114 protein-coding genes and 1 pseudogene (2 of these 115 cut by a window edge) are annotated in these 115,343 nt (G+C 35.2%); 48 read left to right on the plus strand and 67 right to left on the minus strand.

Annotated elements, in window-relative coordinates:
• The 12 genes from ACHRWY_RS10400 to ACHRWY_RS10455 form a co-directional block, all read left to right on the plus strand.
• A protein-coding gene (locus ACHRWY_RS10400) for a T9SS type B sorting domain-containing protein (protein ID WP_395354359.1) crosses the window boundary here: on the plus strand, positions 1-1,681 show its end. The gene continues 14,966 nt to the left of window position 1, outside the view; 1,681 of the gene's 16,647 nt are visible here — the last part of the coding sequence; its start codon lies off the left edge, out of view; its stop codon occupies positions 1,679-1,681.
• 43 nt (positions 1,682-1,724) lie between these two features.
• On the plus strand, positions 1,725-2,699 hold the full coding sequence (locus ACHRWY_RS10405) for a type IX secretion system membrane protein PorP/SprF (RefSeq protein ID WP_395354361.1): 975 nt from the start codon (positions 1,725-1,727) through the stop codon (positions 2,697-2,699).
• Between the two features lie 166 nt (positions 2,700-2,865).
• Positions 2,866-3,954 carry a sensor histidine kinase gene (locus tag ACHRWY_RS10410; RefSeq protein WP_395354362.1) on the plus strand — a complete coding sequence of 363 codons (1,089 nt, stop codon included), beginning with the start codon at positions 2,866-2,868 and terminating at the stop codon, positions 3,952-3,954.
• Complete coding sequence (locus tag ACHRWY_RS10415; RefSeq protein WP_395354363.1) at positions 3,951-4,640, plus strand: LytR/AlgR family response regulator transcription factor; 690 nt, start codon at positions 3,951-3,953, stop codon at positions 4,638-4,640. Before ACHRWY_RS10410 ends, ACHRWY_RS10415 begins: the two co-directional genes overlap by 4 nt.
• 158 nt (positions 4,641-4,798) lie before the next feature.
• Positions 4,799-5,536 (plus strand): intradiol ring-cleavage dioxygenase, encoded by a 738-nt coding sequence (locus ACHRWY_RS10420; protein WP_395354364.1) that lies wholly within the window; start codon positions 4,799-4,801, stop codon positions 5,534-5,536.
• Between the two features lie 19 nt (positions 5,537-5,555).
• Complete coding sequence (locus tag ACHRWY_RS10425) at positions 5,556-6,257, plus strand: hypothetical protein (RefSeq protein WP_395354366.1); 702 nt, start codon at positions 5,556-5,558, stop codon at positions 6,255-6,257.
• Between the two features lie 3 nt (positions 6,258-6,260).
• On the plus strand, positions 6,261-6,764 hold the full coding sequence (locus ACHRWY_RS10430; protein ID WP_395354368.1) for a hypothetical protein: 504 nt from the start codon (positions 6,261-6,263) through the stop codon (positions 6,762-6,764).
• A 262-nt stretch (positions 6,765-7,026) separates the two neighbouring features.
• Positions 7,027-8,214 (plus strand): phosphoglycerate kinase, encoded by a 1,188-nt coding sequence (locus tag ACHRWY_RS10435; RefSeq protein ID WP_395354369.1) that lies wholly within the window; start codon positions 7,027-7,029, stop codon positions 8,212-8,214.
• Positions 8,215-8,324: 110 nt separating this feature from the next.
• Positions 8,325-10,163 carry a LysM peptidoglycan-binding domain-containing protein gene (locus ACHRWY_RS10440; RefSeq protein ID WP_395354370.1) on the plus strand — a complete coding sequence of 613 codons (1,839 nt, stop codon included), beginning with the start codon at positions 8,325-8,327 and terminating at the stop codon, positions 10,161-10,163.
• 46 nt (positions 10,164-10,209) lie between these two features.
• Entirely contained in the window at positions 10,210-11,178 is a 969-nt protein-coding gene (locus ACHRWY_RS10445) for a DUF4837 family protein (protein ID WP_395354371.1), read from the plus strand.
• A 44-nt stretch (positions 11,179-11,222) separates the two neighbouring features.
• Complete coding sequence (locus ACHRWY_RS10450) at positions 11,223-11,669, plus strand: GNAT family N-acetyltransferase (RefSeq protein WP_395354372.1); 447 nt, start codon at positions 11,223-11,225, stop codon at positions 11,667-11,669.
• A 163-nt stretch (positions 11,670-11,832) separates the two neighbouring features.
• Entirely contained in the window at positions 11,833-12,390 is a 558-nt protein-coding gene (locus ACHRWY_RS10455) for a TlpA family protein disulfide reductase (protein WP_395354373.1), read from the plus strand.
• A gap of 2 nt (positions 12,391-12,392) precedes the next feature.
• Here the strand turns inward: ACHRWY_RS10455 and ACHRWY_RS10460 are convergent, their stop codons facing one another.
• The 4 genes from ACHRWY_RS10460 to rnpA form a co-directional block, all read right to left on the minus strand.
• Entirely contained in the window at positions 12,393-13,196 is an 804-nt protein-coding gene (locus ACHRWY_RS10460; RefSeq protein ID WP_395354375.1) for an OmpA family protein, read from the minus strand.
• A 5-nt stretch (positions 13,197-13,201) separates the two neighbouring features.
• A complete protein-coding gene (locus ACHRWY_RS10465) occupies positions 13,202-14,839 on the minus strand; it encodes a S41 family peptidase (protein WP_395354377.1) in 1,638 nt (545 codons plus the stop codon).
• Positions 14,840-14,841: 2 nt separating this feature from the next.
• The gene (locus ACHRWY_RS10470) at positions 14,842-15,663 is read right to left on the minus strand and encodes a DUF4349 domain-containing protein (RefSeq protein WP_395354379.1); all 822 of its coding nucleotides are present in this window, start codon (positions 15,661-15,663) and stop codon (positions 14,842-14,844) included.
• A 93-nt stretch (positions 15,664-15,756) separates the two neighbouring features.
• Positions 15,757-16,161 carry a ribonuclease P protein component gene (rnpA, locus tag ACHRWY_RS10475; RefSeq protein ID WP_395354381.1) on the minus strand — a complete coding sequence of 135 codons (405 nt, stop codon included), beginning with the start codon at positions 16,159-16,161 and terminating at the stop codon, positions 15,757-15,759.
• Between the two features lie 125 nt (positions 16,162-16,286).
• Here rnpA and ACHRWY_RS10480 point away from each other — a divergent pair, with 125 nt between their 5' ends.
• From ACHRWY_RS10480 to ACHRWY_RS10500, 5 genes are all read left to right on the plus strand, one after another.
• Positions 16,287-17,033 carry a lysophospholipid acyltransferase family protein gene (locus ACHRWY_RS10480; RefSeq protein WP_395354383.1) on the plus strand — a complete coding sequence of 249 codons (747 nt, stop codon included), beginning with the start codon at positions 16,287-16,289 and terminating at the stop codon, positions 17,031-17,033.
• Positions 17,034-17,079: 46 nt separating this feature from the next.
• Positions 17,080-18,072 carry an acyl-ACP desaturase gene (locus ACHRWY_RS10485; protein ID WP_395354385.1) on the plus strand — a complete coding sequence of 331 codons (993 nt, stop codon included), beginning with the start codon at positions 17,080-17,082 and terminating at the stop codon, positions 18,070-18,072.
• A 239-nt stretch (positions 18,073-18,311) separates the two neighbouring features.
• Positions 18,312-18,965, plus strand: a complete 654-nt coding sequence (locus ACHRWY_RS10490) for an HD domain-containing protein (RefSeq protein ID WP_395354386.1) — start codon at positions 18,312-18,314, stop codon at positions 18,963-18,965.
• Between the two features lie 32 nt (positions 18,966-18,997).
• The gene (locus tag ACHRWY_RS10495; protein ID WP_395354387.1) at positions 18,998-19,141 is read left to right on the plus strand and encodes a hypothetical protein; all 144 of its coding nucleotides are present in this window, start codon (positions 18,998-19,000) and stop codon (positions 19,139-19,141) included.
• Between the two features lie 6 nt (positions 19,142-19,147).
• Entirely contained in the window at positions 19,148-19,363 is a 216-nt protein-coding gene (locus tag ACHRWY_RS10500) for a hypothetical protein (RefSeq protein WP_395354390.1), read from the plus strand.
• 470 nt (positions 19,364-19,833) lie between these two features.
• On the opposite strand, the gene ACHRWY_RS10505 is transcribed toward ACHRWY_RS10500, so the two are convergent.
• The 5 genes from ACHRWY_RS10505 to ACHRWY_RS10525 form a co-directional block, all read right to left on the minus strand.
• Positions 19,834-19,956, minus strand: coding sequence for a FeoB-associated Cys-rich membrane protein (locus ACHRWY_RS10505; RefSeq protein ID WP_393046336.1), 123 nt, complete (start codon positions 19,954-19,956; stop codon positions 19,834-19,836).
• 6 nt (positions 19,957-19,962) lie between these two features.
• A complete protein-coding gene (gene feoB / locus ACHRWY_RS10510) occupies positions 19,963-22,062 on the minus strand; it encodes a ferrous iron transport protein B (RefSeq protein WP_395354392.1) in 2,100 nt (699 codons plus the stop codon).
• Positions 22,062-22,301 carry a FeoA family protein gene (locus ACHRWY_RS10515; protein WP_068841809.1) on the minus strand — a complete coding sequence of 80 codons (240 nt, stop codon included), beginning with the start codon at positions 22,299-22,301 and terminating at the stop codon, positions 22,062-22,064. The genes feoB and ACHRWY_RS10515 overlap by 1 nt, the downstream gene beginning before the upstream one ends.
• Positions 22,302-22,405: 104 nt before the next feature.
• A complete protein-coding gene (locus tag ACHRWY_RS10520; RefSeq protein ID WP_395354394.1) occupies positions 22,406-23,071 on the minus strand; it encodes an SCO family protein in 666 nt (221 codons plus the stop codon).
• 152 nt (positions 23,072-23,223) lie between these two features.
• Positions 23,224-24,147 (minus strand): DMT family transporter, encoded by a 924-nt coding sequence (locus ACHRWY_RS10525; protein ID WP_395354396.1) that lies wholly within the window; start codon positions 24,145-24,147, stop codon positions 23,224-23,226.
• 201 nt (positions 24,148-24,348) lie between these two features.
• Here ACHRWY_RS10525 and ACHRWY_RS10530 point away from each other — a divergent pair, with 201 nt between their 5' ends.
• Both ACHRWY_RS10530 and ACHRWY_RS10535 read left to right on the plus strand, forming a co-directional pair.
• Positions 24,349-26,409 carry a M13 family metallopeptidase gene (locus tag ACHRWY_RS10530; RefSeq protein WP_395354398.1) on the plus strand — a complete coding sequence of 687 codons (2,061 nt, stop codon included), beginning with the start codon at positions 24,349-24,351 and terminating at the stop codon, positions 26,407-26,409.
• Positions 26,410-26,629: 220 nt separating this feature from the next.
• Positions 26,630-28,690: a M13 family metallopeptidase gene (locus ACHRWY_RS10535; protein ID WP_395354400.1), complete on the plus strand. Its 2,061-nt coding sequence runs from the start codon at positions 26,630-26,632 to the stop codon at positions 28,688-28,690.
• Positions 28,691-28,744: 54 nt separating this feature from the next.
• Here ACHRWY_RS10535 and ACHRWY_RS10540 read toward each other — a convergent pair whose 3' ends face one another.
• The 3 genes from ACHRWY_RS10540 to hemB form a co-directional block, all read right to left on the minus strand.
• A complete protein-coding gene (locus ACHRWY_RS10540; RefSeq protein WP_395354402.1) occupies positions 28,745-29,194 on the minus strand; it encodes a GyrI-like domain-containing protein in 450 nt (149 codons plus the stop codon).
• 86 nt (positions 29,195-29,280) lie between these two features.
• Positions 29,281-29,691: a c-type cytochrome gene (locus ACHRWY_RS10545; protein WP_395354404.1), complete on the minus strand. Its 411-nt coding sequence runs from the start codon at positions 29,689-29,691 to the stop codon at positions 29,281-29,283.
• A 2-nt stretch (positions 29,692-29,693) separates the two neighbouring features.
• Positions 29,694-30,686, minus strand: coding sequence for a porphobilinogen synthase (gene hemB / locus ACHRWY_RS10550; RefSeq protein WP_194619869.1), 993 nt, complete (start codon positions 30,684-30,686; stop codon positions 29,694-29,696).
• Positions 30,687-30,994: 308 nt separating this feature from the next.
• Here hemB and ACHRWY_RS10555 point away from each other — a divergent pair, with 308 nt between their 5' ends.
• The 3 genes from ACHRWY_RS10555 to ACHRWY_RS10565 all read left to right on the plus strand — a co-directional run bounded on the left by ACHRWY_RS10555 (position 30,995) and on the right by ACHRWY_RS10565 (position 33,895).
• Positions 30,995-31,312 (plus strand): hypothetical protein, encoded by a 318-nt coding sequence (locus ACHRWY_RS10555; RefSeq protein WP_395354405.1) that lies wholly within the window; start codon positions 30,995-30,997, stop codon positions 31,310-31,312.
• 117 nt (positions 31,313-31,429) lie between these two features.
• A complete protein-coding gene (locus ACHRWY_RS10560; RefSeq protein ID WP_395354407.1) occupies positions 31,430-32,062 on the plus strand; it encodes a hypothetical protein in 633 nt (210 codons plus the stop codon).
• Between the two features lie 3 nt (positions 32,063-32,065).
• Positions 32,066-33,895 (plus strand): hypothetical protein, encoded by a 1,830-nt coding sequence (locus ACHRWY_RS10565; protein ID WP_395354409.1) that lies wholly within the window; start codon positions 32,066-32,068, stop codon positions 33,893-33,895.
• Between the two features lie 76 nt (positions 33,896-33,971).
• Here ACHRWY_RS10565 and ACHRWY_RS10570 read toward each other — a convergent pair whose 3' ends face one another.
• From ACHRWY_RS10570 to hemA, 13 genes are all read right to left on the minus strand, one after another.
• Positions 33,972-34,874 carry a fructose bisphosphate aldolase gene (locus tag ACHRWY_RS10570; RefSeq protein WP_395354412.1) on the minus strand — a complete coding sequence of 301 codons (903 nt, stop codon included), beginning with the start codon at positions 34,872-34,874 and terminating at the stop codon, positions 33,972-33,974.
• 48 nt (positions 34,875-34,922) lie between these two features.
• Positions 34,923-35,861, minus strand: a complete 939-nt coding sequence (locus ACHRWY_RS10575; protein ID WP_395354413.1) for a DUF4421 family protein — start codon at positions 35,859-35,861, stop codon at positions 34,923-34,925.
• Between the two features lie 99 nt (positions 35,862-35,960).
• The gene (tnpA, locus tag ACHRWY_RS10580) at positions 35,961-36,419 is read right to left on the minus strand and encodes an IS200/IS605 family transposase (RefSeq protein ID WP_395354415.1); all 459 of its coding nucleotides are present in this window, start codon (positions 36,417-36,419) and stop codon (positions 35,961-35,963) included.
• A gap of 306 nt (positions 36,420-36,725) precedes the next feature.
• Positions 36,726-37,628, minus strand: a complete 903-nt coding sequence (gene hemF, locus ACHRWY_RS10585; protein ID WP_395354416.1) for an oxygen-dependent coproporphyrinogen oxidase — start codon at positions 37,626-37,628, stop codon at positions 36,726-36,728.
• A 4-nt stretch (positions 37,629-37,632) separates the two neighbouring features.
• Positions 37,633-37,887: a hypothetical protein gene (locus tag ACHRWY_RS10590; RefSeq protein WP_395354418.1), complete on the minus strand. Its 255-nt coding sequence runs from the start codon at positions 37,885-37,887 to the stop codon at positions 37,633-37,635.
• 184 nt (positions 37,888-38,071) lie between these two features.
• Positions 38,072-38,623, minus strand: a complete 552-nt coding sequence (locus ACHRWY_RS10595) for a GNAT family N-acetyltransferase (RefSeq protein ID WP_395354420.1) — start codon at positions 38,621-38,623, stop codon at positions 38,072-38,074.
• A gap of 3 nt (positions 38,624-38,626) precedes the next feature.
• Entirely contained in the window at positions 38,627-39,004 is a 378-nt protein-coding gene (locus tag ACHRWY_RS10600) for a hypothetical protein (protein WP_395354421.1), read from the minus strand.
• 11 nt (positions 39,005-39,015) lie between these two features.
• A complete protein-coding gene (locus ACHRWY_RS10605; protein ID WP_395354423.1) occupies positions 39,016-39,711 on the minus strand; it encodes a hypothetical protein in 696 nt (231 codons plus the stop codon).
• A gap of 81 nt (positions 39,712-39,792) precedes the next feature.
• Positions 39,793-40,818: a uroporphyrinogen decarboxylase gene (gene hemE, locus ACHRWY_RS10610; protein ID WP_035687261.1), complete on the minus strand. Its 1,026-nt coding sequence runs from the start codon at positions 40,816-40,818 to the stop codon at positions 39,793-39,795.
• Between the two features lie 54 nt (positions 40,819-40,872).
• A complete protein-coding gene (locus tag ACHRWY_RS10615) occupies positions 40,873-41,538 on the minus strand; it encodes a uroporphyrinogen-III synthase (RefSeq protein ID WP_395354425.1) in 666 nt (221 codons plus the stop codon).
• A complete protein-coding gene (locus ACHRWY_RS10620; RefSeq protein WP_395354426.1) occupies positions 41,531-42,580 on the minus strand; it encodes a YhcG family protein in 1,050 nt (349 codons plus the stop codon). The genes ACHRWY_RS10615 and ACHRWY_RS10620 overlap by 8 nt, the downstream gene beginning before the upstream one ends.
• Before the next feature lie 11 nt (positions 42,581-42,591).
• Positions 42,592-43,515 carry a hydroxymethylbilane synthase gene (gene hemC / locus ACHRWY_RS10625; protein WP_395354427.1) on the minus strand — a complete coding sequence of 308 codons (924 nt, stop codon included), beginning with the start codon at positions 43,513-43,515 and terminating at the stop codon, positions 42,592-42,594.
• Positions 43,516-43,633: 118 nt separating this feature from the next.
• The gene (gene hemA, locus ACHRWY_RS10630) at positions 43,634-44,884 is read right to left on the minus strand and encodes a glutamyl-tRNA reductase (RefSeq protein ID WP_395354428.1); all 1,251 of its coding nucleotides are present in this window, start codon (positions 44,882-44,884) and stop codon (positions 43,634-43,636) included.
• A 228-nt stretch (positions 44,885-45,112) separates the two neighbouring features.
• Between hemA and ACHRWY_RS10635 the strand changes: the two genes are divergently transcribed.
• From ACHRWY_RS10635 to ACHRWY_RS10665, 7 genes are all read left to right on the plus strand, one after another.
• A complete protein-coding gene (locus tag ACHRWY_RS10635) occupies positions 45,113-45,985 on the plus strand; it encodes an AraC family transcriptional regulator (protein ID WP_042563598.1) in 873 nt (290 codons plus the stop codon).
• 104 nt (positions 45,986-46,089) lie between these two features.
• Entirely contained in the window at positions 46,090-46,527 is a 438-nt protein-coding gene (locus ACHRWY_RS10640; protein WP_395354430.1) for a hypothetical protein, read from the plus strand.
• Between the two features lie 150 nt (positions 46,528-46,677).
• Positions 46,678-47,691 (plus strand): ferrochelatase, encoded by a 1,014-nt coding sequence (hemH, locus tag ACHRWY_RS10645; RefSeq protein ID WP_395354431.1) that lies wholly within the window; start codon positions 46,678-46,680, stop codon positions 47,689-47,691.
• A 36-nt stretch (positions 47,692-47,727) separates the two neighbouring features.
• Complete coding sequence (locus tag ACHRWY_RS10650) at positions 47,728-48,276, plus strand: CopD family protein (RefSeq protein ID WP_395354432.1); 549 nt, start codon at positions 47,728-47,730, stop codon at positions 48,274-48,276.
• A 134-nt stretch (positions 48,277-48,410) separates the two neighbouring features.
• Entirely contained in the window at positions 48,411-49,826 is a 1,416-nt protein-coding gene (locus ACHRWY_RS10655; RefSeq protein ID WP_395354629.1) for a sensor histidine kinase, read from the plus strand.
• 10 nt (positions 49,827-49,836) lie between these two features.
• The gene (locus tag ACHRWY_RS10660; protein WP_395354433.1) at positions 49,837-50,619 is read left to right on the plus strand and encodes an enoyl-CoA hydratase/isomerase family protein; all 783 of its coding nucleotides are present in this window, start codon (positions 49,837-49,839) and stop codon (positions 50,617-50,619) included.
• A 101-nt stretch (positions 50,620-50,720) separates the two neighbouring features.
• Positions 50,721-51,122 carry a hypothetical protein gene (locus ACHRWY_RS10665; RefSeq protein ID WP_395354435.1) on the plus strand — a complete coding sequence of 134 codons (402 nt, stop codon included), beginning with the start codon at positions 50,721-50,723 and terminating at the stop codon, positions 51,120-51,122.
• Positions 51,123-51,240: 118 nt separating this feature from the next.
• On the opposite strand, the gene ACHRWY_RS10670 is transcribed toward ACHRWY_RS10665, so the two are convergent.
• The 3 genes from ACHRWY_RS10670 to ACHRWY_RS10680 form a co-directional block, all read right to left on the minus strand.
• A complete protein-coding gene (locus ACHRWY_RS10670) occupies positions 51,241-51,894 on the minus strand; it encodes a metal-dependent transcriptional regulator (RefSeq protein ID WP_395354436.1) in 654 nt (217 codons plus the stop codon).
• A gap of 102 nt (positions 51,895-51,996) precedes the next feature.
• A complete protein-coding gene (locus tag ACHRWY_RS10675) occupies positions 51,997-53,868 on the minus strand; it encodes an Nramp family divalent metal transporter (RefSeq protein ID WP_395354437.1) in 1,872 nt (623 codons plus the stop codon).
• A gap of 74 nt (positions 53,869-53,942) precedes the next feature.
• Positions 53,943-54,335 carry a Fur family transcriptional regulator gene (locus ACHRWY_RS10680; RefSeq protein WP_395354439.1) on the minus strand — a complete coding sequence of 131 codons (393 nt, stop codon included), beginning with the start codon at positions 54,333-54,335 and terminating at the stop codon, positions 53,943-53,945.
• Between the two features lie 94 nt (positions 54,336-54,429).
• Between ACHRWY_RS10680 and ACHRWY_RS10685 the strand changes: the two genes are divergently transcribed.
• The 7 genes from ACHRWY_RS10685 to ACHRWY_RS10715 all read left to right on the plus strand — a co-directional run bounded on the left by ACHRWY_RS10685 (position 54,430) and on the right by ACHRWY_RS10715 (position 62,717).
• Positions 54,430-54,783: a MerC family mercury resistance protein gene (locus ACHRWY_RS10685; protein ID WP_395354441.1), complete on the plus strand. Its 354-nt coding sequence runs from the start codon at positions 54,430-54,432 to the stop codon at positions 54,781-54,783.
• An 11-nt stretch (positions 54,784-54,794) separates the two neighbouring features.
• Entirely contained in the window at positions 54,795-55,706 is a 912-nt protein-coding gene (locus ACHRWY_RS10690; RefSeq protein ID WP_395354442.1) for an NAD(P)/FAD-dependent oxidoreductase, read from the plus strand.
• A gap of 720 nt (positions 55,707-56,426) precedes the next feature.
• The gene (locus tag ACHRWY_RS10695; RefSeq protein ID WP_395354444.1) at positions 56,427-58,688 is read left to right on the plus strand and encodes a TonB-dependent receptor domain-containing protein; all 2,262 of its coding nucleotides are present in this window, start codon (positions 56,427-56,429) and stop codon (positions 58,686-58,688) included.
• A 181-nt stretch (positions 58,689-58,869) separates the two neighbouring features.
• Positions 58,870-59,334 carry a thioredoxin family protein gene (locus tag ACHRWY_RS10700; protein WP_395354445.1) on the plus strand — a complete coding sequence of 155 codons (465 nt, stop codon included), beginning with the start codon at positions 58,870-58,872 and terminating at the stop codon, positions 59,332-59,334.
• A gap of 18 nt (positions 59,335-59,352) precedes the next feature.
• Positions 59,353-60,513, plus strand: a complete 1,161-nt coding sequence (locus ACHRWY_RS10705; protein WP_395354447.1) for a lycopene cyclase family protein — start codon at positions 59,353-59,355, stop codon at positions 60,511-60,513.
• Positions 60,514-60,732: 219 nt separating this feature from the next.
• Positions 60,733-61,143 (plus strand): BrxA/BrxB family bacilliredoxin, encoded by a 411-nt coding sequence (locus ACHRWY_RS10710; RefSeq protein ID WP_029271207.1) that lies wholly within the window; start codon positions 60,733-60,735, stop codon positions 61,141-61,143.
• 215 nt (positions 61,144-61,358) lie between these two features.
• Positions 61,359-62,717: a rhodanese-related sulfurtransferase gene (locus ACHRWY_RS10715; RefSeq protein ID WP_395354449.1), complete on the plus strand. Its 1,359-nt coding sequence runs from the start codon at positions 61,359-61,361 to the stop codon at positions 62,715-62,717.
• Positions 62,718-63,395: 678 nt separating this feature from the next.
• Here ACHRWY_RS10715 and ACHRWY_RS10720 read toward each other — a convergent pair.
• From ACHRWY_RS10720 to ACHRWY_RS10770, 11 genes and pseudogenes are all read right to left on the minus strand, one after another.
• On the minus strand, positions 63,396-63,911 hold the full coding sequence (locus ACHRWY_RS10720; RefSeq protein ID WP_395354451.1) for a hypothetical protein: 516 nt from the start codon (positions 63,909-63,911) through the stop codon (positions 63,396-63,398).
• Between the two features lie 18 nt (positions 63,912-63,929).
• Positions 63,930-64,097, minus strand: a complete 168-nt coding sequence (locus ACHRWY_RS10725) for a hypothetical protein (protein WP_395354453.1) — start codon at positions 64,095-64,097, stop codon at positions 63,930-63,932.
• 579 nt (positions 64,098-64,676) lie between these two features.
• Positions 64,677-65,179, minus strand: a pseudogene (gene imm9, locus ACHRWY_RS10730) (Imm9 family immunity protein).
• 567 nt (positions 65,180-65,746) lie between these two features.
• A complete protein-coding gene (locus ACHRWY_RS10735; RefSeq protein ID WP_395354455.1) occupies positions 65,747-66,238 on the minus strand; it encodes a hypothetical protein in 492 nt (163 codons plus the stop codon).
• A 105-nt stretch (positions 66,239-66,343) separates the two neighbouring features.
• Positions 66,344-66,517 carry a hypothetical protein gene (locus ACHRWY_RS10740; RefSeq protein ID WP_395354456.1) on the minus strand — a complete coding sequence of 58 codons (174 nt, stop codon included), beginning with the start codon at positions 66,515-66,517 and terminating at the stop codon, positions 66,344-66,346.
• 144 nt (positions 66,518-66,661) lie between these two features.
• Entirely contained in the window at positions 66,662-67,012 is a 351-nt protein-coding gene (locus tag ACHRWY_RS10745; RefSeq protein WP_395354458.1) for a hypothetical protein, read from the minus strand.
• Between the two features lie 199 nt (positions 67,013-67,211).
• The gene (locus tag ACHRWY_RS10750) at positions 67,212-68,261 is read right to left on the minus strand and encodes an XAC2610-related protein (protein WP_395354460.1); all 1,050 of its coding nucleotides are present in this window, start codon (positions 68,259-68,261) and stop codon (positions 67,212-67,214) included.
• A gap of 284 nt (positions 68,262-68,545) precedes the next feature.
• Positions 68,546-69,457, minus strand: a complete 912-nt coding sequence (locus ACHRWY_RS10755; RefSeq protein ID WP_395354462.1) for a hypothetical protein — start codon at positions 69,455-69,457, stop codon at positions 68,546-68,548.
• A 475-nt stretch (positions 69,458-69,932) separates the two neighbouring features.
• Entirely contained in the window at positions 69,933-70,658 is a 726-nt protein-coding gene (locus ACHRWY_RS10760; protein WP_395354464.1) for a hypothetical protein, read from the minus strand.
• Between the two features lie 159 nt (positions 70,659-70,817).
• On the minus strand, positions 70,818-72,158 hold the full coding sequence (locus ACHRWY_RS10765) for an ankyrin repeat domain-containing protein (protein ID WP_395354466.1): 1,341 nt from the start codon (positions 72,156-72,158) through the stop codon (positions 70,818-70,820).
• Positions 72,159-72,194: 36 nt separating this feature from the next.
• Positions 72,195-73,376 (minus strand): ankyrin repeat domain-containing protein, encoded by a 1,182-nt coding sequence (locus ACHRWY_RS10770; protein WP_395354468.1) that lies wholly within the window; start codon positions 73,374-73,376, stop codon positions 72,195-72,197.
• 376 nt (positions 73,377-73,752) lie between these two features.
• On the opposite strand from ACHRWY_RS10770, the gene ACHRWY_RS10775 reads away from it, so the two are divergent.
• From ACHRWY_RS10775 to ACHRWY_RS10800, 6 genes are all read left to right on the plus strand, one after another.
• Positions 73,753-75,105, plus strand: coding sequence for a stage 0 sporulation family protein (locus tag ACHRWY_RS10775; RefSeq protein WP_395354469.1), 1,353 nt, complete (start codon positions 73,753-73,755; stop codon positions 75,103-75,105).
• On the plus strand, positions 75,089-75,568 hold the full coding sequence (locus tag ACHRWY_RS10780; protein WP_395354471.1) for a gliding motility lipoprotein GldH: 480 nt from the start codon (positions 75,089-75,091) through the stop codon (positions 75,566-75,568). The genes ACHRWY_RS10775 and ACHRWY_RS10780 overlap by 17 nt, the downstream gene beginning before the upstream one ends.
• 11 nt (positions 75,569-75,579) lie before the next feature.
• Positions 75,580-77,886 (plus strand): penicillin-binding protein 1A, encoded by a 2,307-nt coding sequence (locus ACHRWY_RS10785; protein ID WP_395354472.1) that lies wholly within the window; start codon positions 75,580-75,582, stop codon positions 77,884-77,886.
• A 274-nt stretch (positions 77,887-78,160) separates the two neighbouring features.
• Positions 78,161-78,862 carry a CoA transferase subunit A gene (locus ACHRWY_RS10790; protein ID WP_395354473.1) on the plus strand — a complete coding sequence of 234 codons (702 nt, stop codon included), beginning with the start codon at positions 78,161-78,163 and terminating at the stop codon, positions 78,860-78,862.
• A 91-nt stretch (positions 78,863-78,953) separates the two neighbouring features.
• The gene (locus ACHRWY_RS10795) at positions 78,954-79,610 is read left to right on the plus strand and encodes a 3-oxoacid CoA-transferase subunit B (RefSeq protein WP_395354475.1); all 657 of its coding nucleotides are present in this window, start codon (positions 78,954-78,956) and stop codon (positions 79,608-79,610) included.
• 370 nt (positions 79,611-79,980) lie between these two features.
• Positions 79,981-82,761, plus strand: a complete 2,781-nt coding sequence (locus ACHRWY_RS10800; protein ID WP_395354477.1) for a M4 family metallopeptidase — start codon at positions 79,981-79,983, stop codon at positions 82,759-82,761.
• 179 nt (positions 82,762-82,940) lie between these two features.
• Here ACHRWY_RS10800 and ACHRWY_RS10805 read toward each other — a convergent pair whose 3' ends face one another.
• A complete protein-coding gene (locus ACHRWY_RS10805) occupies positions 82,941-85,595 on the minus strand; it encodes a TonB-dependent receptor domain-containing protein (RefSeq protein ID WP_395354478.1) in 2,655 nt (884 codons plus the stop codon).
• A gap of 199 nt (positions 85,596-85,794) precedes the next feature.
• On the opposite strand from ACHRWY_RS10805, the gene ACHRWY_RS10810 reads away from it, so the two are divergent.
• Complete coding sequence (locus ACHRWY_RS10810) at positions 85,795-86,682, plus strand: S-adenosyl-l-methionine hydroxide adenosyltransferase family protein (protein WP_395354479.1); 888 nt, start codon at positions 85,795-85,797, stop codon at positions 86,680-86,682.
• Between the two features lie 102 nt (positions 86,683-86,784).
• On the opposite strand, the gene ACHRWY_RS10815 is transcribed toward ACHRWY_RS10810, so the two are convergent.
• Positions 86,785-87,312, minus strand: coding sequence for a DUF6646 family protein (locus tag ACHRWY_RS10815; RefSeq protein WP_395354481.1), 528 nt, complete (start codon positions 87,310-87,312; stop codon positions 86,785-86,787).
• A 49-nt stretch (positions 87,313-87,361) separates the two neighbouring features.
• Positions 87,362-88,096, minus strand: a complete 735-nt coding sequence (locus ACHRWY_RS10820) for a metallophosphoesterase family protein (RefSeq protein ID WP_395354483.1) — start codon at positions 88,094-88,096, stop codon at positions 87,362-87,364.
• A gap of 308 nt (positions 88,097-88,404) precedes the next feature.
• Here ACHRWY_RS10820 and ACHRWY_RS10825 point away from each other — a divergent pair, with 308 nt between their 5' ends.
• The 3 genes from ACHRWY_RS10825 (at position 88,405) to ACHRWY_RS10835 (ending at position 90,579) form a co-directional block, all read left to right on the plus strand.
• The gene (locus tag ACHRWY_RS10825) at positions 88,405-88,794 is read left to right on the plus strand and encodes a hypothetical protein (protein ID WP_395354484.1); all 390 of its coding nucleotides are present in this window, start codon (positions 88,405-88,407) and stop codon (positions 88,792-88,794) included.
• 106 nt (positions 88,795-88,900) lie between these two features.
• Positions 88,901-89,983: a DNA polymerase IV gene (dinB, locus tag ACHRWY_RS10830; RefSeq protein ID WP_395354486.1), complete on the plus strand. Its 1,083-nt coding sequence runs from the start codon at positions 88,901-88,903 to the stop codon at positions 89,981-89,983.
• A gap of 98 nt (positions 89,984-90,081) precedes the next feature.
• Positions 90,082-90,579 (plus strand): PAS domain-containing protein, encoded by a 498-nt coding sequence (locus tag ACHRWY_RS10835; protein WP_395354488.1) that lies wholly within the window; start codon positions 90,082-90,084, stop codon positions 90,577-90,579.
• Between the two features lie 162 nt (positions 90,580-90,741).
• On the opposite strand, the gene ACHRWY_RS10840 is transcribed toward ACHRWY_RS10835, so the two are convergent.
• From ACHRWY_RS10840 to ACHRWY_RS10880, 9 genes are all read right to left on the minus strand, one after another.
• Positions 90,742-92,346, minus strand: coding sequence for a fumarate hydratase (locus ACHRWY_RS10840; RefSeq protein WP_395354489.1), 1,605 nt, complete (start codon positions 92,344-92,346; stop codon positions 90,742-90,744).
• A gap of 75 nt (positions 92,347-92,421) precedes the next feature.
• Positions 92,422-93,153, minus strand: a complete 732-nt coding sequence (locus ACHRWY_RS10845) for a hypothetical protein (RefSeq protein WP_395354491.1) — start codon at positions 93,151-93,153, stop codon at positions 92,422-92,424.
• Between the two features lie 69 nt (positions 93,154-93,222).
• On the minus strand, positions 93,223-94,662 hold the full coding sequence (locus tag ACHRWY_RS10850) for a nucleoside recognition domain-containing protein (RefSeq protein WP_395354493.1): 1,440 nt from the start codon (positions 94,660-94,662) through the stop codon (positions 93,223-93,225).
• Positions 94,663-94,772: 110 nt separating this feature from the next.
• Positions 94,773-95,846, minus strand: coding sequence for a winged helix DNA-binding domain-containing protein (locus ACHRWY_RS10855; RefSeq protein WP_395354495.1), 1,074 nt, complete (start codon positions 95,844-95,846; stop codon positions 94,773-94,775).
• 66 nt (positions 95,847-95,912) lie between these two features.
• Positions 95,913-96,626, minus strand: coding sequence for a 3'-5' exonuclease (locus tag ACHRWY_RS10860; RefSeq protein WP_395354496.1), 714 nt, complete (start codon positions 96,624-96,626; stop codon positions 95,913-95,915).
• Positions 96,627-96,782: 156 nt separating this feature from the next.
• Positions 96,783-97,259, minus strand: a complete 477-nt coding sequence (locus tag ACHRWY_RS10865) for a methylated-DNA--[protein]-cysteine S-methyltransferase (RefSeq protein ID WP_395354498.1) — start codon at positions 97,257-97,259, stop codon at positions 96,783-96,785.
• Positions 97,260-97,351: 92 nt separating this feature from the next.
• A complete protein-coding gene (locus ACHRWY_RS10870) occupies positions 97,352-98,176 on the minus strand; it encodes an SDR family oxidoreductase (protein ID WP_395354500.1) in 825 nt (274 codons plus the stop codon).
• A gap of 97 nt (positions 98,177-98,273) precedes the next feature.
• Complete coding sequence (locus tag ACHRWY_RS10875; RefSeq protein ID WP_395354502.1) at positions 98,274-98,726, minus strand: GNAT family N-acetyltransferase; 453 nt, start codon at positions 98,724-98,726, stop codon at positions 98,274-98,276.
• Positions 98,711-99,613 (minus strand): LysR family transcriptional regulator, encoded by a 903-nt coding sequence (locus ACHRWY_RS10880; protein ID WP_395354503.1) that lies wholly within the window; start codon positions 99,611-99,613, stop codon positions 98,711-98,713. Before ACHRWY_RS10880 ends, ACHRWY_RS10875 begins: the two co-directional genes overlap by 16 nt.
• A gap of 148 nt (positions 99,614-99,761) precedes the next feature.
• On the opposite strand from ACHRWY_RS10880, the gene ACHRWY_RS10885 reads away from it, so the two are divergent.
• The gene (locus ACHRWY_RS10885) at positions 99,762-100,157 is read left to right on the plus strand and encodes a rhodanese-like domain-containing protein (RefSeq protein WP_395354505.1); all 396 of its coding nucleotides are present in this window, start codon (positions 99,762-99,764) and stop codon (positions 100,155-100,157) included.
• Positions 100,158-100,211: 54 nt separating this feature from the next.
• Here the strand turns inward: ACHRWY_RS10885 and ACHRWY_RS10890 are convergent, their stop codons facing one another.
• From ACHRWY_RS10890 to ACHRWY_RS10905, 4 genes are read right to left on the minus strand one after another with little or no spacing between them, the layout of a single operon-like run.
• Positions 100,212-101,078, minus strand: a complete 867-nt coding sequence (locus ACHRWY_RS10890; protein WP_395354506.1) for a tetratricopeptide repeat protein — start codon at positions 101,076-101,078, stop codon at positions 100,212-100,214.
• Positions 101,079-101,120: 42 nt separating this feature from the next.
• Complete coding sequence (locus ACHRWY_RS10895; RefSeq protein WP_395354508.1) at positions 101,121-103,514, minus strand: M28 family peptidase; 2,394 nt, start codon at positions 103,512-103,514, stop codon at positions 101,121-101,123.
• 12 nt (positions 103,515-103,526) lie between these two features.
• Positions 103,527-103,874 carry a hypothetical protein gene (locus ACHRWY_RS10900; RefSeq protein ID WP_395354509.1) on the minus strand — a complete coding sequence of 116 codons (348 nt, stop codon included), beginning with the start codon at positions 103,872-103,874 and terminating at the stop codon, positions 103,527-103,529.
• The gene (locus ACHRWY_RS10905) at positions 103,871-105,400 is read right to left on the minus strand and encodes a GNAT family N-acetyltransferase (RefSeq protein ID WP_395354510.1); all 1,530 of its coding nucleotides are present in this window, start codon (positions 105,398-105,400) and stop codon (positions 103,871-103,873) included. The genes ACHRWY_RS10900 and ACHRWY_RS10905 overlap by 4 nt, the downstream gene beginning before the upstream one ends.
• 175 nt (positions 105,401-105,575) lie before the next feature.
• Between ACHRWY_RS10905 and ACHRWY_RS10910 the strand changes: the two genes are divergently transcribed.
• Complete coding sequence (locus tag ACHRWY_RS10910; protein WP_395354511.1) at positions 105,576-105,908, plus strand: single-stranded DNA-binding protein; 333 nt, start codon at positions 105,576-105,578, stop codon at positions 105,906-105,908.
• Positions 105,909-105,983: 75 nt separating this feature from the next.
• Here the strand turns inward: ACHRWY_RS10910 and ACHRWY_RS10915 are convergent, their stop codons facing one another.
• The 12 genes from ACHRWY_RS10915 to metG form a co-directional block, all read right to left on the minus strand.
• Positions 105,984-106,676: a DUF2461 domain-containing protein gene (locus ACHRWY_RS10915; RefSeq protein WP_395354512.1), complete on the minus strand. Its 693-nt coding sequence runs from the start codon at positions 106,674-106,676 to the stop codon at positions 105,984-105,986.
• A 91-nt stretch (positions 106,677-106,767) separates the two neighbouring features.
• Positions 106,768-106,953: a hypothetical protein gene (locus ACHRWY_RS10920; RefSeq protein ID WP_271333987.1), complete on the minus strand. Its 186-nt coding sequence runs from the start codon at positions 106,951-106,953 to the stop codon at positions 106,768-106,770.
• An 82-nt stretch (positions 106,954-107,035) separates the two neighbouring features.
• On the minus strand, positions 107,036-107,554 hold the full coding sequence (locus ACHRWY_RS10925) for a ferritin (RefSeq protein ID WP_395354514.1): 519 nt from the start codon (positions 107,552-107,554) through the stop codon (positions 107,036-107,038).
• Between the two features lie 93 nt (positions 107,555-107,647).
• Complete coding sequence (locus ACHRWY_RS10930; RefSeq protein WP_395354515.1) at positions 107,648-109,072, minus strand: hypothetical protein; 1,425 nt, start codon at positions 109,070-109,072, stop codon at positions 107,648-107,650.
• A 135-nt stretch (positions 109,073-109,207) separates the two neighbouring features.
• Complete coding sequence (locus ACHRWY_RS10935; protein WP_395354516.1) at positions 109,208-110,338, minus strand: OmpA family protein; 1,131 nt, start codon at positions 110,336-110,338, stop codon at positions 109,208-109,210.
• Between the two features lie 88 nt (positions 110,339-110,426).
• A complete protein-coding gene (locus ACHRWY_RS10940) occupies positions 110,427-111,068 on the minus strand; it encodes a CatA-like O-acetyltransferase (RefSeq protein ID WP_395354517.1) in 642 nt (213 codons plus the stop codon).
• Between the two features lie 108 nt (positions 111,069-111,176).
• Positions 111,177-111,884: an HAD family hydrolase gene (locus ACHRWY_RS10945; RefSeq protein ID WP_395354518.1), complete on the minus strand. Its 708-nt coding sequence runs from the start codon at positions 111,882-111,884 to the stop codon at positions 111,177-111,179.
• Between the two features lie 193 nt (positions 111,885-112,077).
• Positions 112,078-112,965, minus strand: coding sequence for a DMT family transporter (locus ACHRWY_RS10950; RefSeq protein ID WP_395354520.1), 888 nt, complete (start codon positions 112,963-112,965; stop codon positions 112,078-112,080).
• A gap of 283 nt (positions 112,966-113,248) precedes the next feature.
• Entirely contained in the window at positions 113,249-113,524 is a 276-nt protein-coding gene (locus ACHRWY_RS10955) for a hypothetical protein (RefSeq protein ID WP_395354521.1), read from the minus strand.
• Between the two features lie 353 nt (positions 113,525-113,877).
• Positions 113,878-114,177: a type II toxin-antitoxin system RelE/ParE family toxin gene (locus tag ACHRWY_RS10960; protein ID WP_395354523.1), complete on the minus strand. Its 300-nt coding sequence runs from the start codon at positions 114,175-114,177 to the stop codon at positions 113,878-113,880.
• Positions 114,159-114,395, minus strand: a complete 237-nt coding sequence (locus ACHRWY_RS10965) for a hypothetical protein (RefSeq protein WP_395354525.1) — start codon at positions 114,393-114,395, stop codon at positions 114,159-114,161. Before ACHRWY_RS10965 ends, ACHRWY_RS10960 begins: the two co-directional genes overlap by 19 nt.
• 148 nt (positions 114,396-114,543) lie before the next feature.
• Positions 114,544-115,343, minus strand: partial view of a methionine--tRNA ligase gene (metG, locus tag ACHRWY_RS10970; RefSeq protein WP_395354526.1) — the end only. Its footprint extends 1,258 nt past the window's final position; the window shows 800 of its 2,058 coding nt (coding positions 1,259-2,058); its start codon lies off the right edge, out of view; the stop codon is at positions 114,544-114,546.

Here is a 115,343-nt window from a genome sequence, read left to right on the forward strand (position 1 = left end):
TAAAACGGATGCTACACTAACATTAAGTGCAGTGGGAGGAACAGGGCCTTACGAGTATAGTACTGACCAGGCTTTCACTACGGTTGCGGGTACATTCGTATCATCAACAACGTTCCCTGTGGGATTAGGAGATCACCAATACTACGTTAGAGATTCTAAAGGATGTGTTGGAAATATTTCTAATAATGTTAAAATAAATGCTTTAACACCACTAGATCTAAAATTAGATTTAACAGGAGCTTTGGTTTATTGTAAAGGAGATGCAACGGCATCTATAGACGCAACAGCTGTTGGAGGATTACAAAATTATATATATACTTTATTGGATGGTAATGGTGTTGTAGTAAGACCGGCTCAGCCAGAAGGATATTTCGATTTACTTCCAAAAGGAACTTATGTTGTTAAAGTAGATAGCGGAGACTGTCAGTTTGATTCTGCACCTATTACTATTAATGAGCCAAACGAAGCCTTATCTGTTATTCCAACGGTAACTGACGTATCTTGTTTTGGATCGAATGACGGTAAAATTGTCATTGCAGCTACCGGAGGTACAGGAGTAATTAAATATGCGATTTCTCCAAACTTAGGTCAGTTTGACGATAAATTTGTATTCGATCGTTTAGTTCCTGGAATTTACCAGATAATAGTTCAGGATGAAAATTCATGTTTCCAGATAATAGAACGTGAGATTAAGGAACCAAATGTTTTAGAAGGTAAAGTGTTTGGACCTATTTTACAGGAAATTTGTGATGGAGATAAAGATGGAGCATTTACTATAGATATTACAGGAGGAAGACCACCATATAGTGTAAGTCTTGACAATGAGAACGGAACTTATATTCCGGTGACTGGTACACGACATGATTTCACTAATCTTAAAGGAGGTACACACAATGTGTTTATTAAAGACGCAAGCTGTCTGACTAAACTTGAGGTGAATATGGATGCTGCAGTTCTTCTTAATCCAACTTTCGAAATCAATTACGACTGTGTGAACAATGCACAATCTAACATGGTAACGATTACAGTTGATAAGAGCAATATTGATCTTACACAAATTGATTATTCACTTGACGGAAGCGGTACGTATCAGCCAGGTAACATCTTTACAAATGTTGCACCAGGTACACACACTGTAACGGTAAGACATACTAACGGATGTGAGGTTCCAACAGCTAGTTTTAATATCAAAGCTTACGATCCTTTAACGCTTGCATTGTCAGCAGGTCAGCCGGAAATGAACGTAATTTCGGTTACAGGTTCAGGCGGATCGCCAGCTTACGAGTACAGTTTCAACGGAGAGCCATTTACATCTTCTAACAAATACAAAATCTACAAATCTGGAGATTACGTAGTAGTAGTAAGAGATAAAAACGGATGTACAGCTACTATCACAGTACCTGCCGTTTACATAGATGTTTGTCTTGATAATTACTTTACTCCTAACGGAGACGGTGTTTACGATACATGGGGTCCTGGTTGTACCAATATTTACAACAACCTTGAATTCTCAATCTTCGACAGATACGGTCGTGTAATTGCCAAATACCACTACGGTCAAAAATGGGATGGTAGATATAATGGTGCCGAATTACCTTCAGGAGATTACTGGTATGTTCTTAAATTGAATGACGAGAAAGATGCACGTGAGTTTGTAGGACATTTCACTTTATACAGATAACAAAATAAAGCCCCTAATGATGTTATCTAAAAAAATTATTACAATGAAAAAGTTTATTTTATCTTTAGTACTCATGGCTGTAACAACAAGTTACAGCCAAGAGTTAAACCTACCGGTTTTTACGCAATATTTAGCGGACAATCCTTTTGTTATTTCACCTGCTTTTGCCGGTATTGGTGATAACCTTAGAATTAGAGCCAACGGACTTACACAATGGGTTGGAATTAAAGATGCTCCCGATAACCAATCGCTTTATGCCGATTTTAGGGTTTTAGACCGATCCGGAGTAGGTATCAATGTTTATAATGACAAAAATGGTTATACACGTCAGACCGGAGCCAAAGTTTCGTTTGCACACCACATCATTTTAGATTATTATTCGAAGCAATATTTATCATTCGGACTTTCCTATAACTTCAATAGTTTTCGTATTGATATTGACGAGTTCAACAATACGATCGAACATCCTATTTTAGATCCTGCCGTTACAGACAATCGTTATACAGCAAACAGCAATTTTGATGTTAGTGCATTGTACCGTAATAAAGGTTTTTATGTAAGTTTTAATGCTAATAACGTATTAAAGAAAAATACCGATAAATACAGAGGAGTTGAGCCTTCATTACTTTCAAACTATCAGATCTATTCAGGTTTTGTTTTTAAAGACGGAGAAAACAGCCGTATCGAATATGAACCATCTGTTTACTACCAGTATTTTGCCAGTGATAAACGTTCCACAACCGACTTTAACTTCAAATACAGACGTTACAACCGTTACGAAGATTACTATTGGATAGGAGTTTCATACCGTTTCTTAAACGACCAGTTTCCAAAACCATTATCGGTTGGGCCAATGGTTGGTTTCATGAAATCTAAATTCTATTTCGGATATTCCTATCAGGTCATGTTTAACCAGCTTGGAAGTTATAATACAGGAACACACTCCATAACTATTGGTTTCGATTTCTTACAATCTATCAGTAACTGTCCTTGTACGCAAAGTCCGGTTCACGACTAATCAGGAAATAAATTATAGGTGTTTTTAAAGGTAAATAAGCCATTATTATAAACACGTCGCAGGATTAGGTGTTTTTACCGCAATAATTTGAAATAAAGACACAATAAGAGTAAATTTGGCTAATGTCATTTTGTTTCGGCAAAATAACATTAGCCAATTTTTTTTTATGAAAGAAAAATTTTCACTCTACGCGAAACATATAGTGCTGTGTCTCGCTTTTTTATTTTTGCCGTATGCCTTTACATCGACAAATAATGCTTTTTCATTGCCTCATTTGTATACCAATGCACATGATCGCATCTACTTTTTCATCTACTTTACACTCCTTTGTTTTTTCTATTTTAACTATTATTACCTGATAGCTAAGTTCTATTTTAAAGACAGAAAGCTTTTGTATTACATCATCATCATTGGTTTTCTCCTGTTTTTTCTCTGGATATCCACTGTTTTGGATCACCCCAATAATAATTTTCTGGATTTTAGAAATCATGCTCAGCCTTTTTTAGATCATCCTAAACATTTGCCGGGGGGGTTTAGGCCTCCGCCAGGGAATGAAAGGATGCCTTTTGAGTTTAATGGTGGTCCGCCAACACAATACGGACACACGGCTCTGGTTTATTTAGTGGGCGTTATTTCGAGTTTACTCTTTGCTATTTCAGGCAGGTTGCAAAGTGTAGAGAAAGAAAAAGTAAAATCGGAATTAGCTTTTCTAAAAGCACAAATTAATCCACATTTTTTATTTAATACCCTGAACAGCATTTATGCTCTCGCCTTAAAAAAAGACGATAAAACGCCGGATGCAGTCGTTCAGCTTTCAGAATTGATGCGCTATATAATGACCAATTCTAATGATGATGTGATCGATTTAAATAAAGAAATCAATTATATCAGTAATTTTATTTCGCTTCAAAAAACACGTTTAGGGAACACTGTAAAAGTCGATTATAAAGTAAGCGGAAATGCTTTCGGAAAAGCAATTACACCTCTTATTTTAATTTCGTTTATCGAAAATGCTTTTAAATATGGTGTAAATCCGGATCAGACCTCTGAAATTTGCGTTTATATAGATATTGATCAGGAAATGCTAACTTTATTCGTTTCTAATAAAAAAACATTTTCAGTGCAGTCTGATAGTGGTATAGGATTGCAAAATACAATTGAAAGATTATCGTTAGTATATCCAAACAGACATCAGCTTAAAATTGAAGATTCAGAAGAAAAGTACATCGTTAACCTAGCCATAAAAATAGCATGATTAAAGCAATTGCATTAGATGATGAGCCATTGGCACTGGAGATTCTTCAGAGTTTGTGTGATACAATTGAATACGTCGAACTAAATAAAACCTTCACGAAATCAGAAGAGGCTTTTAAATATTTAAAGAAATATCCGGTCGATTTACTGTTTTTAGACATCAATATGCCGTCTATTTCCGGCTTGGATTTTTATAAAAAATTGCCTCATAAAACAATGGTTATTTTTACAACGGCTTATTCTGAATTTGCTGTTGAGGGTTTTACCCTAAGTGCAACAGATTATCTTTTAAAACCTATTTCACTAACCCGTTTTCAGCAGGCAGTCGAAAAAGCACATTCGCAATGGAAATTGCAAAATCAAAACATTGAACAACAGCATCTTTTTATTCGCGCCGATTATAGTTTGATCAGGATTCTGTTTTCAGATATTTTATATATTGAAGGTTTAGATGATTATCTGAAAATTCATATCCAAAATCAAAAAACCGTCGTTGCCAGAATGACACTCAAATCGATTCTTCAAAAATTACCCGAAACAGAATTCGTTCGGGTTCATCGCTCCTTTATAATCCCAATCTCCAGGATAGAGAGAATTAAAAACAAAATCATTCATATCGAACAAGCCGAAATCCCCATTAGTGTTAGTTATGAAGAAGCTTTTTTTGCTCTTTTAGACCAAAAATAGTTATTTAGTATTTTTACTACAAATATTATTTTTGTCCTCGTTCACCTCATTATTTTTATCGTTTACCTCAAACTTTTTCCATCGCTGTAATATCCAATAATTTTACTCAAAAATAGCTATTAATCATTTAATTGAAATAACATTTAAATTATAAAGCGATGAAAAGAAAAGAGTTTTTAAGAGGTTTGGGTTTAATGGGAATTACTTCTTTGGCAATTCCAATTATGAACTCCTGTAGTAAAGACAATGATTCCTCAGATACTTCAACCGATACAGATTCCGGTTCAGGTTCTTCCGGAGACTGCAGCGTTACACCATCAGAAACAGCTGGTCCGTTTCCGACTATTACACCGTCTTCTTTGGTAAAATCAAACATTGTTATGGACAGGACCGGAGTTGGGTTTACCATTAAAATTACCATCAAAAACACAAAAGCAAGCTGTGCCGCTTTAAAAGGTGCTATTGTCGACATCTGGCACTGCGATAAAGATGGTTATTATTCTGAATACGGCGGAACTTCGATGCAGTCTGTAAATTATACCTCTGTTCATTTTTTACGCGGAAGACAAACTACAGATGATAATGGTTTAGTGACTTTTACCTCGATATTCCCGGGATGGTATTCCGGAAGGGCAACACATATCCATGTTCATATTTACAATGCAAGCGGAACTTCATTACTGGTAACACAAATTGCCTTTCCCGAAGGTTCAAACAGTGCTGTTGCCTTAGTAAATGCATCGACCGCAAACGGCTATACTAAAGGTTTGTCCGGATATACTTATAATGCTTCTGATAATGTATTTTCAGATTCAGTTGCAAATGAACTGGCGTCCCTTTCAGGCAGTGTCAGCGAAGGTTATGTTTTAACACATACCATAAACGTGGCAGGTTAGGTTTTAAAAATAAAAGATCATGATAGCTCAAATTCCGGCTCAGATTTATAAATCAGATTCAAGAGGGTTTTTCAATTCAAAAAAGCATAATTGTTTTGCTACTTTTAATTTTGAAAATTACCAGGATTTGTCCAGAAACGCATTTGGATCCCTGCAGGTTTTAAATGAAATAATACTTGCCCCCCAACAAAGTATAACCCGAATTATAAATTCCAAAACTAATGTAATCATTCTGCCTTTATTTGGCGGTATTGATTATAAGGACAATATAGGCAACGAAGAGTTTTTGCGCGTAGAACAAATTCGGGTTCTGGCCGCAGACGATGATTTGTCAATAGAAGTTTTTAATCCATACGAAAATGAAAATGTAAGTTATCTCGAAATTAATTTTCAAATGGGAAAACAGTATTTTAAAAACTATTTTCAGCAATATGTTATTGATTTAGGGATTAAAAATAAACTCAGCCCATTATTCGAAATTGAGCAGGCAATTGGATTTGTCGGAATTTACGAAGGAAGAAAGGAAGGTATTTATTCTTTGAAAAACCAAAATAATGGCATTTTTGTTTTCGTAGTTCATGGTGCCTTCGAAGTCGAAAACAGACTTTTAGAAGCTAAAGATGGTTTAAGTTTAAAAAAAACCGGCACTATCGAATGGGAAGCCTTGTCAGAAAATGCTGTTTTACTGGTTATGGAAGTTCCGTTAAAACCTAATACTTAAACCATGGAAATTTCAAAAATTAAATTAGCCTATCGCGTAATTATTGATAGTTCTTCCACTTTTTTATGGGACAAATATGTTTTTGAAGATACCTTCAAAGAATATCAGATGCAAAGTCAGCAGTTTAATTCAGGTCAAAATCCTAAAAACACATTCAGGGAACTTCTGGCTGAAAATGAAAAGGCAGAACAGCTGCACTTTTTAACCGGAATTGCCGCAAGCGGTTACGTTGACCAGTTAAAAGGTAATTTTCACCGGGTTTCGGATGTTTTGGGTAATAATTATTTTCCGTTTCTCAATTATCAGCTGGATATTTTAAATACAGATATAACAGATATTACAAAACACAAAATTGGAATTACGTTTTATTCACCATTACTAACCTATTTTGGAATTGTCGAAGGAAATTATTTGGTTTCGAAAAATACCGAGTCCGTAAATGAATACGAAACGATAATGTTTCCTGTCCGGAAAAACTTGTCTGTTTGTTACCTTCAAAAAGAATAGTAAGCAGTCTCTCCAAAAACAAAAATTAGACATTTCATTTGTACCTTTTCTGTCTTTGTGTTGGCAGAAAAGGTTTTTTTATAATGAACAGACTGTTAAATTAAGATCTAAAATTGTGTTTAATATTTAATAAACCATTTTATTTGTGAAATTATAACGTTTTCGTTGTTTTAATTATCGATTTTTTAGTTTATTCAAATTTATAACAACCTTAAAAGTTCTATATTTGTTTTTCTATCCGAAAAATTAAAAAAATATCAAGATGAAGACTTTAAAAGATTTCGATTTTAAAAATAAAAAAGCAATTATCCGTGTGGACTTCAATGTGCCATTAGATGAGAATTTTAATGTAACTGATGCTACCCGTATCGAAGCTGCAAAACCAACTATTGATGCTATTTTAGCACAAGGCGGAAGTGTAATTTTAATGTCGCACTTAGGAAGACCAAAAGGAGTTGAAGAAAAATATTCATTAAAGCATATTTTAAAAACAGCTTCTGAAATTTTAGGCGTTGAGGTAAAATTTGCTGAAAATTGTGTGGGAGAAGTGGCTCAGACAGCTGCTAAAAACCTACAGCCGGGAGAAGTTTTATTGCTTGAAAATTTACGTTTTCATGCTGAAGAAGAAGCCGGAGATGTGGCTTTTGCAAAAGAATTGGCTTCATTAGGAGACATCTATGTAAATGATGCATTTGGTACAGCTCACAGAGCGCATGCTTCAACAACTATTATTGCGCAATTTTTCCCAACAGAAAAATGTTTTGGAACTTTGTTGGCCAAAGAAATTGAAAGTTTAAATAAAGTACTTAAAAACAGCGAAAAACCCGTAACAGCAGTTCTTGGAGGATCTAAAGTTTCCTCTAAAATCACGGTTATCGAAAATATCTTAGACAAAGTAGATCACATGATCATTGGCGGCGGGATGACTTTTACATTCATTAAAGCACAAGGTGGTAAAATTGGAGAATCTATTTGTGAAGATGACAAACAGGAATTAGCACTTGAAATTTTAAGGTTAGCCAAAGAAAAAGGAGTTCAGATTCATATTCCGGTTGATGTAATTGCTGCAGATGATTTCTCCAATACAGCCAATACGCAAGTGGTAGACGTAAGAGAAATTCCAGACGGATGGCAAGGTCTTGATGCAGGTCCTAAATCTTTAGAAAACTTCAAAAAAGTAATTTTAGAGTCCAAAACTATTTTATGGAACGGTCCATTAGGTGTTTTTGAAATGGAATCTTTTGCAAAAGGTACGATCGCTTTAGGTGATTATATTGCCGAAGCTACAGAAAATGGTGCATTTTCACTAGTTGGCGGAGGAGATTCTGTTGCTGCTGTAAAACAATTCGGATTCGAAGACAAAATGAGCTATGTTTCTACTGGTGGCGGGGCAATGCTTGAAATGTTAGAAGGAAAAGTTTTGCCTGGAATCGCTGCGATTTTAGACTAAAATATCACAATTAACATTTTTTTACATATTTTTACTGGGTAATCTGCTTAAGTTTGCAAAAGTAAGGTTTCTGTAATTGTTTGAATTATAGAATTTTAAAAAAATGTTATATGATTGTAAAAAAAATATCAATAGTCGTTTCAGCTTTTTTTTCCATATCAATGTTTGCACAGGATGTTGCAAAAGCAGATGTTGAAATTAAGCCACTTGTAAAGATATCGTATTTAGATTCTGTTAAAAATTCTTTTAAGAAAGATGTTGTCGCTACCCGCGTCGATAGCCTTTGGATGAACGAATTAACCAGTCTGGATATTTACGATGACCTGACCAAAGACATTCAAACCATCAACACAGATGTTACAGTTGATCAAGAACTGCCAACAGACTTGCTAAAACAGCGTCTTCAGGCCATGAATGAGAAATCGCCTTTTAATATTGAATACAATCAGGGTTTAGAAAATATAATAAAGTCATTTCTTAAGAATCGTAAAAAATCGTTCTCAAGACTAATGGCATTATCAGAATATTACTTTCCAATTTTTGAGGACGCCTTTGCCAAACAAAACGTTCCGTTAGAAATTAAATATTTAGCCGTTGTAGAATCTGCTTTAAATCCTAAAGCAGTTTCTAAAATGGGCGCCACCGGACTTTGGCAATTCATGTATGGTACCGGTAAACAATACGCATTAAAAATAGACTCGTATATAGATGAGCGTAGCGATCCTCTAAAAGCTACAGCAGCAGCATCAGAATACATGACAAAAATGTTCAGTGTTTTTGGTGACTGGGAGCTTGTTTTAGCTTCATACAATTCAGGACCCGGAAACGTGACCAAAGCCATTCGTCGTTCTGGCGGAAAAACCAGTTACTGGGACATTCGTAACCATTTACCAAAAGAAACACAAGGTTATGTTCCTGCTTTTTTAGCCACCATGTATCTTTTTGAATATCATAAAGAACACGGAATCAATCCGGAAAGAGCCGTAGTTAAAAACTTTGAAACAGATACCGTTCAGATAAAAAACGAAATGTCATTCAAACAGCTTGCAGACTTGCTGGACATGCCACAATCTCAGATACAACTTTTAAATCCTTCGTATAAATTAAATGTGGTACCGGTTTATAAAGGAGAACCTCACTTCCTGCGTTTACCAAAAGATAAAATTGCCACTTTTGTTTCAAACGAAGATAAAATTTATAACTACGTAGCGTATCAATCGCAAATTAAAACGCTGCCTGCAAAACTGGCCTTGAAAGTTACACCAAGGGCAAAAGCAAAACTGGAGAAAACAATCGATACCGATCTGAAGTGGTATAAAGTTCAAAAAGGAGATAACCTGGGAGCCATTGCTGCAAAGTACAATGTAAATGTTATCGATTTGAAAAAATGGAATAACCTTAAAACAAATGCTGTAGCACTGGGTAGAAGCCTGAAAATTAAATCAGATTTTGATCCGCTTGCTAAAAGCACAAAAGATAGTAAAACAACTATCGCGGTAGAGAAAAAATCAGAAGAAGCAATTGCAGCTGTTGATGATAAAGATAAAAACAATACACAATCACAAGAATATGTGGTGGCAGCCGGAGATAATTTAGGAAGTATTGCAAAAAAATTCGGTACGACTATTGCTGACCTGAAAGAACTTAATAACCTAACTTCAAATAATATTGGTTTAGGAAAAACTTTAGTAGTAGCTAAAGCAGTTCCTGAAATTGTGGATGAAAATGCTGTAACAACAGCAATAGCTTCAAACTCTTCGATTGATTCATTCAGGAAAAAAGCGACATCTACAAAAGACCTTGGAGAAGATTATTACGTTAAAAAAGGAGATTCGTTGTATAGTATTTCTAAAAAATATCCGGGAGTAACCATTTCAGATATTAAAAAATGGAATAACATTAAAGACGGAGAAATTAAACCCGGAATGAAGCTTAAAATAAACGGATAATAAAAAATCTTATTTAAATTTGGGTTTTATTTCATAACTTAAGAGAATGAATAAAACCCATTTTTTATTGCTGTTAATTCCGTTCTTGCTCATTTCGTGTTTAAAAAACGAAAAGCAACAGCAACCCGTATCCGGTAAGACAAACTCTATTTCGATTATTATAGACGATCAGTTGTGGTATGGCGAAGTAGGGGACAGCATCCGGAATAAATTTGCCTCACCCGTTTTAGGCCTTACCCAGGAAGAGCCGCTCTTTACCATAAATCAATATCCCGCACGTTTGCTTGAAGGCTTTGTTACAGATAGCCGAAGCATTATTGTCGTAAAAAAAGCGGCTACAGATAAATTCGAAATTACCCACAGCAAATCATTACCACACAACACCTTTCGTATTTACGGAAAATCAGTAGATGATATTATTTGCAGTATCGAACTAAATTCAGCACAGATTATTAAGATTATCCGTGATGCCGAAATTGAAAAAGTTCAGGAAGACAACAGCAAATCCTTATTGAATCCCACCGTTATAAAAAACAAATTTCATATCGATTTACAGATTCCGACAGGATATGAATACATGTTGCACAAAAAGAATTTTATCTGGCTTAAAAAAGATATCATAAGCGGCAACACCAGCTTATTAATTTATCAAATTCCCATACGCAGTTTTAAAAAGAGTGCTAACATTATAGGCAATATTATTAAAATGCGAGATTCTGTTGGTAGTTATATAAAAGGGCGTGAACCCAATACCAAAATGATTACAGGCGAAGCGTACGCGCCTTATTTTTCGACGATTACTTTAGACGGAAAAAAAGCCTATGAAACCAAAGGAACATGGGAACTAAAAAATGATTTTATGGCAGGACCATTTATCAACTACGCCATTGTAGACAAAATGTACAACAGAATACTGGTTATTGAAGGATTTTGTTATTCACCCTCCAATCAGGAAAGAGATTTAATGTTCGATTTAGAAGCCATCATAAAATCAGTTAAAATTGATAAACGATAATCTTTTTCAATATAAATTAGCAAAAAAACAGAGAATAAAACACAATGGGATTAAAATGGAAAATAAAGCCGTTTGAGACACTAACGGTTCATGAGTTATATGATTTACTCAAACTAAGAAGTGAGATCTTTGTAGTCGAGCAAAATTGCGTTTATTTAGATCTTGATGGAAAAGATAAGAAAGCATTGCACCTCATTGGGGAATATGATGGTAAAACAGTTGCTTATGTACGTTTGTTTGATGCCGGAATTAGTTTTGATAATGCTTCAATAGGCAGAGTGGTTGTTGACGCTAATTATCGCGATAGAAAATGGGGGCACGATTTAATGCGCGAAGCTATTGCTGCAATAAAATCTAATTTCAATAAAGATAAAATCACTATTGGTGCACAGCTGTACTTAAAGAAATTCTACGAAAGCCACGGATTTGTTCAAACCAGCGAAATGTATTTGGAAGACGATATTCCGCATATCGAGATGATTCGTAGTTAAGTAACAATACAAAAACACATCAACATTCCTAATTCTATAGTTGTTGAAATTTGATTTTTAAAGAGTTTAAACCTTTATTTGCTATTTACGGCATCTGGAGGTTTTTTTGTTTAATGCCGTTTTGAATTACATTTTTGTCTAATTTTAGAATAAAAAACAACGTATGAAAAAATTTCTTTTATTCTCTTTTGCTCTAATGTCATCGTTTCAAAGTTTCAGCCAATTAAAATTGAAAGTGGGAGATAAGGTTCCCGCTTTAAATATAACCGATTATCTGAAAAATGTTCCAAAGGATAAAAATCTAGAAAATAAATACATTTTACTTGAATTTTGGGCGACCTGGTGTACTACATGCCTGGAAGAAGTTCCTAATTTAAATAAAATGCAGGAAAGATTTAAAGACAAAAAAGACTTTCTTTTTATTTCGATTACCGATGAATCGCCTGAGAAAACTAAAAAAACGCTGGAAAAAGTCAAGTTTAACTCCATTGTAGTGAGCGATCAGACAAAAAAAGCATTGAATGATTTTGTTGTTGATAATGAAAATGGAGATTATTCAATACCAAAAACTTTTTTAATTGACAATCAGGGAATTTTACGATGGATTGGTCAGCCTTGGTTGTTAAATGATGGAGTAGTAAATAAATTTCTGGAAGGGAAGGAAATTGCAGAATCGGATAATACGCCTTCAAACAGGCCTTCTGCCCCCACTTTTAAGTAGGATTATAGTTTAGTAATCAAAAACTCGACACGACGATCAAGATTATCACCTTTTCCGAGGGGATATTTATTGCCGCAACCCTGATAGGACATTCGGTTTTTCGAGATTTTTTTAGAATTCAGATAATAAAAAACGGTTTTGGCGCGGTTCCAGGAAAGCCTTCTTTCTTTGGTGTCTTTGTCAATTCCGTCGCTGTATATTTCAGGGGTACAGCAAACGTGGCCCCTTATCTCAAACGTTACATTTTTTTGATGCTGTAAAATAGCGGCGATTTTATCTAATTCTTTTTTAGAAGCCCAGGTAAGTCTGGCACTTCCAATATCAAAAAGAATGTTGTCCAAGAATATCTTATCGCCTACTTTTACTTTGTTGGTAAACGAATTGTGGATTCCGTTTCCGAAACTATTTTTCTTAACCGCAATTAAATCGACCCGCCGATTTTTAGAACGTGTTTCAGGTAAATTTTCAACCGTGTCAGTTCGAACTATAACACGGCCTTTACCTTCTAAAATGACAATTTTACTCTGGTTAAACCCTGCCGAAACCAATAAATCCTGAATCGTATTGGCACGATTATTAGACAAACGAAAGTTGTAGTCGTCAGTTCCGCGATCATCGCAGTAACCATAAATTTGTACAGACTCTACTTTAGAGCTGTCAATACACTTAATAAAATGAGTTACAATTTCGGTTTGTTTTGGTGTAAGATCGAATTTGTCAAATTCGAAATAAATAGTTTCAATGCTTTTTTGCTGTGCCGATATATTGTAAATAATAAACAGAAATAAGGCCCTACAAAGTTTCATTTTGTTTACATTTTTAAAATCGTTTTATACTCAGTTTGATTATTTAAAACGCTTACCGCTTTCTTAATTTCTGAATTGTTTTTAATGTAATACTGATATAAACCTTCCTGATACTGATATCTTTTAATCAGTTCTTCCTGAATCAGGTTTCGGATTTCTTTTTGGTTTTTATCCAGTAACGTAGTTTCACTTTTTTCAAGGGCAGCCAGTAGTTGTTGATATTCCGGTGCAATTGTTTCATCGATTTTTTCGTTTTTGGCTGCAGCCAGCGTATTTTTCAGGGCTACTTCCGTTTCAGTATCAAAATTAATTTTATTGGTTTTTAAGTACTGTTTGAAACTTGTATAATCAGCATCAGAGATCGTTGGGATTTTATCGCCTAAACCCGGATTCTTGTAGTAATAAGTCGTAGCATAATCAAAAATACCGTCATTTTTTAATAAAGCAGTGGTAATTGGGCTCATTTTGGCTTCGTCTAATTCGATATCCGGCAAAACACCTCCACCATCATAGACCGTTCTTCCTTTTCGGGTTTTAAAAGCATTAAAGTTTTTGGCATCCGTTCTTTGAGCCACACCATTTTTATCTTTATGTGCATAATCTAAAGCCTGAATACAACGACCGGACGGTGTGTAATAACGGGAAATAGTCACTTTAAGCTGAGTTCCGTAAGTCAGATCAACAGAACGTTGCACCAAACCTTTTCCAAAACTGCGGCTTCCCAAAATCACAGCACGGTCTAAATCCTGCAAAGCGCCCGATACAATTTCAGATGCTGATGCACTTCTTCCGTTTACCAAAATAGCCAAGGGAATTTCTGTGTCAACAGGATCTTTAGTGGTTTTATAGGTATTGTTGTGTTTTTCTATTCTTGATTTTGTAGTTACAATTACTTCATTCTTGGGAACAAATAAATTGCAAATATCAATGGCTTCGTTTAGTAGACCACCGGGATTTCCTCTCAAATCAAGTATAATCTGTTTTGCACCGTCAGCTTTAAGTTTTTCCAACGCCTCTTTTACTTCATTGGATGCTTTACGGCTAAAATGCGCCAAAACAATATAGCCCGTTTTATCATCGATTTTTCCAAAGAAGGGAACCGATTTAATATCAACTTCATCCAGAACCAGTTCGGTAGTAAACGTTTTTCCCTGACGAATGTATTTGATTGTTATTTTAGTGTTTTTTGTTCCTTTCAATAATTGTGAAGCATCATCTTTAAAATCAGCGATCAAAACATCCCCAATCTGAATAATTTCGTCGCCCGCTTTTAGCCCGGCTTTATCAGCAGGATAATTTTTATAAGGTTCACGAACAATTAAGCGGTCTTTTTTTCTTGAAATTAAAGCGCCAATTCCCGTATATTCTCCGGTATTGTTGATTTTAAAGTTGACTACATCCTGTTCGTTAAAGTAAACGGTATACGGATCTAAACTTCCCAACATGCTTTTAATGGCTTTGTCCATCAAATCACCGGGATTTGTTTCATCTACATAATTGGTATTAACCGCTTTGAACAATGTGGTGAAGATTTCGATTTGTTTGGCGATCTCAAAAAAGTCGTCTTTGAAACTGGTTCCAATAAATAAAAACCCTGCCGCAACAGTTGGTATGATGAATTTCTTTTTGAAATAAGGATACATGATTATAATTTTTTTCTTTTAAATCTTTTTCTAATAAAATAGGCGAGTACACAAAATACGATAATAAACGGCCACACACTAAGGATGGAGATCAAAAATTCAGACAGGCTAAAAAAGCCCGATTTGATTGCGATCCATATTTTTGTTCCGTAAGAGGTCTTAACACCTTCTTTTTGAGCAATAGTTTTGTAAAATTCAATTGTAACAGTGCTTTCAGAAACACGACTTTCTAAATACTTTAGTTGTCCTTCTTTAGCTTCAATTTCTTCACGAATGGCTGATATTTGTTTTTCTATTTCTAGAATCTCACTTATTTTAGTTGCTTTTTGGAGAATTTGAAGATATCGTTCTTCAAGTTTTCGTTTTGTTTTTAATCTCGAATCAAGATCAATATACTGTTCCGTTACATCTTGAGATGAAATATCTTTTCGTTCAAAATAAGAAACTCCTTTTGAAACAGCGTTTATAAAAGCATCAAAATTCTGGCTGGGAACGCGAATGGATAAGTTTCTGTAAATACTGCTGTAATCTTTTCCTTCAGAATCATTTTGAACGGTTGCTTTATTCGTAGCAATAGCAGTTTGAATTTGACGAAAAGTTTCTTCTAAATCATTGGTTTCAAATCTGAGCGAAGCTTCTTTGATAATTTTCTGTGGTATCTCAGGTGAAGCAGGTGCTGCCTTGTCATCATCTGTATTAGATTCAGATTTGAATTTAGGTGCCAGCTTTACAGTACTAACCGCTAAATTATTGCTGACAGGTTCAGAATTACTGCAACTTATAAGGCTGAAAAAAATTAAAGATAAAAAGAAAATGTATCTCATAAAATTTCAAATTAGAGTTAAAACTACAATTTTTTTATATTTTTTTGTCTAATTTGATAAATAAAGTTGTGCCAATAGCGATCAGCATTAGAATTATGCTTCTGTTTTATTTTCAGCATCCGGAGTTTTGTTTACCTGTTGAAGGAATTTCTCAAACAACTGAATCGTTTTGGTGTTAATTTCTTCATAGGATAACCGGTCTTTCGTCTGATAAAAAAACATCAAAGAGTACGGTTGCTCAATATGATCTAATAGTAAATGTTTGTTCAGTCGGTACGTTTCTCTTAAAACACGTTTGAAGTAATTGCGGTCAACGGCTTTTTTGAAGTATTTCTTAGAGACCGAAACGCCAATTTTTATTTTTTCTTCAGCATCAACTTCCGCCTGACGGTAAACCAAACGCAACGGATATTTAGAAACCGATTTCCCTTCAGAAAACAGTAAACCTATTGTCGTTTTGCTCTTTAAGCGTTCATTTTTGGGGTAAGTGAAGTTCATTTAATTCAGAAAAAATTTGCAATTTTATGGGCAAAGGTACAATTAAACCATAAAAACAGTTATTGTTTTCAATTTTTATACGGCTAAAAATTTATTTATTACTTTTGGGCATTAATTTTTTAAGCATGCAAAAAATAATTTCCTATCCTATATCAGCTATATACTACCTAATTTTTAGTTTGTGTTTGCTTGTATTTCATCCAATACAGTGGATTTGCCTAAATGTTTTTGGCTATCAGGCTCATAAAAAAAGTGTTGATTATTTAAATTTTTCCCTTTTAAGATGTACCAATCTGTTGGGAACAACCTATAAAATCGAAAACAGGGAAACTATTCCAACAGGAGTTCCGATTATTTTTGTTTGTAATCACCAAAGTATGTACGATATCATCGCAATGATTTGGTATTTTAGACGTTTTCATTGTAAATTTGTAAGTAAGAAAGAGTTAGGTAGCGGAATTCCGAGTGTATCCTATAATTTGAAACATGGAGGATCAGTGCTAATTGACCGTAAAGACCCAAAACAAGCTATTCCGGCGATCAAAGGATTATCTGAATATATTGAAAAATACAAAAGATCTGCAGTTATTTTTCCTGAAGGAACACGTAGTAAAACAGGAAAACCTAAAGAATTTGCTCAAAATGGTGTAAAAATTCTATGTAAGTATGCACCTTCTGCGTATATAGTCCCAGTGAGTATCAACAATTCATGGAAAATGGTAAAATATGGCTTTTTCCCGGTTGGTTTAGGAAATCGTCTTACCTTTACAGCGCACAAAGCCCTTGCTGTAAAAGATTATGATTTTGCCGAGTTAATGGCAATGACCGAAAAGGCAGTTGTTGAAGGAGTAAACGAGTATAAACAGGTTTAAATGAATAGTAAAAGCTAAAATTTAAACCCCAAATTTAAAATAAGTAATGTCTATAAAAAACATTAGATTAGAAGTAATGCAGTTTTTGGAAAAAAACGTGGATAGCTTCGTTGAACAGTATTTAATTCCAGTGGAGAAAATTTGGCAGCCGTCAGACTTTTTACCTAATTCTGAAGGAGAAAATTTCTTTGAGGAGGTTAAAGAGTTACGTGAAATTGCTAAAGAATTACCATACGATTTCTGGGTAACGCTTGTTGGTGACACCATCACCGAGGAAGCTTTGCCTACTTATGAGTCGTGGTTAATGGATGTAGAAGGAATAAATCAGATAGAAAATGGTGGAAATGGCTGGTCAAAATGGATCAGACAATGGACCGGAGAAGAAAACCGTCATGGTGATTTGCTTAATAAATACTTGTATTTGTCCGGCCGTGTGAACATGCGTGAAATCGAAATGACAACACAGCACTTGATCAACGATGGTTTTGATATTGGAACCGGATCTGATCCATACAAAAATTTTGTATACACCAGTTTCCAGGAATTAGCAACGTATGTATCACATAACAGAGTAGCTCAGATGGCTAAAAAGTTTGGTGATAACAAGTTGTCTAAAATGTGTAAAATGATTGCTGGTGACGAAATGCGTCATCACCATGCGTATAGCGAGTTTGTGACCCGTATTTTTGCAGTAGATCCTAGCGAAATGATGTTGGCGTTTCAATACATGATGAAACAAAAAATCGTTATGCCGGCACATTTCTTAAGAGAATCAGGTCAAAAGATCAGCTCTGCTTTCGAACAATTTTCTGATTCTGCTCAGCGTATTGGGGTTTATACCGCAAGCGATTATGTAGATATCATGCAGAAATTAATGGATAAGTGGGAAATTGATAAAATGTCCGGTTTAACAGATGAAGCTGAAAAAGCACGTGATTACTTAATGAAATTACCGGCCCGTATGGCGAGAATCTCAGAAAGATTGGTAATTCCGCAGGAATCACACATCTTTAAATGGGTTGAACCAGCGAGATTGTAAAAATTTTAGATTGCAGATTTTAGATTTAAAATTGATTTTTGCAATTGATATTTGATATTGACATTTAAAACATATTGTTGATTGTCAGAGTTTTCAAACTTTGACAATCAACATTTTTTATTCAATAATAATTTTAGAAGGAAAAAATTAAACACAATTTGTGTAAATCCGCTTAATCCGACCAATCTGTGTGCCATTGCAGTACCATGAATTATCCCGGATAAGCAAAAAATAGAACTATGAATAATGCTGAATTAATAAACAAAACAATCGCTTTTGTAAAAGAAAAATTAAATGATGCCGAAGGCGGGCACGATTGGTTTCACATCGAACGTGTATATAAAAACGCCCTTTTGATTGCAAAAGGAACAGACTGTGATCTGGTAGTGGTTCAGTTAGGAGCTTTGCTTCACGATATTGCCGATAGTAAATTTCATAACGGAGATGAAACCATAGGCCCTAAAACAGCCCGTTTGTTTTTAGAATCCGAAAGTGTTTCTTCAGCCATTATTCAACATGTGGTGAATATCATCGAAAACATCTCTTATAAAGGCGGAAATTTCGAAAAGAAGTTTTCCTCTATAGAATTGGATATCGTTCAGGATGCAGATCGTTTAGATGCAATTGGAGCAATTGGAGTGGCAAGAGCGTTCAATTATGGCGGATTTAAAAACAGAGCTTTGTATAATCCCGAAATTGCCCCCATTACCAATATGACCAAAGAAGAGTACAAAAAGAATAATGCCCCAACAATAAATCACTTTTACGAAAAGCTTTTATTGCTTAAAGATAAAATGAATACCGAAACCGGAAAACAAATCGCAGCCGAAAGACATCGTTTTATGGAAACCTTTCTGGCTCAGTTTTATGCGGAGTGGGAAGGAGTGAAGTAAGTTTGAGTCTTCGTTTTCAATAAAACTATACTATGCGATACAATCAGATTATAGAAGTAGAATACATTGATAGCTTAATCTCATCTGAAGAAAGAACAGGAATCGCATCTTTATTGATGTTATGTGAGAAATTAAACCAGGATAAAATCTTTACCCCTGACTTTTTTTTGAAGTAATTAAGTATGGTTTTCAAGGCTATTATGCCGGCGTTGGGTGTATATTTAAAAGAAGGTATGGATTATTATCTGATTAACGAAGATTTAGAAAAACAGGTAAATGTATATTTTATAAATATAATTGAAAAACGTTCCGTTAAGGATTTCATTGATTTCTTAATGCATAAAAAAGAAGAAATTGATACGTTGTACAATAACATTACTACTAATAAAACTGATTAATAAAGGTTTTAATTGCCTTTTCCCGATAACAAAATAAAAACGGCTTCATGATCTGAAGCCGTTTTGTTTTTAAAGAGAATGGATGAATGCGAATAAATCATCACGTTCTTTTTAGGATAGTTTCTTGTATTGGTATTTTGAGCCTTGAAAATTACAATTTAGACTTTAAAATAAAATAAACAATTACCGTTGCACACAGAAAACCTAAAGTAAACCATAATAATCTGGCCACTCTGTTGTCTCGGACTATTTCTGTTTTATCGAAGTCTGTCATTTTTTGATCCATTTAAATTAAGCAAATTTAAGTTGGTCAAATTTTGAAGAAAGGCTATAAAAGGTTTTTTTGTATTAAAATAAGATCAAATATTTAGTGCAGACTTCCGGAGTAACGATTCCTTTTGTAGCGAATAAACTAAAAGCTGTAAAACCTTCGCGTAAATTTGCACTGCAAAACCGCAAGAGTTTATAATTTAGCTACAACCACAATTTCCGTCGCCACAGTCTTTTTTCTTTTTAGATTTCCAAAAGAACTTTTTGATCAGAAAACCTATGGCGATAAATAAGATGACAAAGGCAATAATTTCTTGTACCATGATCGTTTATTTTAAAAGTTGATACGCAAAAAGCGCTACAAAATAGGCAAGGCCACTCATTAAGACCAGTTGCATTGCCGGCCATTTCCATGAGTTGGTTTCTTTTTTGGTGATGGCCAATGTACTGGCACATTGCATCGCGAAAGCATAGAATAACAATAAAGAAATTCCGGAGGCAAAATTAAAGATCTTGTGTCCGGTTTCAGGATTTATTTCTTCCTGCATTTTACTTTTTATGGTCGCTTCGTTATCGCTGCTTCCCACACTGTAAATAGTGGCTAAAGTTCCCACGAAAACCTCACGTGCTGCAAACGAACTGATAATCGCAATTCCAATTTTCCAATCGTAACCCAATGGAGAGATTGCAGGTTCAATTGCTTTACCCATAATCCCGATATACGAGTTCTCTAATTTCTGAGAAGCAACTTCGTTTTCGAATGTTGTTTCATCCAGCGGCGTGTCGGCAAATCTTTCTTTTACGATGCTTTCTGCTTCATTAAAATCTTTTCCGGGGCCATAGGAAGCTAAAAACCATAAAACAACAGATATTGCCAGGATAATTTTACCTGCCCCAACAACAAAAGCTTTAGTTTTCTCCACTACATTGATCGCAACGTTTTTGAATAACGGCAATTTGTAACTTGGCATTTCAACAACAAAATAGGTTTTTGCACTGAATTTCAATATTTTATTTAAGATATAAGCCGAAAGAATAGCAGTTCCAAAACCTAGTAAATACAATAACATCAAAGCCAGTCCCTGCATGTTTAGAAATCCAAACAAGCGTTCATTTGGAATTACCAGGGAAATAATAATCGTATAAACAGGCAATCTTGCAGAACAGGTTGTAAAGGGTGTTACCAAAATAGTAATCAAACGTTCTTTCCAGTTTTCGATATTTCGGGTTGCCATAATCGCCGGAATGGCACAGGCAGTTCCTGAAATTAAAGGTACAACGCTTTTTCCGGAGAGACCAAACTTACGCATGATTTTATCCATCAGGAAGACCACACGGCTCATATAACCGCTTTCCTCCAAAATCGAAATAAATAAAAACAGAAAGGCAATTTGAGGAATGAAGATAATAACACCGCCAATTCCGGGTACAATGCCCTGTGAGAGTAAATCGGTTAAAATGCCACTTGGTAATTCTGCTGCAACCCAACTGCTTAAAGAAGCAAAAGTACTGTCAATAAAATCCATTGGAATCGTCGACCAGCTAAAAATCGACTGGAAAATCAAAAATAAGATTGCCAGGAAAATAACATAACCCCAAACTTTGTGTGTTAGAATACGATCCAGTTTGGCCCTGATATCTTTTGCCATTGACGCATCGACCTGTAAACCTTGTTTTAAAACATCGTTTATAAATTGATAACGTTTTATGGTTTCTTTTTGCTGTAAACGTTTTAATTCAGAATGTGATTTGGTAAAAGTGCTTCTGATTTCATTTCGGTCCAAATTTGAAAAATTCACATCCTGCGTAATCACCAGCCATAATTTATACAACAATTGATTCGGGAATGCCTGCTTTAAATTTTCAAAATATTCAGGATCCATAACTGATGCGTTTAAGCAAGGTTCATGCGGAATGCTTCTGTACGAAACGATTAATTCTTTTAATGCATCAATTCCTAAACCTTTACGCGAGCTTACTAAAGCAATTTTAGTTTTTAATTTTTCCTCTAAATACGGAATATCCAAAGTAATTCCTTTGCTTTCCATACGATCAGACATGTTGATCACTAAAATTGTCGGGATTTCAAGGTCTTTTATCTGAGTGTAAATCAGTAAATTTCGTTTCAGGTTTTCAACATCTGTTACCACGACTGCAACATCCGGATATAATTTATCATTTTTGTTGAGCAAAAGTTCAATTACCACACTTTCGTCCATCGAACTGGCGTTCAGACTATAGGTTCCCGGTAAATCCAGAATGTTGGCTTTGATATTATGAGGCAGTTTGCAAAACCCGATTTTTTTCTCAACCGTAATTCCGGGGTAATTCCCCACTTGCTGGTTTAGACCTGTAAGCTGATTAAAAACAGAGGTTTTTCCTGTATTTGGATTCCCGATAAGGGCAACATTGATATTTTGAATGCTCATTACAAATTGGTTTTGATAAGTTCAACTTCAATTTCACGAGCAGTTTCAACACGAATGGCTACGTGTGAACCATTGATATCTAAATATAATGGATCTCCAAAAGGAGCAATTTGAAGCAATTCTACTACGTTGCCCGGCAAACAACCCATTTCTAATAATTTTAAAGGAATCAAATCGATATCAAAATCTTTGATAATGGCTTTTTCGCCTTTTTTCAGAGTATGGATAGTATTTTGCAAAGCTTATTTAGATTGAATTTAGATTGCAAAAGTAGACAATTATTCTTTATTTCAAGGCATTTAACACTTTTGTAAATGCTAAATGTTTCTAAAAATAAGGCATTTTACTCCTGACACAAGAAATTAATGTCTTCTAAAAGGCGTTTGATTTCTTCTTTATTTGTCCCGTCATAAAAACCACGAACGCGTCTTTTTTGATCGACCAAAACAAAATTCTCAGTATGTACCATATCATACAATTGATCAGGACGACCTAATTTTACCGCGAGGTACGATTTTCTGGCCATAGTGTAGATTTCTTTTTTATCTCCGGTAACCAGATTCCATTTGCTGTCAGCAACATGATGTTTTATGGCATATTCCTTTAAGACCGGAATACTGTCAACCTCAGGAAAAACGGTGTGCGAAAGCAGCATTACCTTCGGATTGTTCAAAACCGCTTTTTGAACTTCTTCGAGATTTGTTGTCATTTTTGGACAGATAGAACCGCAAGTAGTGAAGAAAAAATCAGCCACATAAATTTTTCCTTCGTAATTCTTTTGGGTAATCGTATCTCCGTTTTGATTTACAAACTTAAAATCAGCAATAGTGTGGTATTTACTTTTATATTGTATGGTACTGTCAACCAGTTCAGGGTTTACATCGGCAGGGTTATAAATTGGCAATGTTTTTTGTGGCTTTAAAGCCGAATAAAATAAAGATATAGTGACAGCCGAAAATACCATTAGAACAATAAAAAATTTTCGGTATTTATAAAGAAACGATTTCATAAAAATAATTTGCCGCAAAAATACAAAAAGCACGTTTTAAAAACCGAATAATGTGTTGTTTTTAACAGGATAGTGGAAGTAAATCGCCACGAATTCACGAATTATTTTTTTATTTTTAATTCGTGAATTCATGGCAGAAAAGCGTATTTGATTTACTTCTTAACTTTTCTGATAGATTTATTCACCAAATAAACTCCTGTTAATGTTACAACTGCGCCAATCGCAACGGCCTTTGTAAGTATTTCTCCAAAAATAAAAGATCCTAAAACCATAGCCACAATAGGATTGATGTAAACATAAATACTGCTAATTTCTGTTGGAAGATTCTTCAATGAATAGATAAAAGCGATAAAAGTTAAAACCGAACCCATAATAACTAAATAAGCAATGGCCCACCATGAAGGCAGTGGGATTTCAGCAAATGGAATATTAATTCCTGCAGCTTCGGTAATTCCAAATAAAAACACGCTTGAGATCAGCATCTGTAATCCTAAACTAAAATAAGGGTTAAAACTTGCTGCTTTTTTCTTTGTTTGTAAAATGCCAAAAGCCCAGGTGATAGTAGATACAGTCATTAAAATAATCCCGAATTGAAATTCTGGTTTTAATATATCAGCAATATAATCGACGAAAAGAATACAAATACCTCCAAAACTTATCAGAATTCCAAGCAAAGCCATTCGTGCAATTCTATAACCGTTAAAAAAATTAATGATAATGATAAAGATGGGGAAAAGCGCAGTAATTATGGCACCCAATCCGCTACTCATATATTTAACGCCCCAGGTACTTAAGCCATTACTAAACATAAAATTTAAAATGGCTAAAACGAATATTGTTCGCCATTCTTTTCCTTTTGGCCAGGGTTCTTTCTTTATAAAAAAATAACTTACATACAAAATTCCGCCTAAAAACTGACGAATGGTTACCAATTGCAAAGCTGGCATATATCTGACACCTTCTTTAGAGGCCAGCCAGGTTGTGCCCCAAAAAAAACTCACCCAACATAAAGCCAATATCGGTAATCCGATGGCATCAATTTTTCCTGAAACGGCATTCTGAATTCTTGCTCTCATTTTGACTGTATTCGATTCGCAAATATTCCGAAAACTATTTTAATAATCCCTAAAAAGTAAGGGCTAAATACATGAAAATATTCGATAGTATCTATTAAAATGTTCTGATAATTTATTTTTTTACAATTATTTCAAAAATTTTAACATAGCGTTTCAAATATTAGGAATACGTTTGTATAAGGACCAAAAACTTATATATAAATGAAAAAACAACTTGGCAGACCCTTATTCTGCGCCCTTTTTCTAACAGTTTCATTTACAGCTGTGAAAGCACAAAATGCAACTTCAAAAGAACCTGGTATTAACGTTTCATACATGAACACTAAAATTAGTCCAAGTCAGGATTTCTTTCAGTATGTAAACGGAACATGGCTTAGTCAAACTGAAATTCCAAGTGATCGTACGACATGGGGAAGTTTTAATGAATTGATTAAGAAAACAGATAAAGATGCAATGTCTATCCTGAAAGAAGCATCGAAAAATCCAAAATATAAATCAGATACAGATCAGGGTAAAGCAGTTAATTTATTCTCTACTATATTGGATACAGTGGGTAGAAATAAAGTTGGAATAGCACCTTTAAAACCATACCTGCAAAAAATTGACGCCATTAAAAACGTAGCTGATCTTCAAAAGTATCTGGTTGAAATGGAGCCGGAAGGTGGTTCCGGGTTTTTTGGGATCTATATTGGAGCCGATGAAAAAAACAGCTCAAAGAATTCAGTAAGCCTTGGCGTAAGCCGTTTGGGATTACCGGATAAAGATTATTACACATCTGACGATAAAGATTCTAAAGAAAAACGGGCAAAATACCAGCTTCATGTGGCGAAGATGATGCAGTTTATTGGTGAATCTCCTGAGAAAGCAAAACAAAATGCAGCGGGAATTCTAGCTTTAGAAACAGAATTGTCAAAACCAAGATTAAATCGTGTGGAGAGCAGAGACAGTCGTTTGCAATATAACCCAATGACAATCGCCCAGCTTCAAAAGTTAACTCCGGCGATTAAATGGGAGGCTTATTTTACCGGTATTGGTCTGGCAAAGTTAGATACAGTAGTGGTTATGGAACCTAAATATATGAAAGCCCTGCAAACTGTTTTTACTCAAAACAAAGTAGCACAGTGGAAAGAATATTTGAAATGGGACCTGCTAAATACAGTTTCGACAAAATTGTCAACAGATATCGAAACGGCCAGTTTTGATTTTTACAGTAAAACGCTAAGAGGCGCCATAAAACAATTACCGCGTGAAGAAAAAGCTTTGCAGGTTGTAAATACAACGATTGGTGAAGCCCTTGGTAAATTATATGTAGAAAAAGTATTTCCTGCAGAAGCAAAAGCCAAAGCAGTCGATATGATTCATAATGTTATTTTGGCTTACCAAAACCGTATCAATAATTTAACATGGATGTCTGCGGCCACAAAGGTAAAAGCAATTGAAAAATTAAATAAGATCACCATAAAGGTGGGTTATCCGGATAAATGGAAAGATTACTCGGCACTTACCATTAAAAGTGTAGCCGAGGGTGGAAGTTATTTCGAAAACGCCCGTAACCTGAACAAATGGAATTTCAAAAAAGGAATCGAAAAATTACACAAACCGGTTGATAAAACAGAATGGGGAATGTCACCGCAAACGGTAAATGCCTATTACAACCCGTCATACAACGAGATTGTGTTTCCGGCGGCAATTTTACAACCTCCTTTTTACAATTACCAGGCAGATGAAGCGGTAAATTATGGTGGAATTGGAGCTGTAATTGGTCATGAAATTTCACATGGTTTCGATGATTCAGGAGCACGTTATAATGCAGATGGAAACCTGGTGGACTGGTGGACTGCAGATGATTTAAAACAATTTACAGCACTTGGGACTGCTTTGGCAGATCAATACAGCGCTTTAGAGCCTTTACCGGGAATTCATGTAGACGGTAAATTTACTTTAGGTGAAAATATTGGCGATTTAGGCGGAATCAATGCTGCTTACGATGGTTTGCAATTGTACTTAAAAGCACATGGGAACCCTGGATTAATTGACGGATTTACACCCGAACAACGTTTCTTTATTTCATGGGCAACGGTGTGGAGAACTAAAACAAGAGATGAAGCCCTTAAAAATCAGGTAAAAACAGATCCGCATTCTCCTGGAATGTACAGAGCCGTTGTGCCAATCCAGAATGTTGATGCTTTTTATCAGGCTTTTGGAATTAAAAAAGGAGATAAAATGTATGTTGATCCGGATAAAAGAGTTAAAATCTGGTAATCGGTACAACCATAAAAAAAACGGCGCTTTATTAGCGCCGTTTTTTGTTTCTGAATTTTGTGCTAAATAAGCCTGTTGATTTGTTCCTGTCCTAAAGCTTTTTGATCCAAATAAACGTTAGACCGGATGAGATTACTTCAACTAATTATTTGATAAATTTAACATGGAGTTTGAAATAATTGCAATATGTTTGTAGATATACTAAAAACTATAAATAAAAATGATTAAACAGCTACGAAAACCTATGTTTTGTGTTGTTTCTGCAATGATTACCGTTACTGCAGTTCAGGCGCAAGATGCAAAAAAGAAAGAGCCAGGTATCAATGTTTCAAACATGGATACTAAAGTTAGTCCAAAAGAGGACTTTTTCCGTTATGTAAATGGAACCTGGTTAGAAAAAACGGAAATTCCAAGTGACAGAAATTCATGGGGAAGTTTCAATGAATTGCGTCAGAAGACTGATAACGATGCCCTTGCTATCTTAAAAGAAGCTTCAAAAGATCCTAAGTATAAATCCAACACGGATCAGGGTAAGGCAATTGCTTTGTTTAATACGATCATGGATACTGTTGGACGTAATAAAAGAGGTATTACACAACTTCAGCCTTATTTAAAGAAAATCGATGCCATTAAAAACGTAACGGATCTGCAAAATTTCTTTATTGAAATGCAACCTCAGGGCGGTATTGGTTTCTTTGGCGTTTATGTTGGGGCTGATGCCAAAAACAGTAATAAAAACTCTGTTAACTTAAGCCCGGGAGGTTTAGGATTATCTGATAAAGATTACTACAACTCTGATGATAAAGATTCAAAAGAAAAACGTGAAAAATACGAAGTGCACCTTGCCAGAATGTTACAGTTTATTGGAGAGTCTCCTGCAAAAGCAAAAGAAAGTGCCAGACAAATCGTAGCGTTAGAGGTAGAATTGTCTGCTCCAAGACTGGACCGTGTTGAGCGCAGAGATCGCAGAAAACAATACAACCCAACAGCTATTGCGGATCTAAAAAAGAATACACCTTCCATTCAATGGGATAAATATTTCACCGGAATTGGAATGACGAAGTTAGATACTGTAAATGTGGCACAACCGCGTTACATGATTGCTTTGGAAAAAACGTTAAGTGAAAAGAAAGTAGAAGCCTGGAAAGAGTATTTAAAATGGTCTTTATTAAACAAAACAGCTTCAACTTTAACGACTGATATTGAAAATGCTAATTTTGATTTCTACGGAAAAACATTAACGGGTGCATTAAAACAACGTCCTCGTGAAGAAGTAGCATTACAGGTAATTAACGGGGCAACCGGAGAAGCTTTAGGAAAATTGTATGTAGAGAAATTGTTCCCTGCAGAAGCAAAAGATAAAGCCAAGAAAATGATTGCGAATGTAATGCTGGCTTACGAAAACAGAATCAATGCATTGCCTTGGATGTCTGCAGCTACTAAAACAAAAGCAATCGAAAAACTGAAGAAACTAACCATTAAAATTGGATACCCTGATAAATGGAAAGACTATTCTAAGTTAGAACTTAAAAATGTTAACGAAGGCGGAACTTATTTTGATAACATGAAAAATTTATCAAAATGGGCTTATGCAGAAAATGTAGCTAAACTGGGTAAACCAGTTGATAAAACAGAGTGGGGAATGTCGCCACAAACAGTTAATGCTTATTTTAACCCATCTTATAACGAAATTGTTTTCCCTGCAGCAATCTTACAACCTCCTTTCTATAATTATCAGGCTGACGAAGCAGTTAATTATGGTGGTATTGGTGCTGTAATCGGACATGAAATTTCTCATGGTTTTGATGATTCAGGAGCACGTTACAACGCAGATGGAAATCTTGTTGACTGGTGGACACCGGAAGATTTAAAACAATTTACAGCACTTGGAACTGCTTTGGCAGATCAATACAGCGCTTTAGAGCCCTTACCTGGAATTCACGTAGACGGTAAATTTACTTTAGGGGAAAACATTGGGGATTTAGGCGGAATCAACGCTGCTTACGACGGATTACAGTTGTATTTAAAAGCAAATGGAAATCCTGGTCTAATTGACGGATTTACACCAGAGCAACGTTTCTTTATTTCATGGGCTACCGTATGGAGAACAAAATCAAGAGATGAAGCAATTAAGAGTCAGGTCAAAACAGACCCGCACTCTCCTGGAATGTACAGAGCAGTTGTGCCAATTCAGAACGTAGATGCTTTTTATCAGGCTTTCGATATTAAAAAAGGAGATAAGATGTATCTTGATCCTGCAAAGAGAGTTAAAATCTGGTAATATAAAACCATAAAAAACGGCGCTAATTTTAGCGCCGTTTTTGTTTATAAAGGTTTATGTAATGGCGATGTAAATATCGACTTCCCCATCTTCAGGGTTTTGGGCACGATCTCCGTAAATCTCAAAATCTTCGGTATAAATTCTGTTTAAGTCTGAATTCCAGATTTTTACCCATTCGTTAAAAACAGCTCCTTCTGCAAGATTGCCTTTGGCTGTGAATTTTTTGTAATGAACTCCTGAAATTGTTTTAGCAACCATTCCTTCGGGGATAACATTTAAATTCTCTACAACACAGCCTAAAATCGTTGTATAAGGGCGCGTATGGTCTTTTTCATAATCTGTGTAGATACAATAGACAGCATCGCTTGTTTTATTCGGGATTTGCTGCAGAATTCCTTCAGACATAAACTTGTTCCAAAGTACCGGAATGTCCTGTCCTGATTGTCCGTTTTCGTTTGTGGTTCTTACCGAAATCCCAATTACATTAAAATTTTGAATGCTCATTATTTAAAAGATTTATTTGTTCTGTCACAAATATAAACCGCAGTAGTGACAGCAGTATGTCAGTAACAGGACAAAACTTCCCTGCATTATTTCAAATGACTGTAAATATAAGTTTCAAGTGCTTTTAGTTCCTCATCAGACATTGCCTGTGTAATTGGGAAGTTCGTTTTCATAACTGCAAACTGACTCGGGTCAACAATAGGGTCTGCATTTCCTTTTAAGAACGTAACAATGTCACCTTTTTTGTCTTTGTAGGTTTTGGCAATTTCCTGAAGACTTGGCCCAATTACTTTTTGATCCGGTTGATGACAGGAAACACAATTTCCCTGACCTTCAAAAATTTGTTTTCCTAAAGCTTCCGGAGTGGTAGCTTTTGCTGTTTCTCCTTCAGAATAAGATTCAGTTGTGTTTTCAGTTGATTTTTCAAAAGGCTCCTGAGTTTCTTTTTTACAAGATGCCAACGCTAAAACGGCGGATAAGAATAGTACTTTTTTCATCATTATTTATTTAATAGTAAAGCTGCTTCTTTAGCAAAATAAGTAGAGATAATACTGGCACCTGCACGCTTAATGCAATACAGTTGCTCTATCATAATTTTGTCATGATCTAACCAGCCTCTTTCGGCTGCGGCCTTTACCATAGCGTACTCACCAGATACCTGATATACGGCAACCGGTACGTGAACGGCATTTTTTACCTCACGGACAATGTCTAAATAAGCAATTCCCGGTTTTACCATAACGATATCTGCACCCTCTTCAACATCTAATAAGGCTTCGCGAATTCCTTCAATTCGGTTCGCATAATCCATTTGGTATGTCTTCTTATCTTTAGGGATATTTTGAGAATCTACCGGAGCAGAATCCAAAGCATCACGAAATGGCCCGTAAAATGCCGAAGCATATTTGGCACTATAACTCATGATTCCCACATTGTGATGTCCGTTTTCTTCTAAAGCTTTTCTGATGGCCAGAACACGTCCGTCCATCATATCACTTGGTGCCACAAAATCAGCTCCGGCTTCAGCATGGCTTAAGCTCATTCGGGTTAAAGCGTCAACTGTTGCATCATTGATCAATTGACCATTTTCTATAATTCCGTCATGACCATAAATTGAGTATGGATCTAAAGCTACGTCCGGCATCACAATCATTTCCGGAACGGCATCTTTAATGGCACGAATCGTTTGTTGCATCAAACCATCCTTATTCCAGGCTTCGACACCTTTGTTATCTTTTAGACTGTCACTAACTTTTACGTAAATGTTCACCGCTTTGATTCCTAAATCCCAGGCTTCTTTTACTTCTTTGATGGTGTTGTCCAGCGAATGACGGTAGATTCCGGGCATTGACGGAATGGCAACTTTTACGTCTTTTCCTTCGGCAACAAACATGGGAAGCATAAAATCCTGTGGACTCAAACTGGTTTCACGAACTAAAGAACGAATCGATTCATTGGTTCTTAAACGGCGGTTTCTTTGTAGTGGGAACATATAATTTTAGATTTTTAGATTTTAGATTTCAGATTTTAATCTTTTTTCTTTGAAAACAAACGGATTAATTCCTGTTCTAAAAAATGCAGTTGTTTTTTTGTTTTTTTGAAGATTATGTTGCTTTTTAATAAGTGTCGCAAAGTTAAAGAAAAATGAACAGAATAAGGTAATTAGCCAGTAGCAGAATCCGTTAATGTTATCTAAAAGTTTGGTAGTATTAAATTTCGAAGTAACTTTGTAAAGTAAAGAAAAATCTTATTTTTTTATTGTTCCTGAATTAGAAAATAAATAAATTTAAACAAAATATAATGTGTCATTTTAAAATTAGAATTGCCGGTAATACAGAAGCTCCTTGCTATTGGGCACTTATAGAAAAAGGTTATGAGGTTGAAATAGTTGATTGTATTTTAACCAACCGAGAAGGAAGTGATTGTATGTATCTGATAGAAGCAAAAAAAGGACATCATTCTTTTAGTGCCACAACAATATATGAATTATTCGCACTTATATCGATGTGGGAGGTAAGAGGTGATGATTGGCGTGCAAGCGAAGAAGAAAGTTCTTTATATTTTGATCTTAAAGATGATGCTCCTTTTTTTGATATGGATGGAAATCAAATAAAGTAGATAAATTAATTCTGGCAAGTTTTTCATTTTTGCTTTTTTTATTTCATGAATGTAATCTGGTTTTAAGAATTCTGTAATCTTATGGTTTTTTAAAATAATTCCCATTAAATTTGTCTAATGAAGAAATTTCTCGCTTTATGCTGTTGTTTACTTTTGACAAGTTGTTTTGAAATAACAGAAAGAATCAAACACCACGACGATCAAAGTGGCGAGTATACACTGATGGTCGATTTCTCGAAATCATGGTTTAAAACAAAATCAGCAATTTGGCTCGAAGAAGTCGATGGCGTAAAAATTCCTAACGAACAGGAAATCACTAAAAAACTGGAGGATTTTAAAATAAAAGCTTCGAAAATCGACGGAATTACAAACGTTACCACTAAGACTGATTTTGAAAATTATGTTTTCATTATCAAACTCAATTATGCTAATTTAAAAGCATTGAATGCGGTTGTCAATACCATAAACAATCAGCGCGATCAGATTCATTTTAGCGGAAGCGAAAAAAATTTCGAAAGAATTGCCTCTTATCCGGTTCCGGAAAAAGTGGTGAAAGACCCGAAGAAAAAGAAAGATCTGGAAGCCGCCAGTATTATTGCCATTTATACATTCGATAAAGATGTTCAGGCTGTGCAGAACCCAAACAGCAAAATTTCACAAAACAAAAAGACCGTATTTTTAAAACAGAGTATGTACAGCGTGCTTAAAAAATCGGCCCTAATGAACAATACAATCCAATTAACTCCCTGATTTATGAAGCACTTTTATACTTTATTTTTATTATTCGCCACGTATTTAACTTTTGGACAAATCAAGAATAACGAATACGATTATTTTGTTCAGTTTAACGGAAACCAGCTTTCTAAAAAAGTTAGCGTTGCCGAAATCCTGAATCATCCTATCGTAACCAGGTACAGCACTAAAAAACCTGATTTAGATTTTACTAAGTACACCTCGCTTATTCAGTTAGATCAAAAAATAACCATTCACGGAAAATTCTCAGACAGTATTCCGTACTATCAGGTTACAATTCCTGTAAAAAGCAGAGAAGCAGTGAAGCAATTTATAATAAAGGAATTTGGGAATGGTGAAGCTGGAAACGTTCAGATTCAGGATTTGGGCAAATATGCTGTTTTTAATACAAAAGGCAAAAACAAAACTTTGGCATGGAACGATAATTATCTGGTTATTCTGGAATTGACCCAAAGACTTCCTTCGAGGTTTTATACAACCGAAAATCAAACCGTTTTACAAGATTCTGTTGCTGTTGCTGAGGTTTACGAAGAAACAAAAACAGAGGAACCTTCTATCATAATCGATACTCCCGTAAATGAGGCTCCAATTGCGGTTGAAGAAGCTCCGGTTCCGTACAATGGAGAACAAGAGTATACCCCAAACGCACCGTACACGATTCAGGAAGCTACTTTTAATCTGGAACAAACAGAAAAGCTAAGTCAGATTATAAAAACGTTATTCGAAAATGGATTTACAGCACCAGGTTCAGAAAAGATAAACGCCAATGCCGATATTTCGTCCTGGATAAATTATAGCGCTGCAATGACAAGTTTATATTCTATGTCCAATTATCCAATGGCCATTTTTGGAGGTTATGATAAGTTTTTGCCTATGCAGAAAAACTTCGGGAATTTTATAAAAGGTATTAATCTTGATTTTTATTTTGACAACAATAATGCGCGGGTAGAAGAAGTTGTCGAATATTCTCCGGAGCTTGCCGAAGTGGTGAGTAAAATCACGAATAGAAAAATAAACAAGAATGTTTTTAATTATTTCCCTGCGAAAAAGCCTTTGGGTTATATGTCTTATCATGTAAATACAAAAGCGGCGCTGGAAAATTTCCCGTCTCTAATGGCAGATATATTTCAAAGTCCAAAACTGGTAAAAGAAGATATTGCCGTTGTTACCGATTTAATTTCGACAATTGTTGATGAAGAGGCCACTGCAACACTTTTTGACGGTGATTTAAGCGCGTTTTTGTACGGTTTCAAGGAAATTGAAGTGATGACCAAATCATACGAATACGATGAAAACTATGAAGAGAAAATAATCGATAAAAAGACTAAGAAATCAGTTCCGTTATTTTCTGTGATTTTTACTTCGACGCATCCTACTTTTGCTGATAAATTGATGCAGTTAGGGGTTCGCAAAAAAGTACTGGTGCAAAAAGACAATTACTATGTTATTAGCGGAACCAAAGAATACGGAGACATCATCATCAAAAAAGACAAAGATGTTATTGTAATAGCCAATACACTGGACTATTTTAATGCCGGTAACGGTACATTTTCCGGTGAAGCCAAAAAGGATTTGAAGAAAAATTATATGTTTGGAAAACTGAATATGGCTGAGCTAATAAATGCATTTGGTAAATCGGGCAAAGCTAACCCTGCGGATTTAGGAAAATTTAGCAGGTTTTCGGAGCAATTTTCAGACATCACATTTGAATCTCCTAAAAAGTTAATCAACAATAAATTGGTTTTCGGATTTAAATTGAACTCGTTGAAATCGGATAAAAATATTATTTTGCAAACGTTAGATTTAGCTCAGGAATTAACCTCTAAATAGTTTTAAAATTATAAAAAGCAAATCCCCGAAAATTGAAACTTTCGGGGATTTTTTTATGTATTAAAAGAGCATTTGATTATGTGATCGAAGCGGCATAAATTTCTTTTATGGTCTTGCCCAATTTAGTATTAAAATCAGCATCAGACTGATCAGCTGCCAGGCCTTCGGATAATGCTCGCGAGAAACTGGCAATCAATCCGTGGTTTTGCGAAAGTTTATCATTGGCTTCGTCCTGGTCGTATCCGCCGGACAATGCCACAACACGCACCACATGCGGATCTGACATGAGTTCTTTGTAAAAATCATTAACAGTTGGAATGGATAGTTTCAGCACTACTTTTACCTCTTTGTCCAATGAATTTAGCTGTTTCAGGATTTCTTCTTTCAGGATTTCTTCTGATTTTTCCTTATCAGCACTATAAATATCAACCTCAGGTTCAATAATTGGGATAAGTCCTTTTTCGAAAATTTGTAAACCTACCGCAAATTGCTGTTCGACTACTTCACGGATTCCTGTAGCATTAGCTTCCTTAATTACGGAACGCATCTTTGTCCCAAAAACATTTTTTTCTACAGCATGAGTCAGCAATTCATTCAGATTAGCAATAGGCTTCATCAATTGTACACCATTGGCAAGGTCAGCAAGTCCTTTGTCGACTTTTAGAAAAGGAACTATATTTTTTTTCTCCCACAAATAATCGGCTGTCCATTGTTCATCGATTTTACGATCCATTGTGTTTTCAAACAAAATTGCTCCCAGAATATATTCGCGGTCAAATGCCGGACTTTTAATAATTCGGGTTCTCATTTCATGTACAAGTGTATACATTTCTTCGTCATTCGAGAAACTGCTTTCTTGTACGCCGTATTGAGCCAGTGCTTTTGGGGTACTTCCGCCACTTTGATCCAGTGCGGCAATAAATCCTTTACCGGAATGCATACGGTTTAATTGCGCTATGTATCTCTCTCTATTTTTCATAATATTTTATTTTAGATTATAGAATGAAGGTTTTAAATTTAATGACTATCACAAACCTATTTTCTGATTTACTTTATCATAAATATCCTTTACTTTTTTTGGTGGATCAAATCGGTAACCTGCAGAAAGTTTTAAAGTTACAATATTATCATTCAATCGAGGACTGACCTTATCGTCCTGAGCAAAACTTGTAGCATTCATACTTGCAAAAGCAAAGAAACGGTCGTTATTATACGCTAATTTTAAATTGAAATCAGCCTGATATAAGGCAGATGTATCACCGCTGATATCATTAATTCCAACGCCTAAACCAACTCCGGCACCAATTAAAACCCTATTACTAATTACAAAATTATAAAAATAGGAAGGAGCTAAAGTAAATACATAAATATCTCCAGGTGTTGTATCGGGAGTGTTTAAGTCTATATTGGTGTAGTAAAATGAGAAAGTTGGAATAAAACTTCCAGAACTCTTAGTTTGCCATTCGTTTTGGCTAACCAATGTTTTAAAAGAAAATTTATTATTGAAAACATAAGACGTTGATCCGCCAATTTTCGTAGTACGCATATTGGGTAATTGTGCCGTTATATTATCATCACTGATATAAAATCCTTTTTGATTGATGAAAGTAAAAGACTGCATCCATTTTTTATAATAAAAACGGGTATTGAAATTAAAATGTTTAGAATTTGAATCGCCTTTATTGCCGCCAAGAAATTTTGGTGCGAAACCAAGAGAAACATCAATGATTTTATAGTTTAAATTAAAACCAATCTGTTCTCTTCTATTCGGAATAAGATTAAGAAATGTTTCTGAATTCTGAGTGCCTGAAGCAATCTGAAAACTATTAGAAGTGTCTAAATAATAAACACTGGTGGTAATTTTATCATTATACGATTTAAAATAAGGATTTTGCAGCGAATCATTTTGGGCAAAACACCCAAAAATGCTGGTAAAAAATGCTATGTAAATCAGTTTGGAGTTCATTTTTATAATAATAATTATATCGTGCTCCAGCGGAGCAAAATATTTATAGCAATAGAATTGCCGAAAAGTTTTAAAGCTCCATAGGAGCGATATATTAATTTAAACGTCTTCAAAAAGATATTCATTTTTAAAATCAATATTGAATAATTTTAAAAATGCGATATATTCTTCTCCGAATGTTTTTGTTTTATGATGTTCTTCTTGGTTTTCAATGTATTTTATAACATTGGTCAATTGTGAATGTCCGTATGAAAAAGCACCAAAACCAGTTTGCCATTCAAATTTTCCATTTATCCATTTTTGTTCATTTATGAATTTAGATGAACTTGATTTAATGTCTCTTACTAAATCAGATAATGAGATATCCGGTTTAATTCCAACTAAGATATGAATATGATCTGGCATTCCGTTAATGACAATCAGTTTTTGTTTGTGATTGGTAATGATTCCTGTGATATATTTATAAATCTCGTCTTTATTATTTTTTGAAATTAAGTTTTGTCTTCCTTTAACTGCAAAAACAATTTGGATATATAGCTGAGAGTAAGTGTTTGCCATATTTAAATTAAATTTATTGATAGTAAAACTAGTTAATAAATTTAATTTGTAAGATAAATATTTCTTTTTATTGTAAAAAGATTAATGTTTAATCCTGTTGATAGTTATAAATATGTCGCTCCGCTGGAGCTTTATTTAAATGGTAATATATTGTTTTATAAATATTTAGCTCCTCTGGAGCTTTTGTAAAAATGTATTCTACAGCCAGTCCCAGAGGGACAGAATATTTATAGCAAAAATTATGGACGTCGCGAAAAGCTCCAGAGGAGCGACATATTTATAACAATATAAATTCGTGTATTAATATTAAACCCAATCAATCGGATTTTCTAAAACATCGACCAATTTCTCTTCCTCACTTCCGGCTTCTGGATGATGATCGTAAACCCATTGCACATGCGGAGGCAAACTCATTAAAATACTTTCGATTCTTCCATTCGTTTTTAAACCGAATAAAGTGCCTTTGTCATGAACCAGATTAAACTCGACATAACGGCCACGACGGATTTCCTGCCAGTTTCTGTTTTCAGGAGTATATTCGAGATTTTTTCTTCTTTCAACAATCGGAACATAGGCTTCTAAGAAACTATCACCAACTTCGGTGACGAAATTGTACCAGTCTTCCATTGACATTTGCTCGTTTGCCTTGCAATAGTCAAAAAACAAACCGCCAATTCCACGCGCTTCATTTCTATGTGCGTTCCAGAAATAAGCATCGCATTGTTTTTTATATTTTGGATAAAACTCCGGATTGTGTTTGTCGCAAGCCGTTTTGCAGGTTTGATGAAAGTGTCTGGCATCTTCTTCAAACAAATAATAAGGCGTTAAATCCTGTCCGCCACCAAACCATTGTTCGATCACTTTTCCGGCTTCATCGTACATTTCGAAATAACGCCAGTTGGCATGAACCGTTGGGGTCATTGGGTTTTTAGGATGCAAAACCAAACTCAATCCGCAGGCAAAAAAATCAGCTTCGCCAACGCCAAACATCTTTTGCATGGCTTCCGGTAATTTGCCGTGAACGGCTGAAATGTTGACACCGCCTTTTTCGAAAACAGCTCCGTTTTCAATAACGCGTGTTCTTCCGCCACCGCCTTCAGGTCGTTTCCAAAGATCTTCACGGAATTTTGTAGTTCCGTCAACAGCTTCTAATCCGGCGCAGATCTGGTCTTGTAACTTTTGTATGTATGCGTAAAATTTATCTTTCATGATTTTATTTTTCTGGGAAAGTATCATGATATTTGAATGCTACATTCATATCACATACTATCGTAGTATCTTTTTTTAAAATTTTTACAAATCTTGAGTTTGTTTTTTTTACTAATAAATCTCCTATTTCAGCTTTTTCCCAAAGAACAGAATAACCATATACTTCACTGGAGTCCTTTAGTTTAAAAGTGGGAGACATTCTGTTATCTTTATCTAAATATTTTTTTACAATTAATCCTGAATATTTTTCATTAAACATATTTCTGTACCCGTCTTTACTAATTTTAGCATCGTTGGAATAATAAGAGCAGGTGCAAAAATATATTGCAAAAAAAAGCATCACAAAAAAGCCCTGATATATCGGATTCAATTTTTTGAAATCAAAATCTAATGTTGCGGTTAAAATTTTTTCAAAAGAAGGCATCTTTATTTTTAGCTAAAATTTATCTTTCATCGTTATTATATTCTGATTTAAGCAGTCCGAAATAAACAGTGTTTTGCAATTCACCATCACCATTTCTAAATTCATCCCGCAAAATTCCTTCTTGTTTAAAATTATGCTTTAATGCAATTCTCTGGCTTGCCAAATTGATTTCAGAGGTGCATATAAAAACCTTGTTCAGCATTAATGTATTGAAACAAAAATCCAGTGCATCAGCAACCATTTTTGAGGTAATTCCTTTTCCCTGATACTCCTGATCTGTAAAATAACCCAACTCACTTTTAGAAATGCGGTAATCTATGGTTTTAACACACAAATAACCAATTAAAGCATTGGTTTTTATATCTCTGGCATAAAAATGATAACCTTCTTTGTTTTTCTCTTTGTCAAGACTTACTTTTAAAAAATGCGCTGCTTTTTTTAGAGAATCAGAGTTAGCTAATGTAACAGGGAAAGTTTTGCCTATATGACTTTTGTTCTTTTCGGTGAGGCTGTAAAACTCTTCCGGAAGAATATGGTCAATTGTCTCTGTTTTCCAATCTGTAAAACTCATGTCCTATTTGTTTTTAGCCGAAGCAATTTTAGTATTTATACCAAACGAAAAAACCTTGCTTTCCTTTTGAATATATTGGTAAATGGCAAGTGCTTTTCCTAAAAAATCAAATTGTTTTTCCTGGGATAAGCCAACTAAAATATCTGCAAATTGTTCTTGCTGGTTCCAATCTAAGTGACATTGTTGTAATAGAATGATTAATTCTTCTTCGGGTATTTCAATTGTTCTTTCTAAGCTTAAACCAAAACTTTTAAGTTGCTCGTCTATAAGACTTGTATCTTCAGCATTCCAAAACTTGGGAACAAAAATGAGCGCATGCAAAGTTCGCAGCGTGTTTTCTATTCTAATACTTTCTTCGTCTCTTAAGCCTTTGTTGAGCATGGTTTACTGTTTTAACTGGATTTAGATTTCTGATTGTAAGTTGTTGTTGTACGACTAAATATCAATTTTCCATCCGGAAAAGAATCATTATTATGTCTGCCAAAATTTTTAATTGTGCGGTAGATGAAATACAAAACGGGTAAAGAGTAATATATAAAACCCATACATATTGGTACATAGGGTTTTTCTATAAACAATCCGCTTGATTTTACAGTGTCAAAATAGTGTGATTTTTCTAAAAAATCTTCTGTTAATCCAAATTTCGGAATCAAGGCGTTCCCAAATGCTACAGCAAAAATTAAAAAGAAATAAAACATTGCTTTAGCAACAGATTTCCCTATTTGTATTGCCCTAATTTCCGGACTTACATCTGAAAAAGCAAATCGCATCCGGTTTAAAACGGTTAGCAAATAGATATAAAAAATATTTGTATTAACTACAGAATGATTAAAACCGTAAGCAAACAGTCCATACATGGGAAAAAACACCAAGAGTGATAATTTTTTAGGCATAACCGCCATAAAAACGCCCGAATGGACCATTATAAATTCGAAGGCCATTAAAACAGCCAGGTCATTTATCAGACTAACATCATGTTCTTCCGGATGCATCCAAACCATTAAAAAAACAGTCGCATAATACGCCTGAAACCCATATTCTATGAAAGAAAACGGAGAATTTTTATGGAAGTTTATATTGGCAAACATCAGGCATGGTTTTTTGAAGCTATCAGTCCCAGTCGCAATTTTCAAGTCTGAAAACTGCGACCGGATACCGAATACTATATTTTAGTTCCCGTATTCCTTAACCGCGTCAATAAACGCTTTTGCGTGGTCTACAGGTATATTTGGTAAAATTCCGTGACCTAAATTTACAATATATTTATCTTTTCCGAACTCGTCGATCATTTCGTGAACCATTTTTTTGATGGTTGGAATTGGAGAAAGCAATCTTGACGGATCAAAGTTTCCTTGTAAAGTAATATTTCCACCAGACAAATAGCGCGCATTTCTAGCCGAGCACGTCCAGTCTACCCCCAAAGCCGAAGCTCTGCTTTTACCCATTTCGCCCAGAGCAAACCAACATCCTTTTCCGAAAACAATAACCGGCGCGTGATCCGCCAAAGCTTCAACGATCTGGTTGATGTATTTCCATGAAAATTCCTGATAATCAACCGGCGAAAGCATTCCTCCCCAGGAATCAAAAATCTGAACAGCATCAACTCCTGCTTTTACTTTTTCTTTTAAGTATAAAATGGTAGTATCTGTAATTTTTTGTAATAATGTGTGTGCTGCGGCAGGGTTTGAGAAACAAAATCCTTTTGCAGTATCAAAACTTTTAGAACCTTTTCCTTCAACAGCGTAACAGAAAATGGTCCACGGTGAACCGGCGAAACCAATTAAAGGCACTTCGTCGTTCAGCATTTCTTTAGTCAATTTAATGGCATCCATTACATAGCCTAAACTTTCCTGAATGTCCGGAACATAAACACGGTGAACATCAGCCAAAGAACGAATTGGGTTTGGCAAAAACGGACCAAAATTCTCTTTCATTAAAACTTCGATTCCCATTGCTTGCGGTACAACCAGGATATCCGAGAATAAAATTGCTGCATCCGGTGCAATTCTGCGAATAGGCTGAACCGTGATTTCGGCAGCTAATTCCGGAGTCTGACAACGGGTAAAAAAATCATATTTATCACGTAAAGCGATAAATTCCGGTAAATATCTTCCGGCTTGACGCATCATCCATACTGGCGGACGTTGAACAGTTTCTCCTTTTAATGCTTTTAAAAATAGGTCGTTTTTTAACATTGTTTTTATATTTTAAACCTAACAGTTTTTTAAAACCTGTTAGGTTTGTTGTTATTATTTATATTCTTCAATTACATCTTCGATTACGTCTTCAACCGTAGGCTGATCTGCAATGATGATGTTTTTGGTTATTTTATGTAAAGCTTCTGCAGTGGTTTCTCCTATGCAAAAGCACTTTTCTTTCTTAATCGTGTTGTCTTTCAAATAACTTTCAACGCCGGAAGGACTAAAAAATAAGATTCCGTCAACGATATTTTTTATTTTTTGTGGAGTCAACGAAGTATCATAAACCTGAATTTCATTGAATTTCACATCAGCATCTTTTAGAGCTTGTGGTAAAGTATCTCTACGAAGATTTCCGCTAAAAAAAGTATAGCTTTCATTACGGTAAATCAAAGTAATAATTTCGGCTAAATCTGAAGCATAACCGGTATAAGCCACTACATTAAATCCGTTTTCAGATAAAAGGATTTTTGTTTTTAAGCCCACACAAAACACGTTTTTGCTTTTCAGTTGTTCTGATTTCGGATCGGATAAAACACTGTAAACGGCATTTTGACTCGTAAAAATCAGATTTTCGTTGAGGTCTTTCAGTTCAAAAGGTTTGTTTTGAGTTTGAATGAAATCAGATTCGATTACTTCAATATTGGCTTTTACCAATGCTTGTTTTTGTTCGCCTGATAGCTTTTTTGTAGATAATATGTTGATTCTATTACTCATTTAATATATTTTTGAATTGCTCAGTAGTAGGTAATTTACCTTCTAACTCTTTAGGTAATTTTTTACTCAAAATATATTCTGAGACACCAATTGGTTTATTCACGCTTCGTAACGCATATTCTACTTCTAAATGATCCTTTTCCGGAACTAATAATATTCCAATACTTGGTTTGTCATCATCTTGTTTTAGCTGATCGTCTATTAATTGAAGATAGAAATCAAGTTTACCTATAAATTCGGGCTCAAATTCAACTACTTTTAATTCTACAGCGACTAAACATTTTAATATACGATGATAAAATAGTAAGTCTATATAATAATCTTTATTGCCTAATGAAAGGCGATATTGATTTCCAATAAAGCAAAAACCGTATCCTAGTTCTAACATAAGTCTTTTTACCTTCTCTACCATAGAATTTTCTAAATCTCTTTCGGAAATAGGTTTATTTATATCAAGAAAATCTAAGCTATAAGTGCTTTTAATACTTTCTTGTGCTTGTTCTAAAAACTGTTCTGCTAATACTTTTTGAAAATTATTTTGTGATGGATTTTGCAGGTATTTATTATATGAGTCGGCCTTAATTTGATGCAATAATACTGATCGGCTGTATTTGTTTTTTATAGTACTTTCTAAATAAAATATTCTTGCTTTTGGATCTTTTACCTTCTGAATAATTAAGATATTGTGTTGCCAAGGTACATTTGTGACAAGATTTTTAATGTTTCTTAAATCTGAATCAACTTGATTCAGATTTGAATACTCGTTAACCAATTGGCGCATAAACCATAGATTTCTTGGCGACCAGCTGATTCCTTCTCCAATTGTTTTGCTTAAGTCATTACTTAATAGTTCAACAATTGATTTCCCCCAGCCAAACTCTTCTTGTTTTTTAATTATAAGTTCTCCTATACTCCAGTATAAGGTGTTAGAAATAGTTTGAACAGATTGGACAGCCTTAATCCTATGATTTTGTACCAAATTAGTTACTTCAACTAAAAAGGATTCATATTGAATAGCTATGATCTGATCGTTAATTTCCATGAATTTTAAAATTATTTTTTAAGGGATTCTTTAATAGATGCCATCAATTCTGCTCCGCCATTATTTAAAATTTCCTGCGCAGCGAAGAATCCTAGTTTTTTCCATTCTGCAATATCAACAGTTTTGTCGATTTCAAGTTTTTGTTTTCCGTCAACAGAAAGTAAAACACCTTGAAAATGTAAAGTATCTTCGTCTTCGTTATAAGTAACTAAAGCTCCAATTGGCGCAGTACAGCCCCCTTCTAACGTTCTTAAAAACTGACGTTCGATATGTGTACAGATTTCAGTTTCGATATGGTTTAATTGCGAAAGGGCGTCAAGTGTGTAATTGTCATTTTCCATTGCGACAACCAGCATTGCGCCTTGTGCCGGTGCCGGAACCATCCAGTCTAAATTGATAAAATTTCCTGGTTTCAGGTTAATGCGCTCCAAACCTGCAGCGGCAAAAACGGCTCCGTCCCAGTTGTTGTCTTCTAGTTTTTGCATGCGCGTATTTACGTTTCCGCGTAAATCAACTACCGTATGGTTTGGGTATTTGTTAAACCATTGCGCCTGACGACGTAAACTTCCGGTTGCAATAGTACTTGGATTCGCAAAATCAGGATTGCCTTTGTGAACTAAAATATCCAGAACATTGGCTCTTTCTAAAACGGCTGCCTGAACAATACCCTTTGGTAAGGCTGTTGGAACATCTTTCATCGAATGAACTGCAATGTCAATATCACCATTGATCATGGCAATATCTAAAGTTTTAGTAAAGATTCCGGTGATTCCGAGTTCATAAAGAGGTTTGTCAAGAATAATGTCGCCTGTAGATTTTACCGCAACAATCGAAGTTTTATACCCTAAATCGTTTAGTTTTTTTTCGACAGTATGTGCCTGCCAAAGTGCCAATTCGCTATCGCGAGTTCCAATTCTGATTGTTTTTTCAGCCATTTTGTTGAATTTCACCATATAAGTTATATAAGATAATTTAAGCTGTTGGGGTCGGAAAAAAATAATTGACCGTTTGCTATTAAATGGACTTATATAACTTATATGGTTTAAATTTTATTTAAGATGCTTTTATTTTGAAGACTTTCTCGATCCATTCGATGCTTTCATCGACCATCGTATCGTCGTCTTTTAAGTGATTGGCAAAATGAGTAGTGATTTTCTGGATGATTCTGTTGCTGATGATTTCGGCTTGGGCTTCATTAAAATCTGCAATTTTACGGCTTTGAAAATCCAATTCTGAAACTTTAATAGCATTCAGTTTTTCTTTTAAAGCATTGATTGTTGGTGCAAATTTGCGGCCTTTAGTCCAAGTTACAAATTCCTCTTTTACTTCTTCGATAATTGCTTCGGCAGCAGGAATGTGTAGTTTTCTGTTTTCTAGAGTTTCATCTGTCAATTGTGACAAATAATCCATATGAATTAAAGTCACGCCTTCTAATTCCTCTACGTTTTCATGAACGTTTTTAGGAATCGATAAGTCTAAAATCAATAAAGGTTTTTTTAGATTTAAAATGGCTTTGTCTACCGTTGGGTTTTGAGCACCTGTAGCGACAACCACAACATCCGCTTTTTGAAGTTCTAAGTGTAACTCTGAATAATCTTTAACAATCAAATTGAGTTTTCCGGCCAATTTCTCAGCTTTGTCCTTAGTTCGGTTAATTAAAGTAATGTGTTCGTTTTTGGTATGTTTGACAAGATTCTCGCAAGTATTTCTTCCGATTTTTCCTGTTCCGAAAAGTAAAATGTTTTTATTGCCAATATCTTCTACATTTTTAATAATGTATTGTACCGATGCAAAAGAAACCGATGTTGCGCCTGAGCTGATTTCAGTTTCGTTTTTGATCTTTTTACTGGCCTGGATCACCGCGTTTACCAGTCTTTCTAAGAAAGCATTGGCCAATCCCATAGATTTTGAATGGGCAAAACTGGTCTTGATTTGGGAAATTATCTCAAAATCGCCTAAGATCTGACTGTCTAAACCAGTTCCTACGCGAAACATATGACTAATAGCTTCCTGATTTTTATAAACGAAACCAACTTTCTGAAAAGCATCAACTGAACCGTTGCTGTTATCGCAAATTAGTTTTATTAATTGAAATGGATGTTCTGCAAAACCATAAATCTCGGTTCTGTTGCAGGTCGAAGTGACAATCAAACTTTCTATTCCTTCTTCTTTAGCCTGTTCCAGCAAACGCGTTTTTGCAATTGCATCCAAACTAAATTTACCTCTTACCTCAGCATCGGCTTTTTTATAACTCAGACCAACTGAATAAAAATAAAGATGTTTCGGTACGTTATTGTTTTCCATAAATTCACTTTCATAAAAGTGTCAACAAAATTATGATTATAGTGTTTATAAAAGTAACGCTCAAAGTACTTTTTGTATCGCTGCATGTTTTTTTGTTTCTAAAGAGCTGTTTTTATGCAAAAAGAAGTATTTTTGTAGCAAAATCAATTGGTTAGAAACGTTTTGTTTAGAGTGATTCTAAATAAGGTCAGATGATTATCTTGATTTTTATTCTTAAAAAACATCGCTATGAGTTCTCAGGAAATTATTAAAATTGAAGACGACTTTACGCTTATTCGTTTTCAAAATGACAGTTCAGAGCCCTTTTTCGGACAGCACGAAGTTGGTAGTGGCCTGATACAGTTTCATTTCGGGATAAAAGGGAATGCTAAATTCTTGTTCAATCAGGGCACATACGCCTTAGATCTGAAAGAAGAAAAATCGCTGCTTTTGTATAATCCGCAGAAGGAATTGCCGCTGAATTTAGAATTAGCTCCAAATTCCTGGGTGATCTCCGTAATAGTATCAATTAAGAAATTTCACGCGTTGTTTTCTGCCGAAGCAGATTATATTACTTTTTTAAGCCCTGATAATAAGGACAAAAAGTATTATAACGAAGGAAATATCAGTCCTTCTATGGCTATTGTGTTGAGTCAGCTGTTTCATTACAACCTTCATCCATCGATAAAAAACCTTTATTATAAAGGAAAAGGATACGAATTATTGAGTTTGTATTTTAACAGAACCGAAGATCCAAACGCAGAGCAATGTCCGTTTTTGATTGATGAAGATAATGTTCTGAAAATCCGAAAAGCAAAAGAAATCATTATCGCCAATATGGCTGAACCGCCCGGATTACAGGAATTAGCAGATGAAATTGGTTTGAATTTAAAGAAACTCAAAATGGGTTTCAAACAGATCTACGGTGATACGGTTTACGGTTTTCTGTTTGATTACAAAATGGATTTCGCCCGAAAACTGCTCGACAGCGGATCTTATAATGTAAACGAAGTAGGATTGAAAATTGGCTACAGCACCGGAAGTCATTTTATAGCGGCGTTCAAGAAAAAGTTTGCCACAACTCCTAAAAAGTATTTGATGTCGATTAATACGAATGTATAATGGTCAATAAATATTCAATAGTATTGTTACTTTTCTTATTCCTGTCTTGCAAATCAAAAGAAGAAAAAAAGTTTTTTGATTTTGACAGCGTTGAATATTATTCATTGAATAAAAGTAAAGAAGAAGAAATGGGAGAGAACAATAGTAAAAGCATTGACAATGGTATTTTTGATAAAATCTTTTTTGATAATTATCCTGAGAAGGTAAATAATGCTATTTTTTACAAAACAATTAATTCTCATGGGTTTTCTAAATTTGAGTTATCGCAGAAAGACATTGAGTATATAAGAGATGATATTTTTTTAGAGAAATCTTCTGTAAAGATGTTTGAAAATGTTTATGCCTGTGCACCGCAGTATAGAGATATTTTGATTTTTAAAAAGAATAAAAAAATTTCAGGGATAGCGAAAATATGTCTTTCCTGTCGCCAGTTTTATCTGATTAGTTCTAAAAAAGAAATTCAGACAGAGAACTTCGGAACAGAGGAAGATTACAAATCGTTAGAAAAACTATTTGAAACATATAAAAAGAATAAAAACTAAAGATGTTTCTAAGCATCAATTTTATAAATAAGGACATAAATAAAAAATAATAATTATCATATTTCTAAGAAGTGGCTAGTGCTACTTTTGACGAAAATTTAAACAAATGCTTAAAGCCTAAAGCTTAAAGCCTAAAGCAAGAAAATTATAATGAAAGGCGTATTATTAGTAAACTTAGGATCTCCAGAAAGTCCAACTGCAAAAGATGTAAAACCGTATTTAGACGAATTTTTAATGGACAAATACGTAATCGATGTTCCGTATTTGTTAAGGGCCTTTTTAGTTAGAGGTATTATTTTAAGAAAAAGACCGGAAGAATCAGCACATGCTTACGCTAAAATCTGGTGGGAAGAAGGCTCTCCTTTAGTAGTGCTTTCTGAAAGAATGCAGAAAAAAGTGCAGCCTTTAGTAAATGTTCCTGTCGCATTAGCTATGCGTTACGGAAGTATGACTATCGAAAAAGGACTTCAGGAACTGCACGATAAAGGCGTTACCGAAGTGTTGCTTTTCCCTTTATATCCGCAATACGCCATGGCTTCTACTTTGACGATTTTAGTAAAAGCAGAAGAAATCCGTAAAAAGAAATTTCCACAAATGACTTTTACTGATGTTCCCGCGTTTTACAACAAGCCGGATTACATCAAGAATTTAGCCGATTCTATTCAGAAACATTTAGTAGGTTTTGATTATGATCATTTGTTGTTCTCTTATCATGGAATCCCGGAACGTCATATCCGCAAAACCGATGTAACCAAATCGCATTGTAAAATCGATGGTTCCTGCTGTAACACGCCTTCGCCGGCACACGATTTCTGTTACCGTCACCAATGTTATGAAACGACAAGACAAGTGGTAAAATTATTAGGACTTCCGGCAGATAAATATAGTCTGACTTTTCAGTCGCGTTTAGCGGGAGACAAATGGTTAGAACCTTATACCGATGTTGAAATTGATAAAATGCCAGGAAAAGGGATCAAGAATCTGGCGGTTGTAACACCTGCTTTCGTCTCTGATTGTTTAGAAACTCTTGAGGAAATTGCCATGCGTGCCAAAGAAGATTTCGAGAAAAACGGAGGAGAAGAATTCTTAGCAATTCCATGTTTGAATGATGATGATGAATGGTGTGAAACGGTTGGAAATTGGATTAACGACTGGGCTAAATAGAAAATAGAACAAAGAGTAAAGAAAAAAGACTTTATAATGGAATATTATAACTACTTAAAATCGCTACATATTATTTTCGTACTAACTTGGTTTGTAGGATTGTTTAATATAGTACGTTTATTTGTATATCAAATTGAAGCCAACGATAAATCATCTCCTGAAAAAGAAATTTTGCAGGCACAATTTAAAATAATGAGCTATCGTTTGTGGTACATTATTACATGGCCATCTGCAATTTTAGCGAGTGTTTTTGCTTTTTGGATGTTGTTTTTTACTGATTTAGGAAATGCCTGGCTGAAAATGCCATGGATGCATATTAAATTAGGTTTCGTTTTTCTATTGTATTTGTACCATTTAAAATGCCATCAAATTTTTAAGCAATTGCAAAATGATGAAGTCAAATATTCAAGCAACTATATGCGTTTATGGAATGAAGGCGCAACAATTATATTGTTTGCAGTTGTTTTTTTAGTAGTTTTAAAGAGTGCTTTTAACTGGATTTTCGGAGTAGTCGGAATCATTTTATTTTCGGCTCTTCTTATGCTTGGATTTAAATTTTACAAAAGAATAAGAGAAAGAAAATAGTTTTTTTAGTTTCAGGTTTCAGGCTGTTACCCCAACAAAACCTGAAACCTGAAACCTGAAACAAACAAAACAAAAATATGCTGAACAACTTCAAAATGTCGATGCTTTCACTGCGTACCAGGATTTTCCTGTCGATGATTGTATTGATTGTTGTGGCATCTTTTTTATTGGCTTCCATTTCGATTATTCAGTTTAAAACCGAAGCCAAAGAATACCATCAGGAACGTCTCGAGCGAAAAGAAAATGCGGTAAAAGAACACATTAACTATGTGTTATCGACTACAACCTATCCGCTGAAAACCGGAAATCTGGATCTGATTTTTAAAGATAAAATCCACGAATTAGCCCAGATTCACAAAATCGAAATTAATATTTACAGCCTTGACGGGAAATTACTCAAATCCTCCAAAGAATCTTTTGCGGTAGATAAAGTAGCGCCGCCAATTCCGGAATATATCCTGAAATTAGTACGTTCTTCTATCGAAAAGCGTTTTGTAGATATTAAAACCATAGATGGAGTCAAAAACCGATCATCGTATAGTTTGATCAAAGATGAAAAATTCAAACCACTCGGAATTTTAAATCTTCCGTATTTAGAAGACGACGGTTATTATGATAACGAATTAAATACTTTCCTGATTCGTTTAAGCCAGGTGTATTCGTTTATGCTGGTTGTGGCATTTGCATTGGCGTATTTCCTTTCCACTTATATTACAAAGTCACTGAAAACCATTTCAGATCGTTTAGAAGAAACCAATCTGGATCAGAAAAACGAGAAAATCGTATTAGAAGCCAATAGCAAAGAAGTAAACTTCTTAATCAAGGCGTATAACGGAATGGTGGACAAACTCGAAACCAGTGCCATAAAATTAGCACAAAGCGAACGTGAAGAAGCCTGGCGCGAAATGGCAAAACAAGTAGCGCACGAAATTAAAAATCCGCTTACGCCAATGCGCCTGACGGTACAGAGTTTTCAACGCAAATTTGATCCGACCGCACCAGATGTAAAGCAAAAATTAAATGACTATTCCGAAACATTAATTCAGCAAATAGATACCATGACGGCAGTAGCTTCGGCATTTTCGAATTTTGCATCGATGCCGGCACAACAAAACGAAACCTTAAACGTGGTTGAGGTTGTCGAGCTTTCTTTGGATATTTTCAACGAAGATTATATTGTTTTTGAAAGTGAAGAAGAAGAAATCATCTCAAAAATGGATCGTACGCAATTAATCCGTGTCATTACCAATTTGGTTAAAAATGCAACACAGGCCATTCCGGAAAGTCAATTTCACAAATCTATTTTAGTTACTGTAAAACGACAGGACAATAACGTTCAAATTGCGGTAAAAGATAACGGAATCGGAATTCAGAAGCTGGATATTGGCCGGATTTTTGAACCCAAGTTTACCACAAAAACCAGCGGAATGGGACTAGGACTCGGAATTATAAAAAACATTATCGAAAATTACAAAGGAACAATTACCTTTGAATCAACATACGGAAAAGGAACCACATTTACAGTTTCTTTACCCATCACAAACTCATAAATTCAGCGTCATGAACTACGAAAATCTTTTAATCTCGATTGAAGAAAAAATAGCAACCGTAACCATTAACCGACCTACAAAACTAAACGCTTTAAACAAAGCTACTATCAGCGACTTGAGTAAAGCGGTAAAATTATTAGGCAAAAATGATGATGTTCGGGTAATCATAATTACCGGAAGTGGCGAAAAAGCATTCGTTGCAGGAGCCGATATTTCGGAATTTGCCAACTATACCATTGTCGAAGGTGCACAACTAGCAGCTGAAGGGCAGGAATCATTATTCGATTTTATAGAAAACCTGAAAAAACCAGTAATTGCTGCCGTTAACGGTTTTGCTCTGGGCGGCGGATTAGAATTAGCTATGGCGTGTCATTTTAGAGTAGCATCAGACAATGCTAAAATGGGATTACCGGAAGTAACTTTAGGATTGATCCCCGGTTATGGAGGAACACAACGTTTGCCTCAATTAGTAGGTAAAGGCCGTGCGATGGAAATGATCATGACCGCAGCGATGGTTTCTGCAGACGAAGCCAAACAATACGGTTTAGTAAATCACGTAGTACCACAAGCCGAATTATTGGATTTTACTAAAGGAATTGCTCAAAAAATCATTAAAAATGCCCCATTTGCCATCAGCAAAGCGATAAAAGCGATTAATGCCAACTATACAGATGGTAAAAACGGATTCGATACTGAAATTAAATCGTTCGGAAAATGCTTTGGAACGCAGGATTTCAAAGAAGGAACAACCGCATTCTTAGAAAAACGTAAAGCCGAATTTACAGGAAAATAATTTTCTTCTTAACCGCAAAGTTCGCAAAAGTTTACGCAAAGTACACAAGGAAATTATAAAACTTAGCGAACCTTGCGGTTAAAATAATAACACAAACAATCATGTCCTACGAACCTATATTCGCTCTTTTTTGCGAGCGCGTCAAAGAAAGCATCCAAGCCGGTACTTTTGCCAAATTAACTCTGGCAAAAACCATTGGTGATACCGAGATCAAAAACATCTATTTCCGTTTGGCGATAAATGAAGACAATACCTATTCAATCGCATTAACTACCCGTTACAAAACCGAAGAAATCGAAAGCACCCATACTTTAGATGAAGCGTTATTAGTGTTGGGGACTTATATCAAAAATCCGTTTTTGACCGCTTTGTTGTTTAGCACAGACAATGATGTGACGTTTAAAGTAAACAAAAAGAATGCAGGAAGTATTATCGAACAAGAACCAACATTCAAAAATGCGTCGCCGGTAATGTTAGAAATGATCGAGAAAGGAATTGTTTAAAATATAAAACTTTGTGGTAAACGGATTAAAATCCGTTGCTACAAAAATGGATTTGTCTAAATAAAAAAAACGTTCGCGACCGTCTGTGAATTTTCTCCACGAATCTCCGTGAAATAACCTATACCAGCTTCACAAACAGATTAGAAGCAATTTTATTAGATATAGACAATTCGCGACCATCAATTTTAATCCTAACAGATAAGTCGAACGATTCTTTAGATAAAAGTTCAATCTGAGAACCCAAAGCAATTTCCTGTTTGTCCAGATATTTCAAAAATTCTGATGAAGTATCTTTCACACCCACACAAACTCCGGTTTGATTCTCGGTTAATTCAGAAAGTAAGTGTTTCTCGATTTTAACAATTCTTCCGTTCGCATCCGGGATTGGGTCTCCGTGCGGATCTTCGGTAGGATTTCCCAGAAAATCATCCAGACGATTAATCAATTGTTCCGATTTGATGTGTTCCAGTTGTTCGGCAATATCATGAACCTCATCCCAGGAAAAATTCAGTTTTTCAACCAAAAAAACTTCCCATAATCGATGTTTTCGAACAATCATTTTTGCTGCTAACTTTCCATTTTCGGTTAAAGAAACCCCCTGGTATTTTTTATAATTTACTAAATCTTTCTCAGATAACTTTTTAAGCATATCCGTAACCGATGAAGCTTTAGTTTCCATCATTTCCGCAATAGCGTTCGTACTTACTTCTGAATCGTTAGAAGTAGTAAGGTGATATATCGATTTTAGATAATTTTCTTCTGAAAAAGTCATTTTTTTTATTTTTGAGGTTCAAAGCTGCAAAGCGACAAAGGTCCAGAGTTTTTACAACCTTTGTCGCTTTGTACCTCTGAACCTTTGTCCCTTTGAAAAGAACTATTTTTTAACAATCAACAAAGGTATTGAAATTTTATGTCTCAATTTGTCTACGGTTGTACCAAATAAAATATCTTTTAATCCAGTGTGGCCGTGGGTTCCCATAACCAGAACATCAAAGTTACCGGCATTAATAATCTTTGGAATCACGGCATTAGGTTTTCCGAAACCAAGTTCAGTTTCGATCCTGAATCCCTTCTGCGAAAGCATCTCTTTATATTCTAATAATAACCTTTCGTCGACAGTTGTTTCATGATCGTCAACATGCCCGCCATACATTAAAGCCCCAACGGTTTCTACAATATGAATTAAAGTGTATTGCGCGTCGATTCCGCCCAATTCAAAGGCATTGTTAAGTGCAGCTTCATCGGCTTTAGAAAAGTCTACTGAAATGGCTATGTTTTTCTTTCCGTAAGATTCTTTAGGAGTGTAAACCAGTTTTAAATGATGCGGAGAATGGTTTTCTATGTTTAATTTTGCCCTTGCTATAAAAGGCTTCGCAATGATGTATAACAACAAAGCCAGAAAACCAAAGGCAAGCGGAACAACCGTGAACCAAAGAATCACCGGATGACTTGAATCGGCAAGCCATGAACTGATTTCATCATAAACCAATTTTGCATTCAGCGAAACAATAATCAAAGCAATAATCCAGGCAGCAATTTGTGTGGTTCTTGAAATATGAAAACCCTTCATTTTGGTTTTATCACTCACAAAATGTATCAGGGGAATAATCGCAAATCCCAATTGCAAACTCAAAATAACCTGGCTTAGGATCAAAAGCTTTCCGGTTACGCTTTCTCCATAAATTAAAATCACGACAACAGCCGGAACAATCGCAATTAAACGTGTTATAATGCGTCGGACCCAAGGCTGAATTCTTAAATTTAAATAGCCCTCCATTACAATTTGTCCGGCTAAGGTTCCGGTTACGGTTGAGCTTTGTCCTGCGGCAATTAAAGCAACAGCAAATAAAATAGGTGCCCATTTGGTTCCTAACAAAGGCTCTAAAAACTGATGGGCATCCTGAATTTCGGCAACTTCAAACATTCCGTTTCTGTAAAATGTGGCTGCAGCCAAAATTAAAATGGCGGCGTTGACAAAAAAAGCAAGGTTTAAAGCGATAGTCGAATCTATAAAATTATATTTCAGAGCTTGTTTGATTCCTGCCGGAGTACGATCGAATTTACGGGTTTGTACCAATGAAGAATGCAGGTATAAATTGTGAGGCATTACGGTTGCACCAATAATTCCGATAGCGATATACAAAGCTGCAGAACTTGGAACGGATGGAATCAACCCATAAAGAACTTTATCCAGTTCCGGCTCGGCAAAAATCATTTCAAAAATAAACGAGAACCCAATAATGGCCACCAGAACAATAATAAAGGCTTCCATTTTACGGATTCCTTTATTGATTAAGAAAAGTAATAAAAAAGTATCTAAAACGGTAATCAAAACACCCTCAATTAGCGGAATGTCAAAAAGAAGGTTAATCCCGATTGCCATTCCTAATACTTCGGCAAGATCACATGCTGCAATAGCAATTTCAGCCAGAAAATATAAAATGTAGTTGATAAACTTCGAATACGTTTCTCTTGAAGCTTGCGCTAAATCGCGTTGTGTTACAATGCCCAGCCTTGCACTTAAGCTCTGAAGAAGCAAAGCCATTAAGTTACTCATTAACAAAACCCAAAGCAGCGAATATCCAAACTGACTACCGCCGGCAATATCTGTTGCCCAGTTCCCGGGGTCCATATAACCTACGCTTACTAAATAGGCAGGGCCCAAAAAGGCCAATATTTTTCTGAATCCTGTTTTTTTATGTTCTGTAGCAACCGATTGGTTTACCTCATCTAAAGATCTAGTCATTGTAAAAATGTTGTTTGAACAAATATATAGAAAAATTACATTCGTAAAACAAAATTTTTAGGCGAGTCTAAAACTTAAATGTTAGAATTTAAACAATTCGGGCATAATCCTGACAACGTAAAGTTTATGTCATTTACTTTATAATTGTGCGGAATGATGTAACTCGGTTTTACATTTTCCAGACAAGTTACCTCCAGACATTTCTCGCAGCTAAAATGGGCGTGGTTGTGAATGTGTACACGTTGTGCATGATGATGGCATTTGGCATATTTTACCGTTCCGTCTAAGTTAACGATTTTATGAATAATGTCATCATTGACGAGTCGGTCCAAGATTCTGTAAATTGTAACGCGATCACATAAATCATCGATTTGTTTGTGAATTTCGGTATGGGACAATGCGGTTTTAGATTTCCCAAAAATCTCCAGAACGGCTGTCTTTGCTGCTGTGTTTCTCGTTGTTTTCATTTTTAAAGCAATTAAAAATATTAACGCAACATAGTTGCAATTAAAATAAATTGATATATTTGCAACTAAATTGCATTAAGCAAATGTACTGAAAATGAAGAAATCCACCACACCTTTTTACGATATTTTAGGAATTTCAAGTGCAACCATTTGCCTGGTTCATTGTCTGGTCTTTCCGCTCTTAACGATTCTGCCTTTAGGCATAAGTCATAATCCTTTTATCGATTTGATTTTTGCCACGATGGGATTATTTGCAATTCTCAAAATTATAAATAAATCCAGTCTTTTAATATCTACAGTACTGATCATTTCGATGGCACTAATCTGGATCAGTGTTTTAACGGAACTTTTTCTGGACATTCATCTTTACCTGATTTTTATTGGAGGTATTGGAATGATTATCGGGCATCTCTTAAATTACAAAATGCATAAAAATAATAATCATTAAATCAATCAAATATGATAGAAAATAATACGTATGACGTTATCATTATCGGAGGTAGTTATAGCGGACTTTCGGCTGCAATGAGTTTAGGCCGTTCTTTACGACACGTTTTGGTTATCGATAGTGGTTTGCCGTGTAACAGACAAACGCCACATTCGCATAATTTTATTACACATGATGGTGAAAAACCTGCAGTTATTTCGGCGAAAGCCAAAATACAGGTCGATTTTTATGATACTGTTCAGTTTTATAAAGGATTGGCAATTAGTGCCAATAAAACGGAATCCGGATTTGAGATCAAAACGGAATCCGGAAAAGCATTCACTTCTAAAAAACTATTGTTTGCGACTGGAATAAAAGACCTTCTTCCTAAAATTGATGGTTTTGCCGCATGTTGGGGCATTTCGATTTTGCATTGTCCGTATTGTCACGGTTATGAAGTTAAAAAAGAAAAAACGGCAATTATTGCCAATGGTGATATGGGTTTTGAATATGCGAAACTAATCTCGAACTGGACGAAAGATTTAAGAATATTAACCAATGGAAAAGGAACTTTTACTTCAGAACAATCTCGAATTTTGAAGCAACATAAAATTGAAATTATTGAGGATGAAATTGTTATGATAGAGCAGGAAAACGGAAATATTCAGTATGTTATTTTTAAAGATGCACCTAAAATTGATGTCAAAGCCATTTATTTCAAAGCACCTTTTGAGCAGCATTGCCCTTTACCGGAAACTTTAGGCTGCGAATTGACTGAACAAGGTTTGCTAAAAGCAGATGCTTTTCAGAAAACGACAATTTCGGGAGTTTTTGCAAGTGGCGATTGTCATGTTCAGGCAAGGTCTGTTACATTGGCGGTTTCTTCCGGATCTTTTGCAGGAGCGATGATCAATAAAGAAATTATCGACGAAGAATTTGTTTAAGCTTATTTATTTAAACACATAGAAACATAGTTATTGTAATCGCTTAAAAAGGCATTTCACTTTTACATTCATTCACATAGACTGGCTATGTTTTAGAAAGCTTTTCTTTTGTTTAATAAAGAAATTATCGGGCTGTGAATTTATTTAATTTTTAAACTTACGAGATAATATAGTTACATTATCAAGCGATTAAATGTGCCTTTAGACACTAAATATTGGTATTTATTAATTCAACATTAGTTTAGCGTGCCGTAGGTACGCAACAGCTATTATTTTGTTGCGTACCTATGGCACGCGTCAATTATATTCCAATTCATATTTTCTACCAATGTTTAGTGCCTAACGGCACAAAAAAAATGTTCCATTTTTTATTGGTTTACACCATTTGGTTATGTTTTATAATGGGACCCGTAAAATTCTCTTTGCATAGCCCCTGGCTGAAGCCAGGGGAATAAAGATTTGAATTGAAAAAGGCTTTAGCCAAATTGTATAGGTTTGGTTAAAGTCTTTTTTTGTTTTTCTCAATTTACATAGTCTGGCTATGTTTTAGAAAGCGGGCTTTCTTTTTACGTCCTAAAAAAAGAACTATAAAATCTATGTTTCTATGTGTTAAAAATAACTCCAAAGAATTGAAATAAAACACTTTTAAAAGTTTCTTGCTTTAGAAACATTATTTGTCAAATTTAATTTTTAGTTTTGTCTAAATTTAATTTTAAAACAATGAAAAAACTTTTTTTGATATTGCTTTTGTTTGGTTTGCAAATTACCTTCGCCCAGGAAACGAGTTCTGTTTCAGGATTTATCTCCGGTGAAGGCCATAAATTACAGTTCGTAAATGTTCATTTAACAGGAACAAAGCATAAAACTATTACCGATAGTTTAGGGTATTATACATTCGAAAATGTTGCTGTTGGAAATTATACAATTCAGGTTTCTCAGGTAGGTTTTCAGACTATAAAGAAGAAAATAGAGGTAATTAAAGATTCCATTCAATCTTATGATTTTGAATTGACCGATAATGAAAACCAACTAAATGAAGTGGTAGTTTCCGGAACCCTAAAAGCAGTAAAACGTTTAGAAAGCGCTGTTCCGGTTGAGGTTTATTCGCCGGTTTTCTTCAAAAAGAATCCAACTCCAAGTATTTACGAAGCGCTTCAAAACATAAACGGTGTCCGGCCACAATTGAATTGTGGTGTTTGTAACACGGGTGATATTCATATTAACGGATTAGAAGGTCCGTATACTTTGGTTTTGATTGACGGAATGCCCATCGTGAGCAGTCTTTCAACCGTTTATGGATTATCCGGAATTCCGAATTCTTTGGTGGAACGTATCGAAATCGTAAAAGGCCCTGCATCGTCTCTTTACGGAAGTGAAGCCGTGGGAGGTTTAATCAACATTATTACGAAGAATCCAACTAATGCGCCATTGTTTTCTGCAGATGTTTTCACGACTTCGTATTTAGAAACCAATGTCGATGTGGGAATGAAATTCAGCCCGACTAAAAAATCAACCACACTTTTGGGAATCAATTACTTCGATTACAATCAGGTTGTGGATAAAGACAAAGACGGATTTACGGATGTGACGCTTTCGCAAAGAATTTCGGTTTTTAATAAATGGAGTTTTCAAAGAGAGAATAATCGTTTGTTTACGATCGCAGCCCGCGGAATGTACGAAGACCGTTGGGGCGGTGATGTACGTTGGGAAAAGAAATATCGTGGAGGCGATGAAATTTATGGTGAAAGTATTTATACCAAAAGAGGTGAGTTGATAGGAAGTTATCAATTGCCATTCGAAGAAAAACTGATGCTTTCTTTTTCCGGAAATGTACATTACCAAGACAGCCGTTACGGAACAACATCATACATCGCCAATCAGAAAATAGGTTTTCTGCAACTGACGTGGGATAAAAAGATAGGTCGAAATGATTTCCTTGCCGGAATTGCGACCCGATATTCATATTATGACGACAATACAACCGCAACAAAAGAAGCCGAAAGTACCTGGCTGCCTGGGATTTTTGTGCAGGATGAAATTACACTTTCTCCAAAAAGTCAGGTTTTGCTGGGAATGCGTTACGATTATAACTCGATTCACGGTTCGATTTATACACCCAGAGTTGCATATCGATGGAAAACGAATGAAAATACCATTTTCCGTCTGAATGCAGGAACCGGATTTCGTGTCGTAAATTTATTTACCGAAGATCATGCAGCGCTTACAGGTTCCAGAGATGTGGTGATTAAAAGTGATTTAAAACCGGAACGATCTGTAAATGCGAATCTAAATTATATTCAGAAAATAAACTTTACCAACGGAACTTTTATGGGGATCGAAACAACGGTTTTTTATACACGTTTCAGTAATAAAATCATATCGGATTATGAAACAGATCCCAATAAAATTATTTACGACAACATCAACGGATATGCCATCAGTCAGGGAATTAGTACGAATGTTGATTTGAATTTCACAAACGGATTAAAGTTCATTCTTGGAGCTACAGTTCTGGATAATAAAAATGTTCAGGACGGAATTTCAGAAACCCCTTTTCTAACCGAAAAATTCACGGGAACCTGGAGCATTTCTTATAAAATAGAACCATGGAATTTATCATTGGATTATACCGGAAATGTTTACAGCCCAATGAAGCTGCCTTTATTGAGCGATTTAGATCCAAGAAGTCCAAATTCGCCGTGGTATAGTATTCAGAACATTCAGTTTACGTATTTGGGATGGAAGAATTTTGAATTGTATGGCGGAGTAAAGAATTTATTAAACTTTACACCAAAAAGGAATAATCCATTTTTGATTTCGAGAACCAATGATCCTTTCGATAAAAATGTGCAATATGATGCAGCGGGAAAAGTTTTGGTAACACCTGATAATCCGTACGGTTTGACTTTTGATACGACGTATGTTTACGGACAAAATCAAACCATTCGCGGTTTTTTCGGGTTGAGATATACTTTGAGATAAAATCGCTGAATTTATGTAACAAATAGAATAATAGCTTGTTCAACTTAAAAAAGCATTTCATTTTATATTAATACACATAGCTATGTGAAAATGACGTGTCATTTATTTTGATCTTAATCAAAGGAAGACAATCTATGTTTCTATGTGTTTAGAATTTATGCGCAATTATAATTTACAACAAATGAAAAAGCTAATTCTAATGATTTTCTTCTCGGCTATAACTTCAACAGGATTCGGTCAACTTAAAAGCCATTCTTTTGAGGAAGTGGATAGTTTGCAGTACATTCAAAAGAAGAAAATAATCGTTTTTATTCATACCGATTGGTGCCAGTTTTGCCAAAGAATGAAGAATACGACTTTTAAAAATCAGGAAATCATCGAAAAACTGAATGCTGATTTCTATTTTATTGATTTGAATGCCGAAGAAAAACGGGATATTGCGTTTAATAATCAGATTTTTAAATATAAACCATCCGGAAATAATGTTGGCGTTCATGAACTGGCTTTGCAATTAGGAACGATCCACAATCAAATCGTGTATCCGGTTTTGTGTGTTTTGAATGAAAAGAGAGAGATTATCTTACAATACAGCAACTATCTTAACCCAAAGGATTTTAAACTGCTTTTAGAAAAATTGAAAGAATAAAATTTCTTATTTTTGAAAATGGCTTCTTCACAAATCCCACACTTCAATTATATCTTTACAGGAACAGGTTTATCTGCTTTGATGACCGTTTATAAAATGGTGTTGTCCGGAAAATTCGATGATAAATCAATTTTGTTGTTGGATGAAGATACTAAGAAAACCAATGATAGAACATGGTGTTTTTGGGCAAAAGAAGAAACGGTTTGGAATTCTGTTATCTCAAAAAAATGGAATTCGGCTTTGTTTGCCAATGAAAATTTCAGTCGTGATTTAGACCTGAAGCCTTATCAATACAATCAAATTCGTGGACTAGATTTTTATAATTTCGTTTTTGACGAGCTTTCTAAACATCAAAACATTACTTTTTTAAATGAAAAAGTAACCGATATCAACGAACTCGAAACCCATGTTTTTGTGGGTACAGAAGAAAACAGGTATACCTGCGGTTCTTTATTCAATAGTATTTATACCAAAGCTTTTGCTTTAAGCCAAACCAAATATCCGGTGCTGCAGCAGCATTTTGTGGGTTGGTTTGTAAAAACAGAAGAAGAGATCTTCAATCCGGAACAAGCGACTTTTATGGATTTTTCGATAGAGCAAAGAGGAAATACACGATTTATGTATGTTTTGCCTATTTCTAAAACTGAAGCTTTAATTGAATATACCTTGTTTTCTGAAAATCTTCTTCCAAAAGAAGAATACGAAGATGAGATTCAGATCTATTTAAGAAATCTGGGCACTGATCAATATCAAATTATAGAAAAGGAGCAGGGGAGTATTCCAATGACCTGTTTCCCTTTTTGGAAAAAGAATACAAATCGTGTTCTGAATATTGGTACGGCTGGCGGGTGGACAAAAGCAAGCACGGGTTATACCTTTAAAAATTCAGATAAAAAATCTTCGGAATTGGTTGGGTTTCTTCAAAATGAAAATTTGAAAATGTCTGCATTTCATAAAAAAAACAGATTCTGGTTTTATGATTTGTTGCTTTTAGATATTCTGTATCGTCATAATGAGTTGGGAAGTGCTGTTTTTTTATCGATGTTCAAAAAAGGAAATCCAGCTTTGATTTTTAAATTTCTGGATGAAGAAACGAGTTTAATTGAAGATCTTAAAGTCATTTTGAAATGTCCTAAATTGCCATTTCTCAAAGCTTTGTTTCGTGTAATGTTGAGGTAAAAAGTTTATTTCACGCAGATTCTTCAGATTATAGCAGATTTCTTTTGATCTGAATTTAAACTTGTTTTCATCAGTTTAAATCCGTCAAATCTGTGCGCTATTTCTCCAACCATAAAATATCAATCCAACTATAACAAAACTTTATACCTGAAATTAAGTTCTTGCGAGTAAACTTTGTAACTTTGCAGATCAAAAGTAAAATTTAAAAAATAAAGAGATATGTATCCAGAAGAAATGGTAAAACCAATGCAAGCTGAATTGACTGCTGCAGGTTTTCAAGATTTACATAGTGCTGATGCTGTAGATAATGCTATCAAAGCAGAAGGTACCACTTTAGTTGTTGTAAACTCTGTTTGTGGTTGTGCTGCAAGAAACGCACGTCCGGGAGCAAAAATGAGTTTAGAAGGAGCTAAAAAACCAGATCACTTAATCACGGTTTTCGCAGGTGTAGACAAAGAAGCTGTTGATGCTGCAAGACAACATATGTTCCCTTTTCCTCCATCATCGCCATCTATGGCTTTGTTCAAAAACGGAGAATTGGTTCACATGTTAGAGCGTCACCACATCGAAGGTCGTCCGGCTGAATTAATCGCTGAGAACTTGCAAGATGCTTTTAACGAGTATTGCTAATTAGAGGTTCAAAGCAACAAAGGGACATAGTTACAAAGTTTAAAAAGCACCATTAATTTGGTGCTTTTTTGTTTTTACTGAAAGCTATTTTTAAAACCTTTGAATCTTTGTTGCTCTGTACCTTTGAGCCTAATAAAACCTTTGCAACTCTGAACCTTTTTCCTTACTTTTGCACCTTCAAAAAATAATTTCTAAACTTAAAAACTGTTTATAGCATGCAACTGTATAACACTTTAAGCGCAGAAGAAAGAGCCATCATGATCGATGATGCCGGTAAACAACGACTAACGTTGTCTTTCTATGCGTATGCCAAAATTCAAGATCCCAAAAAATTTCGCGATGATTTATTTGTAGCCTGGAACAAGCTCGATGCTTTAGGCCGAATTTATGTTGCCAAAGAAGGAATAAATGCTCAGATGAGTATTCCTGAAGAAAATTTAGAAGCTTTTAGGGCTACTCTTGAAGTGTATGATTTCATGAAAGGCATTCGTTTGAATGAAGCGGTAGAACATGATGACCACTCCTTTTTAAAATTGACTATTAAAGTCCGTGATAAAATCGTTGCTGACGGTTTGAACGACGAAACTTTTGATGTAACCGATATTGGCGTTCACCTGAAAGCCAAAGAATTCAATGATATTCTGGATGATCCCAATACAATTGTAGTAGATTTTAGAAATCACTACGAAAGCGAAGTGGGGCATTTTAAAGGAGCGATTACTCCGGACGTTGAAACGTTTAGAGAAAGTTTGCCTATCATCAACGAGCAGCTTCAGAACCATAAAGAAGATAAAAACCTGGTGATGTATTGCACCGGTGGAATTCGTTGCGAAAAAGCGAGCGCTTATTTTAAGCACCAGGGCTTTAAAAATGTGTTTCAATTAGAAGGCGGAATCATCAATTACGCCAAACAAATTGAAGCAGAAGGTCTTGAAAGCAAATTCATCGGAAAAAACTTTGTGTTTGATAATCGTCTTGGCGAAAGAATCACCGATGATATTATCTCACAATGCCATCAATGCGGAAAACCTTGTGACAACCATACGAATTGCGAAAATGACGGATGCCATTTGTTGTTTATTCAGTGTGATGAATGTAAGGCTGCAATGGAAAACTGCTGCTCTACAGAATGTCTTGATGTTATACACATGCCTTTGGTTGATCAGGTTCGTTTAAGAACTGGAAAGCAGGTTGGAAATAAAGTTTTCAGAAAAGGAAAATCGGAGAACTTAAAATTCAAACATTCCGGAGATTTAGCAGATACTGCTTTGGCTGCAGCCGAAAAGCCACTTGATATCCGTCAGAAAATAAAAGTAAAAAAAGCGCTTATAGGTAAGGCGGAACATTATTATGTAAAAGCACAAGTTGGACTTTTTACTGTTGAAAACCAAGAGTTAAATGTGGGTGATACAATCTTAATCTCCGGACCAACGACTGGTAACGAGGAATTGGTTTTAGATAAAATGATTGTTAACGGAGCAGAAACTAAAACTGCAAAAATTGGGGATAAAGTGACTTTTGAAGTGCCTTTCAGAATCAGATTGTCAGATAAAATATATAAGATTTTAGGATAAATTTCCTCTGAAATAAAATTTTAAAAAGCCTATTTTGTGTGAACAGAATAGGCTTTTTTCTCAATCATACTCCTGAAACAGGAAAGACTTCGCGCATTTTTTAACTTAGATTCCTTCTGCTGTTGGATACATTCCAATATTTTAAAATAGTTTTTTGCGTATTGTTATAGCTACGAAGTCAGGAACTGACCGGTTCATAGGATCATGGTGATGGAACGCGCTTTTTATTCAGGCGAACCAGATAGGCAGAATCCGACACGCCACGAGGTGCCTTGTTTGACGCTGCGCAGTGAGTGGCTCACCCACGCAGGTTTTGTAGTTGGGCAGACATTGAAGAGTCTATGTGACGCACCAATGCCTCTCTTCCGCGCTACGCAGACTCAGTAGAATTCCCCAGAGTAAATATAGAACGGTCTGTTGGCTGCTGTTTCCAAATTGTGCTTGAAGTAATAGCCTGTTTTGCCATTTTCCTAAAACCAATATTTTTATAATAACTTCTCCCTCCGAGCACTACATTTTCCCCTGTTACACCAAAAGAAATTTTCTCTATGGCATTCTTCTTTAACCACTAGTGAAATTTATATGTAATTTCAACATCCTTCTCACGTGAGATTTTGCCTGTTCTTGATTTTCTATTTCATACGGCGCAAGGCGTTTCCTTTTTGCGCCCTACGCGGGCTAACTTTTTCGACGTTTAGGAGAAAGATTATTGCAAAAATCCAAAAAATTTGGAGAAACTTCAATTACATTATTAATATCCGACTCCCATCTTATGTAATCAATACTCCCTGAATTAATGTTAATCCAAAAATCATTTCCTCCTGCATCAGCTGCAAATGGAAAATGAGATTTAAAAAAATCAATTAATTCTGGATAGTATTTTTTCCTTAACTCCAATACTTTTGTGATAGATAACAAGTAATCAGATTCGCTATTCGCTTTGCATGGAATGTAGTAAAAGCTCTCAACCTCAAGCAAGTTATAATCACAAGAGAGTGTTTTATAAAAGATATCTCGATATATAAACGCTCCTTCTAAAAAATAACCTCCGTTCATTGCAAGATATAAGCTTATAAAAAACTCTTTCTCAACAAAATAGTGTGGGATTATTGAATTTAACTCCTCATGCGTTAGACCGTGTAAAGAATATCCGTATTTCAAACCATGATTTTCAAAGATATTAACATCTTGCATATTCCTCTCCTTTAACCTTTAACATGCAGCTGCCTTATTTTTCTTCGCAGTAGCATCAATTGCCCCATCAGAACCATATTTAAACCCGGTATGTTTTTCAAACTCATTAGCTCCACCAACATGGGGATACCCTTGATAATCAGGGTTAACTAATTGCATCTGCATATTCATCTGTTTCATCATCATATTTTTGTAATGCATCTTTGAAATGCTGAACGTTATTATTTGCTATGTCACTGATTAATTGTTTTTCTGTAATTTCGATTTTTAAATGTTGTTGCAGACATTCTGATTCATTTGGCAGTAAAAAATAGAATCGGATAAAAGCGATCCCAATATTTTTTTTTGATCTATATCAAGCGATTTAAGGTTTTTTTCTAAAAAGGCTGTATGTTGTGCTAGTACTTTTAAAATATCAAACATTTTTTTATTTTTTTAATACAATAATTTTAGTACGTCAATAATAACATTTTCAGTAATATTACTTAGCCTCTATAAGACAAAAGAGTAATAAATAAGGTTAATTTTATTTGAAAAATAAATTAATCTCAAAACTTTAAAACAGATAAAAACGGAATACGCTGTAAATACAATTCGAACTATTCTTTAATAACGTTTACCAACTTTGTATTGGACAATGAGGACAAAGTTCCTTTTTTAGCTACTCCTTGCCAGTCAGATATTTTCCCGTTTACATTGATCTTAATGCCAAATCTTTCAGGAGTTTCATATATCAGGCGAAGTCAGGAGACTTTGCAGAGCAGGTTATTTATTAGTGGACAATTTCAGCTTTTCTCCATTGACGGTAATACCACTTTTTAGGACTTGCTCAATGGCTCTGCGCGCACTATCTACAAAATAAGCTTCTAAAGATTCATAGTCTTCAAAATTTGGAGCTATCTTAAAGAAACCTTTTTCAGGTTCATCATCGTACTCAAATTTTTTCTTGTTAAACCCGTAAGGCGCTTGTTCTAAAGTAGGGACAGCCAATCTCAAAAAAACTCTTTCGTTTTGTCAGATGGGACTGAAATACCTCTTTTCCCGAAATAGATATGCCTAGCCCGTTTATATACAATGATTAGGTTTAATCTCCAATCGCCTAACTTCTGCAATTCAATTTTTCTCAAAATTTCACGAATAGCATCTTTTACACCATTGTTTACCAAGGGAAAATTGCAATGAGATGAAAGATCACCGTCAATCGAGATAATAGTTCCAAACATTAAATATCTGTCGTTCATCAATTCTATCCTATTTAGTTTGTGCATAACAATTGCCAAAACCGCCTTTTTTCTTCGGCTTACTATTGGCTTGGTATGATATTATTTTTTCTTTATTTCCCAGTAAATCATGCCCTTGATTTCTTAAAGTCCTTACCTGCAAACAGCTTCATAATTTTCAAAACCTGGAAAAGAATCCCAGTTTTCCTCACAACTAGTTTTGGTTATAGTTTGTTCTACATTGCCAGATCTATAATCCGTTTTCTCTATTATTATCTCTCCATTTTCATTAAATGAAAAAATCACAGATGAAATTGGTTCGTCGCTTGTTTGTGAATATTCTATATAAACAACTGAAATCAGGAATATTTTATTCTCGTTTTTATATTTAAAAGAGTATCTGATGTACTCTCTGTCTTTATTATCCAGAGCAAAAACTCAACCCAGCCTTTAACAATATCAACCATAAATTTGCTGTTATCTAAGGTCAATAGTGCTATATAAGGGAGACCTGTATTGTGGCGTTTTTCTGCCTATTTTTCAGATAAAGGTTTGATTGGCTCCCTTTTTGCACGAAACCATTTTTCGTAATACTGGATCATTTTTTAATAAAATTTAGATACTGTTTTTCTGGTAGACTATTAAGTCGCCCTCAGGATAATCGCCTTTCCATCCACATGGCAGGTAACCGGATTTATAGGCATTGTATAAATCATAAAAAAACAAATTAGAAGATAAATTTTTAGTTGGTAACATTGTGAAAATAATAAAATCCTGCATGATTTCATCAATAGCCATTTCAAACCCACTTCCTTTCAGAGTTACTTCTAATAAATTTCCTAGTTGCTCAGTTTGCAAAAGGTGGTGCTGTGGATCACGATCATCCTGTGCATAAAAGTTTTGTTCTATTGGTAAAGATAATTTTTGACGAAGTTTTATCCAGTTAGTAGAGCCAGATTCTAAATTCGTAATTGATTCTAATGCTTTAATGGTATCTGTTTCGATTTGCCATTGCAAGTTCTCGGGGATACTTTCAATATTCGTAAGAAAGCGTTTTGATGAAATTAGTGAGAATAATTCATCAAATGAAATGTTTTTGTCTGTCATTGAAATGTTTTTTGTTTAATGGTGACATAAAGCTTCTGATTTGTTAAAGTAAAAGTTGTTTATAGATTTACTTATATAACTGAAATTTACGATTAATCTCGATAGTCATCTCCATGATATTTTTTTCTCATGTAATTCCAGCCAGGCATCAGTACCCATAATGTGCCAGATCGGATCGCCGGAATCTATTGCATAATCTTGTAATTCGATAATTTCATTATTGAATATATTCACAATTATGCCTTCCTCTAAAGAGATACAAAATGGTTGTTTTTTCATTTTAGTTTTTTATATTAATTAGGTAAACTATGATGATTTTTAAGATACGGCCAAAAATAGCCGCCAACGAAAAGTTTCCCGGCCTTGTGCACATTCTAATGTTTTCTGGTCAGGTTTTTTTTAAGAGTAGTACAATTATACGAATCAGGGCTGATCGTATCTTGTAGAAGTTTGTGGGTCGTATAAAGGACAGTCAAATTGGAGCAGGACTTCGATAATTCTATTCATATCATCTCCAGTCATGTTATAACAGTCAAACCGTACAAATTGTGTGGTATTTGAAATTTGAAAAGCGCCTTTACCACTCGGATTTTGCCAACTGTCGTTGTCTATTTTCCACTCTGAAAATTCATTTTCAATTTCTTTTCTGATTGAATCAATAGGTAATTCTTCTAAACCCTCTACTATTTCTTCTTCGGAACATCTTTTATATACTTCCTGATTGTCGAAATAGATGTTGCTTTTGTATTTCCAGAAATTAAGATCGTATGCCATGTGTTTACGTTTTATCGTTTGGTTTTTTTTAAAGACAATAATTTTAGTACGTCAATAATAACATTTTCAGTAATATTACTTAGCCTCTATAAGACAAAAGAGTAATAAGATAAGGTTAATTTTATTTGAAAAATAAAATGGACTAATTTCAAAACTTTAAAACAGACAAAAACGAAATACGCTGTAAATACAATTCGAACTATTCTTTAATAACGTTTACCAACTTTGTACTGGAAAATGAGGACAAAGTTCCTTTTTTAGCTACTCCCTGCCAGTCGGATATTTTTCCGTTTACATTGATTTTAATGCCAAATCCCTCAGGAGTTTCATATATCAGGTATTTGATGTTGCCGCTGTTAAACTCCAATTCATTACCTGTATTTTGTTTCCTGAATTTGAATATGGCTTTATTGGCTTTTTCAGCACTGGATGGATGTGCAAAAGAAATAAATTTGTATTCGTCATTTTGTTGAAAAGCATAATACAATATGTCTTTGGCCTGAAACAGGATCACCCGGCCTTTACCATTTTTAGTGTCAAATGCAAGTAACTCATCAGTACCTAAACCCGGTTCATAGAGTGATAAAGAGGTGAAAGAAATCCATTTCTCGTTTTCTAATTTCTTGCCTGTTATTTTTGAAAAGGGCATCGAATCGTATCCTTCTTCTTCAAAGCTGCAGACCATTTTGGCTTCTTTGCCTGAAACGCTGTAGTAGGCACTTACATGAAGGGCAGCGCCGCCGGAACTCCAGGTTATAAGCCGTTTGTTTTTGGCATCAATTTCAAACGAACCGCCCCGTACACAATGCGCCTCGTTGTATACATTGCTTATACTTTGGGCAGGCACAAAACCGCTGCTTGTATTAATAAAAACGCGGGCTGTTGCTTGTGCCGTATAACAGCCATCATCATTTATTTCGGTTTCATAAATAACAATATCCTGCCTGCCATCAAAATTTACATCACCCAATGCACGAATGTTAGGATCAGAAATGTTTTTGAACGCTACTGTTTTTGCTGTTTTGCTTATTTGTGGTGAAGAGAGTTCCTTTGCGCCATATTCCAGTACTGTTTTCTTGTTTTGATGGTCTGTAAGCTTGTAATATTCTTTAATTTCTGAACTTGTGGTATGGCGGACAAAGTACAAAGTGTAGCCCTTTATGAAATCAGTACTCACATAAGCTTTCTGTGCTTTTGCAGCGTACATTCCGGATAAAAGAAAAATTAGAAAATAAATCCTTAGTTTCATATTTGATGTATTATACTGTTTCAGATAAATTGGTACTGACGTTTTATTTTTTCTTCAGGGTTTTAGATTTTAATTAGTAAAATCGATATCACCCATACTTAAGGAGTCTGCAGGGAAATTGACTTTAAAAGTAAGTCTCTTTGGATAAGCTGTTTTTTGTGAAAAAGCTACGCTATAAATAAAAAGAAAAAGCAAAAATGAATATCTCATTACAGATTTGCAATATTTAAGATTTTTAAAAGGTAATTTATTTAAGTTCATCAAGAATCTTTAAAATTATGTTTTTATTCCCAGTCCTTTACTACTTGCAGTAAGTGATACATGATTTTTTTCTTGTCATATTCGTCAAATTTATCCGAGGTTAGATTATTATTCAAAAGATAATTTGCAGAATCATAGCCATTTTCTCCAAAATTATTTGTTGCATGATCAACGGATTCGTAAAACTCATAATAATCAGTATAATCAAGTTTGTCCTTTTCTAAAATAGTTTCTAATTTTTTGACAAAATAATTTTTTACATTTTCTTTGAATTTATCCTTTACAATGGGCAAAAGTTCTTCTTCTCCTTTTTCAAATTGCACCAGTGCTTTTTGATATTGTTTTTCAGAATAATGAATAGTATCTGTTGTAAGTTCTTTTTCTTTGTAATATTCTATGAAATCTAAATCGGGCATTTGTCCATTATCAATAAACCAATCGAGACTTTTATCAAACCTTGCCTTTAACTCTTTTATTTGCTCAATATTTTTTATGGTTTGTATCTGTCTGAGAATGTTTTTGTAGGTCGTGTATTCTATACCATTAAAAAAAACGAGAGTTTGATATTCTTTTCCAACTTTGCAGACAAAAAAAAGATTATAGTAAGTTATTCTATCATCAGAAACTAGTGTATTGCGTACACATCCTCCATCATTTGTTAAAAGAAAAGAGTAAAAATCTTCACCATCGGTATAATTCCGAACAATAAGTTTGTCGGGTATTTTTGAAAGGCGATTTTTTAGAATAGTGTCTATTTTAGTAATAGAGATATATTTCTCAGTAGTGTAGTCATTTTTTTTGATGGTCTTATATTGATATTCATCACTTGCAAAAATAAAATCGCTTTTAAGAATCGCTTTACGGAGATTTGGGTTTTGCGCAAATGCCGCAAAACTAAATAATGTTAGCAGGAAAAGAAAAAAATTGTTTAACATAATGTCTTAAATGGTTTTAATTTTATGACTTGTCTATTATAGTTGATTGAGGCTCTTTAAAATTGTTTTCTAAAAAAGAAGTATGCTTCACTATACGCTTAATAGATCAAACATTCTTATTAATTTTTCAGGTTATGCTTCCTCTTTAAAATCTTATTTTTTATGTTTTAAATTCTTCTGAGGTTAAAATACCCATATTATGCGAAGTCCCCCGACTTCGTAGCGACAACGATAGGCAATAATAGTGTGAGCTTTTTCTGTTTAAGATGTTGTAAATCCGTTTAATTGATTTTGTTTTTCTATTCACTATACGTGCGCAATCATCTTGCAAGTGAAATTAGTAAAGTTTTATGAAAGTACCATTACTTCGTTATCAGGTCAAAATAGTAAGAGAGGGTCTGCACAAACTTGCAATTCCCGACTACCCCACCTAATGCCAACCTCCTGTTAGGTAGCGTATATTTTGTGTTCAGTACTATTTGAATTTTTGATAGTTTTTGTTCCAATATTCTTCGATGAAATTCCATTTGTCTGCGTAATCTAAGACTGAATATGGAAGTTTTTTTATCCGTTTTAAATTATTTTCATCATTATTAAGCACCTTGGAAATTTGAATACTTTGCGGTTCTGCTTCATCATCACAACCTTTACCATAGATATAACCTATTTCAACTGTTTCAAAATTTTTGAATGTAAACAATTTGCTTGTCCAATTCATATCGGCGCAACCTGCCCGGCAATAGCTATACCAATAATTAGGATTGGATTTTAGTTGAACAGGCTCACGGATACGTTCAAAACCTATAGATTTCACAAAAGTATTATTTAGTGAATCATACAAATAAAGTTCATTATCGCCCCTTTGTTCTCCACGGGAAAACAAGATATCGAAATAACCATCATTATTAAAATCTATAAATTCTTGATTTGAAAGCCCTTCTTTGTCAATGTAGGTTGTGAAAATTTTTAAAGAGTCTTTCTTAACCGAGACCAAAAGCGTATCACTATTTTCCAAATCCGGGTCAATAGTTGCAATGTAGAATGAATGTCCTTTAGTAAATAAAGTGGTATCAGAGCTGAAATAACTTTCTGTCGTTGTAGTGTCAGTTGGTACCTGTGTTACAACAACAGGATTATTTCTTTTGTTGCACGAAGTTAATACAGCTAGTACTGTAAGAATAAAACTTAATTTTGTTTTCATGTTTCAAAGCTGTTGTGCCATTTTTCATAACGGTTACTTTTCGCGCTTAGAATAAAGCCTGAAAGAAATTCCAGGCATTCAAATACTATTGCATATGCTTAAAAAAAGCTATAAGTTTTTGAACCTGACAGATTTTAAAGACCTGTCAGGCCTGAATTTTTATCCTTTTAAAATTTTACTTTTTTCACTCTCAAATTCTTCCGAAGTCAAAATCCCCTCATCCAGTAATTCCTTAAGATCCAGTAAAGCTTTTTTCTTTCCTTCCATAGAATTTGCTGTGGTGCTGTTTTCTTCGGTTGCAGCTGTTTTGATTGGCGTTACAACGGTTCCGGACGGGGCATGTTTTAGAATCAGTTCCGTAATTTCATTGAATCCTTTTACATTCGAATAATCAATGGCTTTTTGTTCTTTTACGTTTACTATTGTGGCATCGGCTTTGTTTTCAAGTAAATATTTAACCACATCTTTTTTGCCGCTTGCCGCGCTGTAATGCAAAGGTGTATTTCCGGATTCATCTTGTATGTTGATATTTGCTCCTGCTTCGATCAATAATTTCACCATGCTTAGATTTCCTTTTTTAGTGGCGACGTGCAATAAGCTTTCACCTCCGTAACTGTAACTGCTGTTGAGTGTAAAATCAGAGTCTGTTGCTATATTGGTTGCGCTGACAATCCAGTCCAGGTAATCGTTCATCGATGAGGTGTCGGCGCTTACGGGTTTGCTAAAGTTGACATCGACCCCATTGTCTAAAAATAAGCTCACAATTTCTTTTTGATTGTTGCTGCAGGCATACCAAACTGGCGAATGACCGCTATTGTTTGACGTAAATACATCGGCGCCTCTTTCGACTAATAATTTGGCCAGCATTCTGTTGGTTTCGTAGCAGGCAATCAACAGCGCATTTTCTCCCGTATGATTCATGTGGTTGATATTGGCGCCATTGTCCAGCAGCAACGTGACCATGGGTAAAGATTTAGTATAACAGGCAAAAATCAAAGGAGTATTTCCCTGTTTGTCAGTAGTGTTAATGTTGGCCCCTTTGTCTAACAGCAATTGTATGATTTCGCGGTTTTGTTTTCCGGAAGCCATTAAAAGAGGTGTTTCGCCATTGTTGTTTAACAGATCGACATCGATTCCGGCGTCTAATAATCTTGAAGCGATCTCAACTTGTGCAGTCTGAACCGTTAAATGCAAAAGACTGTTGCCATTTTTGTCGTTGATTTCAATTTTGGCACCATTTTCTAAAAGATAGAGTGCCGTTTGTTTTTGCTTTTGCAAACAGGCAAAGAACAAAGGCGTTTCTCCTTGATGATCTTCATAATTGATATCGGCACCATCTTCACATAACAGTTTTACAATATCCAGATATCCTCTGTGGGCGGCATAATGCAGGGCCGTTCTCCCTTTTTCATCAGTATATTTTACATCAACTTCTTTATTCTGAAGCAGTAATTCGGCTATTTTTCTGTTGCCGTTTTCACAGGCAATTATAAATGACATGGACATATATTACTATTTTTTATATAAATTTTGTTGTTAGGATTTCATTAAAAGTTCAACCGTTTTTATCTTCAGGTTATCTCCCGAAGCCAGCATAAGGGCTGTTTCGTCTTTATCATTCGTAATATCTTTATCAGCACCGTTTTCCAGTAATAATTTTACTTTTCTATAGGTTTCTTTTGCAGCTTCGGTATCATAATTTACGTTGTAGGCACAAACTTTATGCAATAATGTGTTGCCTTCATTGTCCTGTTCGTTAAGGTCAATCGATGAAGTATCCAATACAGATTTTAGAATGGTTGCTTTTTTTTCTGCCAGATAATCCAGTCCTGATTTTGGTTTTCCGTAATATTGGGCACAATAATTAAGATCGGCACCATCTGACAGTAATCGTTCTAAAAATTTTAAACTACTTTCTGAATCCGACATCGATCGGATGTATTCTGTTAATAACGTTCTTCCGTCTTTGTTGATGATGTTGAAATTGGCTGTAAAAGCAGCAGCTAAAAGATCATACATTTCATAAGAAGATTGTTCGGCAACGGCGTAATAAAAAGCATTGTTTTCGAGATTGTCTGTCTCATTCGCATCTGCACCATTTTCGAGCAGTATCGGAATATATTCTTTTTTGACCTTTTTTACCGCACAAAGCAATGGTGTGGTGCCAACAATATTTTTTTCATTAAGATCCAGACCGTTTTCCAGTAATAAATCAATATAGGCTATCCCTTTTTCAGAATCTAAACCGTAAATGTTGATAATGCGGTAAATCAAATTTTCTCCCGCATTGTTTTTAAACTGCGTGTTACACCCAAAATCTTCAATCAGACTTTTAATGATGGGTACGGCAGCTCCTTTCTCGATGCAATATCCTAATAAAGTCTGGTCGCTGACTTCATCATTAATATTATCCATTTTTGACATTAGTGCTTTAAAAAAAGAAACAGATTCTTCGTCGTCTTTTAAATCCCGGGCAACAGTACTGAAAATGGATTTGTCAAAATTGTCCAGTTCATAAATATCAGTTTCAATAAAACCGGCTTTTATTAAAGCATCTATTAAGTCAATGGCTTTTGCATTAAAAATTTTGGATGTTATTTGCGAAAAATTGTTTTTAAGATAGGGCTCATTAAACGATTCTCCATTTTTAAGTGCTTCTCTGGCAGCATCGAAGTTACCCTGAAAAATATACTCTTCTATTTTGTTTTGTGTAGACATGTGAAAAAAAATTATGAAAATGAAAGATAAAACTTAATTATTATTTATGTGAGTTTTGTTGAATAAAAAAACTACTATGAATCTTAAAAACGTAAAACTTATAAATGTAGTTTAAAAAAAGAAAATAAATTAGGCTCCATAAGGCATAAAATAAACAGAATAAGGTATTTTTTGAGAGAACTGTTCCGTCGGTTTTATTGAGATACAGTTTAAAAACAGCGTATTAAAAACCTGTTTTTTAGCAAACAAAGGGCGTTTTTTTATTTAACAAGCCTTTAGTTTTAATCGATAAAAAGCAAACTAAAAAAAATACTATCTTTACCGATCAAACGTTTATGAACTTAAGTTGCTTTTTTGCAACACTACATATATAATTATGGCATGTACAAGTTGTTCAACCTCAGATGGTGGTGCGCCAAAAGGTTGTAAAAATAATGGGACTTGCGGCACCGATAGCTGCAATAAATTGACGGTTTTTGACTGGCTTGCGAACATGAGCCCGTCTAATGGAGAAGCAATTTTTGATTGTGTTGAGGTTCGTTTTAAAAACGGACGTAAAGAATTTTTTAGAAATTCAGAAAAATTAACTTTAAGTATTGGTGATATTGTAGCAACTGTTGCTTCACCGGGACATGATATCGGGATTGTTACTTTGACAGGCGAATTGGTAAAAATTCAAATGAAGAAAAAAGGGGTAAATCCTGAAAGTAACGAAGTGCCTAAAATTTACAGAAAAGCTTCTCAAAAAGATATCGATATCTGGTCTGTAGCCTGTGATCGTGAAGAGCCCATGAAGGTTCGTGCACGTGAATTGGCTATTCAGCATAAATTAGAAATGAAAATTTCTGATATTGAATTCCAGGGAGACGGATCAAAAGCTACCTTTTACTATACAGCAAATGACAGAGTCGATTTTAGGCTTTTAATTAAGGATTTTGCCAAAGAATTCAGCACCAGGGTCGAAATGAAGCAAGTTGGTTTTCGTCAGGAAGCAGCCCGTCTGGGCGGAATTGGTTCTTGCGGACGTGAACTTTGTTGTTCAACCTGGCTTACGGATTTTAGAAGTGTCAATACATCAGCAGCACGTTACCAGCAACTTTCATTGAATCCGCAAAAATTAGCGGGACAATGCGGAAAACTAAAATGCTGTCTGAACTATGAGTTAGATACTTACATGGATGCGTTGAAAGATTTTCCGGATTACGATACTAAATTGGTAACAGAAAAAGGAGATGCCATCTGCCAGAAACAAGATATTTTTAAAGGGTTAATGTGGTTTGCCTACACGAATAACTTTGCAAACTGGCACGTTTTAAAAATCGATCAGGTAAAGGAAATTATTGCCGAAAATAAACAGAAAAATAAAGTGTCTTCGCTGGAAGATTTTGCAATTGAAGTAATTTCAGAGCCTGAAAAAGACTTTAATAACGCAATGGGTCAGGAAAGTTTGACACGTTTTGACCAGCCAAAAAGAAAGAAAAAACCAAATCGCAAACGCAAACCAAATGCAGAAGCAGCGATTGTAGCAACTCCAAACAAACCTCAGGCAACTCCAAATCAAAACAAGCCTGCAGGAGGAAATCCAAATAAAGGAAATAATCCGAATAAAGGGAACAAACCTAATAATAACAAGCCAAATCCGTCGAATAAAGGGAACAATTCGAATGATAATAAAGCGGCTGAACCTAGAAAACCTATAATTATTACTAAAAATGAGAATAAAAAATAGCGCGATTCTTCTTTTGGTAGCTATACTCCTTTTTTCGTGTGATAAAAAAAGAGTATTTGATGAATACAAATCTGTTGGAAGTGCCTGGAACAAAGATAGTATTGTAACTTTTGACCTGCCCGTTTTAGATTCAGCCAAAAAATACAATTTATTTATAAATTTGAGGGACAATAACAATTATCCGTTCAAAAATTTGTTTTTAATTGTGGCGATTGAAACACCAAGCGGTTTCACTAAAGTCGATACTTTACAATACGAAATGGCAGACCAGGACGGTAATTTGTTAGGAAACGGTTTTACAGACATAAAAGAAAGTAAATTGTTTTATAAAGAAGATGTGAAATTTAAAGGAAAATACAAAGTACACATCAAACAAGCCGTTAGGGAATCAGGAAAAATTCCTGGTGTTCAGGCTTTAGAAGGTATTACAGACGTAGGTTTTAGAATAGAACAAAAAGATTAGAAAATAGTTATATGGCCACCAAAAAAAACAATCAATCTAATAGTAATAAAGATATTAACTATTATAAAAAGAAATTCTGGAGAGTTTTTGCTTATACCTTACTGGGTATTTTAGCGTTCTTTTTATTTGCCTCATGGGGATTATTCGGCTCTATGCCTTCGTTTGAAGATTTAGAAAATCCGGATTCTAATTTGGCTACAGAAATTATATCATCTGATGGAGTCGTTATTGGTAAATATTTCAAGACTAACAGATCACAGCTTAAATATTCAGATTTACCAAAAAGTTTAGTCGAAGCTTTGGTTGCTACCGAAGATGCCCGTTTTTACGAACACTCAGGAATCGACGGACGCGGAACTTTAAGAGCCGTTTTTAGTTTAGGAACCAATGGTGGAGCGAGTACATTAACCCAACAATTAGCAAAACAATTGTTTCACGGAGAAGGGTCTAAGTTTCTTCCTTTCAGAATTGTACAAAAAATAAAGGAATGGATTATCGCCATTCGTCTGGAGCGACAATATACCAAAAATGAAATCCTGGCGATGTATTGTAACGTGTACGATTTTGGAAATTATTCTGTTGGAGTAAGTTCTGCAGCACAAACCTATTTCTCTAAAGATCCCAAAGATTTAACGATGGATGAATCGGCTATTTTAGTCGGAATGTTTAAAAACTCAGGATTGTACAATCCGGTTCGTAATCCTGAAGGTGTAAAAAACCGTCGTAATGTAGTGCTTGGCCAAATGGAAAAAGCAAAAATGATTACGACTTCAGAGAAATTAAAATTACAGGCTTTACCAATTGCATTAAAATTCAAATTAGAAAGTCACCGCGAAGGTACAGCGACTTATTTCAGAGAATTCCTGCGTGATTACATGAAAAAATGGGTGTCTGAAAACAAAAAACCAGACGGATCTGATTACGATATCTACAAAGATGGTTTGAAAATTTATACCACGATCGATTCAAGAATGCAATTGCATGCCGAAGAAGCAGTTTCTGAACATATGAAAAACCTGCAACAGCAGTTTTTTATTGAGCAGAAAACCAATAAAAATGCGCCTTTTGTAAATATTACACAGGCAGAAACGGAGCGACTCATGATGCAGGCTATGAAAAATTCTACACGTTGGGCCATCATGAAAGATATGGATAAAAGCGAAGATGATATCATTGCTTCTTTCAAAGTAAAAACAAAAATGCGCATATTTACCTGGAAAGGAGAACGTGATACAACAATGACTCCAATGGATTCTATTCGTTATTTCAAACACTTTTTACAATCAGGCTTAATGGCGATGGAACCACAAACAGGAAACATTAAAGCATGGGTAGGAGGAATCAATTATAAATATTTCCAATATGATCACGTTGGGCAGGGAGCAAGACAGGTAGGTTCTACTTTTAAACCGTTTGTTTACGCAACAGCTATTGAACAGCTTAATATGTCTCCTTGTGATTCTATTCTTGACGGACCATTTATGATCCACAAAGGGCGCCATAATGTTACGGCAGATTGGGAACCAAGAAACTCAGATAACAGATACCGCGGAATGGTGACGTTAAAACAAGGTTTGGCGAACTCAATCAATACGGTTTCTGCAAAATTAATAGATCGTGTAGGACCAGAAGCAGTTGTAGAATTAACGCATAAATTGGGTGTTAAAACCGAAATTCCTGCACAGCCCTCTATTGCGCTTGGAGCCGTTGATATTACTGTTGAAGACATGGTTGCTGCCTACAGCACATTTGCCAATCAGGGAGTGTATGTTAAACCTCAATTTTTAAGCCGCATCGAGAATAAAAGCGGAGAGGTAATTTATGAGCCAATTCCGGAATCTCATGACGTTTTAAATAAAGATATTGCCTTTGCGGTAATCAAATTACTGGAAGGAGTTACTGAAACCGGTTCCGGTGCACGTTTACGTACGCAAGGCGGAGGAAGTGGAGATAACCGCTGGACAGGATATCCATACATGTTCAGAAACCCGATTGCAGGAAAAACAGGAACAACTCAAAACCAGTCTGACGGATGGTTTATGGGTATGGTTCCAAACTTAGTTACCGGAGTTTGGGTAGGATGTGAAGACCGTTCAGCACGTTTTAAAAGCTTAACTTACGGACAAGGTGCTACAGCTGCCTTACCAATCTGGGGTTATTTTATGAAATTGTGTTATGCAGATCCGGGGCTTCAGGTTTCTAAATCAGAATTTGAACGACCGGCTAATCTTTCCATAAAGGTAGATTGCTACAGCAGGCCTGCCGTTGTAAAAGATACTACACAAACGGAACAAAATACAGAAGAGTTCGAACTGTAGAATAGGTTCTTTTTTAAAATATAAATATCCTTTTGTGCCTTCTGAATCCGGAAGATGCAAAAGGATATTTTTTTTGGAACAGATTGAACCGTGATCATAGAAGGTGCCAACAGTTGAAACCATAGCAATGCTTGTAGCTGCTATTTTTGTTACGCTACAAGTTTTGGAATAGATTGTGAATTATAAGTGCGATTTTATTTTTTACGAAATCGATATAATTTAATCTAAAAATCTTATTTTTATCAAAATTATACAGTAATAAAGACAATTTGTTATGATAACAAAAAAAGTAAATAACGTTCAGGAAGCAATCGAAGGAATCGAAGGCGGAATGACTATTATGTTTGGAGGTTTTGGGTTATGCGGAATTCCCGAAAATACGATTGCAGCATTAGTAAATACTCCTATTGCTGACTTAACCTGTATTTCAAACAATGCAGGAGTTGATGACTTTGGTTTAGGTTTGCTTTTGCAGAAAAAACAAATCAAAAAAATGATTTCGTCTTATGTTGGTGAAAATGCCGAATTCGAACGTCAGATGCTTTCAGGAGAGCTTGAAGTAGAATTGACTCCGCAAGGTACTTTAGCAGAACGTTGTCGCGCAGCCCAGGCTGGGATTCCGGCTTTCTTTACACCTGCAGGTTACGGAACAGAGGTTGCCGAAGGAAAAGAAGTTCGGGAATTCAACGGTAAAATGCACATCATGGAGCAAGCTTTTAAAGCCGATTTTGCCATCGTAAAAGCCTGGAAAGGGGATGAAGCCGGAAATTTAATTTTTAAAGGAACCGCCCGAAACTTTAATGCCTGTATGGCAGGAGGTGCAAAAATCACTATCGCTGAAGTAGAAGAACTTGTTCCTGTTGGGAGCTTAGATCCCAATCAGATTCACATTCCGGGAATTATGGTGCAACGCATCTTTCAGGGAGAGAAATTTGAGAAAAGAATCGAGCAGCGAACAGTGAGACAAAGAAATTAGATAATTAGAAATGTGATAATTAGATAATAATGAAATGGCCAAAGTAGCGCATTATCGAATTGTCTAATTTCCAAATTGACACATTGAATTTATGTTAACAAAAGAAGATATTGCAAAACGAATTGCAAAAGAAGTAAAAGACAGATATTTTGTCAACCTGGGAATTGGAATTCCGACTTTGGTTGCAAATTACGTCAGAGAAGATATTGCGGTGGAATTTCAAAGTGAAAACGGAGTTTTAGGAATGGGGCCTTTTCCTTTTGCAGGAGAAGAAGATGCTGATATTATCAATGCAGGAAAACAAACCATTACAACATTACCCGGAGCGAGTTTCTTTGACTCGGCTTTTAGTTTTGGAATGATTCGCAGCCAAAAAGTAGATTTGACAATTTTAGGTGCGATGGAAGTTTCTGAAAACGGAGATATTGCCAATTGGAAGATTCCCGGTAAAATGGTAAAAGGAATGGGAGGCGCAATGGATTTGGTGGCTTCCGCCGAAAATATTATTGTGGCCATGATGCATGTAAACAAAGCTGGAGAATCAAAAATCCTTAAAAAATGTACTTTACCGTTAACAGGCGTAGGCTGTGTTAAAAAGGTGGTAACTGAACTAGCAGTTCTCGAAGTGACAGAAAGAGGTTTTAAGCTCTTAGAAAGAGCGCCAGGTGTTTCTGTCGCGCATATTATTGCTTCAACAGAAGCTGATTTAATTATAGAAGGCGATATTCCCGAAATGGACCTTGGCTAAATAACTTTTCTTTATTTGAAAAACCTACAAAGGCCGGCTTTTAAAAAGGCCGGCCTTTTTTTGTAAGAATAATTTAAGGGTAGTGGTAAAAGCTTATGCCCAGTAAAATTGGCATCTCGGCAGTTTTTCGCAGTATAATATATTGTTTATCAGTATTATAATTAATTTTTGTGGCCTTTTTTTGTAAAATCCTCACAGTTTGTTAAATAAAAGTGAATTTAAAGTAAAAAATGTTGTATTTCATCGATTAACGGCATATTTCATCGATTATCTAACATAAATGAAATACTTTTATCTCAAAATAGAGTATTTACTTACATTAAATATTCCGTTTTGTAATCCTTTAACCAAACTTAAATACCACATTATTATGGAAAGAAAATTACCAAAAAGCATGGCGTCAGCCGTTGTTATTCTTACATTTTCGGTTGCAGGATTTGCCCAAAATACAGACAAGCGGGTAAGTCAGAAGAGTGTATCAGAAAATGGACAACCAAGTTTAATCACTTTTAGTGATAAGTCTACTTACAAAGAAACAGACTACAACATTGTTTTTAAAGAACAATTGGGTTTAAAAGACAATCAGTCTTTTGCCAAGATCAGGACAGAATCTGATAAAGAAGGTTTTACACACGAAAAATTTCAATTGTATGAACAGGGCATTAAAGTAGAATTTGCCAATTATACATTACATTCCAGACAAGGAAAATTAGTTTCTATGAACGGAGAATTTTATGCTCTTGAGAATGTTAAAACAGCCCCAAAACTATCCAGTCAGGCTGCTTTTGCTAAAGCAATTGCTTACACAGGAGCAAAACAGTATTTATGGGAAACCCCTGAAGATGCTGCTGCAATGGATTATGAAAAACCAAACGGCGAATTGGTTTTATTGCCCGATATGCAAGAACAGGGAGAAAACAGAAAATCCGATAAAGTGCGATTGGCCTATAAATTTGATATTTATGCCACCAATCCGTTGAGCAGAGGTGATCTTTATATCGATGCCCAAACCGGAGAAGCCTTGTTTTATAATGCCACTATAAAACATGTCGGAGAAAATAGCCACGGAAGATTAATCCCGGCTACAGCTAAAAATGAAGAGAGTAGCACAACTTCAAAAATCGCAATCGTTGCGGCAAACGCAGCAACACGTTATAGCGGCACCCAGACGATTCAGACAAGTTTAAGCGGATCTTCCTATATTTTATCTGATGTAACACGTGGAAATGGAATTCAAACGTATAATTCTGCGAGAACAGCCACTTATCCAACAACCAATTTTACAGACGCAGATAACAACTGGACAGCTGCTGAATATAACAACACTAATAAAGACAATGGTGCGTTAGACGCGCATTGGGGTGCTGAAATGACTTATGATTACTGGTCGGCTGTACACGGAAGAAACAGTTATGATAATGCAGGAGCAAAAATCAAAAGCTATGTGCATTATAATTTAGTAGCGGCAGGATATCCAAACAATAATAACGCATTCTGGAACGGAAGTGTTATGACTTACGGTGACGGAACCGGAACGGGAGGATTTGATATCTTAACCGCAATGGATGTTGCCGGACACGAAATAGGTCACGCCGTTTGTACCTATACTGCAAATCTGGCGTATCAAAAAGAATCGGGAGCGATGAATGAGGCCTTCTCTGATATTTGGGGAGCTTGTATTGAATATCGTGCAGCGCCAACAAAATCGACCTGGCTGGTTGGTGAAGATATTGAAAGAAGAAGTGGCCATCTGGCTTTACGCTCTATGAGTGACCCAAACTCCGAAGGACAACCGGATACTTACGGAGGAACATATTGGGTAAACGTAAATTGTACGCCAACCAGTAGTAATGATCAATGTGGTGTTCATACCAATTCAGGAGTGTTGAATCACTGGTTTTATATTTTATCTGTTGGTAAATCGGGGACAAATGATATTGGAAGCGTATATAACGTAACGGGTATCACGATTGATAAGGCAGCAAAAATTGCGTATCGTTTAGAAAGCGTCTATTTAACAGCAAATTCGACTTATGCCAATGCCAGAACTTCAGGAATACAATCTGCAATAGATTTGTATGGGGCCGGTTCTGCTGAAGTTATTGCTACAACCAATGCTTTTTATGCAGTGGGTGTCGGAGCGGCTTATGTGGGATCGACTGATACTGTGGCTCCATCGGCACCAACTGCTCTTGCTGCTTCGGGAACTACAGGTACAACAACCAATTTAGCATGGACAGCTTCGACAGATAATGTGGCCGTTACAGGATATAATATTTATCAGGGCACAACATTAAAAGGCTCGTCTACAACTACAAGTTATACTGTAACTGGTTTAACAGCTCTGACAGCTTATACTTTTACTGTAAAAGCTAAAGATGCTGCCGGAAACCTTTCAGCTGCCAGTAATGCCGTAAATGTTACGACCACTGCGGCTACGGTGGCTTATTGTACTTCTCAGGGCAATAGCGCCGCAGACGAAAGAATTGGTAAAGTGGTATTGGGAACCATCAATAATACATCAACCGGAACAACGGGCTATGAAAATTATACTGCTATTTCTACCAACGCAACAAGAGGAACGGCGTATACGATAACCATTACTCCAAGTTGGACTTCTTCTGTTTATAGTGAAGGATATGCTGTTTTTATAGATTACAACCAGGATGGTGATTTTGCAGATTCCGGTGAAACTGTTTTTACAAAAGCAACATCAACCGCAACTACTGCAACAGGAACAATTACAATTCCGGCAACGGCAACTCTTGGTACCACAAGACTTAGGATTTCTATGAAATACAACGGAACTCCAACTTCCTGTGAGGCATTCTCTTACGGACAAGTTGAAGATTATTCAATTAACATAACGGCTTCAGGAGCAATTGCTAACGAAGAAATCGCAGGATTAGTTGAAACGACCGAAACGTCAGGTTTTGCCTTATATCCAAATCCGGTTGCAGAGGAACTGAATGTTTCTTTTGCAAACAATACAGGATATACCTTTAGAATCGTAAATACATTGGGACAACAAATAAGTACGGGAGAATTTTCCGGAAATCCTATCAATGTAAGCGCTTTAAATACTGGAATTTATATCATTGAACTGAATAAAGGCGATAAGAGAATCGTTAAGAAATTCGCGAAGAAATAAACTCCATTTGAATTAGTAAAACGAAAAGCCTCGCAATTTGCGAGGCTTTTTTATGAGGTTTTTTTAAAGTTATGATCCCGCAAAGCAGCAGAGGCATAAAGAGAATTTTTTTAATATGATATTTAAAACTGTGGGACTTTGCCGGATTAAAAAAGCAGTAAAATTTGCGGTTAAATGACTTACAAGGTAAAACTCATACGGCCAAAGTAATAAGCTCCGGTTGTTCCCATTTGTACCGGTGCATATTTAAATACGCCATAGTAGCTGTTTTCGTAAATTTGTCTGTCCGGAAAAATATCAAATAAGTTGTTTGCCCCTAAAGCAACCTGAATTTTTGGAGTGATCTTGTATGCAACAGTCAAATCTGTAACCACTTTTCCGTTGTGTTTCTGAATTCCTCCAAAAGGAAATCCATCACGAATTACTTCTCCAAAATAGGTATTTCTCAACAAGAAATTCCATTTGGTTAAATTATAATTAATAGCAAAAGTACCTTTGTGTTTGGGAGTATTGGTTTCGATCAGACTTCTTTCCTGAGGCCCGTAATATACATCTTCCTGACCTGCAAATAAAGCAGGAATAGTATTCAATTGATCATCAACCTTGTTGTCATTGTAATTGTATAATAATGAAAGATTCATTTTCCCCGGGCCAACATTTAGATCATAATCAATTACAACATCAAGCCCGTTGGTTGTAGTGTTGATCGCATTTGTAAAAAAACGCCCGGTTTGCACGCCGTATTGGGCAAACAAATCACGAAGCGCGGGAACAGGATCTCCGTATGCATCATTTCCTAAGTTTCCGGTTAAGATAATTCTGTTGTCAATTCTAATATGGTAGTAATCGGCTGTAATGTGTAATTTTTTTGTTGGAGAAAAAACAACTCCAAAACTGTAGTTTCTGGACGTTTCTTCTTTTAATTTCGGAATGCCAAGTTGTCTGGCTACATCACTGTCATTTCTAAAAATTCCCGAATTCAGGATTTGTCCGTCCACAACATCTGTTGCAATGTTGTTGAAGTATTGTTGGTGCAATGAAGGTGCCCTAAACCCGGAACTAATTGCTCCACGAACAAAAAGGTTATCCAGAATCTTGTATCTAGCAGATAATTTTCCGTTAATGGTATTTCCAAAATCGGTAAAATCCTCGTAACGGCCAGCAATTCCAATCAATAATTTATCTGTAACATCAGCTTCAACATCGGCATAAACACCAACACTATTTCTATTTTCGTTTACTGCATTCAAAGGCGAAAATCCAGGAAACGATTGTGCTCCGCCATCGACATAAGAAGCTTCTTCGCCCGGAACAATTTTGTATTTTTCAAAACGATATTCACCTCCAAAAGCAACATTCAAACCATTAAAAATATCGTTATACAATCTTGTAATATCTGCATTTACAGTATTTTGAAGGAAAGAATGATTTCCTGCCTTAAAATCAGTGGGGCTATTATCGCCTAATGAAACGTTATTGGTATTCGAAACCTCGTAAACAAATTTATTCTCTCCAATCGTATTGCTCAGGTCCAGTTTCCAGTCTCCAAATTTAAATTTAAAACCAACCGAAGAAGAAAGATCTGTTACGACAGAATTTAATTCAGGCTGAAATCCGAAAGGAAAAATAGAGGCGACGACATTCTCAGTTTCGCTTGGTAAACGTCTGAAACCATAACCAGTTCCTTCTCTGTGACTTACTCCGCCAGAGGCATAAAACTCGATCTGGTCGTTTAGCGGAATCGATGCATTAAAGAATCCCTGAAGATTTTGAATCCGGGCATCACCAATCTGAAAATTAAAATCATCACGTTTTAATCCGTTTTGAGCCAATAAATTATCATCAATCTGACGGGATTGAGCAGGATTATCAGCAAAATCATAGGCAAAGAAATTACCTTCAGCCGACTGATCAAAAATAATCAGGTTATTGTTTTGAGAACGATTTGTTTTTTCACGGTTATTAAATTCAGCCGAAAGATTGATAAAACCGCCTTTGTTGCCAATTTTTGCTCCATAATTTAAGTTCACGTTTGTAGTTTGCCCATCATTTCTTGACGTTGAACCATACGTTGCATTTACTTCTAAACCTGCGTTGTCTTTTAAAACCAAATTGATTACACCCGCAATCGCATCAGAACCGTATTGAGCGGCTGCCCCATCACGCAAAACTTCAATTCGTTTAATTGCCGAAGCCGGAATAGCACTTAAATCTGTACCCACAGAACCGTTTCCAACGGTATTTTGATAATTTACTAATGAAGAAGTGTGCCTTCTTTTTCCATTAATCAGGACCAAAACCTGATCAGGTCCCAAACCTCTCAATGAAGCCGGGTCGATATGCTCTGTACCATCTGCAGAAGATTGACGGTTTGAATTAAAAGACGGAATCAAATACGTTAAGATGTCGTTTGTAGTAGTCTGCGGAGTAGTATTTCTGATTTTTGCCAGATTTACAACATCAACAGGAACAGCAGTTTCTAATTTGCTTTTGTTGGGATTTCTGCTCCCTACAACTACAATTTCATCCAGACTGTTGTTCTCCGCAATAAGCTGAATGTCTACAAAGTGATCTTTTGCAACCACTTCTTTCTTTTGATAACCAAATAATGAAACAATAAGTGTTGGGTTATCTATAGATGAGTTTATTGTAAATTTCCCTAAAGCATCACTTGAAGCATTAATTTGAGTTCCTTTAACCAGAATAGTAGCAAATTCTATTGGGTTTCCGTTTTCACCTGTAATTGTTCCTTTTATCTCGCGGCTTTGTGCAAAAGACAAAGTACCCGATAAAGTAAGAATTGCAGTTATGGCGATTTTTAGTTTTTTTCTCATGGATAAGTTTGGTTTGTATAGGATGTAATAAATATTCAAAAAACATAAAAGCCTAGTATTTACATAGGCTAATGAATAAAATGCAAATGTAATTGTAAAAAACTAAAATTGATTTATAAAATGCTATTATTTCTTAGTTAGTCGTGCCAATTTTTAAGTTTAATGAAATATCTTTGCTGAAAATTTAAAAATAGAAAAAATGAAATTACGAATATTACTTTTTTTGTGTGCGATTGCATTTAATGGTTTTGCACAAAATAATGTATTAGTTTTTCAATCAGATTTTGGTTTGAAAGATGGGGCAGTATCTGCTATGAAAGGGGTTGCAATGGGAGTTTCGACCGATATTAAAATATTTGATTTAACGCACGAAATTCCGGCCTTTAATATTTGGGAAGCAGCTTATCGTTTGTCGCAAACCGCACAATATTATCCTGCAGGAACTGTGTTTGTATCCGTTTGTGACCCGGGTGTTGGTACTTCTAGACATTCAGTTGTTTTATTGACAAAATCAGGTCATTATTTTGTAACTCCTGATAACGGAACTTTAACTTTAATCGCTGAACAATTAGGGATTCAGGAAATTCGTGAAATTGATGAGGTAAAAAACCGTCGCCAGAATTCAAACGAGTCTTATACTTTTCACGGTCGTGATGTATATGCCTTTACCGGAGCTCGTCTGGCTTCTAAAACCATAACTTTTGAAGAAGTTGGACCAAAATTACCAAATGAAGTGGTAAAAATCGATTATCAAAAACCGGTTTTTGAAAAAGGAAGGATCAAAGGCGGAATTCCGATTTTAGATATTCAGTATGGAAATGTATGGACGAATATTGATAAAAAAACATTCGCTAATTTAGGTTTGAAAGCAGGAGATCTCGTTAGCATTCAAATTTTTAACGGAACAAAAATAGCATACGAAGGAAAATTGAAGCTGGTAAATACTTTTGGAGAAGTTACTGTAGGAACAGATGTTTGTTATTTTAATAGTCTTCTGAATTTTTCACTGGCGGTAAACCAGGGCAGTTTTTCAGAAAAGCATAAAATTTACAGCGGTGCTCATTGGAGTATCCTGCTTAGTAAATAATGCAGCATCTTATCGTTACAATTAGATTTTCGATTTTGTGTAGAAACAAAAAAGCATTCACCTCGAGATGAATGCTTTTTTTTATGATTAATTAGCAGGTTCTTATAAATTAAAAGAGGCTCCTAAGCTAAAAGTGGCCTGATTGTTTAAATGATCGAATACATCATTGTTATTGCTATATTTAGCGATTGGGAAACCAATTTCGGTGAAAACACCAAATCCATCAGTAAAAAAGTAACGACCTCCTACGTGTCCTCCAAAATTGTGTAAACCTAAACTTAAACCAGGATAAACATCTAATTGTTTTACTCCTATTACGCTGCTTAAATTAGCATTAATTCTCGCTTTAGCATCAAAACGCTCGCTAAAATCCGGTTTGTAATCATTGTAAAGAGTTGTACCACTGTGGTAGAAACCATTATAATTATCTACGCCTAATAAATAATTAGCAACAAATCCGAAAGAGAAATTTTCTCCTAAACCAAAGTCTACAGAACCCTGAATTCCTGAACCACCATCTTGCAAGTTAGCACCAACGTTTACTTTCACATCTCCTTTTCCTGTAAAAGCCTGTTGTGCGTGAGTAAAGCCAAATGATACTAAAAACAAAAATGTAATAACCTTTTTCATAAACTTAAATATTAATTATAATTGGATTGCAAATTTAGTTTTTTAGATATTAATTCCTGCCTTTTTCATCAGAATACAATTCATTTAAAGGATCGCTTTGCCAGAATTCCTTGGTATTGATATTCATAATGGTCAACGGTCCCTTAAAAGCAGCACCGGTATCCACATTCCATACACAGGCTTTATTCACGGGAACTGTTTGCCCAATTCGGGTAACGGGAGTATGTCCAATATAAATTTCTTTGTATATCGTAAAACGTTTAGGATAGAATAAATCATCTGGTTTTAAGTTGGGGTCCAATGCAAGTGCAGATTCCCAAAGTGTTCTGTCCCAATAAAATAATTTAGGGAAATATTCCCAGACTACACCATTGAGATTCGTAAAACCGGCATGAACAAAAAGGCGGTTTTCATCATCAAGATAATAATCCTGAAGCGATTCAAAAAAAGCAATATGTTCTTTTTTTCTCTCGGCAGAAAGTTTAGAATAGCCTTCAACTGTTGCTTTTCCGCCATGTTTGTACCACATTTCCTCATCAAAATCTTCATGTCGGTTTTCAAGCCAGTCCAGGGTTAACTGATCGTGGTTTCCTCTAATGCAAATACAGTTTTGTTGGACCTTTAGGTCAATTAAATAATCTATTACTTCTGCTGAGTGGCTCCAGCCATCAACATAATCGCCTAAAAATATAAGAGTATCTTGGGGAGTAACTTCTGCTTTTTTAAGCACTTGTTCAAGAGCGAGTAATCCGCCGTGTATGTCGCCTATAACAAATGTTCGCATTTTAATTTTTTTCATGTAGTAGTACAAAAATAAAGAAAATGATTTGTTTGAGATCAATAAGTTGAGAATCTTTGTCGAAATGTTAAATCAGGTTTCGTAGCAGATTGGCGGAACAAAAGTGAAAAGGGAATATAAAAACCAAATAAAACAACCATGAAAAAAAGCCAACCATTTTCTTTTTCCTACTGGCACCAGGAGTATATTCTCAACAACTTACTTATAAAAGCGGCGGAAAGGTTTACAATTCTGAAAACAAAAAAAATGCCCCTTCAGAAGTTCGAAATTTATTAGCCAGCAATACAGAAGCTTTGGCACTTTACAATGCGGGAAGAAGTAAAAAAACGTGGGGGAATGTTTTATTTTATGGCGGTTTAGGACTTGTCGCCACAAACCTGATCGTCGCAATGAATACCGATAATATTACATCTGCTTCAGGAACGGTATCTTACAACAATGGCTCTGGTTCAAACCCGGTTGCAGGTTATGCATCGGCACAATCAAAACCAGCAAATATGACAGCCGCCATTATTGGAGGAGCTTTTATACTTGCCTCGATACCTGTAAAAATTGGTTATCTAAAAAAGGTTAGATCTGCGGCTAAAAAATATAATGGTAGTGTAGCAGATACTGACCAACCGGCAACCACCACTACTTTAATAGCAGGTTCAAACCAAATAGGGGTTAGAATCGAATTTTAAATCATTTTATATTACCAAGATATCCAAAAGCTATAGTTTTTAAACTGTAGCTTTTTTTATGATTATTTTGATCTCATATTCATGCTTTACTGTTTAAATTTGTAGCATGTCTGAAACGCCGGTATATCGAAAAATTATCCATATTGATATGGATGCTTTTTATGCTTCGGTAGAGCAAATGGATAATCCTGCTTTACGCGGAAAAGCTGTGGCAGTTGGTGGTTCAGAGAACAGGGGAGTAGTTTCGGCAGCAAGTTATGAAGCACGAAAGTTTGGTGTTCGAAGTGCTATAAGTGGTGTTTTGGCTAAAAAATATTGTCCCGAAATTATTTTTGTACGTCCGAGGTTTGATCGCTATAAAGAGATTTCGGGCAAGATTCATAAAATCTTTTATGAATACACAGATTTGGTTGAGCCACTTTCGCTTGACGAAGCCTATCTTGATGTAACTCAAAATAAAAAAGGAAACCCAAGTGCCAGTTTATTGGCAGAGGAAATTAGGATGAGAATCTTTAATGAAGTTGGACTTACAGCTTCTGCGGGCATTTCGATCAATAAATTTGTAGCAAAAATTGCCAGTGACTACAATAAACCAAACGGACAAAAAACAGTAAATCCTGATGAAGTTTTAGCTTTTTTGGAAGAATTGCCCATTCGGAAGTTTTACGGCGTTGGAAAAGTGACCACAGAAAAAATGTATCAATTGGGTATTTTTACGGGAACGGATCTTAAAAGTAAATCGGTAGAGTTTTTAGAGAAACATTTTGGGAAATCGGGAGCTTTTTATTACAATGTGGTTCGCGGAATTCATAATAGTGAAGTCAAATCTCATCGTATTACCAAATCAGTAGCGGCAGAGCATACTTTTGATGTCAACTTGTCTTCTGAAATTTTTATGTTAGAGCAGTTGGATAAAATAGCAACTTCCTTAGAAAAACGATTAAAGAAATATAACATCTCAGGCAAAACAGTGACACTTAAAATAAAATACAGTGACTTTACCCAACAAACAAGGAGTAAGACATTGCCCTATTTTATTTCGGATAAAAGCCTGATCCTCGAAACAGTAGAAGAATTATTGTATCAGGAAAAAATGAAAGATTCTGTCCGGTTACTCGGAATCTCACTGAACAATTTAAATACAGAAGAAAAAAAGGCCGTTGTGGTACAATTAAAATTTAGTTTCTAATTTTACTAAACTATGGTTAAATCACAATCTTTTTGTTTTTATGAAGAATTTTCTTTCTACCTTTGAGAAAAGAGTAGAGTACCATTCAATCATTAGCAATGAAAACTAATAAATCTGACGAGATTTCTAACCGTAATTCAGTTCCAATTTTAGCTTGGGATTTTCATTGTGAATATTTACGAGAATTAAAAGCAGTATTAACGGATTTAAAGAAAGTCAATAAAATTTCGACCCAGTTTAAGTGGAATGAAGAAAACCTGGCAATTGAGGAACGACTAAAAAATGAAGCTGTTCTGGTTACAGATGCAGATTTAAAAATAGTTTTCGCTTCTAACGGAATCAAAAAAATGACAGGATACGGCGAAGAGGAAATTCTGGGAAAAACACCAAAAATATTTCAGGGACCCGCAACTTCTAAAACGGTGCTGAAAGAAATCAGAGAAGCCATTAAATTGCAAAAACCTTTTGAAAAAACAATTGAAAATTACAGAAAAGACGGCCGGACTTATAAATGTAAAATCAAGAGTTCCCCTGTTTTTAATGTAAAAGGGCAATTGACACATTTTATAGCCTTTGAAAGAGATTTAAGTGCTTGATAAATGTTTATACGCACAGCAAGCTAAAGTTTATATAAAAAATTAAAAATTTTTAAGGAGTACAGGTTCCTCACAAAGTTTTACAGCATAAAAAAAACCGCTTTAAGCGGTTTTTTTATTAAGACTTAGTATCTCAGAAACTGAGTGACTTATCGCTAAAAGCTATAAATTTTCAAAGAAATCATTTCCTTTATCATCAGTAATGATAAAAGCCGGGAAATCTTTCACGGTAATTTTACGAACCGCTTCCATTCCTAATTCTTCAAAATCAACGACTTCAACTTTCAGGATATTGTCCTGTGCTAAAATTGCTGCAGGTCCGCCAATAGATCCTAAATAGAATCCGCCATATTTCCTGCAGGCATCTGTAACTTGTTTGGTACGGTTTCCTTTGGCTAACATGATCATGCTGCCGCCATGTTTTTGAAATTCATCAACATAAACATCCATACGTCCTGCAGTAGTTGGTCCAAAACTTCCTGAAGCCATTCCTTCCGGAGTTTTTGCCGGTCCGGCGTAATAAACAGGATGATTTTTAAAGTATTCCGGCATTGGTTTTCCTGCTTCAAGCATTTCCATGATTTTAGCATGTGCAATATCACGGGCAACAATTACGGTTCCGTTTAGTTTTAAACGTGTTTTAATTGGGTATTGTGATAATTTTGCCAGCATATCAGCCATTGGCTGGTTTAGGTCAATTTCGACCGGCGCTTCTAAATGTGGTGCTGTTTCCGGTAAAAACTGTTTAGGGTTGACCTCTAATTGCTCAACAAAGATTCCGTCTTTTGTAATTTTTCCTTTGATATTTCTATCAGCGGAACAAGAAACCCCTAATCCAACCGGACATGAAGCTGCGTGACGCGGCAAACGAATGACACGAACATCATGTGTAAAATATTTACCGCCAAACTGAGCGCCAATAGCACTTTCCTGGCAAATTTGCTGTACTTTTTGTTCCCATTCAATATCACGAAAAGCCTGACCAGACATGTTTCCTGAAGTTGGCAAGTGATCATAGTATCCGGCCGATGCTTTTTTTACAGCACTTAGATTCGCTTCGGCAGAAGTTCCTCCAATTACTAAAGCAAGGTGATAAGGAGGACAAGCCGAAGTTCCTAAATCCTTTATTTTTGCACGAACGAAAGCATCCATAGATTTTTCATTCAATAAAGATTTCGTTTGCTGGTACAAGTAGGTTTTATTAGCAGATCCGCCACCTTTTGCCATAAATAAAAACTCGTAAGAGGTTCCTTTTTTAGCATAAATATCAATTTGTGCCGGAAGATTCGATCCTGAATTTTTTTCTTCAAACATCGAAATCGGAACAATCTGCGAATAACGTAAATTACGTTTTTGGTACGTATTAAAAATTCCCCTGCTCAGCCATTCGGCATCATCAACACCTGTAAAGATGCTTTCGCCTTTTTTGGCCATCACAATTGCTGTTCCGGTATCCTGGCAGCTTGGCAACTGACCTTCGGCAGCTACAGAAGCATTTTGTAGTAAATTATAAGCCACAAAACGATCGTTATCTGTAGCTTCAGGATCGTCAAGGATTTTTCTTAATTTTTGTAAATGCGTTGTTCTTAACATGAACGAAACATCTGTTAAGGCTTCCTCGGCCAATAATTCTAAACCTTTTGGATCAACGGTCAAAACTTCACGTTCTCCAAATTGTTCTACTTTTACAAAATCAGAAGTAATTTTGCGGTACTGTGTATCATCCTTTAAAATAGGATAAGGGTCTTGGTATATAAAATCAATCATTGCTTTGTTTTTGACAAAGTTAGAAATTATTTACCTAAGAAAGAATTTGAATAAGAACTGTTTTTTAGGTGTTTGTTACTCTTTATGAAAATCATCAAAACTCATTTTCTTTTCGAAATAAGGCTTGTCTTCTGCAGAAAGTAATTGCTTTTTCCAATGATTTCCGCTTCTGCGAAAGACAATTGAGTCTGAGTATGTAACAGTTCCCATATTCTCATCATTATCATCAGGTCCAAACGCAACTGTTTTGCAATAGAACGATTCAGGATTGCTTTCATCAGGATTTCCGAATTCAACCCAACTTCCCCAACCGCTGTCAGACAAGGTATACCAATCATGAACAAGCTGTAAGTCACTGTTTTTTAAATAATACAGGTAGTTGTTATGCGTATAACCACACGCAGGATATCCAAAACTAATTTGAAAAAAAGGAGAGCCTTTGGCGCTTTGTTTGCCCAATCCGTAAATAACATTCCATTCAGATCCTTTTTGAATTCCCTTAATGGTAATTTCTGTATCGGCAGTTTTGATTTTATTAAAATAAAAATCAAGTCGGTATTTTCCCGTTACTACACTGTCCTTATCCATTTTTTGATCTAACAGATTCGCCAAAATATAATTCTCCTTTGATGTTGCTCCATCAGTTGTATAATCATAAACGGTATCTGTTTTTGATAAGTTTTCTTTATTGACAATAGCTTTAGGCTTGTTTTCTGAAATTGTTTTATGTGCCTGAGTTTGAGAAACCGGTTTTGGTTTCTGGCAACCAATTAGAATAAATAAAATAAAAAGAGCTTGTAATTTCATGATTTATAAAATGTATAACCTATTGTTTTTAACTAATTTTAACGTATCAATGTGTGAGATGTGTTTTTCCTAAAAAAACCAAGTCGCCACAAAAATCGCCGTGATAACACAAATAAGATCTACCAAAAGCATTGTTCCCAAAGCGTAACGGGTATTTTTAATATTAACAGAACCAAAGTAAACCGCAATTACATAAAAAGTACTTTCGGCACTGCATTGAAAAATGCTGCTTAGTCTTGCTGTTAAAGAATCTGCTCCGAAAGTATTCATCGAATCAATTAAAAATCCTCGGGATCCTGCAGAACTAAAAGGACGAAGCATTGCCACAGGCAGTGCATTTGTGATTTCCTTATTTACGCCCATGTTTGAGAAAATAAAAGCAATTCCATCGCTGATAATTTCGAATAAACCGCTGTTTCTGAATAAAGAGATCGCGACTAACATTCCCAATACATAAGGAAAAATAGTAACTCCCGTTTTGACCCCATTATTGGCGCCCACTACAAAAGTTTCAAAAACGGTTGTATTTGCCTCAGTAAATTTCTTTTCATAGATAAATGAAAAAATCAATGTAAAGGCAATAATAGCTAGTAATATTAATCCCGAAAGGTTAGAAGTGAAGTAGTTTTTTCCAATTAAATCCAAATGATTTACGTACATCAGCAGACCAACAATGGCGGCAATTAATCCCATTAAGACAATAAGAAGGGAAGCGCTTTTGAAATTGATTTTTTGTTTGATTCCCACAATTAAAAAAGCCGCAATCGTACCAATGAAGGACGTAATGATACAAGGCAGCATAACATCGGCCGGATTGCTTGCGTTGGCAGCTGCTCTGTATCCAATAATAGAAGTTGCAATTAAGGTTAGGCCTGAAGCGTGAAGGCACATAAACATGATTTGAGCATCACTCGCTTTGTCTTTGTCGGGATTTATTTCCTGTAAGCTTTCCATGGCTTTAAGACCAAATGGAGTTGCAGCCGAATCTAATCCCAGGAAATTGGCAGCAAAATTTAAAGTCATGTAGGATATGGAAGGATGGTTTTTAGGAATACTAGGAAACACCTTTACAAATACAGGGCTCAAGGCTTTGGCTAATTTTCCCGATGCTCCTGAAATGATTAAAAGTTCCATTAATCCACAGAAAAAAGCCAGGTAAGCCATAAGTGGCAGAATTAAATCCAGTAAAGTCGTTTTACAGGTTGGCAATAAACCATCTGATTTTTGAATACCGCTGAAAATTTTTACGGTTTTATTTTTGTAAACGTAAGTCGTATCAGAATTCAGTGTGTCACGATTGACAATCAGCGTTTGATTGGGCGCTTTTTTTATACTGTCTTTGATAAAAGCCGGAAGTTGTTCGATATACTTTTCAGAAACTAAAACAGGATCATCTTTCTTTCCATTCAATATAGAATCAATAGTATAAGTGTTGGCAGTAAATAAACTGACTACAATAAAGAAAATTGAAGAAATAAAAATAACTAACCAAAATCTGCTTAATACCATAATACTATTTTTTTGTAAATGTAATTATTTAGAGATAAAATGCATAAAGATTTTATCAAGGAAACAAGAAGTAATACTAAGAAAGTATACTGTTTTAGTAAAAATTCGAATTATTCGATAACTATTTTGGTTTCAAGATAGTTTTCAAAAGCTTTAATGCCTTCCAATAGAATTTCTTTTTCTGATGCTCTGGTTTCTGTAAAGAATTGTGTTTCAATTTTGACGTGATCCTTTTTGATAGTTTTTTTCCAGGTTCCGATGACTTTACTGTTTTCAAGAATAATGGGTTTAAAAATGCCATTATTGGTAAATGCTTTTGATTGATGTTCTAAAAGAATAGAAGCTTCGCGCGATTTATAAGAAATTAAAATCTCATCAAAAGCGGCAAGAAAATGAATGCTTTCGCGAAGGTTTACTTCGTTACTATATTCATTTCCAAACCAATAAGTCTGATTTTCAATTTCAACTGAATTGAGTTGCAACTCAATTGCATTAATAGCCGGTTTACAGGTAGTTGGCGAAAAACCAGACCACCACGAAAAGTCAAGAAGTGTAGCAGGGCCGTGGCTTTCGAAGTAGCGTTTAGCTAATTTTGCAAGAGCTTCTTCTTTGGCCAACTCTGTTTTGGGTTTTGCAACTCTTTCTTCCAGTAAAGCATACGTAATTTGTTTACCCTTCATTTTTCCATTACAAACCAAGCCATCTAATTCTGCATTCATCATTATGGCGGCACTTAAAAAATCTTCACTTGATGTTTTTTTAATGTTGAGTTCCATCATGATTTCATCACGCGTTAAATAATTATTTCCGGCGAGTAATTTTTCGATTGCAGCATTTAGTTTGTCCAGTTTTTTAGCATCTAAGCCATATTTTTTGGCAGCAGAAGCAGTAAATCGTTTCACTTGTGGTGCTGAAAGATCCAACATCCAATAAATGTCATCTGCAGCAACAAAATGCCAGGTTGGCCTTAGAATATGTGTACGGATAATTTTCGCCGAATTAACAGCTTCTTCAATGGCTGCCTCGGTAGCATCGCATCTTGAACCAACTGCCCATTTCGCCATGGCATAATCCTGCGCCTGCATAGCACCTAAATGGTGTACAATTTCTTGTGGAGAGTTTGGTCTAGCTTCAAGAAGTTTTTGAGCGACAAGTCGGTGATGTGAAATTTCCTGATGTGTCATTATCTAAAGCATTAAGTTTAAACTTTGAACCTTTGTGCCTTTGCACCTTTGTACCTCCAAAAAAAACTAAACATGAATAATTTCATCATCAATCAATAGATCTTCACGGCGCAAACGCAGGAAAATCTGGGCTACAGCAATGGTATCTTTTTCACAGTAGGTCACAATCCGATCAATATCTTTTTCTACATAAAATACATGGGCTACCTGACTTCCGTCGATATCGCCTTTTGGAGAAGGAACCCCCAAAATTTTAGTCAGCAATTTTAATGATGTAAAGTGCTTATAATCGCCAAACTTCCATAATTCCAGCGTATCCAGATGTGGGATTTCCCAAGGTTTTTTGCCAAATAAATTCAGTTTGTCCGGAATCGCAATCTGGTTGATGATCATTCTTCTCGCAATAAAAGGAATATCAAATTCTTTGGCGTTATGTCCGCACAAAAGATGCTGGGGCTGATTATAATGATTATTCAATAAATTGTTGAAATCTTTCAAAATCTTTTTCTCATCACCAAAGAACGAAGTCACCCTAAAGTTTCGAATATCTCCTTTGATGGTAAAATAGCCAACCGAAATACAAACAATTTTTCCGAACTCGGCCCAAATTCCGGCGCGATCGTAAAATTCCTCAGGTGTAAAATCGTCTTTTCGCTGGTATTGTGTTTTATGATCCCAGAGGGTTTGCATTTCGGTATCAAGGGAATTAAAATTTTCTTCCTCCGGAACAGTTTCTATATCCAGGAAAAGGATATTGTTAAGGTTTATTTTTTCAATCATGGTTTAGACGTCTTAGATTATTGGACTTCTTAGATTTTTTAAGCTTTCAAATATTTACAAAGAATAAATTATAGGTAATTGCTTACTTTTAAATTTTATAAAACTATGATTTTAATTCGTAAAATGGGTGAAATTCGTGGCGAACTTTTTATTTTTTCAAAACAAACTCTGCTGTGTAGTTGGATTTTCGTGTTCGAGGAGCCATTTCTTGCGGGACAAACCTCCGGCGTAACCGGTTAAGGATCCATTTGTACCAATAACGCGATGACAGGGAACCACAATCCATAGCGGGTTTTTACCATTGGCTGATGCAACGGCGCGAATTGCCTTGATATCACCCAGTTTTTTGGTTTGATCCATATAACTAATGGTTTTTCCGTATGGAATTTCTAAGAGGGATTTCCATACTTTTTGTTGAAATTCTGTGCCTTTTGGGTTTAGTTTGAAATCGAAACCGGTTCTTTTTTTGTCGAAGTATTCCCGAAGTTGCGAAACGGCTTCTTTTAAAACTTCCGGAATTGCTGTAGAAACTTCATTGGTACCAACATCCGAAACGGAAATTACAGCAATGCCATCTTCATCTCCAACGATTTTGGTGATTCCCAGAGGTGAATTGATATAAGCTGTTTCCATAGATTTTGATTTAACCGCAAAGGCGCAAAGGTTTACGCAAAGTTCGCAAAGTTTTTGTTTTAAACCATGTAAGATATAGGTTTTAAAACAGTTTAATGATTTTCCGGCTTAAAGTGATAATTTAAATTAGTTTCAATTTTCTCACTTGAGATAATCTTTTTAATATTTGATTTCTCAGTGTTAAACTTCGGTAAAACCAGATTTTGCTCTTTTGCTTTTTGAGTATAATATTCCTCTCTTGTGGGGTGAAAAGGAGCAACGGCATTGAAAACGTCATTCCATTTTGATTGTTTGATGATTTCTTCGATGATACCAATGCAATCGTTTTGATGAATTAAGTTTACCGGTGCATCAGGGTTTTCGAGGTTTTCTTTTCCTGCCAGAAATTTTACCGGATGGCGATCTTCGCTAATTAATCCGCCAAAACGTAAAATTGTGGTTTCGAAGTTTTGATTTTTTTGTAAAAAGGCTTCGGCTAAAAGCAATTGTTTACCACTTTCGGTTTCCGGATTCGGAATCGTTTCTTCTGTAATAATGCCGTTTTCATCTCCATAAACAGAAGTTGAACTTACAAAAAGAACTTTTTTTACCGTTGATTTTTCTATATATGGAATTAACTTCTGCATCTTCTCCACAAAAATCTTTTGTGATGGATTGGATGAATCAGAATTGTTTCCTCGCAATTTTGGTGGAATATCAATGATTAGGATTTCACTATTTTTCAGAAAATCATTTATACTTTCAGAGATACTATCGCTTTCAAGTGCTACCAAAAACGGATTTATTCCGGCATTTTCTAATAGTGAAAGTTTATTTTCAGAAGTTGTAGATCCGTTTACCGAATGTCCTTTTTCGATTAGCTTTTTGGCTAAAGGAAATCCTAGCCAGCCACAGCCTAATATGCTTATTTGTGTCATTTTTTGAGGTTCAAAGAAGTAGAGGTTCAAAGGTACAAAGGGAAAGTTAGACTTAATGCAACTTTTTCTTTGCGTTTTCGCGACTTGCGGGATTTAATTATTGCAAATCTAATGTAAACCGAACTTTATCTTTTCCTTTTCCACCAATTCTATGGTAGAATTTTATAGCTCTTTGGTTAAATTCGGGCGTTTGCCATTGTATGTTGATGCAATTTTTCTCCGTTCCTATTTCTTTTAGTTTGTCGATTAGGATCTCACCAATTCCAAAACTTCTGGCTTCTTCTTCCAAAAACAAACAATCCATGTAGATAAAAGTTGCTGCATCCCAGGTCGAAAAATCAAAAGTATAGGAAACATAGCCTACAATTGTTTCTTTTGTAGCCACTACTAAACAGAATAATTGGGGTTGTTGGCTAAACAAAGCTTCCTTGAGTTTTGCTTCTTTTCCCTCCGGAGCATAATTGGCTTTTTCGTATTCAGCGTGTTTCCCGCATAAAACAACCAGTTTTGGTAAGTCGGTTATTTCGCAATTTCTTATTGAATATTCCATTGCAGGTTGATTTCGTTTTGTAAAAAAGTGATAAAATGATAAAAGTAATCCGGATATTGCTCGTTTTCGCGAATGGCGATAAAGTGTTTTCTTTTCAGTCCATTCTTTCCAATTTTAACGGCCTTGATTGGATTGTTTTTCAAATGTGGTAACAAAGCCCATTTTGCCATAGACATTACACCCATATCGGCTTTCACCATTTCCAGAGAAGCTTCGGTCAATGGGAGAGGGGTGACTTTCTTTGGGGTTATTTTGGCTGGGGCCAAAAGAAACTGATGTATGGTAACCGTTTCCATCGGAAGGGAATGAATCAATAAGTGTTCGTTGATAAAATCTTCGGCAACAACGTATTTTTTATTTGCCCAGGCGTGATTTTCAGAAACAGCCATCACTACTTCGTCCTGAAAAAGCTCAATATATTTGATTGTATTGTCTTTGATCTGATCGCTGATGATGGCAATATCAATGGTATTTTCTAATAGTTTTTGTAACGGAATATGAGTCGCTTCGGTTACAATTTTCAATTCGACATTAGGATATAAGAGATGAAATTGTTTTAAAACCGGTGGCAGCCAGTGGTAACTCGAAAAACATTCGGTACTAATTCTTATTTCGCCGTGTTCGCCATATACCATTTGTTTAATTTGAGACTCGGTTTGTGCAAGTTTATCCAGGATTTCATTGGCCAGTTCGTAGATTTTTTCACCGGCTTTAGTCAAAACCAGTTTTTTGTTTGTTCTTAGAAAAACAGGAGTTCCCAATTGATATTCGGCTTCTTTGAGCTGGTGGCTCAGGGCAGATTGCGTCAAATGCAATTTATCAATCGCTTTGGTGATGCTTCCTTCTTCAACAATTGCTTTTATTAATCGTAAATGACGTATCTCCATTTTTTGGGAATTAGAAATACAAAGTAACAACATTTTAGTATGGCTTTTCCATGAAAAAAAGTAATCAGGTTGATGAATTCTTTTCGTTTTTATGGCCAATGATGTTGTATTACTTTTGAAAAAGCAAAACACTAAAACCAGAATTAAAATGGAAGAACAAATTAAACACTACGAAAATAAACTGGCCTTCGAAATGGATCCTTCTGATTTGTTTGATGCCTTAAACAGCGGAGAAAAGGTGATCGCAATTGATGCCCGAAAAGCATTTGGTTATGAAGCAGAACATATCCCAACGGCTATTAATATTCCGCATCGCGAAATGACGGTTGAAAGTACCAAACATTTAGATAAAGAGACTTTGTATGTTACCTATTGCGATGGAATTGGATGTAATGCGTCGACAAAAGGCGCACTAAATATGACAAAACTTGGCTTTAAAGTAAAAGAATTAATGGGCGGAATCGAATGGTGGAAGTTTGACGGCTACGCAACCGAAGGTACAAACGGAGTAAAAGCAGGATTGAAAATAGAATGTGCCTGTTAAAAAAAAAGGGCAGACTTTCTTTTGGAAGTTTGCCCTGATTCTTAGTCTTTAAAATTATTCTATATTGATGTTATTTTCTGCTGCTATCTTCCTGAAGATTTCTTCTTTGTTTTCTTTCTTCATTTTTTGATAGATAGCGCCCATTAGGGTTTCAGTATCTTTTGTGTATTCTGATTTATCAATGGTATAGATTCGGTGGGCTTTAAAAATGGGATCCAATGCTTTTTCATCTTCGTTTAGGGCCATATAGTTTTTTCCGACGCCAAAGTATCCTTCAGCATTATTAGGCTGATATTTGATGAGTTTTTCGTAATATTCAATAGCCGTTTTATACTCCGATTTAAGCGTGTAAACGACTCCAATATTCATTAAGGCATATTCACCTTCCGGATAAACTGCCAGTGATTTTTTATAGTATTTTATGGCATTGTCATAATCTTCCATTTGTCTGTAGCAAACTGCAATATCATCTAATGCCAAAACAAAATCTGGATCTTCCTTCAGCGAAAGCTGAAAACCATCAATCGCAAGTTTGTAATTCTTATCGCGCATTAAATCCTTTGCAAGATTGTATAAGCTTTGTGCCCCTTTATTTTTAGAATCACCATAAAAAACAGCTGCTTTGCTCTCTGGCGCTTTTGGTAAAATCTGCGGACAGGTTTTACTCACTGCTTCATCTGATTTTTGAAGGAGGTTTTTTATTCCTTCAACGGTATTTATTCCTTCTCTAACCTTGGCATCTTTATCGGTCATAATCACTTCAGTCATAGAGTTGGTAAGACAGTCTCTGTAAAAAGTTTCGGTTATGTCTTTGCTTTTCTGAAGGCAACTGCATGTTTTTGTTGCGATTTTTTCTTCTAAGGTCTGACTATTGACATTAAAAAAGCTTGCTATGGTTAAGAGCAGAAATATTTTTTTCATAAATTGGTTTGTCTGGTTAGAACTTGGCGTATTAAAAAATCTTTATTCTGGTTTGGTAACTGGTTTTAAACTGTCTTTTGCAATAGTTGTACTGTCTTTTACCACAGTTGCAGGTGCCAAAGCAGGTGCCGGGGCTGTATATCTTTTTATTTTTTCCTGAATTAAAACAGCATCATTCAGAACAAAAGGAGTTGGCATCATCCAGTCGCTTCTTGGTTTTACTTTTAACAAAGGGTTTGTCATTAAGTCGAAAGAACTTTCTATTAAATCCATATCAAAAACGGCTGATTTATTAATGTAAAAGTCCATGACAAGCGGTTCATTCCCTACAACATAATAACATAAGATTTTCATGCCTTCGCGTTCTAAACGATTTCCTTTTTGTCCCGAAGTTGAAACACCATTGGCTTTAAAATTGAAAAAGGTCATTTTTGGATTGGCATAAATATCATAACGGTTTACCTTTCGGTTGGGCGTGATTTTTATTTTCATATATCTGTTATTGCCTACCACGCTGTCTTTGAGGAAAGCAATTGTTGGCCTTGGAACATCAACAACAGGGGCAATAGCACTGTAAGTAAACCCGGAATTGTATTTGCTGGCGATTGGAAGTGCATTTAAACCAACTGCTTTTTGATTTTTTTCTCCTAAATATGTTCTGGTCCAATCGTCTAAATTTACATCATAAGTTGTCCAGGCTGCAGAGTTTGTATTGGCATTATAAACATATAATAAACTGTTGGATTTTGCTTTTCCGGGTTCGTAACCTGAATGATAACCTGCATAGATAAAAAAGGCAATTGATACTGCAAAAAAGAAAATTGTCCATGCTCCTTTTTTAAAGAAGTTTCCAAATATTGGAAGTAATAATCCAAAAAGTAAAACCGTTAAAATAGCACTTCCAAAAAGAATCTTAAGACCCAGACCAATTGGAAACATGACAATAAAAGGCGCTATAATAGCTAAGGCCGGAATACTAAACAATAAATTTAAACCTAAACTGTAATGTTGGGTCAGTACAAAAATTCCAAATAAGACTATTCCAAAATATACCGGAATGATCAGGAATCCTGCGCCCGTTAAACTGTTGGCTAAAAAAGCATTAATGATAATCCAGAGTAATAAAGGGGCAATAAAATGATTCATTGCAATTTTTGAATCTGAAAAATGATGGTAGAAAGCAAAAGAAATGGCAATACTTAAAGTTACAAAAGCGCCAATGTAGGCATGACCATTATAAGTAAAGCCGTTAAGTAAATCTGAGTATTGCGGATAGATTTGCAGTATAATTTTCCATCCTAAAAAAGTAACCAAACCGGAAATAATTAATGAACCTAAAAGCGGAACAAATCCTCTGAAAACTTCCCTGAATGTTATGACACGTTTGGCTTTTCCAATAAAAATGAAGAGAATCAATAAACCTAATGCGATAATGGTCATTGGCAGCACCCACGAAAATGGATAACTGATGAAGGAGAACGGAGCGCTAAAATAAACATCATCTTCAGTTGAATTGGTAGCATTTAGATCCGTATTCGAAAAGTATTTTAATAATGGCATCAGATAAGTTCCCTGATGCGCCAGTGTGGTTTTGTTTAAATGCTGAACATCGTCCTGCTGCGTATGATAGTTGTAATGACCATCGATAAAGGCAAAATTGAATCCCTGAATGTTTCCTTGTTCTCTAAAAACAGTAAGGTCAGTATCGTTTGGAAGCATTTTGTAAATGCTGTACATCAATGAATTTGAAACAGGATAGGTGGTCTTTGCTTTCGAAAATTCTTTCACAAGGGCTTCATTTCCTTTATTGGTTTCCATCAACATATAACTTGGACCTGATGAACCTCTGGCCTCAAAATTGATGACCAGACCTACATCTTTTGCCCACGGATGCTTATTAACAAAAAGGGCTGCCCCATTTAAGCCTAATTCCTCGGCATCTGAAAACAGAATTATGATATCGTTTTTATGAGGTTGTTTAGCATATAAAAAAGCACGGATTCCTTCCAGAATAGTAGCCACTCCTGAGGCATCATCGCTGGCACCTTTAGAGAAAGAATGCGGTGCGCTGTCATAATGCGAAAGTAATAAAAGCGCTTTTGTATTATTGGTGCCTTTTATTCGGGCAAGAATGTTTTTCGATTTTACGAGAAGCCCTTTATCATTTAGTGTAAAACCTTCCTGTGTAGAAGTTTCTAACCCAATTCGGTTTAGTTCGAGTTTTAGATAATTAGCGACCAGTTCATGATTGGTTGAGCCAACATAATGCGGTTTTTGAGCAATAATTTCAACCTGGTTTAAGGCTCTTTCAGTAGAGAATTCAGCTAGGGCTTCTTCATCTTTCGAAATCCCTTGCGGCATCATAGTGGCATAAATAATACCAAGTATGGCTAAAACGCATGCGATGGCTAGAATTGAGGTCTGGTTTTTTTTCATGATAAATAAGTGCTAAATTTCTTTTTTTACGAGCATAAAATAATCATTGTCCAAAGAACGATATCCTTGATCATACAGGAAATAGTAGGTATTTCCTGTTTTGGTGTGCAAGATATTGGTAAAGTAATCGAAATCAAAACCTTTATTTATCATTTTATCCCGTGTTGCTTTAGATTTTCCTTCTGAGTTTAGTTCGGACAAAATACGGTAATTTTTTCGTAATTTGTTGTTTACATTTCTCATGAAATTGTTACTATCCTTGTTTATTTTATTGTTGTATGCATTTCTGCAACTGTCAGAACAGAACTTTTTGTCTTCCCGGCCTACAATTTTTTCAGAACACTCTAGGCATGTTTTCATGATTCTATCTTTTTAATTTCATATAAATCAGTTCTCCTGTCTTTTAGAATCCGGACACTTCCGTGCTCATGAAGCTGTTTCAATAAGTTCAGATCGACATCAACAATAAGGGTCATCTCTGTATTTGGCGTTGCTTCGGCTTTTATACCATTACTTGGAAAAGCAAAATCGGAAGGCGTAAAAACAGAAGCCTGAGCATATTGAATGTCCATATTGTTTACTTTGGGCAGGTTACCAACACAACCTGCAATGGCTACATAACATTCGTTTTCGATCGCACGTGCCTGCGAACAATGTTTTACTCGTGTGTAGGCATTTTGAGTATCGGTTAAAAACGGAACAAACAAAATATTCATTCCTTCGTTTGCCAAAATTCGGGAGAGTTCAGGAAACTCGACATCGTAGCAAATTAGAATGCCAATTTTGCCACAATCTGTATCAAAGGTTTTAAACTGAGATCCGCCTTTCATTCCCCAGTGTTGTACTTCGTTTGGCGTAACGTGAATTTTAGTATACATCTCTGAGGTTCCGTCTCTTTTGCATAAAAAGCCAACGTTGTACAAGTTGCCATTTTCTAAAAGCGGCATGCTACCGGTAATAATGTTGATGTTGTAGGATATGGCAAATTCCTGAAAACGGTTTCGGATAGGATCAGAATATCTGGCAAGTTCACGAATAGCTTCGGCTTCAGATAAATGATTGTAATCTGCCATTAAAGGCGCAATGAAAAGTTCCGGGAATAAAGCAAAATCACTTCCATAACCGGAAACCACATCAATAAAAAACTCTGCCTGTTCGAAGAATTCTTCCAAATTGTTCAATTGGCGCATTTGCCATTGTATCAATCCCAGGCGTATCACGCTTTTTTCGAGATTAATAAGTTTAGGACTTTCGTCGTAATACACATTATTCCATTCTAAAAGAACAGCAAACTCTTTTGATTCTTCGTCACCTTCCAGATAGTTTTTGATGATTCGCAAGACATGAAAGTCATTGCTTAACTGAAACGAAAGCACAGGATCGTGCAGTTCTTTATGTTTTACTTTGTCAATGTAATTTTTTGGAGTGAGTTTTTTAGCATGCTGATTGTAGTTAGGAATTCTTCCTGCAAAAACAATGGCTTTCAAATTTAATTGTTCACACAATTCTTTTCTCGCATCGTATAAACGGCGTCCCAAACGAAGTCCGCGATAATGAGGATGAATAAAAACGTCTATTCCGTATAAGATTTCACCGTCTGGATTATGAGTAGAGAAAGTATAATCGCCTATAATTTGTCTGTAATTGTGTCTTTTGTCTACTAGTTTCTCATCGACAATTAAAGATAATGCCGAGCCCACAACGATGCCGTCAACCAGAATAACCAATTGTCCTTCCGGAAATATGGATAGTAATTTTTTTATATCATTTGATCTCCAATAAGAATTGGCCATTTCAGGATACGATTCTACCATTGAATTTTTCAATTGTTGGTAATCGTCAAACTCTAAATTTCGCAATTCAACTTTTTTGATTTGTGCCTGCATATCGTAAGGTTTATCTCAAATATACAAAATAAGTTTTCCATTTACAAACGCTTACAAATAATTACAACCGAAAGTAAATACTTTGCAACCGAGTATTTCTGACTGATCACCGCATCTTTGCAGTGTTGAATTTGATAGACGAATTCTTTATATGAACATTTAATTATTATACGCCATGAATGCAATGAAAAACAGAGTACAATTAATTGGTAACGTAGGAAACGACCCTGAAGTTAAAATATTAGAAAACGGAAGAAAACTTGCCTATGTGAGTATCGCTACAAACGAGAGTTACAAAAATGATAAAGGCGAGAAAATAGAACAAACCGAGTGGCACCGTGTTACAGCCTGGGGGAAAACAGCCGAAATTATTGAAAAATATGTAGTAAAAGGCAAAGAAATCGCCGTTGAAGGTAAATTAACCCACAGAAGCTACGATGATAAAAACGGTGAGAAACGATATGTGACCGAAGTTGTAATCAACGAGATTTTACTGCTAAGTAAATAAGATTCGATTAAATTTAATATAACCCGATTGCTTTCGATAAGTCAATCGGGTTTTTTGTTTTGAAGTCAGAAGCAATTATAACACAGAAGCACCATTAACATCAGTTGAAAGGACTTCGCTCATATAATCAAAAAAAGGCCTCATGTTTTTACAGGTATCTAAAGCCTGCTCTAAAAAATCAGGGCTTAATACTTCGTCATCCGTAAAACGTTTTATAATCAAAAACTGTTTGTAACGCAGTAAATCAATAGCTTCATGATCGATATCGTAACCTTTTGGTGCTGTTTTTAATTGTTCGCCCTGTAAAGTTCCGAAAGTGCTGATAAAAGATTTTGAACGCAATATTTTTTGAAACGATGCTGCATCCCGGGCAAATTCGCTTCTTATGCGTTTTAAGTCAGCAGCGTTGGGACCCCAGAAACCACCGGCAAAAAAACTGTTTCCTTTTTCCAGATGAAAATAATAACCACCGCGTCTTGCACTTGTTGCACGGGTATAACTACCGCCCCAAAAAGTTTTAAAAGGAGTTTTATCTTTAGAGAAACGAATATCACGATAAATTCTGTAAACACTTTTTTTGCCTGAAGAGGTCTCCAAAACATCGGTTTTGGAAAGCTCCTGAAGCAAAGCGCCTGCAAAAGCTTCAATGTGATTTAATTCTATTAAATACTTTGGTTTATTGTCATCAAACCAGGGTTTGTTATTGTTTTCTTTGAGCTGAACCAAAAAATCAAGACTGGATTTTGGTATTGTAATGTTGTTTTCCATAATGAAATGCTACGTCTTTTTATAATCTTAACAGAACTGCAATTTAAACTAAAAAACCCACCAAAAAATTGGTGGGTTTTGCTATATGTAGTTAAGCCGTTTTTTTGAATAAATCAAACATAGGACAACGTGAGCAGCGTTTCTTTTCGCTCTTTTTATATTTCTCACAACATGAAGATTTGCAGTTTTCCAACTTTTTAATCTTATCAAGGATAGCTGCATTCTTCTTTTTCTTTTTATCCTTTTTTTTGTCCTTGTCTTTTTCTTTCTTGCTCAATTTTCCTCTGTATTATAAAAACAGAGACAAATATAAAAGAAAAATGTTATTTTTATATATTCTAAATAAACTTTAACTTTTTTTATTTTGGATTGATGGCGATCGAACTTGTAACGGTTAATTGCTGAATATCACGATCAAACAAGTAAAGTCCGCCTTTATCATCTCCAATTAAGTTAATCTTGTCCAAAATAGATTTGGCAGTAGCTTCTTCCTCGATTTGTTCAGAAACATACCATTGTAAGAAATTATGTGTTGCATAATCTTTTTCCTGAAAAGTAATGTGAACCAATTCATTAATAGACTCTGATACAAAAATTTCATGGCTGTAAAGTGCTTCAAACATTTCTTTAAATGTATTGTAAGATGTTTTTGGCGCTTTTAGATCGGTAACCTGAGCGTGTCCTCCGCGTTCGTTTACATACTTTACTAATTTAAGCATGTGTGCACGTTCTTCATCTGATTGTGTGTACATAAACTGAGCAATTCCCTCTAATCCGTGTACTTCAGCCCAACAAGCCATAGAAAGATAAGTTTGCGAAGATTCTGCTTCTATGCGAATTTGCTTGTTTAAAGCTGTTTCAATATTTTTTAATAGCATAATAATGACTTTTTTGTAAAGTTAGAAAAAATAATCCTTCCGTTTTTTTGAAACTGCCAAAACATCAGACATTTGGATTAATTCTCAATAAAATTAAGGCTTTTTTAAAGGGAAAGATTTCGAAAAAACAGCTTTATTACTAATCGGATTTCCGTTGTCTTCTCTAATAAAACCATCTGTAAATTTGCGAAAAGTATATTGTTTCAGAGCCGTGTCATAATACCCCAAAATGGTATAATCTTTTAATTTAAGAATATTTTGAAAGGATACATTTTTGGCAGTACTCAGGTAATAGTAGATGTTGTCAATCGCTAATGGTTCTGTTTTTTCATTAGTTACAAATTCTAAATCAGCATTTAGCATGGCATCAAACGAAACCATTTTAATTTGATCAGCATAATTTTGATCAAAATTAAAATCAGAAAAAGCATATTCGATGAATCCGCCAAATGTTATATAAGTGTTTTTATTGTTTTTTAAAACGGAAAGCCCAACCCGTAAATCAGCCAATTGTTTGAGAAATTTACTTGTGGTTTTTAATTCCTGGGGTTTATTATTGTTTATTTGAAGAAAGAAAGGTGAGTTTTTAAAACGAATTGTATCATTTTTTGAAACGGATATACTTTTAATAGTTTTTTCGGAAGTTACATCTTTGATATCAAACAGAAATTCGTCTTTGTTGGCCTTGATCTGAAATAGTTTGTTTTCGCTGTAAAAAGAATTTGACGTTCTGGACGGGCTTTTAGAAACAGGCTGATTAAAATTTTTCTCGGTAATTTCAGAAGTTTCGATATTTAGGTCAAAAACCTGCGTTTTTGTTAAGTTGTAATCAAATGCCAAAATAAGGCGGTCATCCAGTATATAAAGTTTGCTTATACCGGTGGCTTTGTCTAAGGAATTAAACTCATCTGATTCCATTTTTTGAAGGGGAAAATAACGAATCAGTGAACTGAAGGTAAATTTTAAGCCTCTTTCGTTTTGAAAAAGAAACTTCGAGAAGTCAAACATTTTTATTTCACATTTTCCATTTTTAAATTCATAAAGAAGAAGGTGTTGTTCGTTTTTTTCTTTTCCCAGAATATAGAAATTGTTGTTTTTTTGAAATGTTGCTATAGCATATTCGATATTTTCATTGAAATTAAAATTTAAAGTCCTGGAAGTTTTTGTACCCAGAAAATATTTTATAATTTTTATGTTTTGCGCTTTTCCTGAGCTCCAGTAAAGTGTTGGATTTCCGTCGTCACTGATACTGCTGCCTAATAGAGTTCTGTCTGCAGCATTTTTTATCGAATCTGTAAATTGGTTCGTCAGGAAAAATGAGTTATTGTATTTTAGGATGCTGATGTTTTTAGAATCTGCAGCAAAAACATACAGCTCATGGGTTTTTTCATCCTGGGTATTCAGGATCTGATTGTTTTCATCCGTTTTTTTTAAATCTAACGGATAAGAATTAAGTATTGTCTGACTTAACAACACTGATGGAGAGGCTAAAAGAAAAAAGAGTAGTAGTTTTTTCATGAGTTTTGATGCACAAATATTATTCCAAATTTAATTAAATTTAATGGATAAAAAGGAAATGACAATTGGAAAGGATGAAAACAAAAAAGCCCAAAGAGAATTTCTCTTTGGGCTTTCCCTTTATTAAAAGCTGAATTATTTAACTTTAAAAGTAACTCTTCGGGCTAATCTTCTGGCTTCTTCAGAATCTTTCTGGATCGATGTATCGGCTCCTTCAGGAATAACATTTAATCTTGAAGGGGCAATTCCTGCTTTTTCAAAAATAGTTTTAATGTTATTTGCTCTTTCGTTTGATAATTTTTCATTGTAACTGGCTTTTCCAACCTGGTCAGCATATCCAATAATATCAACAGATTTCGAAGGGTTTTTTCTTAAATAAGTCAAAACAACATCAATGGCAGCAGTAGAATTTTCGATAGGAGTTGATTTGTTGAAATCAAAATAAACACTATAGTACCTGTCGTTGATCATATCTTTAACGATATCCTGATCACTTACTGCAGGATTAATTATAGCTTTTTCTACAATTACTTCCTTTGCCGGAGGAATATTATTTAATGCATTTTGTAAATCACTTATTTTGGTTTCTAAAGCAGAAAGATCAGGTGTGTTTGAAATTACAGTCCAGTCGGCATGTTTTGTATTTTTACCTAAGTATACCTGCAAACCAACAGTTCCGTTAAATAGAATTCCGGTAAATCCTCTTGAATCACCTACAGTTGCACCATCAAAAGTAGCATCTTGTGCCGCATTTAGGATAGTAGTAAAATCACCTGTTAAGGCTAGTCTGTTCGATAATCTGATTTGTCCTGTAACACCGGCAATAAAATTACCCATTCTGTCTTTTACATGTAAATCGTTGTTCTCTAACTGTGCCATACCAAAACCTGCGTGGCCCAGTAAACCAAATGTTTTAGTCCAGGTTTCAAAATTCATGATTCGCCCCAGGTTAGCAACAGCTTGCAAATCGGCTCTGTAGTATTTAGAATCAAAGTCTACAGAATTGTTTTTTCCTGTAAAACTGTTGTATCCAAAATCAGCTTTTAAACCAAATTTGTTATTAAACATATAACGAACCCCAAAATCACCTACCCACGGGCTTGGTGTACTTGTGAAATAATTTGAGCTCATTGGACGTTGAGGTTTGTTTACACCTCCGGCGAATTCAACAGACCATTTATTATAGTTTGCTGAACTTTTTTCTGTTTGTGCATTTGCATACGTTATAGCTAAAGTACAAGCCAGAGTCATGACAATTTTTTTCATTGTAATTTGAGTTTTAAATTTCCCTCAAACAAACAATTAATTGTAGGAATTACCCTCCTCGATAAGCCATAATTATAACAGAATAGGGTTAAATTAGATCCGGGCTATTTATGAGGCCCTGAAAACAGTCAACAAATTGGCCTACATGCAAACCATCCATCAGGCCGTGATGTACATGAACAGACATCGCAATGGTTCTCTTTCCGGTTTCGGAAGTGATCATTTTTCCGAATGAAATTTTAGGGCAACTATCTGGATAAGAATAACTTCTTGCATGCGAAAGTGAAGTGAAATTTAACCACGGAATGGCCGAAAAATGAATTACATTATCATCATCAAAAGACCTTGTAAAAAGCCCTGTTGTATTTTGAACACGCTGGATTTCTGCGAGTGCATTTTGTTCGAAAACTTTAAAATCCGGACTATATTCGATTAAAGAAAAGCCAAAAGTGCCATCTTCGCGACCAATTGTGGCCGAAACATCGATACGGTTGTTGATGTAAACTTGCCCGTTGGAGATTCTGTATTTAAAATTTTCAATCGAATTTACAGCAACCAGTGTTTTGTGTAAGTAGAAAATAAAAAAAGAAGCATTCAATTCTTTAGCAGTTTGGTAGCCTTTTGTACAATCAATTTCTACTGTGGCACCAAAAAAAGGTTCTTCCATCTGGTTAAAATGTAAAAAATGTTCCTTTCTGTTCCAGTTTTCTAAGTCTAAAATTGTTTTCATTATAATAAGTAAGGATGCGTTGTATTTTTTTTCTGCAGATTAAAAGGAGGATATGATTTTTTAAACTCAGAAGAATCTGTGCTCATCCTGTTCATCTGTGGCAATTTTTTAAAGTAAGTTTTGAAGTACCTGGGTAATATTTTCAAACGAACTAAAATGTTCGTGTTCTACTGTATGATTGATTTTTTCGTGTTCCCAAGTTGTATGAAACGGAATATGAACGGCATAACCACCAATTCCTAAAACAGGTAAAACATCAGATTTTAATGAATTTCCGATCATTAAGAATTCAGGAGCCTGAATGTCTAAACGCCCCAGTAGTTTCTCGTAATCAATTTCCTGCTTGTCTGACATGACTTCGATATGATGAAAATAATGACCCAAACCAGAGCGGTGTAATTTGCTGTGCTGGTCTTTTAAATCGCCTTTTGTAGCCACAACCAATTTGTATTTTCCGTGTAAAGACCGCAGGGTTTCTTCGACCCCGTCCAGAAGTTCGATGGGTTTTTCGAGTAATTCTTTTCCGTATTGAATGATTTTCCCAACGACTTCAATTGGAATTGTATTGTTCGAAATGTTCATCGCCGCTTCAATCATTGAAAGAATATATCCTTTGATGCCATAACCGTATAAAGGCAAGTTCTCAATTTCAATTTTAAACAATTCCTGTGAGATTCCCTGATGCGAAAGATAATCTTCCATCAGGGCACAAAATTTATGCTCGGTTTCTTCGAAATAAGGTTCATTGACAAATAAAGTGTCATCGGCATCAAATGCTATTACTTTTAAGTTTGGTATTTTGTTTCTATGTAACATGGTGTTTTTGTTTCAAGTTTTTTTGTTTCAGGTTTCAGGTTTTTTGCCACTCCCGATAGCTAATCTGCCAAATCTGCGGGAGAATTTTTTAGCCACAAATTACACGAATTTCCGCGAATTTTTGCCATCCACAAAAAAGCTTATCTACATAAATCTATTAAAATCCGCGTCATCCGTGTGCGATTTTTCAATCCTAATTCTTAGCAAACAAGTTCTTAAATGAAATTGTCTTATCATAAAAGGTAATCCTGATTCCGAAGAGCAAAATGATTCCGCCAAAAACCATTTGTAAAGTTATTTGTTCTTCTAAAAACAACCAAGCTAATATGGATGTAATTACAGCCTGGCTCAATAAACTTAACGAAACCCGTGTGGCACGCATGTGTTGTGTGGCATAACTAATCGAAAGCCACGCACACAATTGACAAATTACCGCCTGAAGAACCAGTACAAACCAACCGGTATCAGAGAATCCGGTAAAAGGCTGATCTAAACTATAACAAAGTATTCCTAAATAAATAGTCGAAGCAAATAAACTAATCGTCATAAAAGACAGAACATCAACATCTGAAAGGACATTTTTACTCACCAAGAGATAAATCGAATACAGAATTCCGGATAAAACGGCAAACAGAAAAGCCTGATTAAAATTTAAATCCAGAAAAAAGCTAAAACCAACCAAAGTGATCATTCCGAATAATGAAACAATAGTCCCGATCCAGAAATTGGTTGCAGGCCTTACTTTTAAAAAGAAAAAAGAACCAATCCCAACCCAAAGCGGAGACAAATTTGTCAGCAGCGAGGCCTGTGTTGCACTTGAATCCTGAATAGCAATATTCCAAACCGCAACATCTGATGAAAATAAAACGCCGCAAAGTGCCGCTAAAAGCAGGAATTTTGTTTTTGGGAGTTTAAAATTTTTGGTAATAAGCACATAAGGTAAAAGCAAAACAAAGGCAAAAGCCATGCGATAGAAAGCCGAGATTAATCCCGGAGCCAGTTTTAGTTTAACCAATATAGGGAATATCGAAATACAAAGTATGCCGCAAATTAAGGCTAGTCTTGGTTTGGTGATTTTCATATTAAAGCAAATATCTTATTTTTTTCTTTAGCAAAAAAGAAATACAAATTAAGAGTAAAAAATGTGCCATTAGGCACTAAATATCGGTAGAGAAAAATTTGATTCAAAATTCGTTGGCGTGCCGTAGGTACGAAACAAAACGATATCTATATCTATATCTATTGCGTACCTAACGGCACGCTAAATTTATTCAAATTGATGTTTCTACCGATATTTAGTGCCTAACGGCACATTCATTATCATTAACAATAAAAGGTTGGATTAAAGTTGTTTTTGTGTGGTATTATGCATTCATAATTTTCCGGCAGGCATTGCTTATTTCTTTATCCGAAAAAGAACCAAGCGCACTTGCCAGCAATTTACTGGTTCTAATTGAACTTACCATTTTCATCCTGAGATCCTGGTCATCGCCCATTTCGTTTAAGAGAATGGTCTCAAAAATTTCGGATAAATATTCCGGTTGATCTCTAAAATCATCTTCAAACCAAAGGTCTGAAAGAAATTTTGCCATTGCACGCATTACATCAAATTCTGATGTGTTTTCATTTTCTTTTGTCATAATCGAAAATATTAAACGCACGAAACCCTCGCTTTAGGTGTGACAAAATATCTGAAAGATAGATTAAGGACAGTTTCCTGCTCCAGCACCATGGCGAGGGTTCGCTTATGTTAACTTTGAATAACTTTCTATTTAAAGTTTCAAATATTTTGTCGAGACAAATATACGACTAAAAACTAAATTTGTAGGAAAATATATTGTTTTTATTCTTCCTGCAAGGTTTTTTCCAACCTTGTAGGTATGGCATTTTACTCAAGACCTATAAGTAAATATTTAAACCTACAAGGTTGGAAAAAACCTTGCAGGAAACGCATATAAAAAACGTGATTAATTTATTGTTTCACCGTTTTCGTTTATTTTACTTTTCTGTTTTTAATATCCTGACGATTATCCCAAAATGATACTATTTCAATTTGATTTCCATTTATTTCATAGAATAATAGATAGACTTTCATGGAAATAACACGGGTGATTTTGTTTGATGTAAGTCTTCCAATCAGTTCTGAACTTGAAAGTGTATCTAATAACTCTTCGACTTCGTTTAGCAATTTTAAGCTGTAAGTTGGACTTTCATTTCTAATAAAATAATATTCAAGAACATTTTGTAGTTGAAGTTTAGCCAAAGAAGACCAAACTATTTCTTTTTTAGCCATTCTCTCATTTCTGAAATTACTTCTTCATTTTTGTGAAAATCCCCATTTTTGATCTCTATACGACTATTCTCAATTGTCTTTTTTTGATCATCTGACAATTCATAAAGTTCTTGTTCAGATGAATCAAAAATAGTTTGAAGTGCATTTAGAAAATTCAAATCCTTAGAATCTTTGATTCTGGATATTAAATTCTTTTTTATTTGTGCAGTCAGGTTCATGATATTTCTTTATTTATTCAAAATTAAAGATTTATTCTCAGATTGTATAAGTTGAGTATGATTATTTGTACAAACGTATTTAAATAAAGAAAGTTATCTGCCAGGTATTTTAGGCCGATAACTTTCTTAATGTATTATATTGATAACTTTAGTTTATCGTTTCACCATTCGGTGCGTCAGCATCTGGATTTACAAAAACCAATTTTCCTTCGGCATTTGTTGTCATTAAGATCATACCCTGGCTTTCAACACCACGTAAAGCTCTTGGCGCAAGGTTTGCTAAAACCGTAACGCGTTTACCAATGATTTCTTCTGGTGAAAAGCTTTCGGCAATTCCGGAAACTATCGTGCGAACATCAATTCCAGTATCAATTTTCAGCACCAAAAGTTTGTTGGCTTTTGGCATTTTTTCTGCTTCAATGATGGTTCCTACGCGTAAATCCATTTTAGCGAAATCCTCATACTGAATTAAATCTTTTTGAGGTTCCGGTTGTTTGTTTTCGGCAAGATTAGCGGTTTTTGTAGCTTCCAATTTGTCTATTTGTTTTTGTATTTCTTCGTCTTCAATTTTTGCGAATAATAATTCAGCTTCACCAATTTGGTGTCCGTCAGGAATCAATTCTGAATTTTCAGCAACATCATTCCATTTCAATTTGCCTTCGTTTTTCAATATTCCTGACAATTTAGCCGCAGTAAAAGGTAAAAATGGTTCGGCAAGAACGCTCAACGCAGCAGCAATTTGCAACGCCACATACATTTGAGTTTTTACACGCTCCGGATTATCTTTCATTACTTTCCAAGGCTCTTCATCGGCAAGATATTTATTTCCTAAACGGGCAACATTCATCAATTCGCCCAAAGCTTCACGGAATCTGTAACGTTCCACCGAACTCGAAATCACGGCTGGATACGCTTTTAATTCTGCCAACGTTTTTTCATCAACTTCAG

It is taken from the genome of Flavobacterium sp. FlaQc-48, assembly GCF_044007335.1.
Taxonomy (GTDB): Bacteria; Bacteroidota; Bacteroidia; order Flavobacteriales; family Flavobacteriaceae; genus Flavobacterium.

Excerpts from the sequence above, each read along its gene's own strand:
- ACHRWY_RS10405 (WP_395354361.1), top strand. The coding sequence starts at position 1,725 with ATGAAAAAGTTTATTTTATCTTTAGTACTCATGGCTGTAACAACAAGT.
- ACHRWY_RS10410 (WP_395354362.1), top strand. The coding sequence starts at position 2,866 with ATGAAAGAAAAATTTTCACTCTACGCGAAACATATAGTGCTGTGTCTC.
- ACHRWY_RS10415 (WP_395354363.1), top strand. The coding sequence starts at position 3,951 with ATGATTAAAGCAATTGCATTAGATGATGAGCCATTGGCACTGGAGATT.
- ACHRWY_RS10420 (WP_395354364.1), top strand. The coding sequence starts at position 4,799 with ATGAAAAGAAAAGAGTTTTTAAGAGGTTTGGGTTTAATGGGAATTACT.
- ACHRWY_RS10425 (WP_395354366.1), top strand. The coding sequence starts at position 5,556 with ATGATAGCTCAAATTCCGGCTCAGATTTATAAATCAGATTCAAGAGGG.
- ACHRWY_RS10430 (WP_395354368.1), top strand. The coding sequence starts at position 6,261 with ATGGAAATTTCAAAAATTAAATTAGCCTATCGCGTAATTATTGATAGT.
- ACHRWY_RS10435 (WP_395354369.1), top strand. The coding sequence starts at position 7,027 with ATGAAGACTTTAAAAGATTTCGATTTTAAAAATAAAAAAGCAATTATC.
- ACHRWY_RS10440 (WP_395354370.1), top strand. The coding sequence starts at position 8,325 with ATGATTGTAAAAAAAATATCAATAGTCGTTTCAGCTTTTTTTTCCATA.
- ACHRWY_RS10445 (WP_395354371.1), top strand. The coding sequence starts at position 10,210 with ATGAATAAAACCCATTTTTTATTGCTGTTAATTCCGTTCTTGCTCATT.
- ACHRWY_RS10450 (WP_395354372.1), top strand. The coding sequence starts at position 11,223 with ATGGGATTAAAATGGAAAATAAAGCCGTTTGAGACACTAACGGTTCAT.
- ACHRWY_RS10455 (WP_395354373.1), top strand. The coding sequence starts at position 11,833 with ATGAAAAAATTTCTTTTATTCTCTTTTGCTCTAATGTCATCGTTTCAA.
- ACHRWY_RS10460 (WP_395354375.1), bottom strand. The coding sequence starts at position 13,196 with ATGAAACTTTGTAGGGCCTTATTTCTGTTTATTATTTACAATATATCG.
- ACHRWY_RS10465 (WP_395354377.1), bottom strand. The coding sequence starts at position 14,839 with ATGTATCCTTATTTCAAAAAGAAATTCATCATACCAACTGTTGCGGCA.
- ACHRWY_RS10470 (WP_395354379.1), bottom strand. The coding sequence starts at position 15,663 with ATGAGATACATTTTCTTTTTATCTTTAATTTTTTTCAGCCTTATAAGT.
- rnpA (WP_395354381.1), bottom strand. The coding sequence starts at position 16,161 with ATGAACTTCACTTACCCCAAAAATGAACGCTTAAAGAGCAAAACGACA.
- ACHRWY_RS10480 (WP_395354383.1), top strand. The coding sequence starts at position 16,287 with ATGCAAAAAATAATTTCCTATCCTATATCAGCTATATACTACCTAATT.
- ACHRWY_RS10485 (WP_395354385.1), top strand. The coding sequence starts at position 17,080 with ATGTCTATAAAAAACATTAGATTAGAAGTAATGCAGTTTTTGGAAAAA.
- ACHRWY_RS10490 (WP_395354386.1), top strand. The coding sequence starts at position 18,312 with ATGAATAATGCTGAATTAATAAACAAAACAATCGCTTTTGTAAAAGAA.
- ACHRWY_RS10495 (WP_395354387.1), top strand. The coding sequence starts at position 18,998 with ATGCGATACAATCAGATTATAGAAGTAGAATACATTGATAGCTTAATC.
- ACHRWY_RS10500 (WP_395354390.1), top strand. The coding sequence starts at position 19,148 with ATGGTTTTCAAGGCTATTATGCCGGCGTTGGGTGTATATTTAAAAGAA.
- ACHRWY_RS10505 (WP_393046336.1), bottom strand. The coding sequence starts at position 19,956 with ATGGTACAAGAAATTATTGCCTTTGTCATCTTATTTATCGCCATAGGT.
- feoB (WP_395354392.1), bottom strand. The coding sequence starts at position 22,062 with ATGAGCATTCAAAATATCAATGTTGCCCTTATCGGGAATCCAAATACA.
- ACHRWY_RS10520 (WP_395354394.1), bottom strand. The coding sequence starts at position 23,071 with ATGAAATCGTTTCTTTATAAATACCGAAAATTTTTTATTGTTCTAATG.
- ACHRWY_RS10525 (WP_395354396.1), bottom strand. The coding sequence starts at position 24,147 with ATGAGAGCAAGAATTCAGAATGCCGTTTCAGGAAAAATTGATGCCATC.
- ACHRWY_RS10530 (WP_395354398.1), top strand. The coding sequence starts at position 24,349 with ATGAAAAAACAACTTGGCAGACCCTTATTCTGCGCCCTTTTTCTAACA.
- ACHRWY_RS10535 (WP_395354400.1), top strand. The coding sequence starts at position 26,630 with ATGATTAAACAGCTACGAAAACCTATGTTTTGTGTTGTTTCTGCAATG.
- ACHRWY_RS10540 (WP_395354402.1), bottom strand. The coding sequence starts at position 29,194 with ATGAGCATTCAAAATTTTAATGTAATTGGGATTTCGGTAAGAACCACA.
- ACHRWY_RS10545 (WP_395354404.1), bottom strand. The coding sequence starts at position 29,691 with ATGAAAAAAGTACTATTCTTATCCGCCGTTTTAGCGTTGGCATCTTGT.
- hemB (WP_194619869.1), bottom strand. The coding sequence starts at position 30,686 with ATGTTCCCACTACAAAGAAACCGCCGTTTAAGAACCAATGAATCGATT.
- ACHRWY_RS10555 (WP_395354405.1), top strand. The coding sequence starts at position 30,995 with ATGTGTCATTTTAAAATTAGAATTGCCGGTAATACAGAAGCTCCTTGC.
- ACHRWY_RS10560 (WP_395354407.1), top strand. The coding sequence starts at position 31,430 with ATGAAGAAATTTCTCGCTTTATGCTGTTGTTTACTTTTGACAAGTTGT.
- ACHRWY_RS10565 (WP_395354409.1), top strand. The coding sequence starts at position 32,066 with ATGAAGCACTTTTATACTTTATTTTTATTATTCGCCACGTATTTAACT.
- ACHRWY_RS10570 (WP_395354412.1), bottom strand. The coding sequence starts at position 34,874 with ATGAAAAATAGAGAGAGATACATAGCGCAATTAAACCGTATGCATTCC.
- ACHRWY_RS10575 (WP_395354413.1), bottom strand. The coding sequence starts at position 35,861 with ATGAACTCCAAACTGATTTACATAGCATTTTTTACCAGCATTTTTGGG.
- tnpA (WP_395354415.1), bottom strand. The coding sequence starts at position 36,419 with ATGGCAAACACTTACTCTCAGCTATATATCCAAATTGTTTTTGCAGTT.
- hemF (WP_395354416.1), bottom strand. The coding sequence starts at position 37,628 with ATGAAAGATAAATTTTACGCATACATACAAAAGTTACAAGACCAGATC.
- ACHRWY_RS10590 (WP_395354418.1), bottom strand. The coding sequence starts at position 37,887 with ATGTTTAATGAAAAATATTCAGGATTAATTGTAAAAAAATATTTAGAT.
- ACHRWY_RS10595 (WP_395354420.1), bottom strand. The coding sequence starts at position 38,623 with ATGAGTTTTACAGATTGGAAAACAGAGACAATTGACCATATTCTTCCG.
- ACHRWY_RS10600 (WP_395354421.1), bottom strand. The coding sequence starts at position 39,004 with ATGCTCAACAAAGGCTTAAGAGACGAAGAAAGTATTAGAATAGAAAAC.
- ACHRWY_RS10605 (WP_395354423.1), bottom strand. The coding sequence starts at position 39,711 with ATGTTTGCCAATATAAACTTCCATAAAAATTCTCCGTTTTCTTTCATA.
- hemE (WP_035687261.1), bottom strand. The coding sequence starts at position 40,818 with ATGTTAAAAAACGACCTATTTTTAAAAGCATTAAAAGGAGAAACTGTT.
- ACHRWY_RS10615 (WP_395354425.1), bottom strand. The coding sequence starts at position 41,538 with ATGAGTAATAGAATCAACATATTATCTACAAAAAAGCTATCAGGCGAA.
- ACHRWY_RS10620 (WP_395354426.1), bottom strand. The coding sequence starts at position 42,580 with ATGGAAATTAACGATCAGATCATAGCTATTCAATATGAATCCTTTTTA.
- hemC (WP_395354427.1), bottom strand. The coding sequence starts at position 43,515 with ATGGCTGAAAAAACAATCAGAATTGGAACTCGCGATAGCGAATTGGCA.
- hemA (WP_395354428.1), bottom strand. The coding sequence starts at position 44,884 with ATGGAAAACAATAACGTACCGAAACATCTTTATTTTTATTCAGTTGGT.
- ACHRWY_RS10635 (WP_042563598.1), top strand. The coding sequence starts at position 45,113 with ATGAGTTCTCAGGAAATTATTAAAATTGAAGACGACTTTACGCTTATT.
- hemH (WP_395354431.1), top strand. The coding sequence starts at position 46,678 with ATGAAAGGCGTATTATTAGTAAACTTAGGATCTCCAGAAAGTCCAACT.
- ACHRWY_RS10650 (WP_395354432.1), top strand. The coding sequence starts at position 47,728 with ATGGAATATTATAACTACTTAAAATCGCTACATATTATTTTCGTACTA.
- ACHRWY_RS10655 (WP_395354629.1), top strand. The coding sequence starts at position 48,411 with ATGATTGTATTGATTGTTGTGGCATCTTTTTTATTGGCTTCCATTTCG.
- ACHRWY_RS10660 (WP_395354433.1), top strand. The coding sequence starts at position 49,837 with ATGAACTACGAAAATCTTTTAATCTCGATTGAAGAAAAAATAGCAACC.
- ACHRWY_RS10665 (WP_395354435.1), top strand. The coding sequence starts at position 50,721 with ATGTCCTACGAACCTATATTCGCTCTTTTTTGCGAGCGCGTCAAAGAA.
- ACHRWY_RS10670 (WP_395354436.1), bottom strand. The coding sequence starts at position 51,894 with ATGACTTTTTCAGAAGAAAATTATCTAAAATCGATATATCACCTTACT.
- ACHRWY_RS10675 (WP_395354437.1), bottom strand. The coding sequence starts at position 53,868 with ATGACTAGATCTTTAGATGAGGTAAACCAATCGGTTGCTACAGAACAT.
- ACHRWY_RS10680 (WP_395354439.1), bottom strand. The coding sequence starts at position 54,335 with ATGAAAACAACGAGAAACACAGCAGCAAAGACAGCCGTTCTGGAGATT.
- ACHRWY_RS10685 (WP_395354441.1), top strand. The coding sequence starts at position 54,430 with ATGAAGAAATCCACCACACCTTTTTACGATATTTTAGGAATTTCAAGT.
- ACHRWY_RS10690 (WP_395354442.1), top strand. The coding sequence starts at position 54,795 with ATGATAGAAAATAATACGTATGACGTTATCATTATCGGAGGTAGTTAT.
- ACHRWY_RS10695 (WP_395354444.1), top strand. The coding sequence starts at position 56,427 with ATGAAAAAACTTTTTTTGATATTGCTTTTGTTTGGTTTGCAAATTACC.
- ACHRWY_RS10700 (WP_395354445.1), top strand. The coding sequence starts at position 58,870 with ATGAAAAAGCTAATTCTAATGATTTTCTTCTCGGCTATAACTTCAACA.
- ACHRWY_RS10705 (WP_395354447.1), top strand. The coding sequence starts at position 59,353 with ATGGCTTCTTCACAAATCCCACACTTCAATTATATCTTTACAGGAACA.
- ACHRWY_RS10710 (WP_029271207.1), top strand. The coding sequence starts at position 60,733 with ATGTATCCAGAAGAAATGGTAAAACCAATGCAAGCTGAATTGACTGCT.
- ACHRWY_RS10715 (WP_395354449.1), top strand. The coding sequence starts at position 61,359 with ATGCAACTGTATAACACTTTAAGCGCAGAAGAAAGAGCCATCATGATC.
- ACHRWY_RS10720 (WP_395354451.1), bottom strand. The coding sequence starts at position 63,911 with ATGCAAGATGTTAATATCTTTGAAAATCATGGTTTGAAATACGGATAT.
- ACHRWY_RS10725 (WP_395354453.1), bottom strand. The coding sequence starts at position 64,097 with ATGATGATGAAACAGATGAATATGCAGATGCAATTAGTTAACCCTGAT.
- ACHRWY_RS10735 (WP_395354455.1), bottom strand. The coding sequence starts at position 66,238 with ATGACAGACAAAAACATTTCATTTGATGAATTATTCTCACTAATTTCA.
- ACHRWY_RS10740 (WP_395354456.1), bottom strand. The coding sequence starts at position 66,517 with ATGAAAAAACAACCATTTTGTATCTCTTTAGAGGAAGGCATAATTGTG.
- ACHRWY_RS10745 (WP_395354458.1), bottom strand. The coding sequence starts at position 67,012 with ATGGCATACGATCTTAATTTCTGGAAATACAAAAGCAACATCTATTTC.
- ACHRWY_RS10750 (WP_395354460.1), bottom strand. The coding sequence starts at position 68,261 with ATGAAACTAAGGATTTATTTTCTAATTTTTCTTTTATCCGGAATGTAC.
- ACHRWY_RS10755 (WP_395354462.1), bottom strand. The coding sequence starts at position 69,457 with ATGTTAAACAATTTTTTTCTTTTCCTGCTAACATTATTTAGTTTTGCG.
- ACHRWY_RS10760 (WP_395354464.1), bottom strand. The coding sequence starts at position 70,658 with ATGAAAACAAAATTAAGTTTTATTCTTACAGTACTAGCTGTATTAACT.
- ACHRWY_RS10765 (WP_395354466.1), bottom strand. The coding sequence starts at position 72,158 with ATGTCATTTATAATTGCCTGTGAAAACGGCAACAGAAAAATAGCCGAA.
- ACHRWY_RS10770 (WP_395354468.1), bottom strand. The coding sequence starts at position 73,376 with ATGTCTACACAAAACAAAATAGAAGAGTATATTTTTCAGGGTAACTTC.
- ACHRWY_RS10775 (WP_395354469.1), top strand. The coding sequence starts at position 73,753 with ATGGCATGTACAAGTTGTTCAACCTCAGATGGTGGTGCGCCAAAAGGT.
- ACHRWY_RS10780 (WP_395354471.1), top strand. The coding sequence starts at position 75,089 with ATGAGAATAAAAAATAGCGCGATTCTTCTTTTGGTAGCTATACTCCTT.
- ACHRWY_RS10785 (WP_395354472.1), top strand. The coding sequence starts at position 75,580 with ATGGCCACCAAAAAAAACAATCAATCTAATAGTAATAAAGATATTAAC.
- ACHRWY_RS10790 (WP_395354473.1), top strand. The coding sequence starts at position 78,161 with ATGATAACAAAAAAAGTAAATAACGTTCAGGAAGCAATCGAAGGAATC.
- ACHRWY_RS10795 (WP_395354475.1), top strand. The coding sequence starts at position 78,954 with ATGTTAACAAAAGAAGATATTGCAAAACGAATTGCAAAAGAAGTAAAA.
- ACHRWY_RS10800 (WP_395354477.1), top strand. The coding sequence starts at position 79,981 with ATGGAAAGAAAATTACCAAAAAGCATGGCGTCAGCCGTTGTTATTCTT.
- ACHRWY_RS10805 (WP_395354478.1), bottom strand. The coding sequence starts at position 85,595 with ATGAGAAAAAAACTAAAAATCGCCATAACTGCAATTCTTACTTTATCG.
- ACHRWY_RS10810 (WP_395354479.1), top strand. The coding sequence starts at position 85,795 with ATGAAATTACGAATATTACTTTTTTTGTGTGCGATTGCATTTAATGGT.
- ACHRWY_RS10815 (WP_395354481.1), bottom strand. The coding sequence starts at position 87,312 with ATGAAAAAGGTTATTACATTTTTGTTTTTAGTATCATTTGGCTTTACT.
- ACHRWY_RS10820 (WP_395354483.1), bottom strand. The coding sequence starts at position 88,096 with ATGCGAACATTTGTTATAGGCGACATACACGGCGGATTACTCGCTCTT.
- dinB (WP_395354486.1), top strand. The coding sequence starts at position 88,901 with ATGTCTGAAACGCCGGTATATCGAAAAATTATCCATATTGATATGGAT.
- ACHRWY_RS10835 (WP_395354488.1), top strand. The coding sequence starts at position 90,082 with ATGAAAACTAATAAATCTGACGAGATTTCTAACCGTAATTCAGTTCCA.
- ACHRWY_RS10840 (WP_395354489.1), bottom strand. The coding sequence starts at position 92,346 with ATGATTGATTTTATATACCAAGACCCTTATCCTATTTTAAAGGATGAT.
- ACHRWY_RS10845 (WP_395354491.1), bottom strand. The coding sequence starts at position 93,153 with ATGAAATTACAAGCTCTTTTTATTTTATTTATTCTAATTGGTTGCCAG.
- ACHRWY_RS10850 (WP_395354493.1), bottom strand. The coding sequence starts at position 94,662 with ATGGTATTAAGCAGATTTTGGTTAGTTATTTTTATTTCTTCAATTTTC.
- ACHRWY_RS10855 (WP_395354495.1), bottom strand. The coding sequence starts at position 95,846 with ATGACACATCAGGAAATTTCACATCACCGACTTGTCGCTCAAAAACTT.
- ACHRWY_RS10860 (WP_395354496.1), bottom strand. The coding sequence starts at position 96,626 with ATGATTGAAAAAATAAACCTTAACAATATCCTTTTCCTGGATATAGAA.
- ACHRWY_RS10865 (WP_395354498.1), bottom strand. The coding sequence starts at position 97,259 with ATGGAAACAGCTTATATCAATTCACCTCTGGGAATCACCAAAATCGTT.
- ACHRWY_RS10870 (WP_395354500.1), bottom strand. The coding sequence starts at position 98,176 with ATGACACAAATAAGCATATTAGGCTGTGGCTGGCTAGGATTTCCTTTA.
- ACHRWY_RS10875 (WP_395354502.1), bottom strand. The coding sequence starts at position 98,726 with ATGGAATATTCAATAAGAAATTGCGAAATAACCGACTTACCAAAACTG.
- ACHRWY_RS10880 (WP_395354503.1), bottom strand. The coding sequence starts at position 99,613 with ATGGAGATACGTCATTTACGATTAATAAAAGCAATTGTTGAAGAAGGA.
- ACHRWY_RS10885 (WP_395354505.1), top strand. The coding sequence starts at position 99,762 with ATGGAAGAACAAATTAAACACTACGAAAATAAACTGGCCTTCGAAATG.
- ACHRWY_RS10890 (WP_395354506.1), bottom strand. The coding sequence starts at position 101,078 with ATGAAAAAAATATTTCTGCTCTTAACCATAGCAAGCTTTTTTAATGTC.
- ACHRWY_RS10895 (WP_395354508.1), bottom strand. The coding sequence starts at position 103,514 with ATGAAAAAAAACCAGACCTCAATTCTAGCCATCGCATGCGTTTTAGCC.
- ACHRWY_RS10900 (WP_395354509.1), bottom strand. The coding sequence starts at position 103,874 with ATGAAAACATGCCTAGAGTGTTCTGAAAAAATTGTAGGCCGGGAAGAC.
- ACHRWY_RS10905 (WP_395354510.1), bottom strand. The coding sequence starts at position 105,400 with ATGCAGGCACAAATCAAAAAAGTTGAATTGCGAAATTTAGAGTTTGAC.
- ACHRWY_RS10910 (WP_395354511.1), top strand. The coding sequence starts at position 105,576 with ATGAATGCAATGAAAAACAGAGTACAATTAATTGGTAACGTAGGAAAC.
- ACHRWY_RS10915 (WP_395354512.1), bottom strand. The coding sequence starts at position 106,676 with ATGGAAAACAACATTACAATACCAAAATCCAGTCTTGATTTTTTGGTT.
- ACHRWY_RS10925 (WP_395354514.1), bottom strand. The coding sequence starts at position 107,554 with ATGCTATTAAAAAATATTGAAACAGCTTTAAACAAGCAAATTCGCATA.
- ACHRWY_RS10930 (WP_395354515.1), bottom strand. The coding sequence starts at position 109,072 with ATGAAAAAACTACTACTCTTTTTTCTTTTAGCCTCTCCATCAGTGTTG.
- ACHRWY_RS10935 (WP_395354516.1), bottom strand. The coding sequence starts at position 110,338 with ATGAAAAAAATTGTCATGACTCTGGCTTGTACTTTAGCTATAACGTAT.
- ACHRWY_RS10940 (WP_395354517.1), bottom strand. The coding sequence starts at position 111,068 with ATGAAAACAATTTTAGACTTAGAAAACTGGAACAGAAAGGAACATTTT.
- ACHRWY_RS10945 (WP_395354518.1), bottom strand. The coding sequence starts at position 111,884 with ATGTTACATAGAAACAAAATACCAAACTTAAAAGTAATAGCATTTGAT.
- ACHRWY_RS10950 (WP_395354520.1), bottom strand. The coding sequence starts at position 112,965 with ATGAAAATCACCAAACCAAGACTAGCCTTAATTTGCGGCATACTTTGT.
- ACHRWY_RS10955 (WP_395354521.1), bottom strand. The coding sequence starts at position 113,524 with ATGACAAAAGAAAATGAAAACACATCAGAATTTGATGTAATGCGTGCA.
- ACHRWY_RS10960 (WP_395354523.1), bottom strand. The coding sequence starts at position 114,177 with ATGGCTAAAAAAGAAATAGTTTGGTCTTCTTTGGCTAAACTTCAACTA.
- ACHRWY_RS10965 (WP_395354525.1), bottom strand. The coding sequence starts at position 114,395 with ATGAACCTGACTGCACAAATAAAAAAGAATTTAATATCCAGAATCAAA.